Origin of the sequence: Terriglobus sp. RCC_193 (assembly GCF_041355105.1) — a bacterium.
Taxonomy (GTDB): domain Bacteria; phylum Acidobacteriota; class Terriglobia; order Terriglobales; family Acidobacteriaceae; genus Terriglobus.
This window is the reverse complement of record NZ_JBFUPK010000002.1, coordinates 1,454,645-1,569,987: the sequence shown is the minus strand read 5'-3', so window position 1 is coordinate 1,569,987 and position 115,343 is coordinate 1,454,645. Positions and strand designations below refer to the sequence as shown.

The 115,343-nt window shown below is 57.4% G+C and carries 101 protein-coding genes, 1 tRNA gene and 1 pseudogene (1 of these 103 cut by a window edge); 37 read left to right on the top strand and 66 right to left on the bottom strand.

The genetic code is table 11. The features are described 5' to 3' along the window. A protein-coding gene (locus tag AB6729_RS15370) for an aldo/keto reductase (protein ID WP_371082508.1) crosses the window boundary here: on the top strand, positions 1-369 show its end. The gene continues 630 nt to the left of window position 1, outside the view; only the last 369 of its 999 coding nucleotides appear in the window; its start codon lies beyond the left edge, outside the window; it ends in the stop codon at positions 367-369. Between the two features lie 228 nt (positions 370-597). Here the strand turns inward: AB6729_RS15370 and AB6729_RS15365 are convergent, their stop codons facing one another. The 3 genes from AB6729_RS15365 to AB6729_RS15355 form a co-directional block, all read right to left on the bottom strand. Further along, the gene (locus AB6729_RS15365) at positions 598-2,121 is read right to left on the bottom strand and encodes an alpha/beta hydrolase-fold protein (protein ID WP_371082507.1); all 1,524 of its coding nucleotides are present in this window, start codon (positions 2,119-2,121) and stop codon (positions 598-600) included. 110 nt (positions 2,122-2,231) lie between these two features. Beyond that, positions 2,232-2,906, bottom strand: coding sequence for a YceI family protein (locus AB6729_RS15360; RefSeq protein WP_371082506.1), 675 nt, complete (start codon positions 2,904-2,906; stop codon positions 2,232-2,234). Positions 2,907-3,029: 123 nt separating this feature from the next. Beyond that, a complete protein-coding gene (locus AB6729_RS15355; RefSeq protein WP_371082505.1) occupies positions 3,030-5,543 on the bottom strand; it encodes a patatin-like phospholipase family protein in 2,514 nt (837 codons plus the stop codon). Between the two features lie 169 nt (positions 5,544-5,712). Here AB6729_RS15355 and AB6729_RS15350 point away from each other — a divergent pair, with 169 nt between their 5' ends. Both AB6729_RS15350 and AB6729_RS15345 read left to right on the top strand, forming a co-directional pair. Further along, positions 5,713-6,171 (top strand): YraN family protein, encoded by a 459-nt coding sequence (locus AB6729_RS15350; protein WP_371082504.1) that lies wholly within the window; start codon positions 5,713-5,715, stop codon positions 6,169-6,171. 91 nt (positions 6,172-6,262) lie between these two features. Then, positions 6,263-6,757 (top strand): hypothetical protein, encoded by a 495-nt coding sequence (locus AB6729_RS15345; RefSeq protein ID WP_371082503.1) that lies wholly within the window; start codon positions 6,263-6,265, stop codon positions 6,755-6,757. 11 nt (positions 6,758-6,768) lie between these two features. Here the strand turns inward: AB6729_RS15345 and AB6729_RS15340 are convergent, their stop codons facing one another. From AB6729_RS15340 to AB6729_RS15310, 7 genes and pseudogenes are all read right to left on the bottom strand, one after another. After that, positions 6,769-7,266, bottom strand: coding sequence for a hypothetical protein (locus AB6729_RS15340; RefSeq protein WP_371082502.1), 498 nt, complete (start codon positions 7,264-7,266; stop codon positions 6,769-6,771). Between the two features lie 52 nt (positions 7,267-7,318). Then, positions 7,319-11,164, bottom strand: coding sequence for an alpha-amylase family glycosyl hydrolase (locus tag AB6729_RS15335; RefSeq protein WP_371082501.1), 3,846 nt, complete (start codon positions 11,162-11,164; stop codon positions 7,319-7,321). 503 nt (positions 11,165-11,667) lie between these two features. Further along, entirely contained in the window at positions 11,668-13,170 is a 1,503-nt protein-coding gene (locus tag AB6729_RS15330) for a bifunctional aspartate transaminase/aspartate 4-decarboxylase (protein ID WP_371082500.1), read from the bottom strand. A gap of 22 nt (positions 13,171-13,192) precedes the next feature. Continuing rightward, on the bottom strand, positions 13,193-13,834 hold the full coding sequence (locus AB6729_RS15325) for a hypothetical protein (protein WP_371082499.1): 642 nt from the start codon (positions 13,832-13,834) through the stop codon (positions 13,193-13,195). Continuing rightward, positions 13,792-14,895 (bottom strand): annotated as a pseudogene (locus tag AB6729_RS15320) (hypothetical protein). Before AB6729_RS15320 ends, AB6729_RS15325 begins: the two are co-directional and overlap by 43 nt. Before the next feature lie 27 nt (positions 14,896-14,922). Then, positions 14,923-15,702 carry a DcaP family trimeric outer membrane transporter gene (locus tag AB6729_RS15315; RefSeq protein WP_371082630.1) on the bottom strand — a complete coding sequence of 260 codons (780 nt, stop codon included), beginning with the start codon at positions 15,700-15,702 and terminating at the stop codon, positions 14,923-14,925. Further along, on the bottom strand, positions 15,689-16,465 hold the full coding sequence (locus AB6729_RS15310) for a hypothetical protein (protein ID WP_371082498.1): 777 nt from the start codon (positions 16,463-16,465) through the stop codon (positions 15,689-15,691). Before AB6729_RS15310 ends, AB6729_RS15315 begins: the two co-directional genes overlap by 14 nt. Before the next feature lie 238 nt (positions 16,466-16,703). On the opposite strand from AB6729_RS15310, the gene aspT reads away from it, so the two are divergent. Together aspT and AB6729_RS15300 are read left to right on the top strand one after the other, a co-directional pair. Then, positions 16,704-18,392 (top strand): aspartate-alanine antiporter, encoded by a 1,689-nt coding sequence (gene aspT, locus AB6729_RS15305; RefSeq protein WP_371082497.1) that lies wholly within the window; start codon positions 16,704-16,706, stop codon positions 18,390-18,392. A 359-nt stretch (positions 18,393-18,751) separates the two neighbouring features. Then, the gene (locus AB6729_RS15300) at positions 18,752-19,903 is read left to right on the top strand and encodes a glutamate decarboxylase (protein WP_371082629.1); all 1,152 of its coding nucleotides are present in this window, start codon (positions 18,752-18,754) and stop codon (positions 19,901-19,903) included. Between the two features lie 57 nt (positions 19,904-19,960). Here the strand turns inward: AB6729_RS15300 and AB6729_RS15295 are convergent. Together AB6729_RS15295 and AB6729_RS15290 are read right to left on the bottom strand one after the other, a co-directional pair. Beyond that, positions 19,961-20,036 (bottom strand) — tRNA-Ile (locus tag AB6729_RS15295). Between the two features lie 44 nt (positions 20,037-20,080). Further along, positions 20,081-20,269, bottom strand: coding sequence for a hypothetical protein (locus AB6729_RS15290; protein WP_371082496.1), 189 nt, complete (start codon positions 20,267-20,269; stop codon positions 20,081-20,083). Between the two features lie 117 nt (positions 20,270-20,386). Here AB6729_RS15290 and AB6729_RS15285 point away from each other — a divergent pair, with 117 nt between their 5' ends. The 5 genes from AB6729_RS15285 (at position 20,387) to AB6729_RS15265 (ending at position 23,029) form a co-directional block, all read left to right on the top strand. Beyond that, the gene (locus AB6729_RS15285; RefSeq protein WP_371082495.1) at positions 20,387-20,548 is read left to right on the top strand and encodes a hypothetical protein; all 162 of its coding nucleotides are present in this window, start codon (positions 20,387-20,389) and stop codon (positions 20,546-20,548) included. Further along, positions 20,545-21,102 (top strand): D-glycero-alpha-D-manno-heptose-1,7-bisphosphate 7-phosphatase, encoded by a 558-nt coding sequence (locus tag AB6729_RS15280; protein WP_371082494.1) that lies wholly within the window; start codon positions 20,545-20,547, stop codon positions 21,100-21,102. Before AB6729_RS15285 ends, AB6729_RS15280 begins: the two co-directional genes overlap by 4 nt. A 47-nt stretch (positions 21,103-21,149) precedes the next feature. Further along, positions 21,150-21,899, top strand: a complete 750-nt coding sequence (gene fabG / locus AB6729_RS15275; protein ID WP_371082493.1) for a 3-oxoacyl-ACP reductase FabG — start codon at positions 21,150-21,152, stop codon at positions 21,897-21,899. Next, positions 21,896-22,411: a GNAT family N-acetyltransferase gene (locus AB6729_RS15270; RefSeq protein WP_371082492.1), complete on the top strand. Its 516-nt coding sequence runs from the start codon at positions 21,896-21,898 to the stop codon at positions 22,409-22,411. Before fabG ends, AB6729_RS15270 begins: the two co-directional genes overlap by 4 nt. Positions 22,412-22,648: 237 nt before the next feature. Next, on the top strand, positions 22,649-23,029 hold the full coding sequence (locus AB6729_RS15265) for a helix-turn-helix domain-containing protein (protein ID WP_371082491.1): 381 nt from the start codon (positions 22,649-22,651) through the stop codon (positions 23,027-23,029). Positions 23,030-23,105: 76 nt separating this feature from the next. Here the strand turns inward: AB6729_RS15265 and AB6729_RS15260 are convergent, their stop codons facing one another. The 5 genes from AB6729_RS15260 to AB6729_RS15240 all read right to left on the bottom strand — a co-directional run bounded on the left by AB6729_RS15260 (position 23,106) and on the right by AB6729_RS15240 (position 26,496). Continuing rightward, a complete protein-coding gene (locus AB6729_RS15260) occupies positions 23,106-23,984 on the bottom strand; it encodes a rhomboid family intramembrane serine protease (RefSeq protein ID WP_371082490.1) in 879 nt (292 codons plus the stop codon). A gap of 36 nt (positions 23,985-24,020) precedes the next feature. Then, positions 24,021-24,512, bottom strand: a complete 492-nt coding sequence (locus tag AB6729_RS15255; protein WP_371082489.1) for a hypothetical protein — start codon at positions 24,510-24,512, stop codon at positions 24,021-24,023. A gap of 70 nt (positions 24,513-24,582) precedes the next feature. Next, positions 24,583-25,629, bottom strand: coding sequence for an MBL fold metallo-hydrolase (locus tag AB6729_RS15250; RefSeq protein WP_371082488.1), 1,047 nt, complete (start codon positions 25,627-25,629; stop codon positions 24,583-24,585). A gap of 54 nt (positions 25,630-25,683) precedes the next feature. Then, the gene (locus AB6729_RS15245) at positions 25,684-25,995 is read right to left on the bottom strand and encodes a hypothetical protein (RefSeq protein WP_371082487.1); all 312 of its coding nucleotides are present in this window, start codon (positions 25,993-25,995) and stop codon (positions 25,684-25,686) included. A 48-nt stretch (positions 25,996-26,043) separates the two neighbouring features. Further along, positions 26,044-26,496, bottom strand: a complete 453-nt coding sequence (locus AB6729_RS15240; protein WP_371082486.1) for a MaoC family dehydratase — start codon at positions 26,494-26,496, stop codon at positions 26,044-26,046. A gap of 165 nt (positions 26,497-26,661) precedes the next feature. Between AB6729_RS15240 and AB6729_RS15235 the strand changes: the two genes are divergently transcribed. Both AB6729_RS15235 and udk read left to right on the top strand, forming a co-directional pair. Then, positions 26,662-27,513, top strand: a complete 852-nt coding sequence (locus AB6729_RS15235; RefSeq protein WP_371082485.1) for a purine-nucleoside phosphorylase — start codon at positions 26,662-26,664, stop codon at positions 27,511-27,513. After that, positions 27,510-28,154 (top strand): uridine kinase, encoded by a 645-nt coding sequence (gene udk, locus AB6729_RS15230; protein WP_371082484.1) that lies wholly within the window; start codon positions 27,510-27,512, stop codon positions 28,152-28,154. Before AB6729_RS15235 ends, udk begins: the two co-directional genes overlap by 4 nt. Here the strand turns inward: udk and AB6729_RS15225 are convergent. Then, positions 28,122-28,889 (bottom strand): lysophospholipid acyltransferase family protein, encoded by a 768-nt coding sequence (locus tag AB6729_RS15225; protein ID WP_371082483.1) that lies wholly within the window; start codon positions 28,887-28,889, stop codon positions 28,122-28,124. The two genes, udk and AB6729_RS15225, sit on opposite strands and share 33 nt — an antisense overlap. Next, positions 28,886-29,677, bottom strand: a complete 792-nt coding sequence (locus AB6729_RS15220; protein WP_371082482.1) for a GNAT family N-acetyltransferase — start codon at positions 29,675-29,677, stop codon at positions 28,886-28,888. The genes AB6729_RS15225 and AB6729_RS15220 overlap by 4 nt, the downstream gene beginning before the upstream one ends. A gap of 113 nt (positions 29,678-29,790) precedes the next feature. On the opposite strand from AB6729_RS15220, the gene AB6729_RS15215 reads away from it, so the two are divergent. Next, positions 29,791-30,330, top strand: coding sequence for a DUF2062 domain-containing protein (locus AB6729_RS15215; RefSeq protein ID WP_371082481.1), 540 nt, complete (start codon positions 29,791-29,793; stop codon positions 30,328-30,330). A 6-nt stretch (positions 30,331-30,336) separates the two neighbouring features. On the opposite strand, the gene AB6729_RS15210 is transcribed toward AB6729_RS15215, so the two are convergent. After that, a complete protein-coding gene (locus AB6729_RS15210) occupies positions 30,337-31,722 on the bottom strand; it encodes a nicotinate phosphoribosyltransferase (RefSeq protein WP_371082480.1) in 1,386 nt (461 codons plus the stop codon). A 156-nt stretch (positions 31,723-31,878) separates the two neighbouring features. On the opposite strand from AB6729_RS15210, the gene AB6729_RS15205 reads away from it, so the two are divergent. The 3 genes from AB6729_RS15205 to AB6729_RS15195 all read left to right on the top strand — a co-directional run bounded on the left by AB6729_RS15205 (position 31,879) and on the right by AB6729_RS15195 (position 34,290). After that, a complete protein-coding gene (locus tag AB6729_RS15205) occupies positions 31,879-32,304 on the top strand; it encodes a hypothetical protein (protein ID WP_371082479.1) in 426 nt (141 codons plus the stop codon). Further along, positions 32,297-32,488 carry a helix-turn-helix transcriptional regulator gene (locus AB6729_RS15200; protein ID WP_371082478.1) on the top strand — a complete coding sequence of 64 codons (192 nt, stop codon included), beginning with the start codon at positions 32,297-32,299 and terminating at the stop codon, positions 32,486-32,488. Before AB6729_RS15205 ends, AB6729_RS15200 begins: the two co-directional genes overlap by 8 nt. Positions 32,489-32,832: 344 nt before the next feature. Then, the gene (locus tag AB6729_RS15195; RefSeq protein WP_371082477.1) at positions 32,833-34,290 is read left to right on the top strand and encodes a GH1 family beta-glucosidase; all 1,458 of its coding nucleotides are present in this window, start codon (positions 32,833-32,835) and stop codon (positions 34,288-34,290) included. Position 34,291: 1 nt separating this feature from the next. Here the strand turns inward: AB6729_RS15195 and AB6729_RS15190 are convergent, their stop codons facing one another. After that, the gene (locus AB6729_RS15190) at positions 34,292-35,539 is read right to left on the bottom strand and encodes a DUF2264 domain-containing protein (protein WP_371082476.1); all 1,248 of its coding nucleotides are present in this window, start codon (positions 35,537-35,539) and stop codon (positions 34,292-34,294) included. Positions 35,540-35,791: 252 nt separating this feature from the next. On the opposite strand from AB6729_RS15190, the gene AB6729_RS15185 reads away from it, so the two are divergent. From AB6729_RS15185 to AB6729_RS15155, 7 genes are all read left to right on the top strand, one after another. Then, positions 35,792-36,853, top strand: a complete 1,062-nt coding sequence (locus AB6729_RS15185; RefSeq protein WP_371082475.1) for a deoxyhypusine synthase — start codon at positions 35,792-35,794, stop codon at positions 36,851-36,853. 160 nt (positions 36,854-37,013) lie between these two features. Next, a complete protein-coding gene (locus tag AB6729_RS15180; protein WP_371082474.1) occupies positions 37,014-37,397 on the top strand; it encodes a response regulator in 384 nt (127 codons plus the stop codon). Positions 37,398-37,400: 3 nt separating this feature from the next. Next, on the top strand, positions 37,401-37,736 hold the full coding sequence (locus tag AB6729_RS15175) for an Hpt domain-containing protein (protein ID WP_371082473.1): 336 nt from the start codon (positions 37,401-37,403) through the stop codon (positions 37,734-37,736). Between the two features lie 45 nt (positions 37,737-37,781). Then, positions 37,782-38,120: a phage holin family protein gene (locus AB6729_RS15170; protein ID WP_371082472.1), complete on the top strand. Its 339-nt coding sequence runs from the start codon at positions 37,782-37,784 to the stop codon at positions 38,118-38,120. A gap of 31 nt (positions 38,121-38,151) precedes the next feature. Next, positions 38,152-39,186: a zinc-binding alcohol dehydrogenase family protein gene (locus AB6729_RS15165; protein WP_371082471.1), complete on the top strand. Its 1,035-nt coding sequence runs from the start codon at positions 38,152-38,154 to the stop codon at positions 39,184-39,186. Then, a complete protein-coding gene (locus AB6729_RS15160) occupies positions 39,186-39,683 on the top strand; it encodes a hypothetical protein (protein WP_371082470.1) in 498 nt (165 codons plus the stop codon). Before AB6729_RS15165 ends, AB6729_RS15160 begins: the two co-directional genes overlap by 1 nt. A 6-nt stretch (positions 39,684-39,689) precedes the next feature. After that, the gene (locus tag AB6729_RS15155) at positions 39,690-40,907 is read left to right on the top strand and encodes a cation:proton antiporter (RefSeq protein WP_371082469.1); all 1,218 of its coding nucleotides are present in this window, start codon (positions 39,690-39,692) and stop codon (positions 40,905-40,907) included. Here AB6729_RS15155 and AB6729_RS15150 read toward each other — a convergent pair. The 3 genes from AB6729_RS15150 to AB6729_RS15140 form a co-directional block, all read right to left on the bottom strand. Further along, positions 40,904-42,607, bottom strand: a complete 1,704-nt coding sequence (locus AB6729_RS15150) for an MFS transporter (protein ID WP_371082468.1) — start codon at positions 42,605-42,607, stop codon at positions 40,904-40,906. The genes AB6729_RS15155 and AB6729_RS15150 overlap by 4 nt on opposite strands. 98 nt (positions 42,608-42,705) lie before the next feature. Next, positions 42,706-45,231 carry a 2-oxoglutarate dehydrogenase E1 component gene (locus AB6729_RS15145; RefSeq protein ID WP_371082467.1) on the bottom strand — a complete coding sequence of 842 codons (2,526 nt, stop codon included), beginning with the start codon at positions 45,229-45,231 and terminating at the stop codon, positions 42,706-42,708. 194 nt (positions 45,232-45,425) lie between these two features. Then, positions 45,426-46,343 carry a metallophosphoesterase gene (locus tag AB6729_RS15140; RefSeq protein ID WP_371082466.1) on the bottom strand — a complete coding sequence of 306 codons (918 nt, stop codon included), beginning with the start codon at positions 46,341-46,343 and terminating at the stop codon, positions 45,426-45,428. A 308-nt stretch (positions 46,344-46,651) separates the two neighbouring features. Here AB6729_RS15140 and AB6729_RS15135 point away from each other — a divergent pair, with 308 nt between their 5' ends. Both AB6729_RS15135 and AB6729_RS15130 read left to right on the top strand, forming a co-directional pair. After that, positions 46,652-49,900 (top strand): carboxypeptidase regulatory-like domain-containing protein, encoded by a 3,249-nt coding sequence (locus tag AB6729_RS15135; protein WP_371082465.1) that lies wholly within the window; start codon positions 46,652-46,654, stop codon positions 49,898-49,900. A gap of 153 nt (positions 49,901-50,053) precedes the next feature. After that, the gene (locus AB6729_RS15130; RefSeq protein WP_371082464.1) at positions 50,054-51,748 is read left to right on the top strand and encodes an aspartyl protease family protein; all 1,695 of its coding nucleotides are present in this window, start codon (positions 50,054-50,056) and stop codon (positions 51,746-51,748) included. A 52-nt stretch (positions 51,749-51,800) separates the two neighbouring features. Here the strand turns inward: AB6729_RS15130 and atpC are convergent, their stop codons facing one another. The 8 genes from atpC to AB6729_RS15090 form a co-directional block, all read right to left on the bottom strand. Further along, the gene (atpC, locus tag AB6729_RS15125; protein WP_371082463.1) at positions 51,801-52,229 is read right to left on the bottom strand and encodes an ATP synthase F1 subunit epsilon; all 429 of its coding nucleotides are present in this window, start codon (positions 52,227-52,229) and stop codon (positions 51,801-51,803) included. Between the two features lie 96 nt (positions 52,230-52,325). Continuing rightward, positions 52,326-53,768 (bottom strand): F0F1 ATP synthase subunit beta, encoded by a 1,443-nt coding sequence (gene atpD, locus AB6729_RS15120; protein ID WP_371082462.1) that lies wholly within the window; start codon positions 53,766-53,768, stop codon positions 52,326-52,328. Between the two features lie 24 nt (positions 53,769-53,792). Continuing rightward, entirely contained in the window at positions 53,793-54,926 is a 1,134-nt protein-coding gene (locus tag AB6729_RS15115; protein WP_371082461.1) for a F0F1 ATP synthase subunit gamma, read from the bottom strand. Positions 54,927-54,930: 4 nt separating this feature from the next. After that, the gene (locus AB6729_RS15110) at positions 54,931-55,170 is read right to left on the bottom strand and encodes a hypothetical protein (RefSeq protein WP_371082460.1); all 240 of its coding nucleotides are present in this window, start codon (positions 55,168-55,170) and stop codon (positions 54,931-54,933) included. A gap of 58 nt (positions 55,171-55,228) precedes the next feature. Next, on the bottom strand, positions 55,229-56,776 hold the full coding sequence (gene atpA, locus AB6729_RS15105) for a F0F1 ATP synthase subunit alpha (RefSeq protein WP_371082459.1): 1,548 nt from the start codon (positions 56,774-56,776) through the stop codon (positions 55,229-55,231). An 80-nt stretch (positions 56,777-56,856) separates the two neighbouring features. Next, positions 56,857-57,396: an ATP synthase F1 subunit delta gene (gene atpH / locus AB6729_RS15100; RefSeq protein ID WP_371082458.1), complete on the bottom strand. Its 540-nt coding sequence runs from the start codon at positions 57,394-57,396 to the stop codon at positions 56,857-56,859. Continuing rightward, entirely contained in the window at positions 57,396-58,103 is a 708-nt protein-coding gene (locus tag AB6729_RS15095) for an ATPase (RefSeq protein WP_371082457.1), read from the bottom strand. Before AB6729_RS15095 ends, atpH begins: the two co-directional genes overlap by 1 nt. Positions 58,104-58,114: 11 nt before the next feature. After that, entirely contained in the window at positions 58,115-58,573 is a 459-nt protein-coding gene (locus tag AB6729_RS15090) for a hypothetical protein (RefSeq protein ID WP_371082456.1), read from the bottom strand. A 231-nt stretch (positions 58,574-58,804) separates the two neighbouring features. On the opposite strand from AB6729_RS15090, the gene AB6729_RS15085 reads away from it, so the two are divergent. After that, complete coding sequence (locus AB6729_RS15085) at positions 58,805-60,079, top strand: glycosyltransferase (RefSeq protein ID WP_371082455.1); 1,275 nt, start codon at positions 58,805-58,807, stop codon at positions 60,077-60,079. 102 nt (positions 60,080-60,181) lie between these two features. Here AB6729_RS15085 and AB6729_RS15080 read toward each other — a convergent pair whose 3' ends face one another. The 25 genes from AB6729_RS15080 to AB6729_RS14960 form a co-directional block, all read right to left on the bottom strand. After that, entirely contained in the window at positions 60,182-61,393 is a 1,212-nt protein-coding gene (locus AB6729_RS15080; RefSeq protein WP_371082454.1) for a DnaJ C-terminal domain-containing protein, read from the bottom strand. A gap of 74 nt (positions 61,394-61,467) precedes the next feature. Continuing rightward, positions 61,468-62,463 (bottom strand): Fpg/Nei family DNA glycosylase, encoded by a 996-nt coding sequence (locus AB6729_RS15075; RefSeq protein ID WP_371082453.1) that lies wholly within the window; start codon positions 62,461-62,463, stop codon positions 61,468-61,470. 47 nt (positions 62,464-62,510) lie between these two features. Further along, entirely contained in the window at positions 62,511-63,269 is a 759-nt protein-coding gene (locus tag AB6729_RS15070; protein WP_371082452.1) for a hypothetical protein, read from the bottom strand. Between the two features lie 95 nt (positions 63,270-63,364). Continuing rightward, positions 63,365-63,535, bottom strand: a complete 171-nt coding sequence (locus tag AB6729_RS15065) for a hypothetical protein (protein ID WP_371082451.1) — start codon at positions 63,533-63,535, stop codon at positions 63,365-63,367. Positions 63,536-63,909: 374 nt separating this feature from the next. Then, positions 63,910-65,820, bottom strand: a complete 1,911-nt coding sequence (gene dnaK / locus AB6729_RS15060) for a molecular chaperone DnaK (RefSeq protein ID WP_371082450.1) — start codon at positions 65,818-65,820, stop codon at positions 63,910-63,912. Positions 65,821-66,137: 317 nt separating this feature from the next. Then, positions 66,138-67,043, bottom strand: coding sequence for a type II secretion system protein (locus AB6729_RS15055; protein WP_371082449.1), 906 nt, complete (start codon positions 67,041-67,043; stop codon positions 66,138-66,140). Continuing rightward, positions 67,040-67,648, bottom strand: coding sequence for a hypothetical protein (locus tag AB6729_RS15050; RefSeq protein ID WP_371082448.1), 609 nt, complete (start codon positions 67,646-67,648; stop codon positions 67,040-67,042). Before AB6729_RS15050 ends, AB6729_RS15055 begins: the two co-directional genes overlap by 4 nt. Next, entirely contained in the window at positions 67,645-68,286 is a 642-nt protein-coding gene (locus AB6729_RS15045; protein WP_371082447.1) for a hypothetical protein, read from the bottom strand. Before AB6729_RS15045 ends, AB6729_RS15050 begins: the two co-directional genes overlap by 4 nt. Further along, positions 68,283-69,041, bottom strand: a complete 759-nt coding sequence (locus tag AB6729_RS15040; protein WP_371082446.1) for a PilN domain-containing protein — start codon at positions 69,039-69,041, stop codon at positions 68,283-68,285. Before AB6729_RS15040 ends, AB6729_RS15045 begins: the two co-directional genes overlap by 4 nt. A gap of 1 nt (position 69,042) precedes the next feature. Then, complete coding sequence (locus AB6729_RS15035) at positions 69,043-70,101, bottom strand: hypothetical protein (protein ID WP_371082445.1); 1,059 nt, start codon at positions 70,099-70,101, stop codon at positions 69,043-69,045. Between the two features lie 334 nt (positions 70,102-70,435). Next, positions 70,436-71,368, bottom strand: coding sequence for a VOC family protein (locus AB6729_RS15030; protein WP_371082444.1), 933 nt, complete (start codon positions 71,366-71,368; stop codon positions 70,436-70,438). A gap of 82 nt (positions 71,369-71,450) precedes the next feature. Then, entirely contained in the window at positions 71,451-73,082 is a 1,632-nt protein-coding gene (locus AB6729_RS15025) for a GspE/PulE family protein (RefSeq protein ID WP_371082443.1), read from the bottom strand. 36 nt (positions 73,083-73,118) lie between these two features. Beyond that, positions 73,119-74,333 (bottom strand): type II secretion system F family protein, encoded by a 1,215-nt coding sequence (locus AB6729_RS15020; RefSeq protein ID WP_371082442.1) that lies wholly within the window; start codon positions 74,331-74,333, stop codon positions 73,119-73,121. A gap of 147 nt (positions 74,334-74,480) precedes the next feature. Continuing rightward, the gene (locus AB6729_RS15015; RefSeq protein WP_371082441.1) at positions 74,481-74,861 is read right to left on the bottom strand and encodes a HesB/IscA family protein; all 381 of its coding nucleotides are present in this window, start codon (positions 74,859-74,861) and stop codon (positions 74,481-74,483) included. A 195-nt stretch (positions 74,862-75,056) separates the two neighbouring features. Beyond that, a complete protein-coding gene (locus tag AB6729_RS15010) occupies positions 75,057-78,701 on the bottom strand; it encodes a carboxypeptidase regulatory-like domain-containing protein (RefSeq protein ID WP_371082440.1) in 3,645 nt (1,214 codons plus the stop codon). Between the two features lie 725 nt (positions 78,702-79,426). Continuing rightward, complete coding sequence (locus tag AB6729_RS15005; RefSeq protein ID WP_371082439.1) at positions 79,427-79,915, bottom strand: RidA family protein; 489 nt, start codon at positions 79,913-79,915, stop codon at positions 79,427-79,429. A 73-nt stretch (positions 79,916-79,988) separates the two neighbouring features. Beyond that, the gene (locus tag AB6729_RS15000; RefSeq protein WP_371082438.1) at positions 79,989-81,584 is read right to left on the bottom strand and encodes a flavin monoamine oxidase family protein; all 1,596 of its coding nucleotides are present in this window, start codon (positions 81,582-81,584) and stop codon (positions 79,989-79,991) included. Positions 81,585-81,820: 236 nt separating this feature from the next. Then, positions 81,821-82,972: an acyltransferase family protein gene (locus AB6729_RS14995; RefSeq protein WP_371082437.1), complete on the bottom strand. Its 1,152-nt coding sequence runs from the start codon at positions 82,970-82,972 to the stop codon at positions 81,821-81,823. Continuing rightward, positions 82,972-83,676: a UMP kinase gene (pyrH, locus tag AB6729_RS14990; RefSeq protein ID WP_371082436.1), complete on the bottom strand. Its 705-nt coding sequence runs from the start codon at positions 83,674-83,676 to the stop codon at positions 82,972-82,974. Before pyrH ends, AB6729_RS14995 begins: the two co-directional genes overlap by 1 nt. 125 nt (positions 83,677-83,801) lie before the next feature. After that, a complete protein-coding gene (locus AB6729_RS14985; RefSeq protein ID WP_371082435.1) occupies positions 83,802-85,523 on the bottom strand; it encodes an ATP-dependent DNA helicase RecQ in 1,722 nt (573 codons plus the stop codon). Between the two features lie 223 nt (positions 85,524-85,746). After that, on the bottom strand, positions 85,747-86,409 hold the full coding sequence (gene tsf / locus AB6729_RS14980; RefSeq protein ID WP_371082434.1) for a translation elongation factor Ts: 663 nt from the start codon (positions 86,407-86,409) through the stop codon (positions 85,747-85,749). Positions 86,410-86,508: 99 nt separating this feature from the next. Then, a complete protein-coding gene (gene rpsB / locus AB6729_RS14975) occupies positions 86,509-87,429 on the bottom strand; it encodes a 30S ribosomal protein S2 (protein WP_371082433.1) in 921 nt (306 codons plus the stop codon). Between the two features lie 147 nt (positions 87,430-87,576). Beyond that, positions 87,577-87,972, bottom strand: a complete 396-nt coding sequence (gene rpsI / locus AB6729_RS14970) for a 30S ribosomal protein S9 (RefSeq protein ID WP_371082432.1) — start codon at positions 87,970-87,972, stop codon at positions 87,577-87,579. Between the two features lie 27 nt (positions 87,973-87,999). Further along, positions 88,000-88,431, bottom strand: a complete 432-nt coding sequence (gene rplM / locus AB6729_RS14965) for a 50S ribosomal protein L13 (protein ID WP_371082431.1) — start codon at positions 88,429-88,431, stop codon at positions 88,000-88,002. A gap of 344 nt (positions 88,432-88,775) precedes the next feature. Next, a complete protein-coding gene (locus tag AB6729_RS14960) occupies positions 88,776-90,347 on the bottom strand; it encodes an ArnT family glycosyltransferase (RefSeq protein WP_371082430.1) in 1,572 nt (523 codons plus the stop codon). Positions 90,348-90,525: 178 nt separating this feature from the next. On the opposite strand from AB6729_RS14960, the gene AB6729_RS14955 reads away from it, so the two are divergent. Continuing rightward, positions 90,526-91,731 (top strand): acyltransferase family protein, encoded by a 1,206-nt coding sequence (locus AB6729_RS14955; protein ID WP_371082429.1) that lies wholly within the window; start codon positions 90,526-90,528, stop codon positions 91,729-91,731. A gap of 78 nt (positions 91,732-91,809) precedes the next feature. Here the strand turns inward: AB6729_RS14955 and AB6729_RS14950 are convergent, their stop codons facing one another. Continuing rightward, complete coding sequence (locus tag AB6729_RS14950) at positions 91,810-92,916, bottom strand: ABC transporter permease (protein ID WP_371082428.1); 1,107 nt, start codon at positions 92,914-92,916, stop codon at positions 91,810-91,812. Positions 92,917-92,918: 2 nt separating this feature from the next. Beyond that, on the bottom strand, positions 92,919-94,433 hold the full coding sequence (locus tag AB6729_RS14945) for a hypothetical protein (protein WP_371082427.1): 1,515 nt from the start codon (positions 94,431-94,433) through the stop codon (positions 92,919-92,921). Between the two features lie 282 nt (positions 94,434-94,715). On the opposite strand from AB6729_RS14945, the gene AB6729_RS14940 reads away from it, so the two are divergent. Continuing rightward, positions 94,716-95,465: a DUF4397 domain-containing protein gene (locus AB6729_RS14940; protein ID WP_371082426.1), complete on the top strand. Its 750-nt coding sequence runs from the start codon at positions 94,716-94,718 to the stop codon at positions 95,463-95,465. A 60-nt stretch (positions 95,466-95,525) separates the two neighbouring features. Further along, positions 95,526-96,515 carry a hypothetical protein gene (locus tag AB6729_RS14935; RefSeq protein ID WP_371082425.1) on the top strand — a complete coding sequence of 330 codons (990 nt, stop codon included), beginning with the start codon at positions 95,526-95,528 and terminating at the stop codon, positions 96,513-96,515. 59 nt (positions 96,516-96,574) lie between these two features. Here AB6729_RS14935 and AB6729_RS14930 read toward each other — a convergent pair whose 3' ends face one another. Continuing rightward, complete coding sequence (locus AB6729_RS14930) at positions 96,575-97,585, bottom strand: pectinesterase family protein (protein ID WP_371082424.1); 1,011 nt, start codon at positions 97,583-97,585, stop codon at positions 96,575-96,577. A 226-nt stretch (positions 97,586-97,811) separates the two neighbouring features. Here AB6729_RS14930 and AB6729_RS14925 point away from each other — a divergent pair, with 226 nt between their 5' ends. Together AB6729_RS14925 and AB6729_RS14920 are read left to right on the top strand one after the other, a co-directional pair. After that, positions 97,812-98,354: a peroxiredoxin gene (locus AB6729_RS14925; RefSeq protein WP_371082422.1), complete on the top strand. Its 543-nt coding sequence runs from the start codon at positions 97,812-97,814 to the stop codon at positions 98,352-98,354. A gap of 100 nt (positions 98,355-98,454) precedes the next feature. Then, positions 98,455-98,991, top strand: a complete 537-nt coding sequence (locus AB6729_RS14920) for a carboxymuconolactone decarboxylase family protein (RefSeq protein ID WP_371082421.1) — start codon at positions 98,455-98,457, stop codon at positions 98,989-98,991. Between the two features lie 79 nt (positions 98,992-99,070). On the opposite strand, the gene AB6729_RS14915 is transcribed toward AB6729_RS14920, so the two are convergent. The 4 genes from AB6729_RS14915 to AB6729_RS14900 form a co-directional block, all read right to left on the bottom strand. Continuing rightward, positions 99,071-99,595, bottom strand: coding sequence for a DinB family protein (locus AB6729_RS14915; RefSeq protein ID WP_371082420.1), 525 nt, complete (start codon positions 99,593-99,595; stop codon positions 99,071-99,073). Positions 99,596-99,683: 88 nt separating this feature from the next. Next, on the bottom strand, positions 99,684-101,084 hold the full coding sequence (locus AB6729_RS14910) for an NADP-dependent isocitrate dehydrogenase (protein WP_371082419.1): 1,401 nt from the start codon (positions 101,082-101,084) through the stop codon (positions 99,684-99,686). A gap of 199 nt (positions 101,085-101,283) precedes the next feature. After that, a complete protein-coding gene (locus AB6729_RS14905) occupies positions 101,284-102,684 on the bottom strand; it encodes an NADP-dependent isocitrate dehydrogenase (protein WP_371082628.1) in 1,401 nt (466 codons plus the stop codon). A 206-nt stretch (positions 102,685-102,890) separates the two neighbouring features. Then, a complete protein-coding gene (locus AB6729_RS14900) occupies positions 102,891-103,670 on the bottom strand; it encodes a TIGR03435 family protein (RefSeq protein WP_371082418.1) in 780 nt (259 codons plus the stop codon). 54 nt (positions 103,671-103,724) lie between these two features. On the opposite strand from AB6729_RS14900, the gene AB6729_RS14895 reads away from it, so the two are divergent. The 3 genes from AB6729_RS14895 to AB6729_RS14885 all read left to right on the top strand — a co-directional run bounded on the left by AB6729_RS14895 (position 103,725) and on the right by AB6729_RS14885 (position 107,563). Further along, a complete protein-coding gene (locus AB6729_RS14895; protein ID WP_371082417.1) occupies positions 103,725-105,488 on the top strand; it encodes an esterase in 1,764 nt (587 codons plus the stop codon). 55 nt (positions 105,489-105,543) lie between these two features. Further along, entirely contained in the window at positions 105,544-106,395 is an 852-nt protein-coding gene (gene purU / locus AB6729_RS14890; RefSeq protein WP_371082416.1) for a formyltetrahydrofolate deformylase, read from the top strand. 94 nt (positions 106,396-106,489) lie between these two features. Then, positions 106,490-107,563, top strand: coding sequence for a radical SAM protein (locus AB6729_RS14885; protein WP_371082415.1), 1,074 nt, complete (start codon positions 106,490-106,492; stop codon positions 107,561-107,563). Between the two features lie 79 nt (positions 107,564-107,642). On the opposite strand, the gene AB6729_RS14880 is transcribed toward AB6729_RS14885, so the two are convergent. Next, positions 107,643-108,506: an oxidoreductase gene (locus AB6729_RS14880; protein WP_371082414.1), complete on the bottom strand. Its 864-nt coding sequence runs from the start codon at positions 108,504-108,506 to the stop codon at positions 107,643-107,645. A gap of 81 nt (positions 108,507-108,587) precedes the next feature. Between AB6729_RS14880 and AB6729_RS14875 the strand changes: the two genes are divergently transcribed. From AB6729_RS14875 to AB6729_RS14865, 3 genes are all read left to right on the top strand, one after another. Continuing rightward, on the top strand, positions 108,588-109,217 hold the full coding sequence (locus tag AB6729_RS14875; protein WP_371082413.1) for a TetR/AcrR family transcriptional regulator: 630 nt from the start codon (positions 108,588-108,590) through the stop codon (positions 109,215-109,217). Between the two features lie 387 nt (positions 109,218-109,604). Next, positions 109,605-111,779 (top strand): GH92 family glycosyl hydrolase, encoded by a 2,175-nt coding sequence (locus AB6729_RS14870; protein WP_371082412.1) that lies wholly within the window; start codon positions 109,605-109,607, stop codon positions 111,777-111,779. Positions 111,780-112,276: 497 nt separating this feature from the next. Next, on the top strand, positions 112,277-113,998 hold the full coding sequence (locus AB6729_RS14865; protein ID WP_371082411.1) for an FAD-dependent thymidylate synthase: 1,722 nt from the start codon (positions 112,277-112,279) through the stop codon (positions 113,996-113,998). Between the two features lie 262 nt (positions 113,999-114,260). On the opposite strand, the gene AB6729_RS14860 is transcribed toward AB6729_RS14865, so the two are convergent. Further along, entirely contained in the window at positions 114,261-115,241 is a 981-nt protein-coding gene (locus tag AB6729_RS14860) for a cytochrome c (protein WP_371082410.1), read from the bottom strand. Positions 115,242-115,343 lie beyond the last annotated feature (102 nt).

Genomic DNA, 115,343 nt, shown 5'->3' with positions numbered 1-115,343 from the left:
GGCTTTCTGACCGGCGCGCTCAACAAGGATTCGTTGAGCAGCAAGGGCGATGCGCGTGTGGCGCGGTATCCGCGCTTTCAGGGCGAAAACCTGGATAAGAACCAGTTGATTGTGAATCGCATCTCAGAGATTGCGGAACGTCGCGGGGTGAAGCCTGGGCAGTTGGCTTTGGCGTGGGTGTTTGCCAAGGGCGATGATCTTGCGCCAATCCCCGGCACGAAGCGGCGGAAATATCTGGAAGAGAATGCCGCTGCGGCCTCGATCAAGTTGAGTTCGGATGAGGTTGCGGAGCTTGAGGCTGCTGTACCCATCGATGCGATTGCAGGAGATCGGTATAACGAAGGCGGGATGAAGACGATCGGGAAATAACGGCACGCTACTGACCCGTCATTCTGAGGAGCATCGCGACGAAGAATCCCAACGACGTCTCGTTCCGCAAAAACCGCTTCGAGTTTCTTGCGAGAAAGCGTGAAGCAGTTTTGCCAGAAGAGAATGCGTGGGGATTCTTCGCTTTGCTCAGAATGACGAACTTCGTTCGTAAGATCGCGCATCTGCGCGATGCCCAGGTTAGCTACGCGAACCTGGGGCACCCGCTTTTTACAGCGGTGGTTGCGGTGGCTTTTCTGGTTTGTCGACGGGAACGGCGTGGGTCTTCATCTTGCGGCGGAAGAGTTTGCCATCGGCTGTGACGTAGAGCCAATCATGATCTGGTCCGCCGAAGGCGATGTTGTCCACCGGCTTGTCTGGGATGGGACTGTTGAGGATCACCGCAATGCGGCCGTTGGCTTCCGCGATCTGTACGCCGATCTTCGTCGCGAAGTAGACCTGACCGATGCCGTCAAAGGCTGCGCCGGTTGCGCCGGTTTCATCGTCGAGGACTTCGAGACGATAGAAGGGTTCGGCGTTAATGGGCTTTCCATCTTTGTCTAACTGCATAGACCATTGATGGCGTTCATTGCGTACCGCAACGGCCAGCATCGCGCCATCAGGAGAAACGGCCAAAGCGTTGGGGAGAATACCTTCAATGCTAAGTCCTTGCTGCGGCGCGGAAGTGCTTGTTCGATCCGTCCACATGATCGATATCCCACGTACGACGTAGCGTGAAGCTTGCTGCGGCAGATGTTGATCGGCTAGCTGCTCCCAATTGCCTACTGCATCCACTGTCGCCCAGATGCTGCCTCGCTTATCGAAGCCTGCGGTGTTGAGTGCGGCGGGTGGGTGGACTTCGATTTTGCCGATGCCGTGCTCGGGAGAGTAATCGCGCCAGAGCCATCGCAGTGCATCCGGTAATTCAGCGGAGCCTTGCTTGGTGTCGTGGCCGCCGGTGCCGATGGTTAGTTTTGCGTCGTAACCACTGAACTGCAGAGCATCGAAGAGAAGCTGGTTCGCAAGCGGCCAAGTGCCTGCATAGAACGTGCCGTAGGATTCGTCGGGAGTGATGTGATCGTTGGCACCGTCCTGCATCCAGATGCGGATGGGTTTGGGTTCGGTCTTGCGGACGAGTTCCGGCAGCGTATCCGCGCCTTTCATCGCAACATAGGTGCCGATGAGCGAGAGCACGCGGCGGAACTGATCAGGCCGGTGCCATGCGGCGACGAATGCGCCGACTGCGCCAGTGCTGGTGCCGCCGATGGCGTGTGCGTTGGGGTCTTTCGATAGCGCATGACGCTTCTCTACGAAGGGGATGACTTCCTGCATGAGGAAGTTCACATAGCGATTCGAAAGCGAGTCGTACTCGAAGACGCGTTCGTAACGGTTCTGCGCGTCGGGACGGATCGCAGGCAGCACGCCGGGATCGATAAAAATGCCGACCATCGGTGGCAGTTGATGTTTCGCGATGAGGTTGTCGAAGACGGTGGCTACGCGCATGCGTCCGCCGAGATAGCCGCTGCCGTCGAGGAAGACCATGTAAGGCAATGGCTCTGCGCCCGCGTTGGGTGGCAAGTAGATGCTGACCGTGTGCGGTGTGCCAGGATAAAACTGGCCTGGCGGCAGCGTGGTCTTTTCGACCGTGCCGTGCGGGACATTCTGCACTTCCGAGTCGGGCGTGAGCGGGTAGGAATCCTGCGCTTTCGCGGTCAGGGAGAGTAACAGGCAGCAGGTGAGAAGGGCGGTGCGCATGTGGGCCGAAGTATAGTCCCGCATGAAGAACGAACGCAGCGACCGCAACGAAACCGCGGCGACGCTGCGGGTCTCGCTGCGTCGCCGCGTTCGTTCTTACCTATGTTTGATTAGCTGCGCTTGAACTTGTAGACCAGTTCGAGCGTGATCTTGTCGTCCACGCTCATCAGGCGTGCGAGCGTGGGTTTGGTGAGACCGAAGTCGGCAAAGGTGAACGTCGTCAGGGCGCGGCCTGCCACGGTGGACGAACGCGGATCAAGCGTTGCGATGCCCTTGAACGTGACCGGCTTGGTGACGCCGTGGATGGTGAGGTTGCCGGTAAGCGCAACGCCGACCTGACCGGTGGAGGGCACCATCTTCGGCACGCCAGTGATGGACGTGGGTACGAAGATCGCATCGGGGAACTTGTCCGTTTCCAGTGTGCGATTGCGGAGGTAACCATCGCGCATGCCCTGGTCACTGGAGAGCCCCTTCAGATCCACGATGAGTTTGGAGTTGGGTGCGATGGAGCCGTCCGGCAGTATCTGGACGGTGCCGGTGACGCCTGTCGTGGTGCCGACGGCTTCATTCGGAAAGTCGATACCGGCAAGCTGTTCGGTGACGCGGTAGCTGGCGGACGAGCCTTCGATGATGTCGAGCTTGGCACCTGCGGTGGGCGGCGGTGGCGGCTGCTGCGGTCCGCCCGGACCTCCGGGACCACGCTGCCCCCCTCCGGGCATCTGGGCTACGGCAAGCGAGGTACTAAGAGCGAGAAGGGCGGCGGGCAGAATGCGCCGAAGGGACATGGTTGGGTCTCCAGAAGAATTTCGGATATCTGATGCTGTGCAGAATAGACGATTGCCAAGGGAAAAGGGCCGCAGAAAAAATCGCGGCCCTTTCGGTAGAGCTACGTTTCATCCCTCAGCAGATTAGAAGAACCTTCCCAGAGTGAAGACGAATTTGCGGTGGTCGTGGTCGCCGATGGAAGGGCCAAACGTGAGCGCGCCGAGGGGTGTCTCCGCAGCCAGGCCGAAGAAGACATCCTGCCGCATGAGCGTGGCGCGGTCCGGTGCATACATGCGGCCCAGTTCATAGGTACCGATGACATAAATGCTCTGCCCCAACGGCATGGGGAGTTCGGCGATGCGACGGAAGTAAGCAGGGCGAACCAGCATGTAGTCCGTGCCACGATACTCATCAAACGCGGAGGCTGTCAGACGCAAGGGGCCGCCGAGCGTGAAGCGGAAGGGGTCGGCCACCTGGCGATTGCCCATGGTGCCGCCTTCCAGGCTGAGAGACACGGTGTTCTTGTGCCCAAGGTCGTAGAAGTATGCGCCCGAGGCCTCGATCCGCGGTGCATTCACACTGTTCGTCGTATCGAAGAGATAACCCGCGGAGACATCGGCACGCAGACCGTGGCGCGGCACCATGGCACGATCCTGGCTGTTAAAGCTGTACTGCAGACGCGCCAGTTGGGAGTTGCCACGGATGTCGGGCTGGCCATCGCTGCCGGTGTTGAGATTCCAGAGTTGATGGGTCATCTGGTAGCCGAAGCGCCACTCGGTAAAGTGGCTCTGGCTATAACCAAAATCCACACCACCGCCGGCAGCCTGAGTCAGACGTTCAGAGACTTTGTGCTGGTCTTCCCATATGGGCTCCAGCGTGCGGTAAAGCTGAAGGCGCGGTGCAATGAAGAAATTATGATCGCCTGGACGCCAGTAATATTCCGGCACAAACTGTGTCACGCGCCCGATGCGCATCAACAGTCGCCCTTCGCTCTTATACGTGCCAAGGTCCTGCTGCGTGAAGATGGCATCGAGAGAGGCGCGATTGGTGCCGCCGGACTGAGAAATGATGTTGCCGCCAAGGAGAAGATAGGGCGGGCCACCGGGACGGTCGCGCACCACCAAATTCAGGTCCACATCATCGGGTCCGGCAACGTAACCGGGCTTCTGCCCGACAGCAATCGCAACCTTGCCAGAGCTGCTGGGAGCAACGGTCTCAAAGACCGCCTTCTGCTTCGGCTCCTTCGCAGGCTTTCCCGACGGGGCGGTATTTTTGGCAGTCTCGGGTGGCTGCGTTGACGATGCCACCATGTCCGGCAAGGTCCCGTCGCCGGGGCCACGCTTTTCGTCCGGATGCAGCAGTTCCCTTCCCTCGACGTGACGCCCCACGTTCGCGGGGCCAGTCACTTCCGTGTCAAGCTTCTGGCCCGGTTTTGAGAGGAAGTAGTCCGTGTTGTAGCGGCCATCGCTGCGGACTTCGTTCAGCTTCGCCTCTACCTTGTCCGTCTCCAGCTTCTTGCCGGACAGGTCGTCCACTGTATCGCGAATGCCGATGGCGCTGCGGTTATTGGGGGCGATAACTTTGACGGAAGCGATGTTCTGCGGAGGGCGCGGCTCGCGATGCTGGCGATGGGCCATGTACGCCTCCCACTCCTCGTCACTGACGCGATATTTCAGCAGCTCCGGCGCCATCTTCTGCGCAGCAGCATAGCCTGCCTTAGCCAGATCGCCGGCTTTCGCGTAGTCCGAAGAACTCGCATTGGGTGGCGCAATGGGTTCAATGAGAACATCCGCAAGCTGACGGGAACGGACCTCGTTGCTCCAGGAGGCGACGGAGAAGCTGCGACCAAGGATGCCAAGAAGCGAATTGGTATCGCCCGCGCCCGGAGGTGTCAGCGGCAGCGAAACCGCGAGCACCACGTCGGCATGCAGTTCGCGTTTCACGATATCCGTCGGCAGGTTTTCTGTGAGAGCGCCGTCCACGTAGATGTGGCCGCCATCTTCCAACGGCGGGAACACGCCGGGGATGGAGATGGAAGCACGTACCGCCTCTGCAAGCGGACCCCGGGTAAACACAGCTTCGCGACCCACGAGGATATCCGTGGCGACGCAGCGGAATGGCAGCGGCAGATTGTTAAAAGAAAAATCTGCACCGTAAGGCAGAAACTGCGCATTCAGAAACTGGTTCAGACCGTAATCCAGCAGAACGCCGTTACGAATCGAGGGCCCATGCTTCAACCCAAGATTAAATCCGCCGGGAAGAAAACGCTGGTCTTCGCGGCGACGGAAGTTCAGCTCGCGGAAATCCGTGTCGAGACGAAAGACTTTGGAAAACACTCTGTCGCTGGTGAGTGCCGAGATCTGGTCCGGGGTATGTCCTGTTGCATACAGTGCACCGACCAGCGACCCCATGCTGGTGCCTGCGATGACGTCCACCGGGATGTGGTTTTCTTCCATCCACCGGAGTACGCCAATTTCACTCAGCGCAAGTGCGCCACCGCCGCCCAGCGCAACACCAATGCGTTTGCGACCGAGATCCGGGAAGGGATCACCCTGAGCGCCATTGCCACCCGTAGGCGGAGGTGCCAGCGCGCCCTGCGGAGGGCCTTGCTGCGGTGCCAACTGTTGATTGGAACCACCGCCGGAAGCTGGAGCCATGACCCCACCGTTTGCCTGAGCAGACAGTTCGGGCAGGGGAAACACTGCCATCAGTGAGCAGGCCAACAAGCAGCGTCCGTATCGTCCGGAAAACATCATCCTCATGATTTAGCAGGTTGGATGCAGAAACGCTTCGTGACGACTGTCAGATTTGACATACTGAACGCGAATGCTGCGATTACACCCGCTACTTGCGCTGATGGAACGCCTTACGGCCATCTCCACGCGACTGCACGACCGGCGACGCGGTGTGGACGGAGCCACCATGCGCGGCCACATCGGTGAGGACGCTGCGTATTTTTACCTACGCCGTCTTGGGTTCCGAGTCGTGGCTCAGCGTTGGGAAAATGAATTTGCTCCCGGCGAAGTGGACATCGTCGCCTGGGAAGGCGAGACACTCTGTTTCATTGAAGTGAAAACGCGCAGGCAGAATGCACCGATTGCCACCGAAGCCGCAATCGATGGCGAAAAGCAGCGCGCAATGGAACGCCAGGCGGACGCTTATGTGCGCGAACTGCCCTGGCCGGAGGGACGCAGGCCGAATATCGCCATCCGCTTTGACGCCGTGCTGGTTCATCTGAGAGAAAAAGGCCGGCCGGATATTCAGTTGATCCGCAATGTCTTCTGAAACTTTCGAACACGCATTGACCAACCTCCACTGCTGCGGTGTCTAATGCTTCAGGGGCGGCAAAGACTGCTTGAAAGAAGGGGAACGATCCATGACGCTGATGAATGCACCTGTCTACGACGCCGGAAAAGCCAAACGGATGCGCTATGCGCTGATCGCCGCAGGTGTTCTGGTGGCACTGCTGGTGGTGGCCACGTTCGCTGGCTTCATCTCAGGACATGGATGGCTCTTCAGCAACATGTACACCGAACATCGCGTGAATAAATTCCTGACCGCGATTGAGCAGCAGGACTTTGCCACCGCATACGGTATCTACCAGAACGATGCGGACTGGCAGCAGCATCCGGACAAGTACAGCGGTTATCCTTTGCAGCGGTTCGCGGAAGACTGGACGAAGTATTCGCCAGTGGGGCCGATCCATTCGCACCACGTGGATAAAAGCGTGAGCGATGGTTCCGGCACGTTCGGCACCACACTGCTGGTGGCAGCCACCATCAATGGCGATCCGAATAAACGTCTCTTCATCGCAGTGCAGCGCAATGACGGCACGTTTACCTATCCCGCACCGCATATTTTTTCGTACTAAGTAACAGTCCCTTACTGCACCGGAACAAATCCGTTGGGTGCAACGAAGCAAACGTCTGTTCCGCTGCGATGCCAGCGATTACCGTCTGCATAAGTAACGGAGACAAGGCTGAACCATTCCACCGCCGTCAGCTTTTTCGTCACAATCGTGGCATTGCCAGAACCGGTGAGAGTAAATGTTTCCACCACATCCGCTCCGTTTGGTGTGGCTGCGTTTAATGCGGCTGCATCACGGAAATGCGGGCCGCTTGGACCGGAAACATCCAGTACTACCTGCTGAATGGCACGATCTCCGCGCGGATGAAAAGAGATCACAAACGATGGGTGGAAGGAACGGGCTGTGTCAGCCAGCAGATAGGCACCATGCGGCTGCTGGCGCACGTCGATACTTATGGGGCAACTGCCCCACGGAAGCGCCATAACCGTCGCCGGTGTTGCGGACACGTTGCCAGTTTGAGCAGCGCAGATGGAAGCAGACACCAGAAGAAGAGCGATTCCGGAACCACGCATAGCGAAACCTCCGTCGATCAGTGAACAACGACATCCGATAATACGCTTTTTGTTAGAGTGCGGGCGGCGATTTTTTTCCCGGCGCTTTCTTTGCCGCTGCTTTCTTCGCAGACGTTTTGCCGGCCGCTGATTCGTCAGAAATGTTTGCTGTATCCACGGTCCGGTGATCGTCTACCGTATGCGCTTTCAATGTATCCGCCGTTTGCGTCGTGGCAGCGTTCGCATCCAGTTTCTTTGCAGCAGGCGGCGCTACCGACGATGATTTTGTCGGTGCTTCTTTGGCTGTTGCCTTTTTCGCGGGAACTTCCTTCGCCGCACTTTTCTTTGTTGCGGTCGCTGTTTCTTTCACGACTGCCTTCGGCCCGAGCGGTTTTGCTTTCGGTTCTTCCGCTTTCGTCGTAGATGCCTTCTTTGTAACCAACCTCACCAGTTCGTCGTAGCGATAGTCGGCTGACTTTGCGGCAGCAAGGATTTCGGCAAGCGGCACGGTCTTTTTCGCTTCACCCGCAGGCTGCATCGCGGCTGTGAGAGTGAGCCATTGCAGAAGCTGCTCCAGTGCTTCGTGGTTCACATAACGCGTGCCTTCGTGTTCGTTGACAGCGGCAAGCCACTGTACATCGCCTTCATTCCAGAAGGCTGCGTCATCGAACTTTGGCTGCAGCAGTGCAAGCCGCACACGCGCCGCGGCGCGCCATGAGTCTTCACCAAGGATGCCGACCTCAGAAAACATCTCCGCAAGCGAAGAACGCAGGCCGAGATCATCCACGATGTCCTTCGATGCCGAAGGCAATGCACGCAACGCCGCAACAGTAAGCAGCGGCGTCCAGAGCGCCTCAGGATGTGCTTCCATACTCATTCGCGGAGGCAATGCACGGGTAGCCTTTGCCGATGCAACTGCCTGCACCGCACTGGCACCAAGCGCGGTTGCGGTAGAGACATAGCGTTCCTCCGTAGCCGACGAGGAGGGGCTTTCCAGTTCTGTCCAGCGGTGGAAGATATTCCTTGCCTCGTCTCCCCATGTATGTGCAGCTTCTGTCTCGGCATCGGTCTGCTCGCCTTTCTTCACGATCAGGCGCACTGCATCGTGACTGACAGCGTGACGCAGAGCTCCCGTGAAAGGACGAAGGCGAAGGCGCGTGAGTGCGTCATCAAGACTGTGTACCCCGGCACCCTGCAGAGCGTCAGATAGCTGATCCCACGGTTGCTCCGCTGTGGCACGCAATTCACGCCAATGCAGCAGCACGGCATATTGATAACCGCGGAGGTCCATGGAAAGGCCGCCGTTTACCAGGTCGTTCGAGCGGCGAATGTATTCCAGGCCCGATGCGGTATCGCGCCATGCAATGAGAAATTCATTGCCCCGCGGAAGCGCCAGGGCATCCGCAATGGGACGCTGCCACAACTGGCCTGTCCACTTGTTCATCGAAGCTGCGGAAAGATGAACCGTGCCGCGCGTGGATGCATACGCATTGTTGTAAATCACAAGTGCACGTTCGTGGCCACGACGGTTCGAATAGGCGAAGACGTTTTCATCGACGGTGCCGTGCTCGGTCCAGAAGTCGAAGAAGACAAAGTTCTCACTCTCTGCAAATAGCGCGCGATTCGCCAGCAAAGGAGCGACCTCGCGCATGTGGCGTGCGACAAGTTCTTCGTTCGGCCATTCGTCATACTTAGCCGTCTTGTACTCCATACCGTACTTCTCGGTATAGCCTTCGATCTGTCCATGCGCGAACATGGGCAGGCCGGGAATGGTTGCCATCATCGTGGCCACGCCAAAGTATTTGTCGCCGGTGCCGAACTGCTCAATGGCGGTTTTCTCATCCGGGTTCGACATGAAGTTCACATAGCGCTTCATGATGTCCGGATCGAACTCGATAGTTTTCTTGAGGTAGCTGCGATACTTCGCATTCTCTTCATCGCGCAGCATGACCATAAACGCGGAGTTGTACACGCGATGCATACCAAGCGTACGTACGAAGTAACCTTCAAGGAGCCAGAAGGCCTCTGCAAGCAGCAGGGTTCCAGGGACTTCCTGCTGCACGCGATCGACGACTTCGCGCCAGAATTCATGCGGCATCAGCGCATCAAACTGTTCCTGCGTGAGCGCGTTTTCCGCACGCGATGGAATCGATCCACCGACACCCGGCAGCGGGAACCACAGTCGCTGCACATGGCGTTTGGCAAGCACCATCGCCGCATCAAAGCGAATGATCGGGAATCTGCGCGCAACTTCAAGGATGACCTGGATCACCTGTTCGCGTACGGCGTGTTGCGAGTAATCCAACTGCGCTGTGTCGTTCCACGCAAAGGTTGTCCCATCGTTGCCGTGATAGATAAACTCGGTGCGATTCGATGCATCACGCCACCGCATACGATAGACCACAGCAGCGTCGGTCTGGTCGTAGTAATGATCTTCGATCTTGATTTCAACGCGCGAATCGGTCGAAAGATCGGGCCCTTCAAAACGGTAGTTGGGATAGGGACTTTCACTGCGGCGCAGGAACCACTCGGGATGTTCAATGACCCAGTTGGAATCAAGGCCCATGTGATTTGGCACCATGTCGCTGGCCAATCGCAGGCCAACGCTGGCCGCAAGATCGCGTAGCTTCTGATACGCCTCGTCTCCGCCAAGGTCTTCCGCAATGTGGTAATCCATCAACGAATACGCAGAGGCTACAGCATCTGCCTGGCCGCGCAGACGCTTGATGGTTTGCGATGCGCGCGAACGTTCCCACAGACCGATGAGCCACAACGACGTCAGACCGCGATCGCGCAGCAGCTTCAGTTCCTCTACCGGAATCTGGTCCAACCGATAGATGTGGCGCTGGTACTTCTTCGACAACTGTTCCAGCCACACATACGTACTCTTGGCCATCAGCACAACGTTAGGCATCCACGCGTCATCAACGGAGAAAGCTTCGTATTCGTTCAGCGGCGCCTGGTAATCGCTTGAGTAGCGTCTGCCGGTTCGTCTGCGGCGGGTGATGCTGCCATCGTCGTTGCGAACGTCTTCCCAATACTCGTCGAAGCCAATGTATTCATCGCCGACAAAGCCTTCTTTGCCGCCATATTCCACTGGGCCATGATGACGCACGTTGTGGCCCGCCGGATGAAACTGCATCCAGATGGCCACCTCTTCCTCGCGCAACGTATCAATGGCAAGCAGTGTCCGCGGCAGTGCAGGGCCAAGAGCCTCTGACCAGTGCTGACGGATAAAATCGAGTTGTCCGCTAAGTGAATCGGGCGATGCTTCAAAAGGCGCACGCAACGCCTTCAGCAACGTCTTCGCTTCTGCGGAAAATTGCGGGCGCGTTTCGAAGTACGCATCCGCGTCCTTTTGCATCTGGCGATAGGCGGGCAGGGTGGTACGCAGGCTCGTATCGTCAAACAGCATACGGAATGGTTTGTATGCCGGGTTCTGATTCGCCAGCCACAGTAGAAGCAACTCTTCCAGCGCAGCTTCGCGATGTGGCATGCTGCCCGTCGATCCTGCGAGCCATTCCTTTGCAGTAAGTTTGCCGTTGTAAATGGCGATATTCGGGAAACGCTCGGTGAAGGAAAGTAGAAGAGCATCGACATTGCTCGTCCCGACACGTTCGCCGAACCAACGCAACGCGTCTTTCAGAACATCCGGGTCCTGCTGTTTACGATAGCGCTCTATGACGGCATGGCTCAGTTCGTCAATGAGCCCCATGGCGAACAATTGGCCCGCATGGACCACGGCATTGGGATCTTCCTGCGCGGTGGGGCCGCCCATAGCAACGCGGGCATCGTTCATCTGCTGCGCCAGACGACGGCTGGCCGCTACGTTCGCAAAAATAACATTGCCTGTGTAAGAGAACAGCAGATCACGCAACTGAAATCGGTCGCGAAAGACACGGGCAATATGGAACTCCATGAACACCTCAGAATTTCAATCGTCAGGCAGCAAACGGGACGAGCATAACGCCCACGGCATGAGCTTACTCTCTGCGCATACAAGACGTTGCAGATAGGCAAACAGCAGCTTCTTCAGACTGAGATGCACAGGTGGGGCGGGACTTTGCCTTGGCGCCAATTCCGCGCAGGAGCGTGGGATCTGGGGGTGTTTTGGAGGGAGACCTATTGCGGGTTTCCGTACAGGGTGACCGAAAACCAGCGCACATTGTTGATTGGACTTAGGACCAGCCACTCCGTCCACAAAGACAAACAGACTTGGTTCTTCTGATATGCACAAGGCGTGGGGCAGGAATGAGCAGAGGCCATGCAAGTTATGCATGGCCTCTGGCTCACGGATGAAACCTAACATTTAATTGCTCTTGCCCGGCTGCAGATGCTTCTTCATCTCCTTGTTGTATTTCAAGACGTACTCGTCCATCAGTCCGCGGACAGCCTGCCCAATCTTGATGTAGTCCGTTTCGTTCAGGTTGGCGAGCGAAACGCGGCCAGAGGGTGCGCCGTCCCGAAACCCCGCCCCGGCAGCAGGACAACACCCGAATCCTGAGCCAGACGGAAGAGAAGTTCGTTGGGTTTAAATTGCTTCAGCATCCACTGGACGAAGTCTTTGCTGTAGACCTGCTCGCCGAGAATTTCGAGATCGAGGATGGTGTAGTAGTTGACGTCGTTGGGGTCGTGGACGGGTGTAAGACCAGCGGCACGATAGAGCGCAATGATCCGGTTGCGGAGCAGACGCTTCATGGCCCCTTTGTAGTCGTCGCTGGTATCCATCAATGCGAAGAGAGAAAACAGGACCATCTGCACCTGTTGTGGCGTGGAGAGCCCGGCCGTGTGGTTGAGCGCCACTGCGCGACTATCTGCGACCAGACGATCAATGAACTTCAGCTTCTCGGGTTCGATTGTGATCGAGCTATAGCGCTTGTTGAGCGCCTCCCTCGTCTTCCTGGGAAGTGCAGCAAGCTTCTTGTCCAGTACGTTGTCGTTATGCGTTGCGATTACGCCGAGTCGCCAGCCGGTTGCGCCAAAATACTTCGAGAAGGAATACACCAGGATGGTGTTATGTGGGCAGATGGCGAAGAGCGAAATGAAGTCGTCTGCAAAGGTGCCGTAGACATCGTCCGTGAGGATGATCAGGTCAGGGCGCTTCTCGACAATGCGCGCAATCTGCTCCAGTCCTTCTTGCGAGATGCGGCGCGAAGGAGGGTTGCTGGGGTTGACCAGGAAGAACGCCTTGACCTTCGGGTCCATCAACTTATCGAGTTCGAGCGCAGGATATTGCCAGGTAATCGGATCAGCGTTGATGCTGACCTGGTGCAGCTGATAGTCGCTGAGCGCAGGAATCTCAATGTAAGGCGTGAAGATAGGAAGTCCGAGCGCGATGGAATCTCCCGCTTCGATGAGGCCATTCTCCTTCATGGTGTTGAAGATGTATGCCATGGCCGCAGTTCCACCTTCCACGGCGAAGAGATCGTACTTGCCGAGGAACGGATAGTTTCCAATCATCTCCTGATGGATGTAACGCGCCACGATCTGCTCGGATAGTTTGAGCATGCGATCCGGGACAGGATAGTTACAGCCGAGAATACCCTCGCACATCTCATACAGAAATGCAGATCCACTTAGGCCAAGCTGGTCGCGGACATAAGAAACGGCCGCTGCAAGAAACTTAATGCCAGGCGTATCGCGATTCTCATGAACAAATATCTCAAAGCGTTCTGCTATTCCATCAAGCCTGGGGAATCCGCCGACGCCTTCGGGTAGATAGGCAAAGGAGCGCTCCGCCTCACGCATGGCAAACAAGCCCAGCTGCCAGAATCCATAGCGTGGCACGGTTGCAAGGAAATTAGGATTGCCGCGACCCGCATTCAGCATGTGGGCATCGCTGCTTCCGGCAATCTTAATGAGTTCGTCTTTGATTTCAAAAGGGCTGAGCCCTGCTACTTTTTTCGTGTTGATTTTGGTGCTCATGATTCGTAGCTCCTTGGAAGAATTAGGGCGTGCTGCGTTGATGAAGCAGAGCAGCAATGCCGATGAGGAGTGGGCCCAGCAATGGCAAAAGAACGTTCGAGATGGCGTAGGTGATGGTATAGCCGATGATTGGAATGGAATTTCCAGCGACCGTAGTCACTGCGCTGATAGCGGGCGTGCTGCATTGTTGTCCTGCAATCGCTCCAAGCAGGATGGGGGAATCAAAATGCAGAAATCGTCGGCCAACGAAGAGCGAAATACATGCAGGAAGCAGCACAACAAGCACGCCGACTACCGGAAGGAGAAAGCCATATGACTTAATAAGTCGAATCGCATCAGGACCGGAAGAAAGCCCCACCGCTGCGATAAACGTGGCAAGACCAAAGTCTTTGAGAATTTGCGAGGCAGCCGCAGGAAAAGAACCGATCACCGGGAACTTTGAGCGTCCCCATCCAAAGAGCAATCCACTCAAAAGACAGCCACCACCCGTTCCAAACCCTACGGGAACACCACCGAAGCGAAAGGTAATGCGGCCAAGCAGCATTCCAGCGACAATACCCAGGCCGAGATATACAAAATCCGTCTTCGAAGTCGGCGTCACGACATAGCCAAGTTCACGTGCTACGCGGGTAATCGCAGAACGAAGGCCGAAGAGAGTGAGCACATCGCCACGTTGGATTTTTGTCGCAGGCAGCGCAGGAATGGGATGGTCCATGCGCTTGATGGCGGCGACATACACACCGCGCCCCACTTCCACAGGAGCCTTCGAGCGCATGTCTTCCAGAGCGACATCCTGAACTTCGCGGCGTGTGACAAATACATCTTCACGACTCTCAACGGCATCAAGCTGCGTTGCGTCGCCCACTTCCGGGCGATCCCCGGGGCTGCAAGAACAAGTTCGCTGCGACGGCCAACGACGAGAATCAGATCACCCGCAAACAGCGTCTCCTCGCTCGTTGCCTCGCGGACCGTGGCGCCACGCTTCAACTGCTCAATAGTGATCGCCATCTTATGGGCTGCCTCAAACTGAGCCACGGTTTTTCCTGCGGCCTGGTCGACCCGGTAGATTCGTCCGACGAGAGAGGGTGCACCAGCAACTTGTCCTTCTGCTAACGAGGCGCCACCGCTCATCTTGTTGAAGAGCTTTGCCGATTCTTCGCGCAGATTGATACGAAGGATAAGAGGTGCGATCTGACTGGTGAAAAGAACGATTGTGATTAAGCCAAAGAGATACGTAACGCTATAGGCGGTGACGACATTATTCTGCAGGCCCTGAATCTGATCAGGAGGAAGACTAAGTCGCCCGATAGCTTCCGATGCTGTGCCGACAACGGCGGATTCCGTGGCTGCTCCTGCAAGCATGCCTGCCGTCGTACCTTCATCCAGATGAAAGAGAAGCATGGCCCCAATCACAATGGCCATTACCTACACGGCTTCAATCACGGAGAGAATGCCGTATCGCCATCCAGTGCGGAGATTCGCAAAGAACTGCGGACCGCCGGTAAATCCGAGCGCGAAAATAAACAATGCGAAGGCTACATTCTTAAGATCGGCAGACAGACGAACGCCGGCTTGTCCAAGCACAAGGGCGACCAGCAACGTTCCGCAAACACCGCCAAGGCTGAATGGACCAATCCTGCGATTACCAATGAAGTAGCCCAATGCGAGAGAAATAAAAAGAGCAATTTCTGGCTGGGACCTTAGAAACTCCGCAAATGCGTGCATTTAGGATTCCCTCTTGGAGCAACTGCGTTATTTATTGTCAGGCTTCATCTTGATAAAGCTGTACTTCGCGGAGAACTGAATACGCGGCGCATAGTTATGCTGGCCATCCTTGTTCTCGCGCCATCCATAAAGAAATTCCGCACCAACGTTCAAACTCCCAAGTGGATTCCAGATAACATTCGCCTCGGAGTAAGTGGTCTTGTGATAGGTCGACGGGGCATCAAAGACAGAGTTCTGGATAAGTACGTAACCAAATGTTCCAGTAGAACGTACTCGCTTCGTCCAATAATGCTGATAGGCGACGTAAGGGGCGAAAACCGGAGTTGCCTTAAGAGACGGATCGGCGGCAGATTTCGGCGAAGCATCTAACCCGAGGCCCGATGTGTCGTTGATATAGCGAGAGATACCTTGTCCATAAGCAATCTGATAGACAAGGTTGTCAGACTTCAAACGCCAGAGCCCAGAGGAGCTGACACCCCAACCCAGCGTTGAAACATGGCGACTGTCGGGAAGATAGGCCGCGACGTCGCGAAAGAGAGCGGCTACCTGCACGTGTCCTCTCTCTGCTTCATAGCGGTATCGCACACTCCCATCGGGAGCGGGGCTTGTAGCAGTTGCAGTGCCTTCGTTGACAGTAAATGCAATATCCGAAGTCGGCTTTTCTACAGACACATAGACGCTCGAACCAGGCCCTACAGGAAAGCCTAAGCGTGCCTGTGGATTGCGAGCATTGAGGATGGAGTTTGGCCCCTCGAAGTCAAGCGTATCGGGCCAGGTGTCACCATCCGTGAAGTTAGAAGACGATATTGGCTACCTGCGCATAGGCGTGACGGAGACGAAAGCTGGTGGCATTCGTTCCGAAAAAGTCTCCTTCAAAATACATGCGGACATCACCGGCAGCGCTCTTGGGAATACGGAAGTCCGCAGTAAGACGAGTAGGACGGATGCTGACCGTTGAGTTATTCGTACTGGATACACCTGGAACAGGAATCGTGGCGGGAACAAACTCCTCCGCGTTTCCTGCGGGTCTCAGATCATAGTTGAAATCCGATTTCGCGTATCCACCAATACGCATGAGTGTCTGGGTACCGGGAAGAACGAAGTAACCGGAATATTTGGGATCGAGCGGAACGTTATAAAGTCGCGCGACCGCGAAGGGGTCTTCCGAGAAGGTGTCGTAAGTCCGAGTCGCCTGCCCGGCGCCCTGGCGCGTCTTCCGCTCGGAGAGTTGCACCGTCGGCGGAGGAGGCTGCGTGCTGACGATGGTGCCATCTGATTTGGCGGCGGATGAAGCAGGCGGGACAGCAGCGGCGGGGGGCAGGGTCGTCGTAACTGCGGCGTTTGGTTTTGCCTCGCTCGTCTTATTTTGTAAGGTATTAAGTTCCCGCTGTATCTGATCCATCTGACCGCGAAGGGACTCGATACGCTTGACCTCAGTCTGGATATCATCCAGACGCTTTTGCAGGTTTTCAATCTGAGTGGCACGCGGATCGCTTTGCTCCTGCCCTCTTAGAGCAGAGGGCATAGAGAAAGCCAGAAGAAAAACCAGCATCAACACGGCGACTTTCATAGTCCTCCACTACCAGATTCCCTATTGCGGCACCCCTGCAAGAAGCACCTCACTAAGTCGCTCCACCATAGCCACAACCCCGGGACGTACAGCGGCGACGTCAAGTCGAACACATCATGACAGCGGGCAAAACTGACAAGACTAACAGTATGTTTTGCAAACTCTCATCACTATGGTTATGGTTCGTGACGCGTGGTATGTGTTTTCCCCTCGACTTTGTTCTAGCTGGAGAGGTTCAATGGACTGGTTTACAGAGACGCTAAGACATTACCCCGAAATCGCCATCTTTCTCTCGCTTGGCATCGGCTACTGGGTTGGCGGTAAGAGCTTTAAAGGCTTCGCTCTCGGCTCTGTAACTGCGACACTGCTTGCCGCTGTACTTATCGGGCAACTTGGAATCATCGTATCTCCACAGGTGAAGTCCGTCTTCTTTCTTATGTTCCTCTTCGCTGTCGGCTATGGCGTCGGGCCGCAGTTTGTTCGAGGGATTGCAAAAGACGGTATCCCGCAGGCTATCTTCGCTGCCATTGAGTGCGTTCTCTGTCTGGCATCGGCATGGGTTGCGGCGAAGATTGCTGGCTATGACATTGGTTCAGCCGCCGGACTCTATGCCGGTTCTCAAACTATTTCTGCATCGATGGGACTCGCCACAGACGCCATCAATCGTCTGAATCTACCACCGGATCAAGTCAAGACGATGCTTGACGCGATGCCAACCGCATACGCAGTTACCTATATCTTCGGAACCATCGGCTCTGCCATCCTGCTTGCGCAGGTGGGCCCCTGGCTTCTCCGCATTGATCTCGTGGCTGTATGCAAGGAGTACGAAGCGACGTACGGCGGCAGCACAGGCGAAGGACAGCAGTGGCACCAGTTCGAGCTACGCGCTTTCGGGGTTCCGTCGGACAGTCCTGTCGCAGGACAGACCGTTGGCCAGGCGGAAGCTCTTGAACCCAGTGGCTATCGCCTTTTTGTGGAACGCATTCGCCGCAACGGCAAGATCGAAGAAGCAAAACTCGACTTCATCCTTGAGCCGGGCGATATCGTTGCCGTGGGTGGCCAGCGGAATCAACTTATCGGAGCACTTGGCTCCAGGGGGACCGAGGTCGATGATCCCGAGCTTCTTGCTGTCGCCTCCGAGGTGTCAGGAGTGGATGTCTTTGTCTCCAACAAAGACGTCGATGGCAAGACGCTTGCCGAACTCGCCTCTCTGCCCGCAGCACGTGGAGTTTATGTCCGCGCCATTCGTCGCGGCCCCACGGAAACCCCGATCCCTGTACTTGCCAACACAACACTTCAGCGCGGCGACACGATCACACTTGTCGGGCGTACGCAGGATATTAACTTTGCAGCTGCCGCGCTTGGCAACATAGATCGCCCCAGCAATATCGCGGACGTTGCCTTCATCGGATTTGCCATCACCATTGGCGCACTTATCGGCGCCATCGTCTTCAAGGTCGCTGGCATTCCACTCACACTTTCCACTGCGGGTGGAGCACTCGTTGCCGGGATCATCGCAGGGTGGATTCGCGCCATTCATCCTACATTTGGCCGCATTCCTGAACCTACCGTCTGGTTCATGAACTCTGTTGGCCTCAACGTTTTCATCGCGGTGATCGGACTCACAGCAGGCCCCGGTTTCGTCGCTGGTCTGCGCCATCTTGGCATCAGCCTCTTCCTCTGGGGCATCTTCGCAACGTCGGTCCCGCTCATCCTCAGCATGTTCATTGCAAAGTATCTCTTTCGTTTTCACCCGGCGATTCTTCTTGGTGCATGCGCTGGAGCACGTACCACGACCGCAGCTCTCGGCATGATCTGCGACGCCGCAGGCAGTCAGGTTCCCGGCCTCGGATACACAGTTACTTACGCTGTCGGAAATACATTGCTCACCATCTGGGGCATGTTCCTCGTCATGCTTCTCAAGTAAGGCCAACAGCGCAGTTGGCTCGCCGAAGCTGCGCCATCATTCCGCTATTGGGAGATTTCATCCATGTCGAAGACTGCCACCAAAAAGGCCAGCGATAGCGCTGCAAAGAAGCTGACACACAAGACTGAAGCCGATATCCCAACCTCGCTTGAAAAGGTCACCCCCTACGACCAGTTCAATCTGGAGATTCCCGAAGATCACTTTCCAGAAGTCGGCATGTCGGCACGCGCAGCTGAATATGTTGTGCTCAGCGATGAATGGACGGACACTAATCCTGTCTTGAACATGAGTTCTTTCGTGACCACCTTCGCCGAAGAAGAGGCTCTCGAAACCGCGCAGCGCAACCTCTTCAAAACTATATTGACCACGACATGTATCCACGTCTCTTCGCCATGGAGACACGCATGGTCAAGTGGCTCCATCAACTTTGGAACGGCCCTAAGGGTGTCGACATCTATGGCACCGCCACCGTTGGCTCCTCCGAGGCCTGCATGCTCGCAGGACTTGCGCATAAGTGGAACTGGCGCGAGGCGCGTCGCAAAGCCGGTAAAGATACTTCGCGGCCGAACATGGTCACGGGTGGCAACGTTCAGATTGTCTGGAAAAAATTCCTCAAGTATTTCGATGTGGAGCCGCGCATTGTTCCTCTGAAGCCGGGAAATTATCGCCTGACCGCCGAAGACCTCGATAAGTATGTCGACGAGAACACAATCGCGGTCGTAGCGATCGCGGGACAGACCTTCACGGGAGAAGACGACGACTTCGAAGGAATCCATAAGTGGCTCGACGACTACGAGAAGCGCACCGGCCACAATATTCCCATGCATATTGACGGCGCATCCGGTGGCTTCGTCAATCCATTTCTCTACCCGGATTACAAGTGGGATTTCCGCTGGCCGCGCGTGCAATCCATCAATGCCTCGGGCCATAAATACGGTCTCGTCCCGCCGGGCCTTGGCTGGGTTGTCTTCCGCGAGCGCAAGGTCTTTCATGAGGACCTGGTCTTCTATGTCAATTACCTGGGCGGAGAGATGCCTACCGCGACACTCAACTTCTCTCGCAATGGATTCCAGATCGCCGTGCAGTACTACATGATGCTGCGCCTCGGTTTCGAAGGGTACAAACGCCTTATGCAACACACCCTCGATAATGCTATTGCGCTGCGCGAAACCCTCGTCCAGAGCGGCTATTTCGAGATCATGAACACCACGCAACGCATCCCTGTCGTCGCAGTTACATTGAACAAAAAAGTAACGCGCTTCAATGAATTTGACGTCTCCAATAAGGTGCGCGAAAAAGGCTGGGTGCTCTCTGCTTACACGATGCCGCCCAATGCCGAAGCGGTCCGCAGCCTTCGTGTCGTCCTGCGCCCGCATATCAACCACAACGTTGCACAAGAACTTGCCCGGGACATTATCAGCGCCTGCACATATCTCGAAGAGCATGGCGGGAACGCGGCTCCGCCTGAGCTTCATGCGCATCCCGACAGGTCGTCACGCGCAAAATGCTAGCTCCGTGCAAATGTCGACGGGCCACGCATTCGCATGGCCCGTCCTGGACGAAGTTGTTGGTGGGCCCACCAGGATTCGAACCTGGAACCAAGGGATTATGAGTCCCCTGCTCTGACCGTTGAGCTATAGGCCCGCATCACCATTCTAGTGTGCGGGCTCTGTGATACAAGAGAACGCTTATTGCGCATTGGTGCCGGGCGTGGTTCCCGTATCTCCAGGCGCTGAGGGGTTGATCTTTCCACCGCTGTTTTCCGGTGTAGCGGAACGGATACCTGTATTCCCGGTGCCGGCCGTAGCAGGATTATCCCCGCGAGACCCGCTGGGTTCCGCGTGCGTGGGCTGATTGGCCGGGTGCGTGTCTGTCATGGCATCACTCCTTTCCGGCTTAGGACTGCGGCAGCAGTTTTGGGGATGCCTGCGGCGTCACGATGACGCTTCTGGCACAATCTGCAAATTTAGTGGGACGATAGAAGACAGGAACTTATGTCTCGACCACTGCTTGTCACCGACGCCACCGGATTCATTGGAAGCAACGTTGTGCTGCGATATGCAACAGACATCCGCAAGGTTCAGGGTGAACCGGGATGGTTGCCTGTGCAGGATTTTGAAAGTGGATTGCGGCGCACCGTGGAGAGACAAGGATGAAAAATTTGCGGCCTGCACTGTTTCTGGATCGCGATGGCGTGATCAACGAGGAAGTTCATTATCTTTGGAAACCTGAGGATTGCCACATTGTGCCGGGCATCATCCCGCTGCTGCAAACCGCACATGCGCTGGGGTTCGCCACCATCGTGATCACGAACCAGGCGGGTATTGGCCGCGGCATGTATACCGAAGCGGATTTCCATGTACTGATGGAACATATCCGCGCCGAACTGGCTCCGCATGATGCGTGTCTGGATGCCATCTATTTCTCGCCATTTCATCCCGAACACGGTGTGGGCCAATACAAGCTCGACACCGATTGCCGCAAGCCAGCACCGGGCATGATTCTGCGCGCGGCGGAAGAACATGGACTGGACATCAGCCGCTCTGTACTGGTGGGCGACCGCTGCACGGACATTGCAGCCGGTACGGCAGCTGGCATTCCGCATCTGTTTCTATTCGGGAATACCGAGGCCACACCATGCGCAGGTTCGTATCGAAAGATCGACTCGCTTGCCGAGGTGGAAGCCACGATGCAAACTCTGTCCGCATGAGCAACTTCGTATAATCGCACCTGAAAGTTGAGGTTGGAAGAACGAGCATGGCAGCAAGTCTGGAAGGGCGCGTCGCGCTGGTAACGGGAGCATCGCAGGGGATTGGCAAGGCCATTGCCCTGGAACTGGCGAAGGCCGGAGCCACAGTTGCGCTGGCCGCTCGCAATGAAGCCAGGCTGGCCGAAGTGAAGGCCGAGATTGAAGCCGCAGGCGGCAAGGCCGAAAGTTTTGTGCTGGACGTGAACAACGAAGAGGCGATCAAGGCCACGGCGAAGGACATTGTCGCGAAGCTCAGCGCAGTCCACATCCTGGTGAACAACGCCGGCGTCACGCGCGACACGCTGATGCTGCGCATGAAGACCAGCGACTGGGACGATGTGCTGGACACTAACTTGAAGGGCGCATTCCTGCTGACACAGGCCCTGCTGCAGCCCATGATGAAGGCGCGCTGGGGCCGCATCATCAACATCTCCAGCGTCAACGGCGAACTGGGTGCACCCGGACAGGCGAACTACGCCGCGTCAAAGGCCGGTCTGATCGGACTCACAAAGTCCATGGCGCGCGAATTTGCCAGCCGCAATATCACCGTCAACGCCGTCGCTCCGGGCTTCATTGAAACGGACATGACACACGTGCTGACGGAAGACCAGAAGAACGCCATGCTGGGCGCAGTTCCGCTGGGACGTGCCGGGACGGTAGCCGATATTGCCGCAGCAGTGCGTTTTCTCGCCAGCGAAGAAGCTGGATACATCACCGGACACACGCTGGATGTGAACGGTGGCCTGTACATGGGATGAGCACCTCCGACGCAAACCCGATCACGATACGCGCCGCGCGCTGGCCACAGGACCTGCACGCGGCGCAATTGCTTTTGCGGCATTATGCCGATTTTCTGATTCACAACCCAGTTGGACCGGTGAACATCTGCCTCGCGGGATATGAGGAAGAGATGGCGTCCCTGCCGCTACAGTATGCAGAACCGGACGCAGTGCTGCTGCTGGCGTTTCAGGAAGGAACAGCCGTTGGCTGTGTTGCAGTGAAGCAGCGGAAGGATCGGCCTGGAAGTTGCGAGATGAAACGGCTCTGGACGGAGCCTTCCACGCGCGGCACAGGGCTGGGACGAAGACTCATCCAGGAAGCCATGACATGGTCGCGTGCTCAGGGCGCCACCGTATTGCTGCTGGATACCGTGGCGGAAGCAATGCCGGATGCGGTCATGCTCTATCGCCGGATGGGATTCGTGGAAACAGAACGCCACAACACGAATCCCCTGCCCGGGCTGCTCTTCATGAAGGTTGATTTGCTGTAACCTGTGTGCAAGCCGACTATTGATCATGGCTTTTGGCAATAAGCGAATGCCCATTCGCAAATTGCGTTTTCACCATGTCTTTGCACCGTTTTCGGGGCATTTGACGCTGGTCTCTCTCTTGTCACGAATCCGCGGTGGTTCCAAACCACCGAACCACGAACTTTGTTCTTGTCAGCGCTATCGGGCCTCTTTACCTTTTGGTCAATGGCTGACATGCACATCATGATGCCGATACAAATGCCTCCGGCAAAAGAGGCGGCCCCCGCGGCGATGAACATCGGGACGACGATTCGCGGCTACCGCCTGCAGAAGGGCATGTCGCAAGGCGATATTGAGAAGCGGACAGGACTCTTACGCTGTTACCTGTCGCGCGTGGAAAACGGCCACACCGTACCGTCTCTGGAGACGTTGCAGAAGATTGCCGGGGCGCTGGACCTGCCGCTGAGCCAGTTCTTCGCGGACGACCCGGTCAGCCGGGACGTGGCTGCCATCGCACTCACCGAAGACGAGATTCGCTTCCTCACACAGATTCAGCGCTACAGTGCACATCTGACCGACGGCGACCGCAAACTGCTGCTGGCCATGGTGCGGAAGTTTGCCCAGACCGCGCTGACCTAAATCGAACTATTTTGAAAGCAAAGAAGGGGGAACGGCAGGTCCGCCGTTCCCCTTCTTGCTTGGTTCGCAGATGTAACTATTGCAGGTTCGACAGGAAATAGCCGTAGAGGGCCAGCGCAAGCAGGGCTCCGGCAAAAGTGACCTTCTGGCGGCTGAGATAGGCCTGGCGACCGCTGGTCATCCGTGGAAGCAGCGGCAGCCCCAGCAGCAACCCGAAGACGAATCCGCCGATATGCGCGAGATTGTCAATGTGCAGGTCGTCAAGATGGACGCTGTGCATCAGCGCTCCGGACATGGACCCCACCCCGATCAGCAGATTCAGTGCCGCGAAAGAGATCACAGAGCGGCGGATGGCCTGGAGATCCTGCAAGGGAATGCCGCGGAAACCGGGGCGCGGTTCTGCCAGCTTCTTATTGGAAAACAGCACGATCAGAATGCCAGCCACGCCAAAGACCGCGCCGGAGGCACCTGCACCCACCACCCCCCCACGCCCATTGAAGGTAAGCGAAAGCAGATTGCCGGAGATGCCGGTCAGCAGGTAGACCGAGCAGAGGCCGAAAAAGCCCAGCAGAGGCTCGCCGATGACGCCGAGATTCCACAGGCACCACATGTTGGTGGCCAGATGCAGCGCACCCACGTGTACAAACATGGCCGTGACCACGCGAAACCATTCGTGGTGCAGGAAGACCAGCGGTGCATACGTTGCGCCGAAGTGAACCAAGGCATCCGGATCAGGCGAGATGGGATCAACGCCGTGCAGCACCATCCAGAGATACACAACGATGTTGATACCAAGCAGCAGATAGGTCGCTGGCGCCTGCCGAATACGTGGCATACGGCTGCCCATGGAACGACGTGCTGCGGCATTTTGCAGCGCTACATCCTCGCGCTGAAGGTCTTCCGCCGGCGGACCGTAACGGGAGGCGTCAAACTCCGGAGAAGATTCGAGAGACATCGCAGCGTTCGCGGTGCGGGGTTAGAGAAACAGAGATTAGAGGGCGCGTTCGCGGCGGCGCTGTTGAACCGTGTGCGAGATCAGGCCGGGTGCCGGTGTCGCAATGGCCACCAGAATCCACATGAGCACCGAGAGCAACAGTCCTGCAACCGCAATGGTCTGCGTGGTAAGCGCAAGCGAGAGGTGGCGCATGTGGAGCTCGGCAAAGGTCACCTGAGCCCAGGGGCCGCGATGGATCACCATGGTCGCCAGCAGAAACGCGAACGCCGAGAGCGTAAAGACAGAGAGCAGAACTACGTCCACCGTGCGATGAAGACGCTGACGAGCGCGGCAGTGCCAGCACTGGTGCAGGTGATCTTCATAAACACCGCGAACCTCCGGGGAGACTGACGAAAGGTCGTACCGCCACCCGGAGAGGATGTCTCCCACAACCTGGTCTTCGCATCCGTCTTCGCTGCCCAGCATGGACGCAGCGAATCCGCGTGTGCGAAGGTCTTGCACGTAGGATTTCGGTTCGGTATTCATCATTGGTTCATATCCATTCTAGTTGTTCAGACGCAAGGAAATCCAGTGGTGATTCAATACTTTGTCTTACGCATTACATAACCAGAGGTTCCATCGGCGCAGCCTGATCTGCAAGCAAAATTCGATTCCCCAGCAGACTGGGATGATTTCCAAGCGCCTGCTCCGCCGCAAGGCGGGCCAGTTCCGGCATGTTGTTGCTCTCCGAAAGGTGCGCCAGGATGATCGACTGGGCACCCCCGTCGTAATCGCGCGTAAGAAACTCTGCTGCTGCCGCATTCGACAAATGCCCGACTCGCGACAGCACTCTCTGTTTGACGCTCCACGGATACGGTCCGTCGCGCAGCATCTCCAGGTCGTGATTTGATTCCAACAAAAGAACGTCGCACTTTTTCAAGGCAAGCTTCACATTCTGCGGAACATAACCGAGATCCGTCGCAAACCCAAAACGCAGGCCTTCCCCCTCGAAGACAAATCCACAGGGGTCCGCAGCATCGTGCGGGATGGTGAATGGCAGAACGTCAATATCGCCGATGCAGAGGCGTTTCCCCGCCTCAAAATACTCCACCGCAGGCAGATACGAGGGATTATCACGAATGCTCAATTTTGTTTCCGCCGGCAGGTCTTCGCACAGGTCGGCAACTGCAGCAGCCTGCAATGCGGCCTCCGGGTCCGTGGTGGCATCAATGGCATCCACGTCGATGTCCGAGGCGAAAAAATGTTCGTCCGGCTGGTCATCCTGCGATGAGGCAGCAATCTGGTGCGCTAAAGCCTGCGCTTCCAGTCGCGCTTCCTTTTCCAGACGTGTTTTCTCCAGCCACTGCTTGTAGCTCATGGACGTACGCGGAGTCATCTGACGCACCCAGGCGCGATGCGTGGCTTCCGTGAAGTACACGGGAATGTTTAGCTTACGAGCAAGAACCGGAAGGCCGGAGACGTGGTCCGCATGTTCGTGCGTGATGATGACGGCGCTCAGTGCGTAGGGGTCTTCGCCGGAAAGCTTCATCCGGCGCATCAACTCGCGGCAGGAAAGGCCAGCGTCCACCAGGATGCGAGTGCGCGACGACGCAATCACGGCACTGTTGCCTTTAGACCCCGAGGCGAGAACCGTCATCCGCATCATGAATGCTAGTTTACTGGTTCGTTACGTGGATTACGAGGTAGTTACTAGATTGGTTCAGGCAGCAGCTTCAGAGCGCTCGATTTTCTGCAAATCCTGAACCACGCTTTCTTCGAAGACATTATCCTCTTCGCGGCGATAGGCATACGCTGCATGGAAATGGACAGCCTTTTTCACTTCGTTAGCAGAAGCCACACCAGCACGACGAAGGGCGATCATGGCTCCCCCTTTCGGCGTCTTCCGGTCTGCAAGAAACTGTATGAGCTTCTCCAGGCCGTCACCTTGCGATGCCATCAACCGAAGCTGATCGACAAGAGTCTCGTCTATGTTCAGCAGAACATCGGCTTCCGCACCACGCAGCGTTTTCATAGCGACCTCCGAAGCAGGAAACGGGCTCTGTGGCTAAATCGCGGCGAATCAGGCATTCCGCAAGGGTGCCAGGAACTTCACGGTGCTCTTCATTACAATCTCGCCACGCTGGTTGAAGGTGTTGGTGTAGATCGTTACCAGACCCAGTTCCGGGCGTTTTTTGGACGCGCGCAGGCCGATGACTTCCGTCTCTGTATGCAACGAATCGCCAGGACGTACTGGTTCTGTCCAGCGGATCTCTTCCACACCGGCACCGATCATGCCGCCGTGAACTTTGATCGTGTCCACACGCATGCGCATGACGATGGCGGCAGTGAGCCATCCAGAAGCAGCCTGCCCCTTGAAGAACGTGCTCTTGCCAGCAGCTTCGTCCAGATGGAAGGGCTGGGGATCGTACTTCTCAGCGAACTCTGTAATCTCGCGCGCCGTGATCTTCACGCTGCCTTTGGATACAAACTTCTGGCCCAGGTGAAAATCTTCAAAGTAGAGTTCGTCTGTCATGGTGGAACTGTCTCCCTCGGTGTCGCGAAATTCTGTCTTCCTTTATAAGAGCCGAAGTCTATCAAAGGCGATGTATGGAACGGTTCAACGGGCGATATCCGGTCATTTCCCGTCCGGTTCGCGGATTGTGATTCACTGTTGAAGGCAGATTTGCCCGTTTTCCCTATGAGTGACCTTTACACGCACGCACGCTCCGCCGCCGACCATCTGCTGACACAGACAAAGCACCGTCCGAAACTTGGCATCATCCTGGGCTCCGGTCTGGGCGATTTTGCCAACAGCGTGGAAGACGCGGTTGCCGTCCCCTACTCGGAGATTCCGCACTTTCCGCAATCCACCGTGGAAGGCCATTCCGGTCGCATGGTGCTGGGAACCATCGCCGGTGTGCCCGTGGCCGTGATGCAGGGCCGTGTGCACGCCTATGAAGGCTACGGGATGGACCAGGTGACCTTCCCCGCGCGCGTCCTTGGCCTGATGGGTGTGGAGACACTGATTGTGACGAACGCTGCCGGTGGTATCCGTGCCGATTTTGCACCGGGATCAATCGTGGGCATCTCTGATCACATCAACCTGACCGGCACGAACGCCGCGCTGGGACGCAACGAATCACGCTTTGCCGTGACCCAGGGCAGTGGTCTTCGCTTCTTCGACATGACCACAGCGTACACACCGCGACTGCTGCAACTGGCGCAGGAGACAGCGCAGCAACACGGATGGTCGATGCAGACCGGCGTGTACCTTGCCGTGCTGGGGCCAAGCTACGAAACACCAGCAGAGATTCGCGCCTTCCGCACGCTGGGTGCTGACCTTGTCGGCATGAGCACGGTGCATGAGGTGATTGTGGCGCGGCACATGGGCATGGCAGTTCTCGGTCTGTCGCTGGTAACCAACGCAGCCGCCGGTGTCAGCAACGAAGCCATCGATCACAGTGAAGTGATGGAGCATGGAAAGCACGCGGCGGAACGCTTCTCTGCCCTCCTGACAGCGATTGTTCCCAAGGCGGTCACAGCAGCATGACCGAATCTTCCGGCAGCACAAGAAAGCCAGTGGTGCTGGGCGTGGGTGGATGCTCCGGCAGCGGCAAAACTACGCTGGCGCGCGAACTCACGGCGCAGCTTGATGCTGTGTTGTTCCCGCTGGACTTCTACTATCGCGATCTGGCCCATCTGTCGCGTGCTGAGCGCGATCATTACAACTTTGACCATCCGGAGTCGCTGGAGCACGACCTGATCGTGCAGCACGTCGAACAGCTTCGCCAGAACCGATCCATTGATCGTCCCAACTACGACTTCAATACGCACTCGCGTGTGAAGGATGTGACGGACCGCCTGGAGCCACAGGCATTCATCATCGTGGAAGGAATTCTGGCGCTGCACTATACCAATCTGACGCCGCTGTATGACCTGACCGTGTACGTGGATGCTCCGCACGATGTCTGCCTGACACGGCGCATCTATCGCGATACGCGGGAACGTGGGCGCACGGAAGAAAGCGTTCGCGAACAGTTTGAAACGTACGCGCGTCCCATGGCCGACGAGTATGTGCTTCCCAGCCGCGATCGCGCTGATCTGACCGTGAAAGGTACGGAAGCTCTCGACTGGTCGATTGAAGTTGTCGTTGCTGAACTACGCCGCCGCAATCTCCTGTTGCCGGTCTAACGCGTTTTCCATCATCTGCTGCCACACCACGCGGCACATCTCCGCGGCTTGTGTACGGTGCCGCGCGGGAATACCGGTGGTGCGGAACTGCACCGATACGTCGTCCATAGAACGCAGCCGCATCAGTTGCAGCAGGTGCGGCATGAGAGTCATGTCGCCCCAGTAGGCGATGCGTTCACGCTGCACAGCGTCGCCGTAAGTGATCCATGTGGGGATGATCGGCTCTCTGCAGTCCAGCGGTGACTGAAACAGCGCAGCGTACATCGGTAGTATGGTTTCGCCTGCCGATGTTGTTCCCTCCGGGAAGACGACCACAGACTGGCCACTACGCAGCACGTCTGCGATGGTTCGATTGGCCGCGGCGGCAGCACGTATGGATGTGCGATCGAGAAACAGTACGCCTGCGCGTTCACACAAAAGACCAATCAGAGGCCACTGCCGCACTTCCGCCTTCGCAACGAAAATTGTCGGTGTCAATGAGGCAAGCACCAGCACATCCACGTAGCTGATGTGATTTGCCGCGATGAAACCACGCTGCGGCAACACACCGTGCATCTGCACAGTGCAGTGAAGAAAACACAAGATGCGACGAGCCCACCTCTGCGACCAGCATGCACGTTCACGCATGGTGCGCAGAGGCCGAACCGTACTCTCAACCCACATGCCAAATAACATGGCGAACAGGCATAGCAGCCGGATGCATCCAGTTGGGATGGAGTAAAGCGACCGCTTCACAGATAGCGCCGTGCGATGCGTGGGTGCATCGTCTCCAGGTCGAGCAGTGTAAGGAAGTCAATGGTGCCGAAGCTGCAATCAATCGCAGGCGTGGAGCAGATGCGCGCACCCACAGCAAGATACGCACGCAGCAGACGCGGCGGTTCCTGCATCGTCTCCACACCTTCGCGCATAGACATGGCAAATGCTTTTGTCGGCACCGTCATCAGGGAAGACTCAATCAGGTGCGGTTCCAGTGCTCGAAACACTGCTGTTCCTTCCTCCGCACACTGAGAGGTCAGCGAGCAACAGCCCATGAGATAACGCAGGCCACGCGACTTCGCATAGCGCATGATGCCCTTCCACAGCAGATTCAACACCTCTGGCGAACGATGATCGCGATGCACGCAGGCGCGGCCCAGTTCCAGTACGCTGGAACGCATCTCTTCATAGGGAGAGAAGTCGAATTCCTGCTCGGAGTAATAGCCAAAGTATTGCGCTGCAACATCACCGCTTTGCAGACGATACGTGCCGATGATCTCGCCTGTCCCGGCATGTTCCACAATCAGGTGATCGCAGACATCATCAAACTGGTCCATGTCATAGCCGGTGGCATAGGACGCTGCCAGACCTTCATTTAATTCCACGTTAAACACGAGGAAGCGAAGGCGATAGGCGGCAAGACGATCATCCGTGGTGGCTGCGAGACGCGCACGATAAGCGCCAAACTCTGCAATGACTGGGGATGGCGTTTCGACCGCAGAAAACGGATACGCGGAGACAGGAGAGACAAGGACACTGGTCGACATAGCGGCTCCGGCAGTGCAGCGTTCTTTGACGTACTGCAATCAAGTGTGGCGCGGCTGTAAGAACAGTTTGGAAACAGAATGTAAAAGTACAGGGACGCCTGTGTAAGCGAACGATGAATCACAACCCGCAGTTATTTTCCTGTAGTCTGTCGCAGGTGATTACAGTTGCTCAGGATGTGCGGCACTCATGGCTTCGGCGAACCATCATCTCGCCCGTGGTGCGACTGCTTCGTCGAGGAGCCTCGCCCAAACGCCTGGCATGGAGCCTGACGATCGGTTTCATCATCGGCATTAATCCTGTGATCGGTTCCACGACGGTGCTGACCATCGCTGTTTCGCACCTGTTCCGCCTGAACCATCCCGCATCACAGCTTGGCACCCACAGCGCCTATCCGTTTCAGATTCTCTTGCTGTTGCCTTTTCTTCAGGCAGGCTCGCTGGTGTTTGGCATGGGACCGCTGCCGCTGCAACCAGCAGAAATACTGCAGATGGTGAAAACGCATCCGCTGGATCTGCTGCGCACACTGTGGACATGGGAGTGGCATGCGCTGGTCCTGTGGGCCGTCATGGCCGTTGTCTTAACTCCAGCGCTAGCAGCGTTGCTGACGCGCATTCTGGAACGCGCCGCACGCAAGCCTCGCATGGCGCATTAGCGTCAGCTACACCACGATGGGAATGCGACTGATCCCCGCAAGACCAAAGACCTGGCGATAATGTTCGACCAGTTCCGGCGGACCGCTTGCTTTCTCGTAGTTGTCAGAAAGCTTCACGGATGGGAATCCGTTTGCAGATGTGAGTTTGCAGACAAGTGAGATGGGTTCCAAAGCATCTTCACTGCGTGGATGGCAGTCGCGAAAATCATTCGTTAACAATGTTCCCCAACCAGCAGAGAAACGGATGCGCCGCTCTGGACGCCACTTGCGTGTATCGAGGAAATCCGCTGCGCTGCGGAAGTCGCGCACACTGACGCCGGGCGCGACGATTCCAGAGAAATACGCATGAAGGCTAAGGATGGTCTGCACATCCAGACCATCGCTTGCAATCAGCAACTTTGTCTTGGGGTCTTTCCCGCGCGATGCAAGCCATGTGATGTACTCATCACCCGCCACGAACGGGTCCTTCGAATCGACACGCTGGCCGGTCCAGTCCGCCACCCAGTCTGGCGCATGTTGCAGGAACTGCGTGGTGCCATACGTATCCGGCAACATCACACGCAACGCGCCGTGATACGTCTGCTGCCACAACTCCAGGATGCGGTATTGCGATGCCTTCAGTTCTTCATCGTTTGTGGCAACCGCTGCAAGCGCCATCGGCAATTCATGCGCGTTGGTGCCGATGGCTTCCATGTCGTGTTTGTAAGCAAGGAACGTATTGCTGGTGCCGGTGAAGGCCGCCCCCAGTTCGGAATGCATCGCCTCCACCACAAACTCCTGCCACAGGAAGGAATGGCGACGGCGTGTTCCAAAGTCTGCCACAGCCAGGCCCGGGACATTGCGCAGTTGTTCGATCTTGCCCCAGAGACGCGTCTTTGCGCGTGCGTAAAGGATGTCGAGTTCAAACTCGCTCATGCCCTTCAACGCCGCACGCGTCTTCAACTCGTTGAGGATGGAGAGCGCATAGATCTCCCACATGGTCACGCTGATCCATGAACCTTCAAAGCTCAGTTCAAACTGACCATCACGTTCGGACAGGTGATAGTCGCAGAGCGCGAAGTCCTTCTCGAGCCATTCGAGAAATGCAGGCTCAAAGATGCCGCGTGTTCCATAAAATGTGTTGCCCGCAAGCCAGATCATTTCGCTCTTGCGATAGCGCAGCTTCTTCACATGATCCAACTGCGCGATCACAGCCTCGCGCGGAATCATCTCGGCCAGGCGGAATTTGTGATTGCGATTGTGCAGGCTGAAGGTCACCCGCGTATCGCGAAAATGCTTCCAGATGAACTGCAGCATCAGCAGCTTGTAGAAATCCGTATCGAGCAGCGAACGCACGATGGGGTCCAGGTCCCAGTTATGGTTATGCGCACGCTCAGAGAAGTTAATGATCATGGCTGTCCTTATGAGGGTAGCAAGCGCAGAAGGGTCGCAAAATCAGAACGAAAATATTTTGACAAGGATGCTTGACATGACAAGCATCCTTTACGTAAAGTTTACTTGTCATCAGGGATCGGCCGCTCTGATGTATCGAGTGAAGGAGAAAACACAATGATGTTCTGTTCTGGAAACACGAATCCTGCGAAGCGTCGCTATCAGCAAGGCACGTTCGGGGTAATGATGTCATATGTCGGCCTGGTCATGTCATCGCGCATCATGGTGAACCACTGGCATCCCAAGGGATGGCATCTGTTCCTGGCCGCTGCCCTGCCAACCATTCCCATTCTCTGCCTTGCGTACATTGTGGCGCGTTACTTGAAGGACGAGAAAGATGAGTATCAACGCGACATGATTGTGCGCAGTCTGCTGTCGGCTACGGGTGTGGCGCTTTCACTCTCCGTTTTTTCCGGCTTTCTGCGCAGCTATGGCGTGGATACACAACTGCCGACGTTTACGGAATTCATTGCCTTCTGGATCACGGTTGGCCTGGTGCAGGGCTTTCATTCCATGACGAACCGCGGAGCAGAAGATGAATAATCGTCTCCGCGATTTACGAGCGGAACGTGGGTGGTCGCAGGCGTATCTTGCCGAGCAGCTTGAGGTATCGCGGCAGAGTGTGAACGCTATTGAAACCGGCAAATATGACCCGTCGCTCCCGCTGGCCTTCCGCATTGCCAAGCTTTTCGGTTTGACCATCGAAAAAATCTTTACCGTCGACTAATCCACCAACTCTTTTCCGGCATCGCTCCTGCGGCAGTCGCAATAACTGCACGCCAGCCCCCTACTGTCTTCAAAACATATTTTCTGAAGGACAACACATCATGAACACACCATTCCGTTTTCACAACTACGCGCTTCCGCTTGCACTGATTCTTGGCGCACTCATGCTCCTCACTCGGCCGTCACAGCACGCGCCACATGAGCGTGCGCATACATCCTGTACGACGAGCCAAAGTCAGTCGCTACCGCTCTAAAAATTCCGGTAAGAAACAAGCAGCACACGGTACGGCTGGGTGCGGGTCTACTATCGACACCAGGAAGTTTTTCCGAAAGGGGTTCTTTCCCATGCCGTACCGTATCTCTCGCCGTGGATTTGGAAAACTCGCAGGTCTTTTTGCAGCCGCATCCGCTTCTCCTCTCCGCCTCTTCGCGGACATGGGACAGCCACAACACACAGCACATGCTGCAGGGCTTCAGTTTCCCAAGGGATTTCTGTGGGGGTCCGCAACTGCTTCGTATCAGGTGGAAGGTGCGGTCAACGAAGATGGCCGCGGCCCCAGCATCTGGGACACCTTCAGCCATACGCCCGGGAAGACGCATAACGGCGATACGGGCGACGTGTCGACCGACAGCTACCATCGCTACCCCGAAGACATTGCCCTGATGAAAGACCTTGGCCTGAAGACATGCCGGTTTTCCATTGCGTGGTCACGCATCTACCCCACCGGTAGCGGGCAGGTAAATCAAAAGGGTGTCGATCACTATCGCAAGTTCTGCGAAGCGCTGCATGCCGCAGGCATTGAACCATATTGCACGCTGTATCACTGGGACCTGCCGCAGGCGCTGGAAGACAAAGGCGGATGGCGCAACCATGACACCGCGAAACTCTTCGCGGATTATGCGGGTTACACCGCGGGCAAACTCAGCGATCTCTGCTCAAACTTCATGACCATGAATGAGATTTGGACGTTTGTAGAGCTCGGTTATGGAAATGGTGTCCATGCGCCCGGATTGAAATTGTCGCGTGGCGAACTGGCGCAGGTACGACATCATGCAGTGCTGGGGCATGGATTGTCTGTCGGAGCGGTGCGGGCAGCAGCGCCGAAGGCAAAGGTGGGCGCGGCAGAAAATCTGCAGGCAATTGTGCCCGTATACGACGCCCCCGAACATGTAGCTGCCGCGCGCAAGGCAATGGTGGAGCAGAACGCCGGATATCTAACCGTGATGCGTACCGGCAAATACACCGATCATTACCTGAAGACGTTGGGTGCCGACGCTCCGAAGTTCACTCCGGATGAGATGAAAGCCATTGGCTCACCGCTAGACTTTCAGGGGTTGAATATCTACACGCCAACGTATGCACGCGCCGTGAACAATGAAGTTGGCTTCGACATTGTCGGTGCTCCGGCTTCATATCCGCACATGGAAAGCCCGTGGCTTACGATTGGCCCCGATGCACTGTACTGGGCACCGAAGCTGGTACACGAAGCATTCGGCGTCAATGAAATCTACATTACGGAAAACGGCTGCTCTTCTGCTGACGTGGTCGCAGGCGATGGCCACGTCTATGACACGGATCGCGTAATGTATCTGCGCAACTACCTGATGCATCTGCAACGTGCTGTCAGCGAAGGTATTCCAGTGAAGGGTTACTTCCTGTGGAGTCTGCTGGATAACTACGAGTGGGCCGATGGTTATGACAAACGCTTTGGCATTACTTATGTTGATTTCAAGACACAGAAGCGGACGCCGAAACTAAGCAGCGATTTCTATAAGAATGTAATTGCTAAAAACGCGCTATAAGTTATCCGGTAATCGCGTGATCGGCGGGAAGATCATCTCCCGCCCACACCTTCTTCTGTGTCCACGGAGCATCCGCATCGGACCAGAAGGGATGTGTATGCGGCAGGCCTAACGGCAGCCACGCGGCGCTGCACAGATACAAACTGCCGGTGGAGATATAGGTTTCGCCGAGTGATGGCTGATGGCCTGCAAGGCCGATCTGCAGCCAGCCTTTGCTATCGAATGTACCTGCAGCGTCCAGCGTCCGATGCTGCACAGCGGTAAGCGCTCCACGTACCTGCGCGGGTTTTACGTGTTCGTCCAACAAGCCACGCAATGAAGCATCTGCAAGCAACTGGAATGCGCCTGCGCGATAGGTGATGGAACGGCCCAGCACCGGGAAAGTTCCGTCCAGGCCGATCATGCGTTCCTGGATCGCTGCATAGCGTGTGGCGTGTTTTTCAATCTCCGGTCGCATGGATTTCCATGCAGCGGCTTCATCACCCAACACCTGCATCAACATCAGCAGATAGGGCTGCATCACGTAGCTGTTGTAGTTGTCCGCATGGAAGTCCGGACCGTCACCATAAAGGCCGTCGCCCTTGTACCAGCTATGCAGCGAATTAAGCGCGTAGGCTATGCGCATCTTGTCGTAATCGGCTCCAAGACGGAAGAGCAGCGCTTCATCCATTGCAGAGAACAGCACCCAGTTGTTCAGGCCGGTCAGCACCTTGCGTTCCGCGATCATTGCTGCGATGAGTTGTTGCTTCGTCTTCGGCGTCATCATGTCAATGAGTTGCTTGGGTGCGCGCAACATGGCAAGTGCGAGGAAGGATGCGTCCACAACTGTTTGCGATGAGTCGCCGAAGCGCATGTAATCCGGCGATGCGGGATCGACCGCGGATGCAATGGCTTCCTTTGCCATCATTCGATAACGATCGCGAAGTTTCGTTTCGCGTGTGCTTTCACCCGGTGCAGGACCGAGTTCCAGCCAGGGTGCGAGGCCCATCATCAATCGCCCCAGTGCTTCAAGATGTGTGCCGATAGCGCGTTCTGCTTCGTGACCCGCAACGGCTTCCACTGGCATGGTCTTGCGTAGTTCACGGCGGGACAGCGCTTGCAGAACAGGCTCAGAAACTTTCTCGACCCAGTTGAGCCATTGCTCTCGTGTGTTGGCTGCGCTGCCGGCATTGGGTACGCTCTGTGCGTGGGCAAATGCTGGTGCGATGGCGGCAAGTGTGGCGTTTCCGAGAAAGTTACGACGATTCATCTTTGGGCTGTTGTCCTCGTGTGCAGCATCCTACCGCGTGATGCCAGGTTCCCGCACATACACCCGTTGTTCTCATTCAAAATTGCAGGCCGTTGAAACGAAAGCGGGTCCTTCGGCTGCGCTGCGCTTCGCTCAGGATGACGGATCTTAATGGGCGAAGATGCGGTGAAAATCAAGGTCGATTTTCTACTCACGAAATCTTCACAAAACCCGCGTCCCGACTGGTGAAAACGCGATACACTGGTAGACGTTATGTCAACGAAACAGGAACTCCTTCAGAACCCGATCCAGCACATCGACATCAAGCAGCATGACGTTGTCGCACTGGTTGATGCCATGAACCATATGGCGTACTCTTCCCGCGACCTTGCACGCGCTGCAACGATCTACGACATGATGCTGCGCGATACCGAGTGCGGCGTCATTCTGTGCCTTGCCGGATCGCTGATCTCGGCGGGCCTGAAGCAGGTCATCATCGACCTGCTGCGCAACAACATGGTGGACGCGATTGTCTCCACCGGCGCAAACATCGTCGACCAGGACTTCTTTGAAGCCCTCGGCTTCAAGCACTACGTGGCCGGCGAAGAGTACAAGTACGGCGCGGGCGATGCCGAACTGCGCGAGATGATGATCGACCGCATCTATGACACGTTCATCGATGAGGAAGAGTTGCGCATCTGCGATGAGACGACCGAGAAGATCATCAACGGCATGAAGCCGGGTGTGTACTCCTCGCGTGAGTTCATCAAGGAAATGGGCAAGTACCTGGCTGAGAATGGCCGGACGCCCAAGAACGGCAACGAAGATTCGATCGTTCTGGCGGCGTATGAGCTGAACGTGCCGATCTTCTGCCCCGCATTCTCTGATTGCTCGTTTGGCTTCGGCATTGTGGCGCACCAGCACGCGCGCCAGGGCAAGCCGATGAGCTCCATTGACAGCGGCAAGGACTTCTACGAGCTGACCCAGCTGAAGATTCAGAACCCGACCACGGGCCTGCTGATGATCGGCGGCGGCGTGCCGAAGAATTTTGCGCAGGACATTGTGGTGGCTGCGGACATCCTGGGCGTGGAAGCATCCATGCACAAGTACGCTATCCAGATCACGGTTGCCGACGCTCGTGACGGCGCTCTCTCCGGCTCGACCCTGAAGGAAGCTTCTTCGTGGGGCAAGGTCGACCTGACCTGGGAGCAGATGGTGTACAGCGAGGCGACGATTGCCCTGCCGCTGATCGCCGGTTATGCATACCACAAGAAGGCCTTCGCAGCCCGCACGGGCAAGGCCTTCGCGCAGGTGCTGGAGCCGGTCACGGCGTAAGAGCATCCCAACCGGAAAATATCGAACGGCGGTCCTTCGGGGCCGCCGTTCTACTTGCTTCCAAGTTCCCGTATTGCTACTCACCACACAAGAAGCGTTCGGAATCCCACAGAAGCTGCATGACGCGCGCCTCCCGGCAGCCGTAAGATTGTCTTCGACGATGCATCGCATTCTTCTGATCGACGACGAAGACGATATCCGGGAGGTCGCCTCGCTCACATTGGAGGCAACAGCAGGCTGGCAGGTGATCGCAGCGAATTCCGGGGCTGACGGCATTCGCATAGCACTGGCCGAAAAGCCGGAAGCCATCCTGATGGATGTGATGATGCCCGAGATGGACGGCCCGACGACCTTCCGCAAAATGCAGAAAATCCCCGAGCTGGCAAATATCCCTGTCATCTTTCTGACGGCCAAGGTACAGGGTGTGGACCAGCGGCGATTTTCCGACCTGGGCGTGGCCGCGGTCTTGTTTAAACCCTTCGATCCTATGACGCTGGCACAGCAGATAGCCGATGTGCTGCACTGGGACACGCTAGCCGCGTAAGCCATGGCAGAAGCCCCCCTTCAGACGGCACTGGCCGCGATTTGGAAAAAGAACCAGCCGCAGACACGCGAGCGCTTGGCCGTGCTTCAGCGTGCTGCGAAACAACTCAGCACAACCGGAGCCATTGAGGACGATCTGCGAGCAGACGCCGCTACCACAGCCCATAAAATGGCCGGATCTTTGGGCATGTTCGGGTTGCACAGCGCTACGGAAGCCGCGCGTGGGATTGAGCACTCACTGGATAAAGATGGCCCGCTGCAGCCGGAACGCTTGCGGGAACAGGTGGACGCATTGACAGCGCTCCTTGGCCCGCACCTGGGCGATGGCGCAGGATCATAAAAATAATGAAGCCACCTCTATCACTTTCGTGCTAATCCTACTGGCATGATTCTTCATGCTTTGCTGGTATGGCTGTTGAGTGCGGTATCGCTGGTGGTTGCGGCGTACCTCCTTCCTTCGGTGGAGATCGATTCTTTTGGCACGGCGCTGATTGCAGCCGTACTGATCGGCCTGCTGAACGCAACGCTGGGTTTCCTGATTCGCGTCATGGCGTTTCCCATCACGTGGCTACTCCCCGGCTTGATGTACCTGATCTGCGATGCCATCATGATCTACATCGTGGCGCGGTTTGTGCGAGGGTTTGTCGTGAAGAACTTTACGGCAGCGTTTCTCTGCGCACTGATCGTTGCCATTGTGAACGTTCTTCTTTCCTACATCGTGTAATGGCGGGCGGGGGCACGGTAGACTCGGTTCTATGAAGGCTGTTGGCTACCACACCCCCCTCCCCATCGACGACCCGGACGCATTGCTGGACATTGAACTGGAGATGCCCACGGTGCGTGACCGTGACCTGTTGGTGGAGGTCCGGGCCATCTCCGTGAACCCCGTCGACACCAAGCAGCGCAAAAGCGCGAAGCCCGACTCCGGCAAGGAGTACAAGGTGCTGGGCTGGGATTGTGCCGGCGTGGTGGTAGGCACGGGCAAGCTGTCCTCCATGTTCAAAAAGGGCGATGAGGTCTACTACTCCGGTTGCATCGCGCGTCAGGGTGCCAACGCCCAGTTTCATTCCGTGGATGAACGCATCGTCGCGATCAAACCGAAGAGGTTGAGCTTCGCAGAGGCAGCAGCACTTCCACTGACTTCGCTCACAGCCTGGGAGATTTTGTTTGATCGCTTTGGCGTAGAGCAGCGGCGCATTGGCTATGGCGCACCGCGCAAGGGTTCCATCCTGATCATTGGCGCGGCGGGTGGCGTAGGTTCCATGCTGATGCAGATTGCATCGCACATGACGCCGCTGACAGTCGTCGCAACGGCATCGCGCCCGGAGACTACGGAGTGGTGCCGCCAGATGGGCGCGGATTACGTCATCGACCATCACCGTGACATCCGCACCCAGATGCAGGAGCTGGGATTGGGTGAGGTGGAGTACATTGCTCTGCTTTCCGCCACTGACACGCACTATCCCGGCATTGCAGAACTGCTTGCGCCGCAGGGCAAGATTGCCATCATTGACGACCCGCAGAAGCCCGTGGATGCGCGACCGTTGAAGCGCAAGAGCGGCACCATCTGCTGGGAGTTCATGTTCACGCGCAGCTATTACGAAACGCCAGACATCCTTCGCCAGCATGATTCGCTAACAGAAGTCAGCAAACTGATGGACCTGGGCACGCTGAAGACGACCATGACGCAGAGCTATGGCACGATCAATGCGCAGAACCTGAAGATGGCGCACGCATGGATTGAGAGTGGACGTTCCATTGGCAAGATCGTGCTGGAAGGCTGGGAGTAATGCCGAACAGACGTGTGCCGCTGTTTGATCCAGCGGTACAGCCATCGTCATGGAACCAGCGCATCGCCGCGAATGAGTTCGCCGTACATTACTCCAGCTTTCCGAACGACTATACCGGCGCACCATACTGCGATGTGTTTGCCACCGCTGCTGAAGCGGAAGCCTACGCGCACGATTATGTGAACGATCATCCGCAGGTTCGTTGCCGCGTATATGACGCGCACGGTATGGTGGGCGCACCGTTGTTTGAAGTTGCGGGTAAGTCGTACAAGGGCGAAAGCAATCTGAGCCACTTCCGCCGCTGGGTCGGCAGTGTGCTTTTTGTGTTGGGAACCATCCTGTTCTCCGTTGACGTCTTTCAGGACTACCGCTTGTTGTGGCCTTCCACGATCGGCTCTCGCCTGGCGATTCCCGGCGCACTGCTGCTGGTCACAGAAGGACTCGTGGTGCTGACGGCGCGGCACAACGCAAAAAAGAAGGCCGCGGCAACGGCGTAAGCGCGCATGAATCCTCTTCTTGTTTCCATGTTGGTGGTGCTATCCACAACGCTGTTCTGCGGATGGATTGCGCGCAGGCTGGGACAGGCAAGTGTGATTGGCGAAATGACCGGCGGCATTCTGCTGGGGCCAACGTTGCTCGGTCGCCTGATGCCCTCCGCGTGGCATACGCTCTTCACACCAGCGACGCTCAGCGCGTTTGATGTGCTCAGCACGCTTGGGCTGGTGCTGTATCTCTTCCTGATTGGCAGTTCACTGGACTATAGCCACATGCATCAGCAGAAGAAGACCGCTGCTGCCGCCGGGCTTGCCAGTCTGCTATTGCCGTTCGCACTTGGCGTCGCAGTGGCAAAGCCAACAATGGCGCGCTTCCCCACATCAGCAGCGCTGCTGCCGTTCACATTGTTCCTTGGCATCTCGCTAAGCATCACGGCGTTTCCTGTGTTGGCCAGAATTCTGGAAGAGCGCGGACTCACATCGACACCCCTCGGTGTAACCGCGCTGATGTGCGCAGCCGCCGACGATGTATGTGCGTGGATGTTGCTGGCAGTGGCGATGTCTATCCTGCCACACAACGGCAGCGCACTTTCCATGCTACTGCGACTGATGTTGTTCGCCGCATATCTGCTGATGATGTTTGTGGTGACGCGCTTCGCACGCGACATCGCAAACCGCTATCGTGAACACTCGCTTCCTGCATCGGTCGTTGCAGGCTCAGTATTAGTGGCATTGCTCTCGGCTGCAACGACTGACGCGCTCGGACTCCATTCACTATTTGGTGCGTTCATTGCAGGCCTTGCGTTTCCACGCATTCCAAAGTGGCAGAAGACACTGAACGACTCGCTTCAAGTGCCGGTCACATCGCTGCTGCTGCCGTTCTTCTTCGCACTGACAGGGCTTCGCACGCGGCTGGATCTATTACAAGGCAGCGGTGTGCTCCCCTGGACGCTGCTGCTTTTGCTTCTCGCTGTTATTGGCAAGATTGGCGGCGGTGTCATTGCCGCGCGACCGTTGGGTGAATCATGGCGCAACTCCTTTGCACTTGGCACCATGTTGAATACACGCGGCCTCGTAGAGTTGATCGTGCTGAACATCGCTTATACGCAGGGCGTGTTCGGTCCGGCGTTGTTTGCGGCGCTGGTCGTCGTTGCTCTGATAACCACCATCATGACTTCGCCGCTGCTGACGTTGCTGCGCATTGGCAACCACGGCAGCGCTGCTTAGCCCTGCGTCATCTCTTTTGCATAGACCTGATGCGTCACACTGGGCAACTCCTCGCCCTTGTGCAGATCGCGCACGCATTGCAACACGGCAAAGTCCGCAGTAGTCATACGTTCGCGGCTGCGCAGATACTCCAGCCAGCTTTCCATTACAAAGCTTTCTTCCAGCCGTTCTGCATTGTTGCCATCGCGAAACACAGCCCACCGAATCGCACCGGTACGAAGACGTACTTCGCGTAGTTTATGGATGCGGGCAACGAACTCGTTGTAGTTCTCCACGTCCACGGTGTAATCCACAAGAATGCGGACCGGGCCATCTTCCGGCGCGGGTTCCAGTTCCAGATGTGGCACAGGACGTTTGAAGTGATACGGCGTCAGGTCCGGCAGACTGCCGCGCAACACATGCAATCGCAGCGTGACAGGCATGGCGACCGCAATCAGTACAGCCGCGCTGGCCATCGAAGCAGTCACGCTGCTGTGTTCCGCAACATAGCCCCATACAAACGAACCCAGCGCCAGGCCACCCTGAAAGATCATCTGATACATGCCCAGCGCACGAGCCTGCACCCATCCCGGCGACGACAACTGCACACCGGTATTCAACGTGGCCATCGTGCACGTCCACGCGAAACCGCCGCCGATGAGGAAAAGAATATCCAGCGTGACGGAATGGATGAACGCCAATACCAGCAGCGTAGCCAGAAACTGCACGCTGGCTACTGCAAGCACGCGGTCCGCAGTAAACTTCGCACGTATGCGCGGCAATGCAACAGCCGCCAACACTGCGCCCAGCCCCATCGAACCGTTCAACACACCATAGCCCGTAGCGCCGGAGATGTAATGACTATGCGTAAATTCACGCGCCGCAATCAACGAGAGCAGTGACCACACCGCAGCAGCAGAAAAGGTGAACAGGAATGCCCGCAAAAAAATCGCCTGCAACACCGGCGCATAACGCAGATAGCGCAGCCCCGTGCCAACCGAACCGAAGATGCGTTCCGCCGGCAGAGCGCTTTTAAACAGCGGCTTGCGCTTCCACTTGTAAAGCACCCAGATGACCGCTGCGAAGGAGCCTGCATTCAGCGCAAACACCCATCCTGCACCGGTGCTGGCCTTCACAAACAGCGCCACCATAAGGCCGCCCATCGCAGGACCAACCGCACGTGCAAGATTGTTGCTGGCAGAAGCAAGCGAGACGGCGTTCGGCAATTCCTCGCGCGGCACCAGTTCCGGCACAATCGCCTGCCATGCCGGACTGTTCATGGCAGCACCCACGTTCATCAGAAACGTAAGCGACAGTAGAGCCATAGGCCCGATGACACCAAAGAGCGCCATCACCGCCATCAAAAAGACGGCGATCATCTGCCACGTCTGCCAGAAGATCAACAACCGGCGACGCTCGAAAATATCTGCCGTGGCTCCTGCAAACAAGCCAAGCATCAGCACCGGCAGACTCGCCGCGGTCTGCATGGACGCAATCAGCAACGGTGAGCCTGTGAGCGCCGTCATCAGCCATGTGGCCGCCGTATCCTGCATCCATGTGCCCACGTTGGACACGGTGGAAGCAATCCAGCGATCACGAAACAGCGGTATCTTCAGCGGGCCAAAGCCGTTGCTCTGTGCCGCACGCGGCGCTGCTACAGCAGCCGCGACAACGGGTACGGGTGACTCTTCAACAGTATCCTGACTCGCTTCTGGATTCATGCTCTCTCTTTGCTAGATGCAGAATGCAGCACTCGCGCTACGTTGCACAATGCAAAAGGCCGGGCGTCTGCCCGGCCCTTTCACCACCAGATAACGCACTACTTCTTCGCCTTGCCCAGCGCCAGTTCAATGAGCGCCTTCTCTTCCAGGTCATGCGCCTTGGCCGAACCGGTTGCCGGTGTGGCCGCGGCGGAACGCGATACACGCAGCACACGACGGTTACCCGCCGTTCGCTTCAGCAATGGATACGCATACGTCAGCGGTCCCATGTTTGCAGGCTCTTCCTGCACCCACACGACTTCTTCCGCATTGGGATACATCTCCAAAGCTTTCGCCAATGCTTCTTCAGGCCAGGGATAGAGCTGTTCCACAAACACAATGGCTGTGGAATAGTCGCCGCGCTTGGCGCGCTCCACACGCAGGTTGTGGCCAATCTTGCCGGAACAGACCAGGATGCGATACGGGTCCTTTGCCTCAGTATCCGCAAGCACTGTCTGAAACTTCTCCGCACCAAAGTCTGCAATGGGCGACACCGCATCCGGGTGGCGCAGCATCGACTTCGGCGTGAACACAATGAGAGGCTTGCGATACTCGCTCATCGCCTGGCGACGCAGCAGATGGAAGTACTGCGCAGCATTCGAAGGCTGCGCAACATACATGTTGTCCGTTGCACAAAGCTGGAGATAGCGCTCAATGCGCGCGGACGAATGTTCTGGCCCCTGGCCTTCATAGCCATGTGGCAACAGCAACACCACGCCGCTCAGCAGTCCCCACTTCGCTTCGCCTGCTGCAATGAACTGGTCCATGATGATCTGTGCGCCATTGGCGAAGTCACCGAACTGCGCCTCCCACAGCACCAGCGTCTCCGGATAGTCACGCGCATAGCCATACTCAAAGCCAAGTACAGCGGCTTCGCTCAGCATGGAGTTATACGCTTCAAAGCGGCCTTGATTATCGCTGATGTTTTGCAGCGGCGACCATCGCTTCTCCGTCTCGGTATCCGTGAAGAAGCTGTGGCGCTGATTGAACGTACCGCGCTGCGAATCCTGACCAGAGAGACGCACAGGCGTTCCCTTCTCCAGAAGCGATGCGTAAGCCAAAAGCTCAGCCGTACCGTAGTCAAATGGCTTGGCGCCATTGCCCATCTCTTCGCGCTGCTTCAGCAGAGCCTTGATCTTGGGATGGACGTTGAAGCCTTCCGGTGTCTTCACCAGAAGCTGCGTCAGGCGAGTAATCTCCGTCGCGGGAAGCCCGGTCTTCGTAGGTTCATCCGCGGGCAGATAACCGCCCTTGTAGTTGTCCCAGTATTTCGGCAGCGACGACAGATGCGGCACATGCTGCGCCTGCTTGCCCTCTGCCTGATCCGCAAGAAACTTCTCGCTGATCTGCTTGATCTCTGCCGTAGCATCCACACCAATGCGCGTTGCATAGCTCTTGTAGAGCACCGGCGTTTCCTTGATCTTCGCGTAACGGCGCGGCTGCGTGACCGTCGGATCATCCACCTCGGAATGTCCATGACGACGATAGCCGATGAGATCGACGACAACATCCGAAGCAAACGTCGAGCGATACTCTGCAGCAATTGCGGCCACGCGCACCACCGCATCCGGGTCTTCCGCGTTCACATGGAAGATGGGAATCGGCAGACGCTTCGCCATGTCCGTGGCAAAGCGCGACGAGTTCGATTCCTGCGGCTCCGCCGTGAATCCAAGCAGGTTGTTGACGACGATCTGAATCGTGCCACCCACGGTGTAACCACCGATAGTGGCAAGATCAAGCGTCTCCGCCCAGATGCCCTGTCCCGCAAACGCCGCATCGCCATGAATGATGATAGGCAACACCTGCTTCGGGCCGTCGTCACCAATACGAACTTCACGCGCACGCGCCCGGCCCATGATAACGGGGTCAACCGCCTCAAGATGCGAGGGGTTCGACGCCAGATGCAGGTCAATCGTCTTGCCCGTCGGCGAGGTGTACGTCCCCGTTGCGCCCTGGTGATACTTCACATCGCCGCCACCCAGGTGGCTGCGTGGATCAACGTCTTCAAACTTGGTAAAGATATCGGCGGCGCTGCGCCCCACCGTGTTCACCATCACGTTCAAACGACCGCGATGGTTCATGGCAAACACGCAGAGATTCACGCCCAGTTCTGACGACACCTCAAAGGTGCGATCAAGATACGGAACAAGTGCCGTCAGACCCTCCAGCGAGAATCGCTTCGTCCCCAGGTAGCGCTGTTGAATGGTCTGTTCGAAGATGTCCGACTTAATGAGCTGCGTCAGCGTCTTCGCCTGTTGCTGAGGCGTCTCAACGTACTTCTGCTCCATCTTCTTCTGGAGCCAGTCACGCTTCTCCGGCGACGCAATGTGCGAGAACTCCAGCGCGATGTTGCCGCAGTAATAACGCCGCGCCTCTTCCGCAATGGCGTCAGAGCCTTCCGGCAGATCAATGGGGAACGGTTCCTGCGGCAGGTACTGCTTCAAGGGGTCAAGCGTCGCCTGCAGATAGCCCCACCGGCGGAAAATTTCAAATACTTCTGTCCGCAACTGCGGATTACCGCTGTCCTGTTCCTGTGTTGCCACCGCTGTCGCCTGCTTCCCGTTCGCCTTCGCCCTGGTTGCCATGCATCCTCGATTTCGTGCCTATAAGGATAGACCTTCCAAACGACGGCTGGGGAGGTGGCATTGTGCGGTTTACGGTATTAATGTTCGATATTCGCACATTAGACAAGAATTTAGGCTCAATGAAATTGAGGTGTATGGATCCATTCGTTGAACCCCATCCACATACCCCAAAATGACGCGTTTACTGCCTTTTTCTAGACAGAATCGGCATGAAAACCATAGGTTTCGTAGCGCGTGGTCAGCTTGCCATCTTTCACGGTGCAGACCGTGAAGCCTTCCGGCGTTCCTTCGTGAATCCCCTTCCACCAGTTGCCGGAAACGGCACCACCCGTAATGTAGGAAATACCGTTGAACTCCACGCGTTCATTGACGTGAGTATGCCCCTGCAACACACCAATGACGTTGTGCTTCGCCAGCAGCGGAAGAATCTCATACGTGTTGGAAACAGACAGACTGTTGTGTACCGGCGGCGTCGCAGGAGGCGCTGAATACTGCCCGTATGCAGTGATCAGTGGAATGTGCGAGACAAGGATCACTGGCGTCGTCGCGGACACCTTTGCCAGATCGGCACGCAGCCACTGCAACTGCCCTTCATCCAGAAATCCAAAGTATGTGCGCTCCGGCAAAAAGCCGACGGAATCCAGAATGATGAAGTGAACGCCTTTGTAATTGAAGCTCTGATAGCGTGGGCCAATCTTATCTTCAAAGTAGCTCTTGCCATAGTTCGGATCGGTCAGATCAAGGCCGCTTTTTGGAAAGAGTCCAATCACATCATGGTTGCCCATCGTGTGATAAACCTTCAGCCCCAACTGCTGTTCCGTCTCGCCGTACAGATGAAACAACTCCTGCGAACGTGAGAGCGGCACAGCGAGTCCATCGAAGATGTGATCGCCGCCCTGGATCGCAAAGTCTGCATGCAGGGTTCGTGCCTTCTTGAAAGCCATGGCACATCCCTCGGTAGCATGCAGCTCCGGCTGAATGTGTGTATCCGTCAGGTACAGAAAGCTGAAATCCTCCGCAGCAGCAGGCGACATGGCAAACGAAGGCAACGACGATGCGGCAACTCCAGCCGCAGTAAGCGAGAGGAAACGACGACGATCAAGAATCGGCATGTGCGGAGTCTACCTGCCGTCGATGAACTTTCTGAAAAGAAAGAATTCCATCGGTGGGATTTGCTCTGCACCTGTCATATGCCGATTTGCGCCGTGTGCTGCCGACTATGTCGATGGCATAATCCGGCGTGTCTTGCGCAAAGACTTTTGTCTCTATGGCTGGCTATCCTGACTGCCGGTTATTGTTGGATTATTTGCCGTTTATTTACGGTATTTTGTTTTCTTTCCTCTGCCCAAAACAACACAACAGGCAACGAACAAAACACAAACATATACGCTGCCTGCGATCCCCCTTTTTGAGGACCTTGATGCGATCTCATCCATTTTTTCGGAACCCCGTTCTATACGCTTCGCTTGTTCCTCTTTTTTCCATCGCAGCACTTGCTCAAGGCGGCAGTGCTGTTCTAAGCGGTACAGTCACCGATGCAAGTGGTGCATCCGTACCAAACGCGCACGTGACCGCCACCAACGTAGATACGAACCTGGTGCTGAATGCCGATTCCAATAGCTCCGGCCTCTATCGCTTTCCCACGATCCCTCCCGGACGTTATGTCATCTCCACGAACGTAAAAGGCTTTCAGAAATTCCAGCAGACAGGCGTTGTACTGACCGTCAGCCAACAGGCCACGATCGACATTGGCCTGCGCGTGGGCAGCGAGTCTGAGACGGTGAACGTGACCGCCGGCGCACCGCTGATGAATACCACCAATGCCGAAGTCAGCAACACCGTGGGCGAACACGCTATCCGCGAACTGCCCTTGAATGGCCGCGATCCTTCGAGCCTTGTACTGCTGTCGCCTGGTGTGGTGAACGTGTTGAACACAGGCGCAGGCACGCTGCAGGGTGAAACCACGTTCCCCAATGAAAGCGGCGCGTCCGCAGGTGGCGGACGTCAGGGCAGCACACTGTATCTTCTGGACGGTGTTCCGAACATGGACACCTACATGGCGCTTTCTGCACCTACGCCGAATGCCGATGCCACCAGCGAATTTCGCGTCATCTCCAACAACTTCGACGCGCACTATGGTTTCTCGCCGGGCGCAGTCGTTTCTATCGACACCAAGAGCGGCACCAATGCTCTGCATGGCGGCGCGTTTGAGTTCCTGCGCAACAACGCGCTGAACTCCGCGGACTACTTCTCCAAACAGGTCGACTCGCTGAAGCGTAATCAGTTCGGCGGCTTCCTCGGTGGTCCCGTCATCAAGGACCGCCTCTTCGTCTTCGGCAACTACCAAGGCACTCGTCAATCCACCACATCCACCGCGAACAGCACGAACACGCCCACAGCCGCTATGTTGAATGGCGACTTCTCCGCCTATCCCAAAACGTTGACCGGCGGCTTCGTCAACAACCGCATCGATCCTTCGCTGTTCAATCCCGCCGCAGTGCAGATCACAAAGACGGCTCTGCCACTGGGCCAGGATCCTGCCAGCGGTCTGGTGTATTACACCGTTCCCAAGACGATTGAGCGATACGACGAAGGTACAGGCCGCATTGACTACACGCCGAACGACAAGCATCGCCTGACGCTGCGCAGCTTCATCCAGTACTACAACCGCAGCGAAGCCGCGACGCCGGGCAACATCCTGGCGCTGAACACCGGCAAGCAGGGCAAGTTCTTCAACGAAGTGTTGAACCACACCTGGACGGTCAGCCCCAGCTTCATCAATGCGCTGTCGTTGTTCTGGAACCAGGAGCACGTATTCAACGTGGGCCAACCGCTGGACAACACAGGCTCTCCTTTCTGCCTGTCGCGCTACATCAACGTGAATGAACCCGAAGGCACCTGCTACAGCGAAGGCTTGAATGCAAGCGGCGGCTTCAGCCTGCAGTATTCCGAATACACGGGCGAGATGCGTCGTTCGTGGGGCTTCTCGGACTTCATCACCAAGATCGTTGGCAACCACACCATCACCGCCGGCGTGGACCTGTGGCACCAGCGCGCACGCGAGCTGACGTACTATCCCGCAGCACCCATCATCAGCTTCAACGGCTATTCCACCGGCTTCGGCCTTGCGGACTTCCTGTTGGGCCGTGTCAGCACCTATACACAGGGTGCGGGTGAAATTGCCGACGTCAGCGGCAACCTGCTCGGTGTCTACGCTCAGGATCAGTTCAAGCTGCGCTCCAACATCACCGTTACCGCAGGCCTTCGCTGGGATCCGAATCTGGCTCCGCAATCGAAGGACGGCCGCGGCGCTGTGTGGAATCCGGGACAACAGAGCACTGTCTTCCCGAATGCTCCCACCGGACTTGTGTTTCCTGGCGACAACGGCGTAAGCGCTGGCCTGGCACCCAACACCTATGGCTACTTTGAACCACGCCTCGCCGTAGCATGGCAGGTCCATCCCAAGACCACTTTCCGCGCAGGCTTCGGTCTGTTCACTGCCCCGCTGCCATACTCGTCCTATAACCACGTTGCGGACGTAACACCGTTCAGCCCCACCTACACGCTGAATGAGACCGCAGCGTCACCGATCGATTTCTCCAACCCGTGGGCAAGCTACCCCGGCACAGGCGGCGTAAGTCCGTTTCCGCCGTTTGTGTATTCTGGCGGCACACCGCCCAGCAACTCCACCTTCCCTTCACCCACGTCGGTTCCCGCAGCCTTCACGCCGAAGTTCAAACTCGGCATGACACAAAGCTGGAACGCATCCGTGGAACAACAACTGGGCAACGACGTAGTGATCCATCTGGCTTACGTCGGCAGTCAGAGCTATCACCAGTCACTGATCCTGGATGCGAACCCCGGCCAGACCGCAGAAGCAGTGCGTAGCATCCGCGCCATGTCAGACTTCGGTCAGATCCTCACGATCCAGTCCATTGGCACAGCCAGCTACCACTCGCTGCAGGCACAGATTGAAAAGCGCTTCTCCCACAACTTCCAGGCGCAGTCCAGCTTCACCTGGTCCAGGAACCTCGACATTGCCTCCAGCGGCAATGCGTCGTTCACCAGCAGCATTGCGAATCCGTATGATGTCCGCTACAACCGCGGTATCTCTGACCTGAACGTGCCACTGGTTTCCGTCACGAACCTTGTCTACACCACGCCAGCGCTCCGCGGCTGGAACGGTTTCGCTCGCGGCGTGCTGGGTGAGTGGGAAATCAGCGCCATCTACACCATGCAGTCCGGCAGGCCATTCGGCATCTCGGGTGGAAGCGGCAACAACTCCGGCTCAAACGTAGGCGCCGATCGCGCGGACTATGTACCAGGCGTGCCGGTACAAACGCATCAGGGAAGCAAGGAGCAGTGGCTGAATCAGTACTTCACCACGGCCGCCTTCACCACCAACGCACCGGGCACCTTCGGCAACACCGGCAGAAACATCCTGAAGGGACCGGGCGTGAACTACAGCGATGCGGCCATCATGAAGAACTGGACCGCACGCGACCGTTACCATCTGCAATTCCGCTGGGAGCTGTTCAACGCCTTCAACCACACCAACTTCGCCAACCCCAACAACAATCCCACCAGCGGCACCTATGGCCAGATCACCGCAACCAGTACTGGTATCAGGCCACGTGTAATGCAGGCCGGATTGAAACTGACCTTCTAACGCTTCGCATCAATACAGCTTCAAGACGGGCCGGCCTTTTTCGGCCCGTCTTACTCTTCTCAGAACGTCCGCTCGGAACCTGCAGATTTCACTCACATGAGGTCATGCATGATGGCACAATGTCCATACACCTGAGACGGAGATTTCCTATCCATGAAGTCCATTTGCGTGGCCGCATGCCTGATATCGGCATGTCTTTCTGCCGTGGCCCAGCAGCCAACAGCCGCATCCCCAACGCCTTCCAAAAACGTTTCCTGTAAAGCAGACAAGGAACCTCTCAGCCCTGCGCAGATTGAGTTTGAGCAGAACGAATACAAGTCCGCGGCCGATCATTTTGTAACGGAACTCGCCGCGCATCCAGAGAAAAACTCTCTACGAGCCTGGCAAATTCGCAATCTGCTGGCACAAGGGAATGTCATAGAAGCCGCCACAAAATCCAATGCGTGGGTAGCGGAGAAGCCGGATTCAGGGCTGGCGCTAACCACCAAAGCGGAAGTGTTGATGCGGCAGGGCCAACTCCCCGAGTCCTATGCAACAGCTTCGCAGGCGCAGAAACTCGATCCCTGCAACGGGCGCGCTTATTACGTACTAAGCGAATACGAACAGATGATTGCGCTGTATGCCACGGAAAAGAAGCATGTCGATCTGGCCCACACATTGAATCCAAACGATGACGAAATCATGGCATCGTGGATCTTTCTAAAGCCGAAGGCTCAGGCCCTTGAGGAATATCGCAAGTTTGTAGAATCCAGCCCGGCCTTCACTGACAAACAGCGCACGGCAGCGAAAACTCGGCTCACCAAATACGGAGATAAACCTCACGAACCGGAATGCAAGCTGACATCCGCAACCAAAGAGGCCACGATTCCCTTTTCGGCTATCCGTTTCTCGCCCAATTCACCTCCGGCATACGGCCTTGAGATGAGCTTCAACGGGAAGAAGCGCCGTCTTGAATTGGATACAGGTGCCTCCGGTCTCACACTGACAGCAGGCGCAGCGGAGCGCCTCGGTCTGCGCGTGGAAGATACCGCCTTTCTCAGCGGCATTGGCGATGAAGGATCGCACAAAAGCAAGGTCACGCATGTGGCTTCACTGAAAATCGGCGACCTGGAATTCTCTAACTGCGCCGTTTACATCCTTCCACCACGCGATATGGAGAACGCTTCGTATGGCTTCCCGGTGGCCATGGAAGAGATTGATGGACTCATTGGCGGCGACGTCTTCCAGAAGTTTCTGCTTACACTCGACTACCCCGCGGGGGAGCTGAAAGTCTCGCAGTTGCCTGCGCGGCAGGGAGAGCAGTCTGCAGATATGTCATTGAATACCAGCGGCGGTGTCGGCTCACACTCAGGAGACGGCGTGGACGAACCACTGCGCGACCGCTACAAGAGCCCGGAAATGGCGGACTGGACGCAGTTTTATCGCATCTATCACTATCTTCTGATTCCCACGCAGTTAAACGATGGCCCCATCAAACTAATGATGACAGACACAGGTGCGCAGGAAAGCATCATTGACCCGGACGCAGCCAGAACAGTCACGAAGGTCTCCACAACAGGCCGTGTCTCCCTGGTGGGTATCTCAGGACAAACGCAAAAGAACTATCTGACGGACAAGATCGTTTTGCATTTCGGCAAGCTCTACCTGCCGCTGAACGGCATGATCTCTATCCCGACAGAGAATCTGTCAGAGGGAGCCGGTGTGGATATTTCAGGCTTCCTGGGTTTCCCCGCACTTCGGCAGATGACTCTGCAGATCGATTATCGTGATGGCCTGATCCATTTCGCCTACGATCCCAAACGCCCGGTGAATTCGAAATTCCAGAGTGATGCGTTCAGTCAGCAGTAAATACGAAAGGGATCGGAAATCCGGTCCCTTTCGCGATTGTCTGAAGAATGTTCTAGCGATCCTTCGCTGCTGCGATCTTCTCTTCTGCCACGCGAATTTCTGCGCGGGCGTAATCGAACTTCGCGGCATCGTCGCCTGCTTCGTTCCAATCCTTCTCTGCATCGGCAAGCTGCTGCTGTGCCTGGGCGGCATCGATCTCTTCCGGCTTCAGCGCCGTCTCTGCGAGAACGGTGACGCGCTCCGGAAGCACTTCGACAAAACCCCACGCAACGAAAAACTTCGCGTTGCCGGAGTTGCCGCCATGCAGCTTCACTTCGCCCGCGCCAAGTTCGGCAAGCAGCGGTGCAGCGCCGTACAGCGCTTCAATGTAGCCCGACAGAGCCGGAAGCTCAATCGCGTCTGCCGTGGTGTCAATCAGAACGCGGTCCGGCGTAACGATGCGGACTGCGAGCTGGCCGGAATGTGTAGTTGCGTCTGCCATTTATCGTTGCTCTCGTTACCTCGTTTCTCACGTTTCTCTCGTGATCGGCTCACCCAACGGGAGCACAATCAACGAGCGAAACGTGAGCAACGGTTCTTACGCGTTTGCCTTCATCTTGGCTGCGGCTTCCAGCACTTCCTCGATGCCGCCCTTCATGTAGAAGGCCTGCTCCGGCACACTGTCATGCTTGCCTTCGATGATCTCCTTGAAGGAGCGCACCGTGTCGGCCACCTTGACGTACTTGCCGGGGTTGCCGGTGAAGACTTCCGCAACGTGGAACGGCTGCGACAGGAACTTCTGCACCTTACGTGCGCGGGCAACGGTGATCTTGTCGTCTTCCGAAAGTTCGTCGATACCCAGGATGGCGATGATGTCCTGCAGATCCTTGTAGCGCTGCAGAATACCCTTCACCTGCTGCGCCACTGCGTAATGCTCTTCACCAACAACGCGCGGGGTGAGGATACGCGAGGTGGAAGCGAGCGGATCGACAGCCGGATAGATACCGATTTCCGTCAGTGCACGGTTCAACACGGTGGTCGCGTCCAAGTGGGCAAAGGTCGTCGCCGGAGCCGGATCGGTCAAATCGTCGGCGGGCACATAGATGGCCTGCACGGACGTAACGGAACCCTTCTTCGTGGACGTGATGCGCTCCTGAAGCTGGCCCATCTCGCTGGCCAGGTTCGGCTGGTAACCCACGGCGGAAGGCATACGGCCCAGCAGCGTGGAAACCTCAGAACCTGCCTGCGTGAAGCGGAAGATGTTGTCGATGAACAGCAGCACGTCCGAGCCTTCTTCATCGCGGAAGTGTTCCGCGATCGTCAGACCGGTCAGCGCCACACGCAGACGCGCTCCCGGCGGCTCGGTCATCTGGCCATAGATCAGTGCAGCCTTGCTCTTGCGCCAGTCGGTCGGGTCGATAACGCCGGACTCCTGGAATTCCATCCACAGATCGTTACCTTCGCGGGTACGCTCACCCACACCGGCAAACACGGAGAAACCACCGTGCTGCATGGCAACGTTGTTGATCAGCTCCTGAATCAGAACCGTCTTGCCCACACCGGCGCCGCCGAAGAGGCCGATCTTACCGCCCTTCAAGAAGGGCTGGATCAGGTCGACAACCTTGATGCCCGTCTCGAACATCTCTTCGCCGGTGGCCTGCTCGTCAAACGCAGGTGCCTGGCGATGGATGGGTTTGCGCAGCTCCGTCTGTACGGGGCCAAGCTGATCCACGGGCTCGCCGATCACGTTGAGCACACGGCCCAGCGTCTCGCGGCCCACGGGCACCATGATCGGGTTGCCGGTGTCGACGGCCTTCATGCCGCGAACCATGCCTTCGGTCGCTTCCATAGCAACCGTACGCACACGGCCTTCGCCCAGGTGCTGCTGTACTTCCACGATCACCGAAAGCGGCGTGGGGATATCAAAGCCTTCCGACGTGATGCGCAGCGCCTGATAGATAGGCGGCATGTGCTTCTCGTCGAACTGGATGTCAACGGCCGGGCCGCTGATCTGGATTACTCTGCCGATGTTCTCTGCCATAAGTCTCTCTTTGCGAAACGCAGCCTAGATGGCCGACGCTCCTGAAACGATCTCGATAATTTCCTTGGTGATGGCTGCCTGACGCACGCGGTTCATGGTCAGTGTCAGCGAATCAATCATGTCGCTGGCGTTGCTGCTGGCCGCATCCATGGCCGTCATACGCGCGGCATGTTCGCTGGCGCTGGATTCCAGCAGCGCATGGTAAATCTGCGTGGTCACGTAACGCGGCAGCAGGTGCTTGAACAGCTTCGCCGGATCCTGGTCGTAGATGTAATCCACGTCTGCCGTGCCAAACTTCTTCGCCTCGCGGTCCAGTTCCGTCTCTTCCGGCTCATTGATAGAGACGCCTGAGGTGGAGGCTGCGCGAGCGGCTGCTTCCTTCAATTCCTCTGACATCTCTTCCGCGGCCGTGATTTCCGGCGAGCCCAGCTTGCGGATCGGCAGCAGCTTCTCCACTACAACGCGCTGTGCGATAACGCTCTTGAACTCGTTGTAGACGATGTAAACCGAATCGATCTCGCCGCGTTCATAGCGGTCAATGATCGAATGCGCGGCCTTGTCCACTTCTGTGAAATTCAGCTTCGCCAACAGGAAGCCAAGGTCCTTGGTGACCTCCACTGGCGCCTTGCGCTGGCGGAGGTCTTCAATGTGGTGCGAGATGCCGATGGGCTCATCATGCTCCTCATCGATGTGCTTCCACGCGGCTTCCGGATACTTGCGCTTGAACAGGTCGCGCGTCTTGCGGCCGACCGTCTCAATGTCGATGTTCTGCTCGCCCGGTCGCGGATCGTCTTCCGTCACCTGCTTTGGTTCGCGGCGATAGTCGATGAACTTCTGCGCGGCCTTGCCGATGTTGGAGTTGAACGCACCCGCGAAGCCCTTGTCGCCTGCGACGACGAGCAGCAGCACATTCTTCTCTTCGCGTTCGACAAGCAGCGGATGCACGACATCGCCGTTGCCTTCGTCCCCGTAGAGAGCGGCGCGGCGCACCAGCGACTGCAGTACGTTAGCCAGCATCTGCGCATACGGACGCGCCTGCAACGCACGCTCCTGCGCACGACGCAGCTTCGCCGCCGAGACCATCTTCATGGCCTTGGTGATCTGCCGCGTGTTTTTCACGGAGCGAATGCGCCGCTTTAGATCCAGTACGTTTGCCATTCGTTTAGAACTTTTCCGAAACCTTGCGAATCTCTTCCTGCCAGCGGCGTTCCTGTTCCCCTACGGAAACACGTGCCTCGATTTCCTGCTGCTCCGCCTGCACCTGGCCCAGATCGTGCGAATGAATATCAAGCCTGTGGTGCATCTGTTTCATCCGGCGTGTCTGCATCCAGTGGGACCATGTCAGAAACGCCACATTAAGAACCGCGAAAACAACTACGAGAACTACGACCGAGGTCGTCATGGGAATAACCTTTGGCTGGGCCGGGCAGGAAGCGTCTGCTCCTGTCCGGCGATTCTTGTTATGCCGTCGCGAGGGCGGCCTTGTTGTCCTTCTGGCCGGCCTTGAACGTGGCCTTGTAATCATTGATGGCGTTGGTCAGGTTCTTGGTGATCTCGTCATCCAGAGCCTTCTTGCTCATGATGGCATCCAGAATCGACTGGCCGGTGGTCTTCATGTACTCGTGGAAGCCTGCTTCGAACGCCTGCACCTGCTTCACGTCGATATCGTCCAGCAGACCCTTCGTTCCAGCGAACACGATGGCCACCTGCTGTGCAGCGGTCAACGGCTGGAACTGCGGCTGCTTCAGAATCTCAACCAGACGCGAACCACGGTTCAACTGCTTCTGCGTTGCGGGGTCCAGATCCGAACCGAACTGCGCGAAGGCAGCCAGCTCGCGGTACTGCGCCAGATCCAGCTTCAGCGTTGCACCCACCTGCTTGGTGGCCTTCATCGCAGCAGCAAAACCGACACGCGATACCGACAGACCTACGTTTACAGCCGGACGGATACCGGAGTTGAACAGATCGGTTTCCACGAAGATCTGGCCATCGGTGATCGAAATCACGTTGGTAGGGATGTACGCGGACACGTCGCCAGCCTGCGTTTCGATGATCGGCAGAGCCGTCAGCGAACCGCCGCCCAGCTTGTCCGAAACCTTCGACGAACGCTCAAGCAAACGCGAATGGAGATAGAACACGTCGCCTGGATACGCTTCGCGGCCCGGCGGACGGCGCAGCAGCAGCGAAATCTCGCGGTACGCCGCTGCGTGCTTCGACAGATCGTCGTAAATAATCAGAGCGTGCTTGCCGTTGTCGCGGAAGTACTCGCCCATCGCAGTCGCGGCATAGGGAGCCAGGTACGACATCGGCGCGGGCTCAGAGGCCGTCGCAGCAACAACAATCGTGTACGCCATGGCGCCGTACTCTTCCAGCGTCTGCACGACCTGGGCCACGGACGAACGCTTCTGTCCCACTGCGCAGTAGATGCAGATAAGGTCGTTCTTCGCCGAGTTCAGGATCGTGTCCAGAGCGATTGCAGTCTTGCCGGTCTGGCGGTCGCCGATGAGCAGCTCACGCTGACCACGGCCGATCGGAATCATGGTGTCGATAGCCTTGATGCCGGTCGCCATCGGCTCCGTCACGGACTTACGGTCAATAACACCAGGAGCCAGACGCTCGACAGGCAGCGTGTACGGCGTGTCGATGGGGCCTTTGTCGTCAATCGGCTGACCGAGCGCGTTCACCACGCGGCCGATCAGGGCATCGCCCACGGGCACGCTCATAATCTTGCCGGTGCGCTTGACCGTGTCGCCTTCCTTGATCTCCGTGAAGTCGCCCAGCAGCACGGCGCCCACCTGGTCTTCATCCAGGTTCATGGCCAGACCGCTGATGCCCTTGGGGAACTCAATCAGTTCGCCTGCCATAACCTTGTCCAGGCCGTGGATGCGCGCAATACCGTCGCCCAGCGAGATGATCGTGCCGACTTCATCGACAGTAATCTTCTGTTCGTAGTTCTCGATCTGCTGACGAAGCAGTTCTGTAATTTCGTCTGCCTTGAGCTGTGCCATGTGTCTCTTTCGTCTCCTGCGCCCTGTGCAACTTTCGATTGCCCTGGCGCGATACAAACTTGTTTACTGCAAAACTTTTCTTAAGCGCCTGCCAGGTGCCGCTTCAACTGCTGCAACTGTCCGCGAACCGAGCCATCGTACACCTGCGAGCCAAGCTTAATCACCGCTCCGCCCAGCAAAGACGCGTCCTGCGTCCAGGTGACGCGAACCCGGCTGCCTGCCAGCGCGCCAGCCTTACTGCCCAGCAGCTGCTTCTCATTTTCCGAGAGTGACTTCGCGGTAACAATCTCTGCCTCGGCAATCCCGTTGGCCAGATCGGCCAGGGTGCTGAACTCAGCAGCAATGTCCTTCAGCGACTCCAGGCGGCCGTGGTCCATCAGCACCGCGACGAAGTTGCGGACCGGCTTATCCAGACCGACACGTCCTGCAACTGCATCCAGAACTTTGACCTTGTCCTTATGATCCAGCGTCGGATTCAGCAGAAATTCGCGTAGTTCGCGACTGCCGTCCAGCGTGGCAGCAAAGTCAGCAACCTGCTGGCGAACACTGTCAATATTCAGATTCTGCGCAGCAACAACCTGCTGAAATGCGCGCGCATAACGAAGTTCGAAGGCGGCCATTAGTTGCGGCTCCCTTCTCTGCCCAGCTTGCCCGCAAACGATTCAATCAGGATGCGGTCATCTTCCGGCGTAATGTTCAACTGCGAAGCGGCACGGTCCACGGCAATCTCTGCGGCATAGGCGCGCAGATCGCGAGTGGCGGCGGCGGATGCAGCAGCAATTTCCTGCTCTGCAGCTTCCAGAATTCGCTTCTTCTCTTCTTCGGCCTGTGCGTGGATGCGAACTTCTTCTTCCATGGCGGCCTTCTCGTTTTCTGTACGGAGAGCAGCAATTTCGCTATCCAGCTTCGCCAGGCGGCCTTCCACGGCAGACAGGCGAGCCTTCGCCTCTTCCGTGGCCACGCGGGCTTCCACAATGTTCTTCTGGATTCCCTCAGTGCGTGCGCGGAACGCCTTCGGCAGAGCCTTCACTAAACCAAAACCCACAGCGCCCAGCAGAATGATGGCATTGAACCACTCAAACACTGCCGAAGCCGTTCCCGGTTCCATGCCCAGCATGTGCCCCAGCTTAATGACGGAAGGGGACTTGCGGAATGCTTCTTCGCCTCCCTCAGCTTCCTTGCGCTCCGGATTGTTCTTTTCCGGAACCGCCTCAGGCTCAAACTTCTGGCCGGAAGCCACCGAAGCCGACGCGGCAGCAGACTCCTGCCCATGGACGACAGGTGCAGCCAGCGTGACCGCCAGCAGTGCTGCAAATACGAATTTCATACGGAAAATCTTCAACGGGCGACTCCTGCGCGGTGCGGCAGAATCGCTGCCATCACGCTCTGCGACAGGGCGGCTGCCTGCGTCTCAATCTGTGCCCTTGCCTCGACTCCGGAGCGCTCCACCGCCTCACGCGCAACGCCAATGCGATGCTGTGCCGCAGTGCGGGCCTCAGCCAGCGCCTTGTCGCGTGTATCGGAAGCGGCCTTCTGGCGGGCGGCACGGGCGTTGAAAATTTCGCTGCGGGCATCGCGAAGACGGGTTTCGTACTCCGTCGTCTTTGCTTCCGCCGCGGCAATTGCTGCCTTTGCGTCATCCATGGCCCCGCCGGTACGACCATGGCGATCCGCCAGCACCTTCTCCATCGGCTTGCGGACAAGCACCTGGTAGGCGGCCAGTAAGATCAGGAAAAAGACGGCGGTCGGCACAGAGCCGAGCACAAGATCGCCAAGTTGGTTCAGAATCGCTTGCATGAAGGACCGTGGGGCCGTGCCCTAAAGGGAGCTCCCGTCTCTCGTTCAAGCGCCCGGAGAGGGCACCCTGGCGGAGCAAAGGGGACAGCGGCAACCCCTTTGTTATATCAATCCCGGACCGTTCTGGTCAATGAAACCAGACGGTATGCGGACCTTCGGCAGGGGGTTTTTTCTGTGGATTTCACAGCACTTTCACTTCCACCGAAAGCTTACGGTAGCCTGAATAGTGGCATGGTTGAAACTCCCGGAAAACGTATTGTCATCGCGTCATTTGGATCGCTGGGCGATCTTCACCCATTTCTGGCGCTGGCACAGGAGCTTCGCAACCGTGGACACCATCCGGTCATAGCCACTACCCCTTTTTACAAAGAACGCATTCAGGCTCTTGGGTTTGAGGTTCAGTCGCTGGGGCCGCCGGTCTCTCCGCAGGATCCGGAACTGATGCACCGCCTCATGCGCACCGTGCGCGGACCGGAATATCTCTTCCGAAAAATGTTCTTGCCACACCTTCCGGAGATGTACGCGGAACTGGAACGCATCTGCTCCGGCGCGGACCTTCTCATCGCAGGCGAAGTGGTTCTTCCCGCGCCTATCCTCGCGGAAAAAACTGGCATCCCCTGGGTTTCCGTTCTGCTTTCCCCCATCAGCCTCCTCTCCGCGCACGATCCCTCCGTGCTGCCTGGGTTCCCGTTCCTGTCCCTCACGCGTAGCTGGCCATTGATGTTTCAGAAAGCTCTTTTGAAACTGCCTGCCCTCGCATTCCGCCGCTGGAGCACTCCGTTACGGGAATTTCGCAAGAGCCTCGGCCTGCCGGATGACTCGGAAGCCCTGCGCACCGGCAAGCTGAAAGCAAACCTGGTGCTGGCCACGTTCTCTCCACAGTTTGCGCAACCACAGCCAGACTGGCCCGCAAACACACTGCAAACCGGGTTCGCGCATTACGAACAGGAATCCCTGCCGGAACACGACGAAGTACAGCAACGCATGGAGGAATTCCTGCAGGCGGGAACACCGCCCATCGTCTTCACACTTGGCTCTGCGGCAGTACACGCGCCCGGCAATTTCTTCTGGATGAGCGCACGCGCCGCACACCGGCTTCGTATGCGTGCCATTCTCGTGGGCGATCCACGCGGATTAAGCGCGCCAAACATCCTGACGGTGCCTTACGCGGACTACCGCAAACTCTTCCCGCACGCCGCCATCATCGTGCATCAGGGCGGCATTGGCACCACCGCGGAAGCACTGCGATCCGGGCGCCCCCAGGTCGTCGTGCCCTTCAACTTCGATCAGCCTGACAATGCCGCGCGCATTGTCCGACTCGGCGTAGGCCTGAAGCACGAACGCAGAATGTGGAGGGACCGGCAGGCGCATTACTCGCTGCTGCGCCTGCTACGCGACAACAGCTTCGCAGAGCGCGCCGCGTTGATAGGCGAAATCCTTCGTAAGGAAGACGGCACAGCAAACGCTGTACACGCGATCGAGCAATTGATGGCGACACGTTCGTAAAGATGCAAGTTAACCAGCGAAGCTCATACGGCCAAAGGCCGTCATCCTGAGCGAAACGAAGTGAAGCCGAAGGATGACGATGCGATACGTTAGTTAGCCAAACTAAACTTTCGCGAACAACGCCTCGCGCGGATCCTCCGGATTCAACTTCGCCAGCTCGCGGAGAATCTCCTTCGAGCGCTCATCCTGAATCTTCGGCACAACGATCTGCACTTCCACAATCTGATCGCCACGCACGCCTTCCTGCGAAGCAGACGGCACACCCTTCTCGCGCAGACGCAGCTTCTGCCCGGTCTGTGTTCCCGGCGGAATCTTCAACTGCGTGCGGCCATCAATGGTGGGCACATCAATCTTCGTTCCCAGCGCCGCCTCAAACGCCAGCACCGGCACCGTTACGCGAATGTCATCGCCAGCGCGCGTAAACACCGGATGCGGCCCGGACTTGATGATGAGATACAAGTCGCCGGAAGGCGCGCCTTCCGTGCCTGCATTGCCCTTGCCCGCAAGCCGAATACGCTGACCATCGCGTGTGCCGGGCTTGATGCGGAACTCCAGCGTCTGGCGCTTCGTCACCGTGCCTTCGCCGTGGCATGTGCCACAATCCAACTGCAAACGCCCCGTGCCGCCGCAACGCGGACACGCCACGTTGAACTTCATGCGACCCTGCATCTGCGTAATCTGACCGCTGCCATTGCACTGCGGACACGTCTGCGGAGCGCCGACCGTGCCGGTTCCCTTGCACGTGCCGCACTGCTCCCGCCGCGAGATCTCAATCTTCGTGGTGCCGCCACGGATTGCCGTCCAGAAGTCCACTTCTACCTGGTACTCCAGGTCTGTCCCCGGACGCGGCCCACGCGCCGCCTGTGTCTGCTGGCGGCCGCCGCCACCACTGAACATGCTGCCAAAGATGTCGCGGAACCCGCCGCCGAATCCACCACCAGAGCTTTGCTGCGCAGTGCCGCCAGAGAAATCGAATCCGCCAAAATCAAACGGCACACCGCCGCCTGCATGACCGCCGCTATACGTGTTACCGCCACCATAGCCACCGCGCGCTGCAGCCTCTGCCGCCGCGGGGTCGATGTTGTCGGAGTAGAAGCCAAGCTGGTCATAAATCTTGCGCTTTTTCTCGTCGCTCAGGACGTCATTGGCTTCGGAGATTTCCTTGAACTGCTCTTCGGACTTCTTATCGCCGGGGTTGACGTCAGGGTGATACTTGCGCGCAAGTTTGCGGAAGGCCTTGCGGATCTCATCCGCGGTGGCCGTCTTCTTCACGCCGAGTGCGCCGTAATAATCCTTGTTCTGAGTGGGTGCCATTGTCTTCTTGCTACCAGATTAGATGAGTGAAAGTCACTCAGCGGCGCTGCCGTGTCTCACTATAAGAACAAAAATCAATCCATCCGTCGCGGCATGCGTTGCGAACGCAGACTTATCCCCGGCTTCAGAGCGGACGCCGTCTGCTCTTTCGTGGTGTGCTGATCGTTCGGGCACCAGTACAGCGTGCGCCCTGCCACATCCTTGCGCAGAATGGCCTCTCCGCATACGAAACACGGTTTGCCGTGGCGACGATAGACATAATGCTCCTCGCCACGCAGCGCAGGATCTTTCTTTGATGGACGATCACTCTTTTTCGTGCAGACAATACGCCGATCCACCATGCCCGCCTTCAGCAGGACGGCAGCGTCCTTCCAGATAGCCTTCAGCATCTTCGCGTCCATCGCATCGCCCGGCGTAAAGGGGTTCACACGATGCCGAAAGAGCAGCTCCGCACGATAGATATTGCCAATACCGGAGATTATCTGTTGATCCATCAGCAGCTCTGCAATGTTCGCCTTCTTCGTAAGAATCGCGTTGATAGCACGCTCCGGATCGTCATGCCCGCCGGGCTCATGCGCCAATGGATCAGGCCCCAGACGATTCAGCAACGCCTGCCACTTTTCCGCGTCGTAGACGGAGCAATCCGTAGGCCCACGCAACTCCCACCAGTCCACATCTTCCGGCGGGAACGGCTGGGTTCCATCGTCTTTGCCGGGAGGCCCGTTGTAGGGCCCGGTCAACGCATGCGCATTGCCTTTCACGCTGCGCGATACCTTGCCCGAACCCGCACGCTGCATCACCGCACGCAGTGTTCCCTTCGGCTCTGGCAGTGGGCCAAGCCCTTCTGTGAAATCGCCGAAGCGGCCAAGATGAATGTGCAGATAAAGCCCGTTCGCAAACTCATAACCCAGGTGCTTGCCCACCGCATGCACCTGCACCATTTTCTTGCCGTCCACCAGGTGCGCGTCTTTAAAGCGATGGTTCAGCCCCGGCAACACGTTTACCTTGCGCCCGGCAAACGCTGCATTATGCCGCGCGGCCCAGCGATGTATCTCATTGCCTTCCGGCATAGGTCACACTCTCCCCGTATTCATGGACGCAGAACAAAAACGAAGACCTACTCTGCAACCTGATACTTCTTGCCGTAAGGATCCATCATCCACAACAACCCCGAAGCCGCATGGTTCGGGCACACAGCAGCAATCTGTTCCACACCCTCTGCCAGCTTCCCACGTAATTCTTTCAGGCCGGATGCATCGTCAAACTGAAACACCGCAATGTGCTCGCACTTCGGGCACATCTTCGATACCTGCTCGCCCGTACTCTCCGAGACACTCGCAAGATCGCCGCGAAAGCCGATGTTCAACGTGAAGCAGGAAGGCTTCGTTTCAATTGTTTTCTCAGCCACCTTGATACGCAGCCGCACTTCGAAGACCTTCTCGCCGTAGTAGCTGGCAAGCTTCATCTGCGCCAGCGAAAAGCTCTCCAGCGATCCGCTGGGCAACACGCTGACTTCGCTGTGCTCCATCGTCTGGCCGTTCAAATCCTGCAACACCACAGACTCAATCACAAACGCCACGGCACCCACATTGGCGCACCAGATACGCAGTTTGTGATCCACCGCCTGCAGACCGAAGGCCACATGCGGCGACTCCTGAAAATGACGTTGCTGATCCTCTTCCTTCCAGCGTGCAAGCTGCAGCTCGGTCTGTTCGGCCGATCGCTGATCCTCAGAATCCCAGCGCTTCTGCTGCTCACGGCCCTTCAGCCACGAATCCATCACCAGCGCAATGGTGGCAATCACCAGCGCCCACGTGGCAAAAGTCAACGACTTCTCACTGGTTACCCAGTCCGTAACATTTTCAATGGCAATCATCGGAACACACCGATGCTACCAGCCGATGTTCCTTCGTAAAAAGCAAAATGCCGATGGCGATTACGCCATCGGCACTGCTGGAAACCCGATTCGTCTTAGTTCCACACGTGCTGAATCGGCATGGGTTCAATGCGCAGGATTGTATCCGGACGGACATCGTAGAGTTTGCGGGCGAACTCCCTTGCCTGCTGTTCACTCTCAAAGATGGTCTTCTCGTGGAGCTTGCCTGCGACGTATTGCTCGCATTTCCAGATCACACTATTCATGGCCTTCTCCCTTCCCGGCTACTGCTGCTTTATAGACACGAAGGGCGCTCGATGCGCTGATTGGCTTCGAGCGCCCTCTCCGTGTTCGATTCGCATCGCCGTGCTGTGCGCGGCGGTGTTCGTCACCTGGCTTCCGACACGGTGATTGCAGCACCCCGTCTTCCACCGGAACCACGCTGATTGCAGCAGCGCGATTCACACTTATTTAGACACCGTAATCTACGTTTCGATTCGCGTCTTTGTTTCCTATTTCTACGAAATCCGTAGAAATTTTCGGAGGAGGCCAGGGAACCTGTTTCGGTTCCCCGGCTTCCAGCTTGTTCCACCATTCCCAACATGCACGCGCGAAGCACGTCGAGGACGGCACGAAGTGCTTACTTGTTGTCGACGTCCACGTACTCGGCATCGATTACGCCCTCTTCGTGCTTGGGCTCTTCGGTGGTGGTTCCCGCAGCGGCAGCAGCGCCATCCGTGGGAGCCTGACCGGCCTTGTACATGGCTTCGGCAAGCTTGTGGCTGGCCGCGGTCAGCTTCTCGTTCGCAGCCTTCAGATCAGCCGCAGAAGGCGTTCCCGCCAGCGTGCTCTTCGCATCGGCCAGTGCAGTTTCCACATCGCCGCGCTCTGCGCCGCTGATCTTGTCGCCGTTCTCGCGGAAGGTCTTCTCCACGTTGTAGACGAGGCTGTCGAGCTGGTTCCGCGCTTCAATTTCGTCGCGCTTCTCCTTGTCCTCGCCCGCGTGGGCTTCCGCTTCCTTGGCCATCCGCTCCACCTCTTCCTTGCTCAGACCCGAGCTGGAAGTGATGGTGATCTTCTGGTCCTTGCCCGTGGCGTTGTCCTTCGCCGTCACGTTCAGGATGCCGTTCGCGTCAATGTCAAACGTCACCTCAATCTGCGGCACGCCACGCGGTGCGGGAGGAATACCCGACAGCTTGAACTTGCCCAGCGTACGGTTCTGGTTCGCCAGCGGACGCTCACCCTGCAGAACGTGGACTTCCACTTCTGTCTGGTTATCCGCAGCCGTCGAGAAGGTTTCGCTCTTCTTCGTCGGGATGGTCGTGTTGCGCGGGATCATCGGCGTCGCAACGCTGCCCATCGTTTCGATAGCCAGGGTCAGCGGCGTCACATCCAGCAGCAGCAGGTCCTTCACTTCACCGCCCAGAACGCCACCCTGAATCGCCGCGCCAATCGCTACGACTTCATCCGGGTTCACGCCCTTGTGTGGTTCCTTGCCAAACAGGTCCTTCACCAGCTGCTGGATGCGAGGCATACGCGTCTGTCCACCAACGAGAACGACCTCGTCAACCTTCGACGCATCGATGCCAGCATCCTGCATCGCCTGCTTGCACGGGCCGACCGACTTCTGCAGCAGGTCCTCAACGAGGCTTTCGAACTTCGCTCGTGTCAGTTTCTCCACGAGATGCTTCGGTCCGGTCGCGTCTGCCGTAATGAACGGCAGGTTGATCTCCGTCTCCATGGTTGTGGAGAGCTCAATCTTCGCGCGCTCAGCCGCGTCCTTCAGGCGTTGCAGGGCCATTTCGTTGCCCTTGCCGCGCAGGTCCAGGCCTTCCTTCTTGCGGAACTCATCAATCAGCCAATCCACAAGACGCTGATCAAGGTTGTCACCACCCAGATGCGTGTCGCCGTTGGTGGCCTTCACTTCAATGACGCCTTCGCCTACTTCAAGCACCGACACGTCGAACGTACCGCCACCGAAGTCATACACCACGATGGTCTCGTCCTTCTTCTTATCCAGGCCGTAAGCCAGCGCAGCCGCGGTGGGCTCGTTGACGATACGCTTCACATCCAGACCGGCAATCTTGCCCGCGTCCTTCGTAGCCTGACGCTGAGCATCGTTGAAGTACGCCGGAACGGTGATGACGGCTTCCGTCACGCTCTGGCCAAGATAATCTTCAGCAGCCTTCTTCAGCTTCTGCAGAATCATCGCGCTGATTTCCGGCGCGGTATATTCCTTACCCTGCGCATCCACCACAACGTTGTCGCCCTTTGCGACCACCTTGTAGGGAACCATCTTCATCTCTTCATTCACTTCATTCGGGCGGCGGCCCATGAAGCGCTTAATGGAGTAAATGGTGTTCTCGGGGTTAGTGATGGCCTGGCGCTTTGCCACCTGACCAACGAGGCGCTCGCCGCTCTTCGTAAACGCAACGATCGACGGCGTGGTGCGGCCGCCTTCTTCATTTGGAATCACCTTCGGCTCGCCGCCTTCCATCACGGCAACGCAGCTGTTAGTGGTTCCAAGGTCAATTCCAATGATCTTACCCATGAGTCTTTGCTCCTCCGGCGGCCTCCCGTCAGGGTCTGGGCCGCAATTTCCTGCTCAAACTTATATGACGCCGTCTAACTCAGGCACGTCCAGAATCACATGTGAGTGACTTGTTGTCAATGTATTTGATGTAGCAAACCACCTTTTGGTCGCACCTTCCCTCTCTCACCTCTGGAAGCCTCCTGCCATCGCGCCAAATACCCGCAAAATAGACCCAGAGATATCCAATCCGCCGGAAACTACCGCAGTTTCAGGAAACCCATCATCCCGGGTAATTCCCCAGGAATGCATACTGGCTCAGAAATGATGGGGTGGATTCAAGGTGTCGTGTTCGTGCCAGTTCCCGAAGACGTGCCACTGGTTGGGCCTGTACCTGGATTACTACCCGTTCCACTGCTCGACCCGAGTCCGCTGCCAAACGAGCCGCTCCCATTGGCCGCGGGAGTCCCGCCGAAGATGCTCACCCTGGCCTTCAGCAGCTCCACACGAGGGTCGTAGAGAAACTCCCAATCCTCAATGTTCTCCGAACCATTCCATTCCACCAGTCCGTGGCCTTTGCCGTTGCTGCCGACGCCGACGATGATGCCCTTGCTGCCCTGAAACGCTGTGGCGTTCATACCGCCAATCGAGGAACTGCTACCCCCAGACTGCGAACCGGTCTGATCGGTACTGCCTGTACTTCCGGTGGTGCCAGTGGTGCCAGTGGTGCCGGTGGTGCCGGTGGTTCCCGTGGAGCCAGTCGTTCCGCCTGGGGCAGAGGAATTTCCAAGATTCGACACCATACCCGCCGCGGACCCCAGATTTCCCATCGGGGCTCCCTGCAGCGGCTCGCCAAAGAAGCCCTTGACCTCCGTTTTGGCCTCGCCAAAGTGGATTAAGCGATATTCGCCACCAGTGATCGGATCTTTGTATTGCTGTCGCAGGTAATGCACGTTCGCATTGCTACCGCCCAGGCTCATGCCACCGCCCGACGCTTTCCCCATAAGGTCATCAATCGATGTGGGATAGCGATTGTTCTTCTTATAGAAAAGCTGGATGGCCCGGACATATTCCTGGGCACGATGCTCCGATTCCACCTCGCGGTCGCGTTCCAACTGCTTGGCCACACGCGGCGCAGCCACCCCCAACACCAGCAGCAGTAGAAAACACACCACCACCAGCCCCAGCAGGAGATAGCCTTCCTCTCCTTCGCGGTGCTTGCGGACTGGTTGAAGCGTGGTCATTGCATGATCAGGGGAAGGTGCTGCGTGTTGTTGTTGGTCAGGTCCGTGACCTCCACATCGTGCGCGGACACTTCCCCAATCTTGTAGCGGCGGCTGACAATGTCGCCCTTGCCGGCGATGAAGACATCCTCACCCTGCAATAGAAACGCCTGCCGCACACCGTCTTTACGCGTCGCATTGCCAAAATATCGCAGATTGATGGGTGGTGGGGGTGGCGGACCGGTATTGACCGGAGTCTGCGGCATAAAGCGCGGCGAGGCGATTGGCTTCGGGATCGCCGCCAGCTTCGTTTCACCCGATGGTGTTCCCGGAGGCGCAAAGATATTGCGCCCCTTTCCGGCGTAGACCAGCGATTCTGTCAGCAGCATTCCCTCGGGATGCAGCGTGGGATCCAGCTTCGATGGCGTAACGCGCGCCGTGACATGTGCTGCCGGGTTGGCCACATTCGTAGAGGCAGAAGGAGCCGTCTGCACCGCGGCAGTCGACGCCGTATCGCTGCTGCCACCGACAAAGGTGTACACCAGATACAACAAGGCGATCAGGCCAAAGGCACTGGCGGCAATCAGCTTCTTCTTATCCTCGCTACCCACCTTCATCGCGCTCATGGATGCGCTCCCGTGGCGGTTTGCGCCGCGGTATAGGCAGGCATGGGTTCGCGGATATACGTTCCGATCCGAAGCTGCAGATTCACCAAACCACCCTGGGCGCCGGTCAGCGCCAGGTTCTCAATCAGGAAGAAGCTCTTGCTGCGTTCCATGGCATTGATGAAGTGCGCCACAGAAACGTAATCGCCCATCACCGCGCCGTCGATACGCAATTCGGTTACGCCATCCGTGGGAGCGGCCTGCACGTACGACGCGCGGCTCCAGCGAACGTTCGTCTCCTTCGCCAGCGTTCCAATCGCAGCAGCCACGTCAGAGTACGCATAGGGCAGCCGATCCGTGTAGAACTTCTGCGCCTCGGTATCCGACGCCTGCAGCTTCGAATCCACGCCGCGCAGTTTCTCCGCCGCCAGATTGGCTGCAGCCACACGTGACTGTGCCACCACAATTGCCTCACTGCCCTGCGTTCCGGTGCTGCCGCTGACCATGTACAGCCGCACGCCGAGATACAGGCACAGCAAAACCAGCACAGCAGCCACCACCAGATGCGCATTCACCGGCGTTGCGATCTTGCGCATACGCTCGCGCTGCACGTCGTTCAGGGTCACGCCCGATACAGTCAGTCCCGAAGGCAGCCTCATGGCTTTTTCACCCCCGGCCTGGTCTTGACCCTGGTCTTTTCATCGACCTTATCTTTGGTCTTATCTTCAGCGGTCTCATCTTCAGCCTTCGCTGCGGTCTTTTCGTGAACACGCGCCTGCAGCGGGTTATAGCCGGAAACAATCTCAAACTCCACACCGGAGATAGCAGGCAGGCCGTTCACACCCGTCTGCGCAGCAGCAAGCTGCGGTAGGCCATTCGCGCCAATTGTCGTGGCATTTTTCTGCGCTGTCTGCTGCGCTTCACCTGCCAGACGCGGCGCGATAAACCGATGTGACTTCTCCAGGTTGCGCACTAGTTGCACCGTATTCTCACGCTGCCCCAGCACACGCATACGAATGGTCACCTCACCCGTAGCCGATAGCACAGGTTCAATGGACGACACCTGCACGCCCTCCGGCAGCACCTCCTCCAGATCCATCAGCACCGCAGTCCACGAGAAACTCTTGCGCTGGAACAGCGTATTCAGGAACTGGTTGCGACTCAGCGTGGCCGCATTCACCGGCTGCCGTAAACGAGCCTCATTCGCATTGCGCTCGCCCTGCAGCTTCTGCTCCTGCGTCTTCAATGCATTCAGTTCCACCACCTGCTGCCGCGCCTTTGACGACTGCGTATACAGCCATATGCCCAGCGCAAGCGCCATCACAGCCAGCACACCAATGGCAATGCGAAGCTGCTTCAGCAGCCGATCCAGCTCCACGTAGGGCCGGGTTGCGAGATTAATCGAGACGCGCACGTTAGCTCTTCAACGCTCCTCGCAGCCCCGCCAACAGCCCGTGGGCAATCGGCGTGGCCGACAACAAATCCGTCGACGTCAGCACCTCTGCCGCGCGCAGCCCCGTCTCTGCCAGCATCGCTTCCAACGCCGCAGGCGACAGCGTTCCAGCCGTCAGCACCGTCTCCGGCGCCACATTCAACGAATCTTCAAAATAAGCCGCCGCCACACTCACAGCCTGTAACAACTCCAATTCCACGCGCGACGGATCATCGGTTGTGGCCAGCACACTGGCCTGCACGATCTCTGCCACGCCGACGTCGCTGGCCTCGCCGCCCTGCGTCTGCATCAGTTCCGCGTCAATCGCAGCATTCGCCGGCTCCTGGGCCACAATGGCAGCAGCTTCGGCCATAGCGCCCGTCTTCAATTCCAGCGTGCGATGCAGCAGCAGTTCTCCGCGGCGCAGAATCGCAGTGGTCACGGCATATTCGCTGCCATTCACCAGCAACGACGCGGTCTGCGCGGCATCGTCAATCGCCGCAGCCACGGCCAGCGTACTGGGCAGCACAGCACCCGGTTCAAACCCAGCCTCGCGCACGGCCGATTCGTATTCCGCCAGCACCTCATTCGGAATGGCCACCACCAGCACCTGCAACACCAGTGCATGACGGCTCATCACCTGCCAGCTAACCTGCGCCAGTTCCGGGTTAAACGGCAGCAGCTTGGCCAGCCGGAAACGCATTACCGCCAGCGCATCTTCCGTCTTCGACGGCAGTTCATCAAAATCCAGCAACAGGACGCGCACCGCCGTATCCGGCACAATCAGGGTCACATCGCGCCCTTTGCCCACCTGCACCGCGCCCAGCACCTTGCGCAACGCCGCAATCACGGCAATGCGGTCCACCACATTGCCCACCTTCAGCGACGGCACCACGGCACCCACCGGCAGCGTGGCAGAAGCCACCTGTGCCAGCAATCCTGCAGCATCCGGCGACGAGGCCGCATACACGCCCTCAGGACGCACCTCTACAGCCATGCGCGGGCGCACCAGCATCGTCGATTTCGGGAGGACAGAAGGCATACTTTGGAGCTAATCCAGACTACATGCTTGAGACGGGATTTGCGTCCATCCGATAGCAGAAGAATCGTCCCAAGAGAATACTGCATCGCCCGATATTGGCGTCATTGTTTCATCACAGCGAAGCCCATGCTGTCGAAGACCATCATGACTGACCAAAGCGAAGCTCGTACGGTCAAAGACCGTCATCCTGAGCGAAACGCAGCGAAGCGAAGTGAAGTCGAAGGACCTGCATTCTCCTCTGCCCACTACAACGTTTCAGAAGCCACACTCATATCCGAACGAAGTTCTTCCTCGCCACAGAATCGGAAAGTTCCACCCAACCAACGAATCCGCGTCATTGCGGAGGCCACGGAGCCGTCGATGACGGCGTCATCGTGCCGTCAATCGTCGTGGGCTCCATCAGCTCCGTCCGCGTGCCATCCGGATCAAACAGGTTCGACTGCCGCTTCCGATTCTTGCCCACATGATCATCTTCCAGTGGACGTTTGTACGTCGCGGCATACGGACGAGCCTTCAGCTTCGCCACCGCCTCCGGCACACTCGGCACCACCAGGCAGATGTGGTGTGCGGAACCACGCTTCGTAGGCTCCGGCGCGGGCGAATGCAGCATCAACTCCACATAATCCGTGCTGTCCGGCATCTTCAGATTGATCCATGACAACGTCTTTCCATCCGACGATCCGCGCCACGTCTCCGTGAAACCAAGCACCTGCGTGTAGAAGCGATACTCCGGATCAAGGTCTGTGACAATCAGCCCGGTATGTGTCATGTGCGTGGAGATGCGATCCGCGCCTAAGTGCTTGCCAAAGTCCTGCATCGTCTTACCCTGCGGCTGATACTGCACAAACTCCACTTCGTGGCCTGCGGGATCAGTGATCTTGAATGCCACGTTGCCAATGCGTCCATGCGTCACTTCCTTTGGCACCGCAACACCCTTCGTCGCGAGGTAACGCCGCATCGCCTCAGCATCATCCGTCTCAAACGACACATCGCCAAAGCGATCGGTCCCCGCCTGCTTCTCCGGCGTCAGCTCCACAAACTGGTGGTCGTTGATCTTGAAGAACGTGAACGCGACCTTACCGTTTTCCGTCCACGGATTCACTTCCTCAAGCCCAAGCCAGTCGCGATAAAACGCACGCGAAGCCTCCATGTCATGCGACGCATACGCCACATGCGCAATGCCAAGAATCTGTGGCCGCTGCTGCGCCTGTGAAACAGCGGCTCCCACCGTCAGAAGTGAAAAAAGAATTCGCAATCCACGCCGCATCGTTCACCCTCATACGCTGCGGAGAAATCTCACGCAGCGAAGCGGCACCAGCATAGTACGAATGGAGCAAAGGCTGCGCGGTCTAGCGGCCGCTTTCGATAAATGTCACCTTGTTGATCTCATGCAGCGTGGTCACGCCCTTGCGCACACGGTCCAGCGCCGAATCACGCAGAAAGTGCATCCCCTTCGCCGCGGCCTTGCGACGAATTTCGCTTCCCGGCTTCTTCTCCAGCAGCATTTCGCGCACTTCATCATCCAGCTCCAGCAATTCATGAATTGCCGAACGCCCGCGATATCCCGTACCGCCGCACTCAATACACCCCGTGCCCTCGCGGAACTCAAACCCGCGCCATTCCTCAGGATTCAAGCCATTTTCCAATAACGCATCGTCGCTGTAGGTGCGATGCGTCGCACAGAAATCGCAGATCTGTCGCACCAGCCGCTGCGCCAGGATGCAGTTCAGCGCCGACACAAAGTTGTACGGCTCAACACCCATGTTCAGGAATCGGCCCAACACATCCACCACGTTGTTTGCGTGAACGGTTGTAAATACAAGATGGCCCGTCAGCGCAGAGTTAATGGCAATCTGCGCAGTCTCCGCATCACGAATCTCACCGACCAGAATCTTGTCCGGATCATGACGCAGAATCGAACGCAGACCACGCGCAAACGTCAGGCCCTTCTTCTCATTCACCGGGATCTGCGTAATGCCGCGAATCTGATATTCGACCGGGTCTTCAATGGTGATGATCTTGTCTTCTTCGCTCTTGATCTCATTCAGCGCAGCGTAGAGCGTTGTTGTCTTACCAGAACCCGTTGGCCCAGTCACCAGCACCATGCCATACGGTTCTTTGATGTATCGGCGGAAGCGCTCCAGATCATGTGCGCCAAAGCCCACAACATCCAGCGAGAGCTTCTTGAACTTCTCGCTCATCGACTCTTTATCCAGCACACGCAGCACAGCATTTTCGCCATGTACCGTGGGCATGATGGACACGCGAAAATCGATCAGACGGCCCTTGTAGCGCACACGAAAACGACCGTCCTGCGGCACGCGACGCTCTGCGATATCCAGCTCGCTCATGACCTTGATACGCGAAAGAATTGTCTGATGATGCTCACGTGCGATAGGTGCCATTGCCTGCTGCAACACGCCGTCAATGCGATACTTCACCAGCAATGAATCGTCGTATGTTTCCAGATGGATATCGGAAGCACGCCGTTCCAGCGCGGAGAAGATCGTCGTGTCCACCAGTCGAATAATCGGCGAGATATCGTCTTCACTCGTCAGCCGCTCAATGGAAATGTTCTCGTCTGGATTATCTTCCGCAGACAGGACATCAAACGTGAGGCCTTCTGTTGCCTCTTCCAGAACACGCTGCGACTGTTCTGTCTTCTTCAGCAGATCGGTGATCTGCGATAGCGTGGCCACACGCGTCAGCAACCGTTGGCCAAGCAATCCAGAAATTTCATCCAGCACCATCAACCGCGAAGGATCGCTGACAGCGATTACGAGTCGATCCTGCAACTGCTCCAGCGGAATGAAGTTGTAGCGGAACATCAGTTCCACCGGTACAGACTTCACCAGTTCATGCTGAATCTTGAACTCACGCAGATCCACAAACTCGCAGTGATAGCGCCGCGCCATCAACTGCGCGCGCTCTGTCTCGTTCAGTTCCGGGTTCGCAATGGGTATTGCCAGAGGTGTTGCCATAAGTTCGCTTGAACTCCTAAAACTTTCGGTGAAAACTTACTGCCCAGGCTGCCCAGATGCAGCCCCCGCCCCAAGTTGCAGGATGGGCAGGTAAAGTGAAATCAAAATCACGGCCACCACAATACCCATAAAGATCAGCAGCGTGGGCTCAATCAAACTCAACAGCGCCGCAGTGGATGTATCCACATCCTCTTCAAAGAAGCCACCGACGGAGTTGAGCATCGTGGGCAAAGCACCGGTCGATTCACCCACTTCAATCATTTCCAATGCAAGCTCCGGAAATACACCCGTCGCTTCCAAAGAACGGCTTAAACCCTGGCCTTCGCGCACTTGGGTGACGGAAGCAAACACAGCATTCGAAACCTGTCGCGACGAGATGGATCGTGCCGCCGTTTCCAGCGAAGGCACCAGCGGCAAACCGCCCGTCAACAGCGTGGAAAGTGTGCGCGCAAACAAACCCACCTGGTACTTCAACCAGATATTGCCAATCAGCGGAAGCGACAAACGCACACGATCAATCAAAGTCGCACCTGCATCCGTCTTCGACCATCGATACAGCAAAAACGCAGCCAGCAGCACAAACGGCAAAGCGTAAAGACCATACTTCTGCGAAGCATTGCCAACGTCCAGCAGAAATACGGTGATCTTCGGCAGCGGCGCGTTCAACTGGTCATACAACTGCGCAAAACGCGGCACCACAAACGAAATGAGAAAGACGAAGAGGCCAGTCACCAGCGTGATCAGCAACGTGGGATACACCATCGCACTCTTCAACTTCTTTGTCACCGTCAGCGACACGCGCTGAAAGTCCACATAACGCTGCAGCACTTCCGCCAGATTGCCGGAGCGCTCACCCGCAAGCAGCGTCGTGGTAAAGATCAGCGGGAATCCCCCCTGCGCATTGAACGCACCGGAAAGCGATTCACCCGTCTTGATGCGCGCTGCCGCGTTCACCAGCTGCGCCTTGAAATTTTCATCGCGCTGCCGCCGAGCCAGCAGCTCCAGCGATCCGGGAATGGGCAACCCCGCCTTGATCAGCGTCACAAACTGCTGATTAAAAACGAGGAAAGCCTGCAGTTTCACCTTCTTGCCGGAGGAGCTCCCCGCAAGCGCACCCTTTGGTTTTACGGAATAGACGAGATACCCCGCCTGCAAAAAGCGTGCACGCAACTCCTCCGCGCTGGCGGCAGGATGTGTCTGCTCCTGCACGCGGCCGCGTTCGTCGGCGAGTTTAACTACGTATTCCGTCATCGGATGGTCTGCACAATTTTAGACGGCTACCGCTGCCAAACGGGGATGGCACACAATTTCTTCAATCTACAGACAGCAGAAAGGCCCGCCTGAGCGGGCCTTCCGTAAATCTGGTGCTGCAGGTTCGCAGCATAGCTTTTAGCGAATTTAAACCGAGAACGACGATCCGCAGCCGCAGGTGCTCTTTACCTGGGGATTCTCAAACTTGAATCCGGCAGCTTCCAGCGTCTCAACGTAATCCACGGTGCAGCCATTCAGGTACATGGCGCTGGTGGCGTCCACGAAGACCTTCAGGTCTTCAAAGCGCACAACCTTGTCCATCATGCCCTGCTGGTTCTCAAAGCTCATGGAGTATTGGAAGCCGGAGCATCCACCACCGACCACACCAATGCGCAGACCAGCCGGAAGCGGGTCCTGGGTGGCCATAATCTCCTTCACCTTGGCAATGGCGGAGGAGGTCAGCGCAACGGGCTGGGTCGTCGGGGCCGGGCCGGTGACTACTTCGGGTGTGGGAGCGGCAGTTGCCATGGTGGTTGTCTCCTTCAGAAACTTCAATCTCTAGTGTAAGCCCCCGGCAAACTCCGATCAAGCCGGTCGCTGTTCCATCTTTATTACTAGATGCTTCAGGGCGCCGCAAGTTGCGGTCCTGTATGGAGGAAAATCCAAAAAGAGGGGGCCGCAGCACAAAGCTACGGCCCCAGGCAGTTACACCGCGTTTTGGCGTTAGAACGAGATTCTGCCGCCAAGCTGAATAATGCGTGAGTAGTTGATCTGCGAGGTCACATTACCCAGCGTCTGGGTCGATCCCGAGGTTACCGTGGGTGTTCCTGTAGCGCCTGTGTTGGTCAGCACCAGGGTAGTAGCGGGATTGCCAAACTGCGGTGTGTTGAAGGCGTTCAAGGCTTCTGCGCGGAACTGAACGTTCACCTTTTCCGTCACCTTGAACATCTTGTTGATGGAGATATCCGAATTATTGCTGCCCGGACCCTGGCAAGGCAGCATACGTGGAGCATTGCCATAGGTATAAGGAGCGGCTGCCGAGAACGCACTCACGTTCAGGTAAGCCGGACCGGTACCCACGGAACTGACACCCAGGCGGCCCTGCGGGCTGCCGGACTTGCAGGCCAAGTGAGCATCGCCCACCAGGTTCGGACGCTGGTAGCTGCCGCCCACACCCGTAGTGCCGTAGGCCGTGTTCTGATTCGTCTGCTGCACCGAGAGAGGCACGCCATTCTGCGCGGTCCATTCATCATTGATCTGCCAACCGCCCACCAGGGCATCCAGATACCAGGGAGCCCCACCCAGAAACCGCTGCCCCTTGCCGAAAGGCAGGTTGTAGCTAACCGCCGCCGTAAAGCGGTTTGGCACATTGTTCAGAGCGCGGGAATACTCAGCCCTGGGGTTGTAGATATCCTGCGGACCGTACGTGGAGTACACCTGCGAACCAGCACTCCACAGATTGTCCCAGTTGGACGACCACGTGTACGTGCTCAGGACAGTCAGCCCCTTGCTCATACGCTTCTGCACTTTGATCGCCATGGCGTTGTAACGGGAGTAGCCGTTGCTCACGCTCATGGTGACATTCTGGAACTGGGGGTAGGGCAGCAACGACTGGCCCAGGCTGATGGTCTTGTTTGCAACCTGTCCGGTCGTAGCATAACCACCAAGGCTGGTTGCGTAATAGGGGTTCGTAACGTTCGTTGCTGTCGAGTTCAGTGACACGCCGGCCTGACGATAGTACGTAAGTACGCTGGTGGGAATCTGATTGATATTTTGGGTGTTTGCAACATTCATGGCATGCGCACCCGAGTACGTAAGTTTTACGTTCACGCCCCAGGGAAGATCACGCTGAATGTCAAAGGAATACTGCTGCACCAGCGGATACTTTCGATTCATGTCGATGACAGTAGAGAGAGCGCTACCAGCACCGGTGTAATACCCCAGGCTGTTTCCTGATGGAGCGATGAACCCATTGGGATACATGAGAGACATTGGGTTTGAAAGCGCCGAATTCGCTCCGACTGCAACCGTGCCGTTCGGAGTGTTAGGAGCATAGGACGTTGCCTGTGAGTATCCCTGTGCGAAGAAAGTGAGCGCTACAGGAGCATAGAAAACACCAAAGCCGGCGTGCACCACCGTCTTCGGATCATACTGATAGGCCACGCCGATACGCGGAGACCACTTCAGCTTCTGCTGCTGGCAGCAGTTAACAGAAGCACCATTCTGACCTGCAAAAACCAAGCCTCCGCGAGCAGTAACTGTTCCATTTGCACCCGGATACTGATAGGTAAGGTTCCTGTCAAAACCAACCGCGAAACGGTTATTTTGCTCGCGCTGTCCCTGCTCATACTCCAGCCTGACGCCAAGGTTCATCGTCAGCTTCTGATTCAGACGGAAATCATCCTGCGCATAAAGCGCGTGATATCCCGCTAACTGATTGAACGACCCACTGTTCAGCGTATAGCCGCCAGCCGAAGGAAGGCCCATCAGAATATCCGCGAACGAGATGACGGATGTGGCACTGGTTGAGCCAGGATATTGATCGCTGTACTGGCCGTTGAAGGTAAAAGACGGAGTGCTGTTCGGGTTACTCTTGAAGGCCATGTAGCGATAGACATAGCCGACCTTCAGGTTGTGGCGGCTAATCGTCTTCGACAGGCCAATTACCAGGTTCTTGGATGACTGCTCCTGCACCGTACCATTCGATCCGCCAATGCTGCGACCGTTCGTTACGTTGTTGATGGTGACCGTTGGGAAAGTAACTGACTGAAGCTGGCTGGTAAAGTTCGACGGTAAATTCAAACCACCGGAACCAACGTTATAGCCATTGGAATACTGGAACGATGCGCTGTAATAGCGATTGAAACCGTAGCCAACCGTAAGCAAAGTCGTTGGATTCAAAGTAAAGACGTTGTTCAATGCTGTCGCATCGTTATAACGAAGCAGTTTCGTAGCATTCTCCGCCACAGCTCCACCAAGCAGGAAGCCGCTGGGTTCCTGGGTCGCCAGATGCACGTAAGAAACAGAACTGGTCCACCATGGGAAAAATGTGTGCGTCAACTTACCGCTATACATATCTGAACGCGTCTTGAATGTATTCAGCTGGTTATAGTTGTAACCTCCACCTGATGTGTTGGGGAGGGGGAACGCATTGAGGATCGCCTTTCCAGTAGGGCTTATATAGGAGGCAGGAATAATATTTCCTGCGATCGTAGCCGTACGGATAACATTTCCCTTCGTATCCGTAGAATAAGTCGAGCTGGGAGCAGTCGGATCATAAAGCTTCACCCCTTGCCAACTTGAGCCGTTAATACCGCCTGCCTGAAGACTGGCAGAAAAATCACCGTTACGCTCTGCCGCTGTGGGTACACGCGTCACCGCAGACGAACTCGGATAGAACTGCGCCTGGCGATAACCTTCTTCGGTCACATAGAAGAACGTGTTATCCAGCCACTTCAACTTCTTAGAAATAATCGGAAACAGCGGACCACCAATCGCTCCTGCATACAGGTACGTGGTGGTATCGGGGGTTGCGGATTTGTTCGGGTTATACCAGACATTCGATGCCCACGGCGTCTGGCGTGTCTCGCCATACAGCGCTCCGTGATACTGCGTGGAGCCCGACTGCAGCGACGTATTGAACACAGCACCACCGGTACGGCCCACTTCCGCGTCATACGCGTTCGCCTGCACCTTCGCATCGGACACGGCTTCTGGTGAAGGGATAAATGTCACACCACCGTCGGAGCGCGAAATCGGAATGCCATCCACGACATAATTGTTCGCACCAATCGGCGCACCTGCAACAGAAACCTGCGACAGCCCTGTCTGATCTTCCGCACGCACATAGCGCGGATCGCCGGTCATGGTCACGTTGGAATCGAGTTTTTCAAAGATGAAAGGATTACGTCCCAGGTTAGGCAGGTCTTGTATCTGCTGCTTATCGAAGAGCTGACCACCGGAAGCGCTTGCTGTATCCAGCAGCGGCTCCGATGCTGTTACCTCCACCGTATCGCTTGCTGCTCCCACATCCAGAACCGCATCCACGGTTGCCGTCGCTGCCAGGGCAATCGTTGCGTTTGTCATGGTAAACGTCTTGAATCCTGCACCCGTTACGCTGATGGTGTAATCACCCGGATCGAGAGCGCCGAACTGATAAATACCCGCGCTATTGGAGGTCGCCTTACGTACCAGCTTGGTCGCTTTGTTCGTCAGCGTGATGCTGGCATCTTTCACCTTTGCACCACTGGTATCGCGGACTTCACCACGCAACGCGCCAGTGTTCATCTGCGCAAAAGCGGAACTGGTTACGGCAAACACTACGGGAGCAAGCGCGAGCGATCGGGAGAAACGAGAATATTGGGACAACGTGGGACCTCCTGCATAAGTGCGGCAAATGGGTACAGCTGTGCGTTGCCCGCAGCGCTCGGTATCTCCGGGACAGATAGAGTTATGCACTCCCATGCAAAGACACATGGGGGTGCAACATTGCGGCCACGTAGCGTTACGTTGCGACGTGTGACAAAGGATGAAATCGATACTTCGTGCTGCTGGTACGGCTCGTCACCCCGAAAGCGTTTGCGTTCGGCGTGCCTGCGATGCAATATCCGGCCGGAAGGGTTTTGATCCCGGGTTTGCGGTTGTTGTTGCAGGTACTCGGTGCTACTTCAGGTGAAGCAAAGCGGGCGGTACATCGTGCAAAGGTGCTGCGGGACTGCGAAGGTTCCACCCTTATCAGGGTGCGTCTTCAAGTAGTTCAGCTAGCTATGCCTCAAGCTCGCACTTAGAACAAGTGCGAAGAAGAAGCACGTTGGATGTGATTGGTTGAACTGATATTACGGAGAGGTCAATAACGTGTCAACGAAGAAATGATGGTTGCGAAGGAAAACTAACTATTTTTCTTCCCATCAACAGTGGACATGCACCATACCCGCGACACACGGCACTGCAAAACACAAAGAGCGCATTGCTTTCGCAGAAGTCGCAAAGGGTTTTCTCTTTGCGTGCATCGCGGAAACTTTGCGCTCTTTGCGTACTGCGATTCTTCGTATATCACCAGCCGAAGAATGGCCTGCGAAATACGATTAGTTTTCTTACTTACCCTTTACGGCAATCACTTCAATCTCCAACAGGTATCCCGGTGCAACAAGGTTCGCTACCTGGAAGGCAGAACGGGCAGGCTTGTTGGGCTGCTCCTTGGTGCCAAAGAACTGCGTAAAACTGGCCTGCAGGCCTGGAAAATCAATCTTGCCCAGCTTGGGATCGGCAGCCAGGAACACCGTGGCCTTCACCACGTCTTTCATATCCAGCCCCTGTTCCTGCAGGATCTTCTGAATCTTCGTCAGGATGTCGAAGGTCTGCTGCTTGGTGTCGCCAAAGACCGCAGGCGTACCCTTTGCAGCATCGGCCGGTGTGAGCGGCGTGGCAAGCTGTCCGCTGACATACAGCGTATCGCCAGCCCAAACAGCAGTCGCAATGGGCGATTTCTCCGTCTGGATGTGCTTCACTGTTACCTGTGCGTGGCTGGAAACAACAGCGGCAGCAGCCAGTACACCGGCCAGAATCGTGCTCTTCAACTTCATGGAAATGCTCCTTCTGTGATCGTTGCAAAAGACAAAGGGGAAGGCTTATCGCCTTCCCCCTGGATGTTTCGATTTACGCTTCCACAGGGCCGAAATCACCGGCCATCCGTGCAGACTTCACGCGTTCGCTTACCATCTCTGCGGCGCGGCGGCCAGACTGCGATGCGCCCTCCTGCCAGCCCACGATATGCGTCGTGTGATCGCCTGCAAAGAAGATGGGGCCATCCGGCTGAATCAGCGTGTTGTAACCCGCATCACCGCCGCCGTAGCTGCGAATCCACGAGCCTTCGTTGTACGGAATGTGACGCCACATGCAGATCACCGGCTTCGTCAGCTCCTGCGAGTGTCCCGGATGAATCTTGTCGAGCTGCTTCTTCGCTGTGGCAAACTTCTCCTCCAGCGTCAGCTTCTCCCATCCCCAGTTCAACTCGTCCTCGTAGCCCGTGCACAGAATACCCTTCTCCGCCATCAGGTTTGCTGACGGATACCAGATCACTGTCGTCGGTCCGGGGGCGCGGAAAGAAAGGCCACCGTAGATGTTGTAATCCGTCTCCCAGAAACGCTTCGACTCCCACGCCAGCTTGTAGCTGTTCGCATAGGTCGCCCCATTGATCGCATCCTGATAGGGCTTGGAGAGATCGTTCTTCATCTTCTTGATGATGGGCAGCGGCATGGCGTTCACCATGTAGTCGGCCTTAATCACCTGCTCCTTGCCGTTCTGCATGTACGTCACTTCCACGCCCTTGTTCGCGCCCGTGCGCTTGAACGAGGTCACTGGAGCGTTGTAAATAATCGTCTTCGTCTTATCCAGCTCACGCGCAAAAGCATACGGAATGCGATCCATACCGCCCACCGGCTGCATCATCGTTGCCTGCCAGTCCCATGCTTCTTCGTACAAAATGCCGGACCAGAAGTTCGCATCCAGCAGCGTGTGCATATCCAGCGGATCTTCAATCTGCATGGTCTGCGTTCCAGCGCCGGGATACTGTTTAATGCCGGCGCGGTCCGAACCGTGATACTTGCCGTCAAAGCCCAGCGGACCGTAGGTGCGCAGGAAGCTCAGCATCCGGTCCTTATCTTCCTTGCTCAGATCGGTGTCCAGCGAGCCACCCTTGATGGACTTCGCCAGCAACTCGCTCACGTGGCCGCGCGCATCATTCAGGGCCTTGCGCTGCAGTACAGGCTTACCGCCATACGCGGCATCGTTCTGCAAAATCGTCGAGCGCGACGTGTTGATTTCCACTTCGAGCGGCACCTTCAGCTCGCGGCAATAACCAAGGATCGTCGTGTGAACCGAAGGCAGGCGGCCGGGGCCAAGGTTCTGATAGTTCCCCGGCTCCCACGTACACTGCTGTTTCGTTCCATCAATAAATTCAACGGTGGTGCCGTTGCGAGCACTCCAGTTACGTCCGCCAGGGCGGCTGCGCGCTTCCAGCAACGTCACCTTGTAGCCCAGCTTGCGCAGTTCGTACGCGGTCACCAGTCCGGCGACACCGCCACCCGCAACCACCACACTAACGCCCTTGCCCACACCGGCCTGAGCTTCGATGGGCTTCACCACCTGCGCCTTCAGAGGCATTATGCCTAGAGCCTGCATAGTGGCAAACGTTGCGGAATAGCCGCCGGCCTGGCCGACGCGCATAAGAAAGTTACGACGGGTCATCGACATCGAAGAGATGGCTCCTTCTTCAGCTGTGCCGGAAAATCCGGCTGTGACAAACAGCGACAGGAAATCAAAACGCGGATGTGCGCTACGAGCACGCGAACCACACGGACTCCTGAATAAATTGTGAAAGGATTGCAACTTCAGTATGCCAGACAATTTCCGCAGGCGATATGGAAAACCTGCGGAATGCGCAAATCGGCGAACCACCCGCGACGGGGCAAGGCGGTTAGGATGCCAAACTAACCCAGTGGCGTGCTCACCTGCACCGGCGGCTTCGCCTCGCGATACACCCACCGGCTCAGCAGATACTTCTGCGCCGGATGCTCCACCAGCTTGAACGCCGTATACGCAAAACAAAGAATGAACGCATAGCTGATCCACGGATCATACTTCGCCACACCCAGCCGCTCCGGCAGATGGTGGTCATGGATGAAGAGAAATGTATTGAAGTGCAGCAGATACAGGCATAGGCTTGCGCGCCCAAACGCTGCGATCGGTCCCCATCCCAGAATCCGCGAAACCCAGTGATTGCCGGTCAGACCCCAAACCAGCAAGGCAAATATCGGCGTCAGCATACCGCCATGCAGCATCACGTAAGGCAAGCGTGGCACCAATAGATAGAACGCTGCAAGAGCAGCGCCACCCGACAGCAGCGTTAGCCCCAGCTTCACGCGATCACTCAGATACACCATCGCATGCAGCCGGCCCAGCGTAATGCCAGCCAGGAAGATCGGCACAAACGGCAGCGGCGTGTACTTCAGCGCGCGCAACCAATACCCCGAAGAGTAGCGGTCAATGTTGTACAAGCCATCGGGGTTCAGCACTGTGTAGATTGCTGGTAGCAGCAGCTCCCACAGCCAGAACACACCGAACAGTGCCAGCAGTTTCCCCGGCGTGCGCGGCCAGAACTTCATGCGAATGATATGCGGGAACGCCAGGTACAACATGGCTTCTGTGGACAGCGTCCACGCCACGGTATTCCAGAACGTAGCCAGCGTCGGGCTCCAGCCCTGCAGCAGAAACGGAGTCAGAACCACACCGCGCACAAACTCGCTCAACGGCCGTATCTTCCACTCCGCATGCAGCATCTCCAGCGAGATCAGCAGCGACAGCAGATACACCGGATACAACCGCGAAAGCCGCGCCGCATAAAATTTGCCCGGTCGCAGCGTGTCCGCACGATGCGCATAGTTGTACGCCAGCACAAATCCGCTGATCAGCAGGAAGAAGCTGATGTACGTAAACCCTGCATTGATCAATGGCTTCACAAACTCCGGCAGTGGAGGCGTGAAGTGAAAGAACATGATCCCAATGGCAAGAAACGTCCGGATGCCGGTCAATCCCGGCAATGGCGGTTTCTTCTGCGGAGCGGCCGCGGTCACTTCCGCCATTACGACGTCACAAGTGTTCCGAGTTTTTCGCCCGCCACAACACGCACAATGTTCCCCTCTTCACGCATGGAGAAGATCACCATCGGCATATTGTTGTCATTGCACAGCGACACCGCCGACGTATCCATCACACGCAGGCCCATCTTGATGATGTCCATGTATGTGATCGTCTTGAACATCGTGGCCTCGGGATCCTTCTTCGGATCAGCGGTAAAGATGCCTTCTACCGAAGTTGCCTTCAGCAGCACATCCGCACGAATTTCCATGGCACGCAGCGCAGCCGCAGTATCGGTGGAGAAATACGGGTTGCCCGTACCCGCGCCAAAGATCACGACGCGACCCTTTTCCAGGTGACGGATTGCACGACGACGAATGTAAGGCTCAGCCACTTCATGCATCTCAATCGCGCTCATCACGCGGCACTGAATGCCCAGCTTCTCAATCGCGTCCTGCATGGCAATCGCGTTGATCACGGTGGACAACATGCCCATGTGGTCAGCCGCAACGCGGTCCATGTGAATGGCCTGTTCCGCCACGCCGCGGAAGAAATTGCCACCGCCAACCACCACGGCCACCTGAGCGCCGCTGCTGGCAAGCTGCACAATCTCTGAAGCCACACGGCTTACAAAGATGGCATCAATACCGAAACCCCGGCCCGCAGCCAGAGCTTCACCTGAAATCTTGAGAAGAACGCGTTTATACATCACCGCGTTTCAGTATCGCACGGTCATTACGATTCATCGAAGAGTCCAGAAGGCCGAATACCTGCCAACCTCCCGATAACGTGGCACAGAAAACAGGCCCCAGAAGCGAGCGTCAGATATCACCCTCATCCCTTCTTCAAAAACGCGTCCTTCAGTCGCTTGCAGCCACCATTCTCAAACTGCACCATTACCGTGTCGCCCACCACATCCCGTACGCGACCACGGCCAAATCGTTTGTGCTGAACCACCACCCCTTCCTGAAATTTCACAGGACCGGCCTGCGGCAACGTCTCCGGAGCTGTCGTCAGAATCGGCCCGTTCAGCGTCTCAATCCGGGTTACGCCCTCATCTTCGCCAGCACCATGCCGAGCCACCTCCGGCTCATGCATCTCCCACGCACGATTCACGCAGTTATCGCAGTTACCGCACAGGTTGCCTTCGTCCTCGTTGAAGTAGCGGCGTATCACCTGCATGCGACAGCCCACCGTCTCCGCATAAAGCATCATCTCGTCCAGCCGTGATCGATCCGCCGAGGCTCGTTCCACATACTCATGCAACAGCGTCTCCACATGCGCATCCGTAATGGGCTCGGCATGACGCAGCACATACCCACCACGCAGCCGTCGCACCACCTTCATCTCGCGCAACAGGTACAGAATCACTTCCGCCCGCCGCTTCCCAATTCCTGCACGCTCCGGCAACGCCGCAGCACTCACCACATCCGTTGCAGAAAGCGCCTCCAGCACAGCCCGCAGCTCTTCTGTCCGCGGATAACGCCCCGCGGCAAAGAAACTTTGAATCCGCCGGTCCTCCAGCCGATACAGCAACACTGCCCGTGCCGCATCGCCATCACGCCCCGCACGTCCGGCCTCCTGGTAATAGCTCTCCAGCGAATCTGGAAACTCGTAATGAAAGACGAAGCGGATATTCGGCTTATCAATCCCCAGGCCAAACGCCTTCGTCGCCACCATCACGCGGCACGTGTCGTTCATGAACTCTGCCTGCGCACGTTCGCGCTCCCGAGCTGTCATCTTGCCGTGATATTTTCCGCTGGCAATTCCCGATTCTTTGAACCGCTCATACAGTTCGTTAGCCGAACGAACCGATGCCGTGTACACGATGCCTGTGTCGTCCGTGTTGGACAACATCTGCATCAACCGCGTCAGCTTCGCATCGTTATTCACCGTGGGATGCACTGCCAGAAACAGATTCGTGCGTTCACTTCCCGCGTTGATCACCTGCGCATCCTTCGCATTCAATTGCTCCAGGATTTCGTGGATTACATCTTCGGTAGCAGTTGCCGTCAACGCCAGCACCGGCGGGTTCCCCAGCGCCTCGCGTGCATACCGCAAACCCAGATATGCCGGACGAAAATCATGTCCCCACTGCGCAATGGTGTGCGCCTCATCCACCACAAACAGCGACACACCTGCATGCTTCAACTCAGCAAGAAACTCGCGATTCTCCAGCCGCTCCGGAGTGACATACAGCAGCTTCGGAATTCCTGCCTGAAGCGCTGCTTCCGCTTCTTCCTTCTGTGTTTTTGTCAGTGTGGAATCGATCTTGCGAACGTCGATGTCCGCACCCTCGGCCTTCAACTGCTGATCCTGCATCAGCGCAATCAGCGGCGACACCACCACCACCGTATGCGGCAGGAACAACGCGGGTAATTGATACGTGAGCGACTTCCCTGCACCTGTCGGCATAATCGCCAACACACTTCGCCCATGCATCACCGCTTCCAGCGTCTCTCGCTGTGCACTGCGAAACTTCGCAATACCAAAGCGAGCCTTCGCCTCCCGCTTCAACGCATCCCAAGGCACGGCTTCTTCAACACGTTTCTTCATAACCAGCTGAAGTTGAGATGCAATTTGCTAATCAGCGATAAATGGTTCCAGCCGAGACAAGGATTGCGGCTAGTGCAGAAAATGGCTGCAATCATCTCGGCCCTCCGATATCGCCACGCAGAATAGCACCTCTGATTCTGGTTCCCTTTCTCGTACCAGACCAAAAAGAAAGAGCCCAGGCTGTCGCCCGGGCTCGTTGACTTACTGACTTAGAGTCGAAGGCTTATGCCTGCTGCTCCTCAACAACAACCTGCTTCGCCTGAGCGAAGGTGGCATTCGGCTCGCCGATCTTAAAGCGGGCGAAACGACGCACCGTGATGTTTTCGCCCATCTTGCCAACCTGCGTGGCAATGATCTGGGCAACCGTCTGCGACTGCTCCTTGATGAACGGCTGATCCAGCAGGCAGACTTCCTCGTAGAACTTGCCCATCTTGCCTTCGAGCATCTTCTCGATGATGTTTGCCGGCTTGCCGCTGGCAGCAGCCTGGGCGCGGTAGATTTCCTTCTCGCGCTCGATGTCGGCCTCGGTCACTTCGTCGCGACCGATAAAGCGCGGATCAACCGCAGCAATGTGCATTGCGATATCGCGCAGCAGGTCCTGGAAGCCATCGGTGCGGGCAACAAAGTCGCTCTCGCAGGCCAGTTCCACCATCACGCCGATCTTGCCGCCTGCGTGAATGTAAGTGCCCACAGCACCTTCGTTCGCAGCGCGCGAAGCCTTCTTCGCAGCCGAAGCCATGCCGCGCTTACGCAGCACAACAAACGCGTTTTCCATATCGCCGTTGGACTCCTGAAGTGCCTTCAGGCAGTCGCCCATCGGAGCGCCACTCTTCTCGCGGAGTTCCTTCACCAGCTTTGCATCAATCTTCACGGTCTCGGTAGCCATCGTGTTTTCCTTTACTGTTTTGAAACAATCACTGCACACACAAAGAGCGTGGCGCCAACTGCGGCCGCCACGCTCTCCGTGAAAATCGTTCGGAGAAGCTTACGCGCCTGCTTCCGCTGCCACCGGCTCGTCGGCCTCAGTGTCAGAGGTCGGCTGCTTGCGGATGCCGCCGCCCAGAGCTGCGTTGAGATCAACCGTCTCTTCTTCGGCTTCCTCAGCAGGTGTCGTAGCAACAGGGTTGGACTCCTGCGACTCCTCGTCCTCAAGACCGACGAAGTGCTGCTCGGTCACAACCGGCGTCACATCCGCGTACTCGCTGGCAATCGACTTGTCACCGATCATCTGCACACCCTCGAAGGCCGAATCGGCAATCTTCGTGGTGAACAGGCGGATGGCGCGCAGAGCGTCGTCGTTACCCGGGATCACGTAGTCCACAACCGTCGGATCGCAGTTCGTGTCCACAACAGCCACAACGGGGATGCCCAGCTTGCGAGCTTCCGCAACCGCAATGGCTTCGTTGTTGCTGTCGATCACGAAGATCGCATCCGGCAGGCGGCGCATATTCTTGATGCCGGCCAGGTTCGTGTGCAGAGCCTTGCGCTCACGCTCCAGGCGGATCACTTCCTTCTTCGTCATCAACTCAAAGCGGCCGTCCACAGCCATCTCGTCCAGCTCAGCAAGGCGCTTTACGCTCTTCTGGCAGGTCACCCAGTTGGTCAGCAGACCACCGAGCCAGCGGCTGTTGATGTACGGCATGCCTGCGCGGTTCGCTTCTTCAGCAACCGCATCCTGTGCCTGGCGCTTGGTGCCCACAAACAGGATCACCTTGCCGGTCGAGGTCAGGTCCGTCACGAACTTCGACGCTTCCTTAAACATCTTCAGCGTCTTCTGTAGGTCGATGATGTAAATGCCGTTGCGCTCGCCGAAGATATATTCCTTCATCTTCGGGTTCCAACGCTTGGTCTGGTGGCCGAAGTGTACGCCGGCTTCCAGCAGTTCCTTCATTGTGATCGATGCCATGTATGGCTCCTTGTATGCGGCATCCCAGCGGATCAGGCCGGGATTAATCCCGTACGTCTGGGAGATTGAACTCCTGAGGGTTGTACTGCAAGGCGGCGGATGATCATACAAACCATCCGCCGCAGGACTTGAGCCAGAACCCAGCGACTAGCGCTTGGAGAACTGGAAGCGCTTGCGGGCGCCCTTCTGACCGTACTTCTTACGCTCCTTGATGCGAGCGTCGCGGGTCAGCAGGCCGTCTGACTTCAGCGTCTTGCGAAGTTCAATGTTGAACTCCAGCAGGGCGCGGGCAATGCCCATCTTCACAGCGTCAGACTGCGCGGTCACGCCGCCGCCCTTTACTGTCGTGATCACGTCAAACTGGCCTTCCACCTGAGCCGTCTTCAGCGTGCGGACTGCAGCAGCGCGCTGCTGTTCTGTCACGAAGTAAACCTTCAGTTCCTTGCCATTGACGGTGAAGCCACCGTTGCCGGGGCGGAGAAATACACGTGCGATCGCCGACTTGCGGCGGCCCGTTCCGTAATACTGCACCAGATCTGCCATATCTCTTCTCTATCCTTCGCGAACGGGTTACGCCACTACCAGTGGCTGGGGCTGCTGAGCATCATGCGGGTGCTTGTCGCCCTTGTAGACCTTGAGCTTGGTCGCCATCTGGCGGCCCATCTTGCTCTTCGGCAGCATGCCCTTGATGGCCTGCTCCACAATCGCTTCCGGCTTGCGGGCCAGCAGCTTGGTGAACTCTTCTTCACGCAGGCCGCCCGGGAAACCCGTGTAACGGCGATACAGCTTCTGCTGCGCCTTCAGGCCCGTCAATACGATCTTCTCGGCATTGATCACAATGACGTGATCGCCGCAATCGATATACGGGGTGTACTGGGTGCTGTTCTTGCCGCTGAGAACGCGCGCGGCACCGCTGGCCAGACGACCCAGGGTCTTGCCACTGGCGTCCACCACGAACCACTTACGGTTCAAATCCTTCGAACTGGGTACAAACGTCGACATCGAGTCTTCCTTCCGACTTCCAAAATCCAAACTTCTAACTACAACTCAACCAATGTCTCGTGCACACGCAAAGAACCCCTCTCGGGGCTATTTCCGCTGAATGCGAGTGGGTGCTGTGCCGGAACTAAATCTTCGCCTGCCGCAGCCCGGATGTTTTCAGGCCACCTGCTCCGATGATCAAACGACTTTCTTCCGAGAGCCGACGTCCGCAGGATCCACCGCGTCACCGCCTCCGCATCCCCAAATGCCCAAAAGGGCACAGGCATGCAGACGCAAGTCTGCGCGAGTTCCTAGAATATCCGGTATCCGAACAGGAGTCAACAAAGATACTCCCCCAATTTGCGCTATCCCGGCGAAACCGGCAACGCCTTTTCCTGCTTATGTTTCCGCTGCGGCGTCACCCCGTCCTTGGCATCCAGCCGGTAGACAATCATGACGTTCCGGTCCGGATCATCCATCGCCGGGAATTCCGCCACGCGGGTCAGCAGGTAGAACTTGCTCAGAGCCTCCATCTTGTCATCCTCGATAGAGTTCCACGACACGAACCACCCCGGCTTGTACGCCGCAATGCGGTCTTCCAGGTCCATCGTGCCAAAGTCATCGCAGATGCTCGGCAACCCTGTCATCAACGACAGATCACTCCCCGAAATCGACAGTACCGTGTGACTATGCGTCGGATCGGACTCCACAATGCGCTCAATCCGGTCCGCCGCCGTCTGGTACGTGTACTCCGGATGTCGCACATAGCTCAACGTCAGATGCGCCTCGCGCCCCACCAGCAAGACCAGCAGCGAAGCAAATGCCAACGACGCCGACGGGTGCCACGCCGTCACATGCAGAGCCGCACGCGCCATCAGCAGTGTCAGCGGCACCGCCACCACCACGTAATACCGCGGCTGCATATTCGCGTGATATGCCAGGAAGAAGAGATACCCCGACACCCACAACAGCAACGACACAAATAGCGGGTCGCACCACGTCTTCTTGTGGAACCCAGCCAGCACCACCAGCGCAATCGCCAGCGGATACAGCAGCGACCCCATCCACACGCCGTTTTTCAGTGTGTTGCCGACCGTCTCCCAGAAGGGCAACCCTGCAATCGTTGTATTGTTTGCTGCAAACAAGTAGAGGAAATCATTCCAATAGCCGTGAGACACCAGCCACAGAACGTAACCGCCCCACAACACAACAACCGTGCCGCCCGTCACCGCGGCCATGCGCAATATCCGCCGTCGCTGCCACATCGCTGCATCCGCCAGCATGTACGCGATTGACGGCAACAGAAACACCGCGGTCGTCTTCGTGCCGATCATCAGCGACACCAGCACACCCACCACAATTGCCAGCACCACACGCTGTCTTTCCGTGGGAGCGCTTCGAATCGCCTGCGCCGCCAGCAACGACAGCAGCATCAGCAACACCAGCAACGGCTCCAGGATCGCCATCCGCGTAAACACATATAGAAACGGGCTGGTCGCCATCAGCAACACGGCAGCAGCAGTAAAGATCCACCGCAGGTGTTTCGGCTCGCCCTCGCGCGCTTCATGCCGCAGCAACAGAAACGAACACACCAGCACCGCGGCAAACACAAACACTGTCAGCGCGCGGGCGGCCACAATTCCCACGCCAGCGAAGCGAAAGACCAACCCCTCCAGCAGCGGCCACACCGGCAGCGCCGCCGCAGGATTGAAGTCGCCCGGCAGCCGCCACGTTCCACGCAGATAATGCCGGATGGCCGCATCGCCATACCAGCCCTCATCGGTGTACTTGGCCCAGTCCACCCAGGGCGAACGATTCGGAAAATCCGCGTGCAGATGCACCAGGTGCAATCCCCAGAACCCGGCCGCCATAAGAAGAAGCAGTGCTGGCACAATCAGCACCTTCTTCCCGCCATACCGTCCCTCTGCCAGTTGCATCCGTTCTCTCTTCCGCGCGCCCACTCACCACGCCGTTACAAACACGGCAAATATCCGGACAATGTATCTATCTCCTCATTTTAGAGCCATCACTCCACATCCAACAGACAGTAGCACCGAGCTCACCAGACCACGGCAATGCGCGTGCTACGCTACACCCATTACCGGATACCCATACATGTCTCAGACACAGCAGTCGGCACGCCACTTCGCCCCCATCGATTTCCGCACGCGCTTTCCGGCTCTGGATGGTCTTCGTGCTCTCGCCATTTGCGCCGTCTTTGCCGACCACTACGGTGGCGGCTCTCACGGCGGAAAAATTCTCAACCTCATCAATCTTCTGCGCGGCTACGGAGGATTTGGTGTCGACCTCTTCTTCGTGCTCTCCGGTTTTCTCATCACTGGAATCCTGTACGACACGCTGGGCGACAGCCGCTACTTCTTCCGCTTCTTTGCGCGCCGCAGTCTCCGCATCTTCCCCATCTACTATCTCGTCTTCGCGGTATTACTACTGCTGACTCCGATCGTTCTCTACCAATGGCACTGGGGACACGCGCTCTTCCTCATCTACATGGGAAACTTCCTCGGAAATTATGACTTTTCCTATTACTCGATTGAGTCGCAGCGCAGCCATATGCTGCTGGCCAACATCGGCCATTTCTGGTCGCTTTGCGTGGAAGAGCAGTTCTATATGTTGTGGCCCATCGCCGTCTTCCTCCTTCGCAAGCGCCGCAACATCTTCATTGCGGGTGTGACGATCTCTCTGATCGCCATCGCATTACGCGCTGCGGAAGTTGCCTGGCAGGGACCAATGGTAGCGGAGCGATGGATCATCCGCACACTTCCCTTCCGCATGGATGCTTTGCTCATCGGCGGCATGCTCGCACTCCTGCTCCGTGGTCCGAATGCGGACCGCATACAACGGAGTTGCAAGTGGGTTTTCCTCGCTGGAGCCGCGGCTTCCATCTCCGTCTTTGTTCTATCGCCGGAATACGACTCGCCCTGGCGGTTAATTCCCGGCCTCACCTTCATCGCGCTCGCCTTTGCGGGACTGATCGGAAGCACCTTGCGTGTAGGTAGTCCCGCCTATCGCATCTTCAACCTGAAACCGTTGCGCATCCTGGGCAAGTACAGTTACGGCTTTTACATCTACCACCTGCTCTTCCGCTGGGTCTGGATTGAATTCCTCGTCTGGTGTGCCGCAAAGTTCCACTCGATGGCGCTGGCCGGCATCGTTGCATTGTCAACAAACTTCATAGTCACCTTCCTGGTTTCCAAGATCAGCTATGACTACTTTGAATCGCGCTTCCTGCGGTACAAGGTCCACTTCGAATACGACCGTGAACTCGCATCCCATCGCCACGCATTTGTAACGAAGTCCTAGACTGCCAAAACAACTGACAGAACAAACGAAAGCGGCCGCACACGCGGCCGCTTTCGTTTTCAGGCAAGACAGAGGTCTCTATTCGTAAGCCAGCGCATCGATGGGGTCTTTCGCCGCTGCCTTCAGAGCAGGGTACAGGGCACCTAGAGTCGCACCGACCAGTGCAATGATGACAGCAGTCAGGACCCATGACGGTGTCACAGCAAACTCAAGCTGCGGTGTCTTCACATGCAGAAGGGCGCGCAGACCGTAAGTTGCGGAGACACCAAGGATAATGCCGCAGACGGCCAGCAGACCGGACTCACGCAGGACAATACTGACAATGTACGTGCGCGATGCTCCCAATGACTTCAGAATGCCGATCTCACGTGTGCGCTCCATCACGGCCGTATACATCGACTGGAAGATGACAAGGAAGCCGATGACGACTGCGATCCCGATCACCGTGCGCAGGCCGATGTTAAAGCCCGGATACTTTTCCGGTGTGAGCTGGCTTAGGAACTCCTCGAGTGTTTGTACATCCCATTGCTGCAGGCCGTCCGTCCCACGAATCTCGTCCTTCACGGCACTTTGCCAGCGTGGTGCATCGTCCGTCTTTATGTAGAAGACGCTGCAGCGATTCTCGGTCCCGTTGATTGCGTTCATCGTCTCAAGCGGGATGAACTTACGCCCGCCCTTGCCGTGCTCCACAACGCCGGAGATCGTAAACATCCGTCCCAGCAGCTTCGTCTGGTCGCCGGGGTGCAGCCCATTGCCTGCTGATGCCGCAACATCATCGATGATGATGCTGTTCGGACCGTTGAATGGGCCGCCTTCCTTAAAGACAAATGGCCGCAGCGCATTAAAGCTTTCGTAATTGATCCCGTAGATGTTCTCCAGAGATCCGCTGGCGGTGAGCTGGATATATACGGGTGCGGCAACCTTTACATGAGGCAGCTTCTCCAGTACGCCTTGCACCTTTGCCGATGCGGGCGCGCCGCTGACGCCGATCAGGTTCGACGTAGTGCCGGGCTTGGCGATCATGTCGCCGCCGATACCGGTCGTACGAACTTTCTGACCATTCAACATGCCCAGCATGATCGCTGCAATGGACAGGATCATGATGACTTCAATCGCAACCGCGAGTGCGGAGATAAGAGAGCGCAGGGGGCGATGGACCAGGTTGCCGACGACCAGTTTGTTCATAACTATTCTTTGATTGTACGTGGCACCGGACGAAGCGGATATGCAGGTGCCGGACGCCAGTGATTCTCATTCACTGGCGTACCGCGTTGTTTTGACGGAGGCAGCATCAAGCCGCCCACCAGCGGAAGGAAATAACGCGACAGGAACGCCGCAAAAATGATCATGAATGCATAGGTCGAGATTGCAGCAAAAGGCGTTCCCAGGACACCCTCGGCAGCGGAATGGCCGAACAGCAAAACATAGATCGAAGCCCAGACCGAATCCCTCGTACTCCCTGTGAGGGAATCGCAAAAAACAAACATCATCAGGTAGATAGGCATGCTGATCGCTGTCACACCCCACCACTGGGCACAGTGATATCCCTCCCCGAACGGGCTGAAAGAAACACCTGTCGTGTCGTCGTCCTTTCCCAGCAAACCAATCTCATGGGCATACCGGTTACCCCAATGCCACACCGGCTTATCCTTCACCAGGTAACGGGGAATCATGTTGAGGACATAGGTCCCGATCGGAAACAGGCCCGGTGAATGCCCTTGATCCGTAAGATGAATCAACGCATCGTCGATGGGAAGTACGGTCAATCGGTCGAGCAGGCCCTGATTGTGGTCAAACCAGTGATAGCCGTTCCTGCCCAGTACACTTTCCACCTTCTGCTGATATTGTTCTCGTGTTCGCAAAGGATGTGACAGAAGGTCCCAGGCCATCTCCGAGGCATTTGTTTCACCACGATACATTCGCCCCATCTGCGCGATCGGTGTGAGCAGTGACGCAGCAACAATCGCTGTGCCCCCAATCATCAACGCACGTGTCCAGGTCAGGCGGTAACCCGCAATAAGAGCGCCTAAAGCCCACGCCTGGCTGGGCCGGAACATGCCCTCCTTTGAAAAGCCAAGGATTCCCCATACCGTCGTACTCCAGGCCCAAATCACAAAACTGAGGACGGTGAACGTACGGTAGCCATCCGTCTCCCGCGCCTTTCCATAGGCAAATAGAAACAGCGCCAGCGCAGGAAAAACATTCATCTGGACAAAGGTCGAAACATACGCCGTGGGAACGATCATCCAGCCAAATTGGCCGAAAATAGCAGCGCCCAGCGCCACCTGCTCAATCCGGTTTGGGGGAATCTGCAACGGCGCCAGAAGCCCTTTTTTCCTGCGGACTCTTGCGTTGATCCGCGCGGCTACCCAGATGGAACATGCGCCAGCCAGATACACCAGCATGCTCTTCTGCCCATCGATCAGGTTTGAGTCCAGCGGCTCCCCAAGAGCAACCTTTGCCAGGCCTCCCAGGATCACGGTGAGGAATCCGCAGAAAAAGATATATCCGCCGCTGGGATAAATCATCCCGCCGGAGACGTTGAACGCATCCACCATGACAATGATGAAGGCGCAATACGCCGCGGAGGTGTACACCTTCGTCCCTTCCAGCATCTGCACGGCAAACAGGAAACCCAATACCGGAAACACGTACTCCAGGGGGATTCGTTCGGGCAGCTTGATCTTTATGTTGCGCTTCATCTGCCGCAAGTCTAGCAAGACGCCGGCATAGTGCCCTACAGTCAATCTTTCCTGGCAGCGAGCTTCGAAGATCCAGCCGCCATAATCCCGGCGTGCAGAATCTCAACCCGTTTCGAATCAATCACAGTTCCAATTCGCCGCACCCGGCAGTCCGCTGCGACTCCAACCGTATCGCGAACAAAGAATGAGACTATCAGCGAACCCGACCTTTCAAGTACAGTGGAAAGAGCCTTCCTCGGAACGGCGACGCTTTTTAACGTGCCTTCCTGGATCCAATCCGCCATGCCGTCCCAGCGCTGCGTCCTTTCGCGCGTAATTATCGGCCTTCTTGGCGCAGCGGCAGCCATTACCGGCCTCAGCGGGTGTCAGGCGGTCTCCAGCACCAACACCAATGTCTCGCAACTCCGCATTATTGATGCCACACCAGACGCTGGCGGCATCGATATCTACGCAGGCAGTACCGTCCTCACCTATAACCTGGGTTATGGGACCATCACCTCATACATCCCCGTGAACCCGGGAACGTACACCCTTGCCGCAGATGCCACCGGAACCAGGTCGGCTCTGGCGTCCGTGCGCGCCTCGCTCCTCAATGGCAAGCAGTACACGCTTCTGTTCAGCAGCGTTGCCGCCTCGCTCCAGGCACAGGTACTTCTGGACCAGTCGCAACCCGCGCCCACTGGCCAGATCGCCCTTCGCTTCCTCGACGAAGCCATCTATCCCGGCGCGCTCGATGTTTACCTCGTCCCCACCGGTTCCACGCTGGACAAAGTCAATCCCATCCTGACCGGCCTCAATTTCGGCAACACGCCCACATATCTCAACGTGCCCACAGGCACTTACACGCTGTACATCGTCTCCGCAGGCACGGTTGTCGCCACCACAACCGTCCCCATGTACACCGGCGCCTCCACCACGTATCCCGCCGGCAGCGCCCGTACGTTTGTTCTGCTCGATCAGCAGATCCTCACCACACCGTCTGTGCAGGTGGTCATGGCAAACGACTACGATTCCGCCACAGCAACGCAGTAATCCGCCGCGCTCTTTTGCGCGCTGTCCTCTGGCAATCGTAACCGTCTATACTCGCTTCCCATGCGCAACCTCCGGACACTTCTGCCGCTCTGTCTTGCTGTCACCTCCATTGCCACCGCCTCAGCGCAGTCGCGTCTCCTGCTCACTTCGCAGCGTGACCACACCTTCCGCGTGTTCGATCCTGTGACGCTGGAACAGCTCAGCGCCACCGTGGAAAGCGGCGACGCAGGTCACGAAATCCTGGCCACGCCCGACGGCAAGACCGCCTTCGTCCCCATCTACGGCAACGCGGGCGTCGGTCGCCCCGGCACCGACGGCGACCACATCGACATCTTCGACGTCGCCACCGGCAAGCTCACGGGCACCATCAAGTTCCCCCACGGCGTGCGCCCGCACCGCCCCATCTGGAACGCCACCAACGGCACCATGCTGGTCTCCGCCGAACTCGATAAAGCTGCCGCCATCATCGATCCGAAGACCGGCAAGATCCTCGGCGAAATCCCCACCGGAGCAGAGCAGTCGCACATGATCACGCTCCTGCCCGGCGGCAAGAAGCTCTACTCCGCCAACGTACATCCTGGCAGCGTCTCCGTCATGGATGTCCCCGGCCGCAAACTCATCAAGGTCATCCCCATCTCCGACAACACCCAGCGCCTCTCGTGCTCCAATGACGGCGCTTACATCTTCACCGCGGACCAGACCTCCCCGGATCTCGTCGTCATCGACACGAAAACCGACAGCATTAAAAAGCGCATCAAGCTCCCCGCCATCGGCTACGGTTCCACCCCCACGCCCGACGGCAAATACGTTCTTGTCGCCATGGCAGGCCGGGAGGACATCGCGGTCGTCGATCTGAAGACGCTTGAAGTCACAAAGACCATCCCCACCATCACCGGTCTGAATGAAATCATCGTTTCGCCAGACAGCAAGTGGGCCTGGGCATCCTCACCCAAAACGAACTCACTGGCAAAGATCGACCTGGTCAAAAACGAAACCGTAAAGACTGTCCCCGCAGGCAAATACCCCGACGGCCTGTGGCTCACAAAATAGGTCATTGCCGAACCAGACATCGTCATGAGAAAGCCCACTTTCTTCGGTGGGCTCTTTTGTTATGGCAGTTGGGCGGCTTCGGCTTCCGGGTTCCAGTTGTCTTTGCCCTTGAGGAACTCGCGGGTTTCAAAGTGCTTGAGGTCCGCAGCGGTCAGCTTGCGCGCATCGGACGCGCGCGTAACAGGGTTGGAGCCGGGGCCGGTGGAGTTGTGTTCCGCGTAAAAGGCGGTTTTCAAAACGCCGCCGTTGTTCCAGTCAGACCATCCTGCCGGTTCCAGCCCCTTATCGATGTTCGTGTTGATAAAAATCACGCGCGAGTAGCTGCGCCAGGGGCGACCGAAGAAGACGCCATGCGCCGTCTTGTGCACGGCGTTGTCGGTCATGGCGGTGCCATCCGCTCCCGGCGCGAAGGTGAGGTGGCTGTCGCGGATGACGTAGCCGGTGGGTTCGCTTTCGCTGAGGCGGCTCTGTGCGGTGATGTAGCCCGGGGCCACGGTGTGGAACTCGGTTTTGTTGAAGACTGCGGCGGCATTGCCAAAGACGTAATCGACCGCGCCTTCAATGTAGTCGTCCGTGTAGAACTGCCGCCCCCAGTTGGCGAAGAGGGTGTCCTGATAGCCGAGGAAGCGGCAATGTTTGAAGATCGCGCGGTCGGCAAGGACGGCGACCGCAACGGCCTGCCCTACATTGCTTGCGCTATTTTCAAAGGTCAGGTTGGCAGCGCGGAAGCCGTCACCCAGAACCTCGACCGTCTGCGTGAAAAAAGTGCCGCCGCTTTGTTTCGCGAAGTGGTCAGAGGTGACAACCGTGTCTTCCGGTTTGCCGAGGCCGACGAGCGTAAGGTTGGGACGGTTACGGGGAATCCAGAGCCGCTCGTGGTACGTGCCGGGCGTGATGCGGATGGTCACGCGGCCGTTGGGGCCGGGTTCCGGTGCGTGGTCGATGGCGTTCTGAATAGTGGGGTAAACGTCCGGACCGTTTGGCTTTGCGCCGGGTTGCACAAGGACTGTGACGTCCTGCGCACAGGACGCGAAGGGGGCTGCGAGGGCGGTGAGAAGGATGAGGCTCAAAACGTTTCGCATGGGGCTAGTAGAGCAGCGGTGTTAATGAGTCGGCAAGTGGCTGCAGGAAAAGCTGGTTATGGTTCTCTGGGCGATCTTCGGACAGATCAGAATGCGAAGTATTGCTGGACAATAATAATTCTTGTTCAATAGGGTGTGGGGTTTTGTGCTTTTGGGAAATTTTGCAGTATTGCAACACCCTCCAGAACAAAGAGCCATCCAGAACAAGGAGATCATGACCATGCTTGCTATCGGAGAACAGTTTCCCGACTTCAGCGTAACCGCTGTCGTTTCCCGCGATAAGAACAATGCCTTCCAGACCATCGACAACAAGACTTACGAGGGCAAGTGGCTCTGCGTGTTTGCCTGGCCCAAGGACTTCACCTTTGTCTGTCCGACCGAGATTGCCGCGTTTGGCAAGCTGAACCGTGAGTTCGCAGACCGCGACTGCCAGATCCTGGGCCTGTCGATCGACAGTGAATTTGTGCACCTGGCGTGGCGTAACAACCATGACGACCTGAAGGACCTGCCGTTCCCCATGCTCGCGGACATCAAGCGCGACCTGTGCGGTCAACTTGGCATTCTGGATGAGAAGGAAGGCGTTGCGCAGCGTGCGACGTTCCTCGTCGATCCGCAGGGCGTGATCCGCTTTGTGTATGTGACAGACCTGTCGGTGGGCCGCAATCCGCAGGAAGTTCTGCGTGTGTTGGATGCGCTGCAGACCGATGAGCTTTGCCCCTGCAACTGGCAGAAGGGCGAAGAGACCATCAACGCTTAGTTTCGTTACCTAACGGATTCAATCGCGGGCCGCAGAACGTTTCTGTGGCCCGCTTCTTCCAGCAACTTGCTCTCACGCAGTTGCGGAAAGGAATGTTTGTATGTCTCTTGATGCTTTGATTGACTCGCTTCCGGATTATGCGAAGGACCTTCGCCTGAACTACTCATCGCTGGTGCGGAACAATACCGAACTGACGAAGCAACAGCTATGGGGGACAGTAGTTGCGTCCGCTGTGGCTACGCGGAATGCGGCTTTGACTGCGGCTATTGTGGTGGAAGCTGCTAATCATCTTTCGCCGATGGAACTGGATGCGGCGAAGGCCGCCGCGGCCATCATGGGAATGAACAACATCTACTACCGTTTTCATCACCTGTCGTCGAACGAGAAGTACAGCACGCTGCCTGCGAAGTTGCGCATGAATGTGCTGCGTTCGCATGGTGTGGAGCTCAATGATTTTGAGCTGTGGTCGCTGGCTGTTTCCGCCATCAATGGCTGCGGCAAGTGCGTGGACAGCCATGAGAATGTAGTGCGGCAGAAGGGCGTGACGGAAGAGACGATTGCTGCGGTGATTCGTGTATGTTCTGTGATTCACGCGATTGGGCCGGTGCTGGAAGAGAAGGCTGCTACGGCTGCTTAAATCCAGTACAGCTTTATAAAGAAGAATGCCGCGGTTTTGCCGCGGCGTTCTTTGTTTGATTGGCTGATCTTTCGTGAAGCTACTGCATGACGGAAAGAAATGTGGCCCATGGGCCAATCTCTGGCTTGAGGCGGCGTGCGAGCGTGCGATGAATTTGTACGAGGTGCGCCTGATCATGTGCGGCCCATGTGGCCAGCAGTTGATGCGCTGTGGTTTCGCCGAGTGCGGGATGCAGACCGCACAGGGTGAGATGGTGAGCTTGCAGATTGAGCTCGCGTAATTCCTTCAGGCCCTCTTCGCGCGCCGTGCGGAATTCGTGGAGTAGTTGCTCCATGCCCTTGCCGGCGCTCTTTGTGAACTGCGCTTCACGGTCGAAGGGATCGAACGGAACGCTGGTGCCATGCTGCAGGATGCGCCGCAGCCGCGGCATCCAGTCTTCTTCTTCTGCGTGAATCATGTGTCCTACGACGACGAGTGGGCTCCATGTGCCTTCACCTTCCGTTGCGTTGATCCATTCATCGGGCAGGCCACGGAGTTGTGCTTCCAGAGCGGCAGGTGTGCGTTCGAGAAGAGGCAGGATCGATGTCAGCAGGTCATGGTTCATAAGGCATTATGTCTCTTTTATTTTTCCGATGAAAGCAGACACGCCGCGGATTCACCGCGGCGTGTCGATTGTTACTGCTCCTTGTTGATTACATGTTTTCGATCATCTTGCTGGCGAATTCGCTGGTTTTGACTTTGGTTGCGCCCTGCATCTGGCGTTCGAAGTCATAGGTAACGAATTTCTGCTGGATGGTCTTCTCCATGCTGTTTTCAATGAGGCGCGCGGCTTCGCCCCAGCCGAGGAAGTCGAACATCATGACGCCGCTCAGCATGACGCTGCCGGGGTTGATAACGTCAAGGTCCGCGTACTTTGGAGCGGTGCCGTGTGTGGCTTCGAAGCATGCGAAGCCATCGCCGATGTTCGCTCCCGGTGCGATGCCAAGACCGCCGACCTGTGCGGCTGCGGCATCGGAGATGTAGTCGCCATTGAGGTTGGTGGTGGCGAGCACGCTGTAGTCGCTGGGGCGGATGATGATCTGCTGGAAGATGGAGTCGGCGATGCGGTCGTTGATCATGATCTTCGACTTCCACTTACCGTTGCCGTGCGTTGCGCCGACTTTGGCGATGACATCTTTCACTTCCGCAATGACAGAATCTCCGAATTCTTTAGGAGCAAATTCGATGCCGGGTTCGATCAGTGCGGCGTTCGCTTCCGGTGTAAGGTTGGGGTTCTGTTCCAGATTGCCGAGAATCCAGCTTTCGCGCTCGGTGATGACCTGGTCACGGAACTCCTGGGTGGCTACTTCATAACCCCATTCGCGAAACGCGCCTTCTGTGAACTTCTGGATGTTTCCCTTGTGCACCAGCGTGACCGTGGGGCGGTTGTTGGCGATGGCGTACTGAATGGCCGCGCGGACGAGGCGTTTTGATCCAGTGATGGAGATGGGCTTGATGCCGATACCGGAGTCGGTGCGGATCTGCTTTTTGCCGCCCTTCAGCATGGTGCCATTAAAGAACTCAATGACTTGCTTTGCCTCGGGTGTGCCCTCGCGGAATTCAATACCGGCGTAGATGTCTTCCGTGTTCTCGCGGAAGAGGACGACGTCAAGTTTCTCAGGATGCTTCACAGGACTGGGCACGCCCTGGTAGTACTTCACCGGGCGCACGCACTGATACAGGTCCATCAGTTGACGCAGCGCAACGTTGAGCGAGCGGATGCCGCCGCCTACCGGTGTGGTCAGCGGTCCTTTGATGGAAACGCGGAAATCGACAGTGGCTTTGACGGTGTCTTCGGGAAGCCAGTTCTGTGTCTGGCGGTATGCTTTTTCACCGGCAAGCACTTCGAACCAGTAGACTTTGCGCTTGCCGCCATAGGCTTTTTCGACGGCCGCATCGAAGACGCGCTGCGATGCCTTCCAGATATCGCGACCGGTGCCGTCGCCCTCGATGTAGGGGATGATCGGGTTGTCAGGAACGGTGAAATTGCCGTTGGTGTACTCGATTGCCTTACCTGCGGTGGGAACAGCAATGCCGTTGTAACTTGTCTGCATGATGAGAATCGCTCCGTGAATTGCGCGTCAGAAAATGCTGTCGGCAACGCGAAAAAGCGAGGCGCTGCAGACGCAGGACACTATAGACTGCGCGGCAATCGACCGGCTACCCTCTGCGCTGCGCTGACATACGCAGTTAGCGATAAACATAAGAAAAGGCCCGGAAATCCGGGCCTTCTTTTAACCGTGGGTTTACGGTCTACAGGTTTTCAATCACGCGATCGGAGAACGCCGTAGTGCCCACCTGCGTGGAGCCGGGCATGTTCTTCGCGAAGTCGACCGTGACAAATTTCTGGCGGATGGTTTCTTCCATGGCCTTTTCGATGCGATCTGCGGCTTCGTTCCAGCCGATAAGACGCAGCAGCATGGCGCCGGAGAGGATCACCGAGCCAGGGTTAACGACGTCCTGATCGGCAAGGCGCGGCGCGGTACCATGCGTTGCTTCAAAGACAGCGTAGCCATCGCCAATGTTGGAGCCCGGCGCAATGCCGAGTCCGCCCACCTGCGCTGCAGCGGCGTCGGAAAGATAGTCGCCGTTGAGGTTGGTGGTGGCCATCACGTCGTATTCCACAGGCTTCATCAGCAGGTCCTGGAACATGGCGTCGCAGATGCGGTCGTTGACGAGGATGAGGTCCTTCCACTTGCCGTTGCCGTGGGTCGCGCCAATCTTTGCGATGACGTCCTTCACTTCAGCCACAATCTTTTCGCCGAATGCCGCAGGAGCAAAGTCGATGCCCGGTTCGACGATCTTTGCGATCGCTTCCGGCGCGATCCTGGGGTCCTTGTCGAGCGCGGCAAGGATCCAGCATTCGCGTTCGGTAACGATCTTGTCGCGAAATTCGGTGGTGGCCACTTGATAGCCCCACTCGCGGAAGGCGCCTTCGGTGAACTTCTGGATGTTGCCCTTGTGGACGATGGTCATCACCTTGCGGTCGTGGTCCACAGCGTATTGAATGGCCGCGCGTACAAGGCGCGTGGAGCCGAGTTCGCTGATGGGCTTAAGGCCGATGCCTGCATCGTCGCGCAGCTTCTTCTTCGTATTGCCAAGCAGTTCGGTGTTCACAAAGTCGCGCAGCTTCTTCACTTCCAGCGAACCGGCCTTGAACTCGATGCCTGCGTAGATGTCTTCGGTGTTTTCGCGGAAGATGACCACATCGACATCATCGGCATTGTTCACGGGGCTGGGCACACCGGGGTAATGCTTCACGGGACGCATGCACTGATACAGGTCCATCGTCTGGCGCAGCGTGACGTTCAGGCTGCGGATGCCGCCGCCGATGGGCGTGGTGAGCGGTCCTTTGATGGAAACGCGGAAGTCCAGGCATGCCTGCACAGTGTCCTGCGGCAGCCAGTCGTTGTGCAGGCGATAGGCCTTTTCACCGGCGAGGATTTCATACCACTCCACGCGGCGCTTGCCTTCGTAGCTTTTTTCAACGGCGGCATCGAGAACGCGGCGTGCGTTCTTCCAGATGTCGCGGCCCGCACCGTCGCCTTCAATGAACGGGATGATGGGGGTGTCCGGCACAACGTACGCGCCGTTTTCATAGGTGATTGCTTTTCCGTTCACAGGAAGGGCGATGCCGTTATAGCTGGTTTGCACGTTGAATCTCACTCCGTTACGAGGCGTTCCGAAGCAGCGAATTTCGCCGCAGACGTTCACCTTTCAGTGTATCGGGTTTGGCAGACAAGGGGCGAAAGGACCGGGCTTCGTTTGGCCCGATTTGCCACTGTTTAGGCGGTTATCGAATAATTTCCGGGCAGCACAGCAAAGGGCTTCCTTGCACGAAGGTGAAATGTTGCTGCGTTCTAATTGGCGCCAGGTTTCTCAACTGAATCGACTACGAGAACATCAACCGGGCCTTTTGTGGCTTTCAGCTCAAGGCCGAGTTGTTCGCGCATGGCGGTGAAAAGGCCCGGCGCCGCATCGCCGTCTGGCGCTTTGATCGGATCGGGTAGCCAGTGCAGGGCGAAGTCGTAGCGCCCGGTCAGGCCGGTTTCATCCACCACCGGACGATCCACAACGTGCTGTATCCCCAGCAGAAGAAAATCAGCCATGGAGCTATTGGTGAACGTCATGGTCTGGCCGTCCGCACCGTTATGGCCGCCCTGGTGCGGCAGGTTGTCTTTGGTCCACGTGGTCTTTGCGAACTTGATCCCGCCGGGCATGATGCGTAGTGCATAGTCCGGAAGGTCGCGTTTGGCTTTGTGCATGCGCACGCCGAAACGCTCTGCGAGCAGGCGTTGCAACAGGTATTGATACTGGACGAGGTTTGGCTCGCCCTCCACGTCGGGAACGCCGTCCACATCGAAGAATTCCGTGCTGACCCAGTCGGGCGCATCCACCACCTGTTTGGGGTGCATGGAGTACGCAAAAATGATGATGTTCAGGACAGATTCGCGCATCAGCTTGATGTGCCTCCCCTGCAGATCAAAGCCCTGGCGAGTTTCGTCGGCAGGCGCAGGTTTTATCGTCACCACTTCAAAGCCGGGTTTTGCATCGGGCGGCATCGACTGCTGTGACTTTGCGGTCGCCGTGCAGAGGAGCGCCATAGCGACGGTTGCAGGGAAAAGCGTTTTCAGCAGCATTGTCTCTGTCTCCGGATAGTGAACGTGGATTGTTCTGAGAGAGCAATACGGTCAATGGCGACCAATGGTTCCAGCGGATTTCGCGCGCGTTTCCCATCGCAGCGGTTGTACATTCAATGCAAGCCCATGAAGAAGATCGTCACCTCTGCCCTGTTTGCCCTGTCCACGTCTGCCCTGGCACAGAAGATCGAAGTCTCGTTGCCTGATGCCGCGCAGCATGGGCATTTGATCGTTGTGTTTGCGAAGGACGATAAGTCCGAGCCGCGCATGCAGATGCAGGAGCAGTATCAGTCGGCGCAGGGATTCGGCGTGGACGTAGGCATTGACGGCATTCCGTCTACGAAAACAGTGACAGCAGATGCGAAGACGCTTGGCTACCCGCTGCGGTCGCTGACGGACATCCCCGCGGGCGATTACTTTGTGCAGGGCGTCTTCAATGTGTACGAGCAGTTCCATCTGGCCAATGGAAAATCGCCGTGGCTGCCGCCGGATAAGGGTGAAGGCCAGAAGTGGAATCGCAAGCCAGGCAACGTTTATTCGAAGCCGGTGAAGGTGCATTTCGATGGCAAGGCGAACACGACGATCAAGCTGACGCTGGACCAGACGATTCCAGAGATTAAGGGATCGAAGCAGGACCCTGAAGTGATTGCGAAGGACCCGGCGACCAGCAAGTGGCTGAAGTACATGCGCTTCAAGTCCGAGAAGCTGTCGAAGTTCTGGGGCCGCGACATGTATCTGGGTGCATGGGTACTGCTGCCGGAGGGTTTTGACGAGCATCCGGACGCGCACTATCCCCTGGTGGTGTGGCAGGGACATTTCAGTGCCGGCATGCAGCCCGCGTTCACCGCAGTAGCAGGTGGTGGCGGGCGTCGCGGTGACAGTGGTTATCGCTTCTTTCAGGACTGGACAACGGGCCGGTTGCCACGCGCGATCGTGCTGTATGTGCAGAATGCGAACCCGTACTACGACGATTCGTATGATGTGGATTCCGCGAACGTGGGGCCGTATGGATCGGCGATTAACGATGAGTTGATTCCAGCGGTGGAGGCGAAGTATCGCGGCATTGGCGCAGGCTGGGCTCGCGCTACTGCAGGTGGATCGACCGGCGGCTGGGAAGCGATTGCCACGCAGGTCTTCTATCCCGATGGTTACAACGGCACGTGGGGCGCTTGCCCTGATCCCGTGGATTTCCACGCCTATCAGAACATCAATCTGTACGACGATCCCAACGCGTTCTTCCGCCACGGCGACTTTGGCAGCGTGCCGGTTCCGACGGATCGCAAGCCGGATGGCTCCATTCTTGCGAATACCGGCGATGAGTTTGCGTTTGAGTATGTGCTGGGAACGCATGGGCGATCGACAGAGCAGTGGGGCATCTGGCAGGCAGTGTTTTCGCCACAGGGCCCGGACGGCTATCCAGTCGACGTACTGGATCCCATCACCGGCGAAATTCACAAGGACGTGGTGCAGTACTGGCGTGAGCACTACGACATCAACGCTATTCTGAAACGCGACTGGTCAACGCTGGGACCAAAGGTGGAAGGCAAGATGCATATTGCCGTGGGCGATGGCGATACGTACTTTCTGAACAACGCCGTGCACCTGCTGGATAACCAGTTGAAGCTGACGCGGAATCCGCGGTCGGATGCGGAATTTCAGTACGGCCCCGGCATGCCGCACTGCTACACCGGCGGCCCCAGCGAATACACCATGCAGCAGAACAACGCGAACTGGATTCAGCGACTGCTGCCGCTGATGACGGAGCACATGAAGCAGACCGCCCCGGTCGGCGCAGATGTGAAGAGCTGGGTTTACTGATGGCACTGGATCGCAGGCAGGCAGTCATCAGCCATACTGGTAGTCGGCACACTGTATGACGAAAGCTGTTCTTCTATTGGAATGTCCAGACCGTAAGGGTCTGGTGGCCGCGATCATGAATTTTCTGGTCACGGAATATGACGCGAACATCCTTCATGCGGGACAGCATCAGGATGCAGAGCTTGGGCGCTTTTTCATGCGCATTGAGTTTGAGCCTTCTGCAGAGCTTCCCATCCACCATTTCGCGGATCGCTTTGCGCGCGTGGCTGGTGAATTCCAGATGCGCTGGACACTGGCGGAGTCGGGTAAACAGCATCGGGTGTGCCTGTTTGTTTCGCAGCACCTCCATTGTCTTGCTGATTTGTTGCAGCGATACAAGGCTGGCGAGCTGGATTGCGAAATCCCGCTGATCATCGGCAATCATACGGATGGTGAGGGGCTGGCGAATTTTTATGGCATCCCGTTCTTCTACTTGCCCGTTAACAACGGGAATAAGGCTTCTGTAGAGGCTGAACAGCAGCGGCTGCTGCGCGAGTATCATGTGGATCTGGTGGTGCTGGCACGGTACATGCAGATTCTGTCTGCGGAATTTGTGGCGCAGTGGCCTGCGCGCATTATCAACGTGCATCATTCGTTTTTGCCCGCTTTTGTCGGATCGAAGCCGTATCACGCGGCGTTTCAGCGTGGCGTGAAGTTGATCGGGGCCACCAGCCACTATGTAACAGCCGATCTGGATGAGGGGCCCATCATTGAGCAGGATGTGATGCGTGTGACGCAGGGAGACACTATTCCTGACCTGGTGCGCAAGGGGCGTGATCTGGAGCGGGTAGTGCTGTCACGTGCGGTGCGATGGCATCTGGAGCACCGGATTCTGCACTATGACAACAAAACCGTGATTTTTGACTGAGATCGGCTGCGCGGAACGGGGTGCGCCAGCCGGTTCGTGCGGAACAGGCTGTTTCGGAACCGATACGGACATTTCCGGTAAACTGTAAGACAGTATGTCGACTGCAGTTGCCACACCTCCGACCCAGGAACTCAAGCCCGGCCACCGGCCCATGCCGCTTCGTCGGCGCTGGAAAGCAGCCACGCGGCGTATGCGCGAATTACTGGGCATTGGCCATGCGCTGCTGTCCACTGGCCACCCGTACATGGCGCAGATTGTGCCCATGCGCCGCTGCAACCTGGCGTGTACCTACTGCAATGAGTACGACGACCATTCCGCACCCACACCGCTGGATGAGATGCTGCGACGCATCGACCACCTGGGGCGTCTTGGTACAACCGTGATCACCATCTCTGGTGGCGAGCCGCTGATGCACCCCGATCTTGACGAGATCATCAAGCGCATCCGCAAGACCGGCGCTCTGGCCGGCATGATCACCAACGGCTACTACCTGAATAAGGAACGCATCGAGCGCCTCAACAAGGCCGGCCTCGATCACATGCAGATTTCCATCGACAACGTCATGCCCGATGCCGTGTCGAAGAAGTCGCTCAAGGTTCTGGATCAGCGCCTGATCTGGCTGGCTGAATACGCCGATTTTCATGTGAACATCAACTCCGTGGTGGGTGGTGGCGTCGCCAACCCGCAGGATGCATTCACGGTATCCAGCCGCGCACTGGGACTTGGATTCTCCTCCACCATCGGCATCATTCACGATGGCAGCGGCCAGTTGAAGCCGCTGGGCGGCGAAGAGCGCACCGTATGGGAGCACGTCCGTAAGCTCACCCGTCGCAGCTATTCGCGCTTCAATCACTTCCAGGAAGCCATTGCCAACGGACAGCCGAACGATTGGCGCTGCCGTGCAGGCGGGCGGTATCTCTATGTCTGCGAGAACGGGCTGGTGCATTACTGCAGTCAGCAACGCGGCTACCCGGCGACTCCCCTGCAGGACTACACCACCGCCGATGTAAAGCGGGAGTTCCTGACGGAGAAGGGTTGCGCGCCGAACTGCACCATCTCCTGCGTACATCAGGTCAGCTACATCGACCACTGGCGCGCACCACAAACCTCGCAGATTACGCCGCCCACCGCGCACAACGGGCATGGCGATCTGGTGCAGATCATCTAGCGCAGCAAGTCTGCAAAAGAACGTCAGCGGCTTACAACCGCTGACGTTTCTTTTTGCACGGAGCCTTCTGCGAATAAGGCTATCCCTTCACCTGTTCAATCGCATCCAGCCGCGTCAGCGCATCCTCAGACAACTCCAGCGAACCTGCCGCCAGATTCTCCCGCAGATGCCCCACCGAAGAAGTCCCCGGAATCAGCAGAACATTCGGCGACCGATGCAACAGCCACGCCAAAGCCACCTGCATCGGCGTCGCTCCGATCTCTGAAGCAACAGCAGACAACTCTGAAGACTGCAACGGCGTAAATCCGCCCAGCGGAAAGAACGGAACATACGCAATTCCCTTCTCTGCCAGCCAATCGATAAAAGCATCATCCCCGCGATGCGCCAGGTTGTACTCGTTCTGCACGCACACCACCGGCGCTATCGTCAGCGCCTCTTCCACCTGCGCACGCGAAGCATTGCTCAGGCCAAGCTGCTTGATCTTTCCTTCCGCACGCAGCTTCGCCAAAGCAGAGAAGCGCTCCGCGATTGACTCCTCATTCGCTGCGTAACCGTTATTACCCCACAACCGCAGATTCACCACATCCAGCACATCCACTTTCAGGTTGCTCAGATTGTCTTCCACAGCGCTCTTTAACTCCGCCACACTCTGCGCCGGCAGCCATGACTTATCTTCACCGCGACGCCCGCCCACCTTCGTCACCACGGTCAATCCGTCATACGGATGCAGCACTTCACGCAGCAACGCATTCACCGTATGCGGCCCATAAAAATCGCTGGTGTCAATGTGATTGACCCCACTCGCAACAGCCTCGCGCAACACTGCCTCAGCCGCAGCACGATCCTTCGGCGGACCCCACACACCCGGCCCTGCAAGCTGCATCGCACCATAACCCATGCGGTTTACCGCAACATCACCCAAAACATACGACCCTGCACTCATCGCTCACATCTCCTGAAAAAGACCGCGATTCCGCGGGCTCGTATAGTTAGATGAAGAAACCTTCAGCTTTGGAGTTCGCATTTGTCTACTACCTTCGCCATCGCATTTCAGCCAAGAAAGACGCCTGTTCAATCGCGTTCGGAAGCCACGGTTGACGCCATTCTTCAGGCCACGCTTCAGGTTCTGGTCAGCGTCGGCAAAGAGAAACTCACCACCACACTCGTCGCCCATCGCGCCGGGGTGTCCGTTGGAACGCTCTACCAATACTTCCCCAACAAGAGTGCGCTTCTGCAGGCGACGTTACGCCGTCACATGGATCACGTCATTGCAGCCGTGGAAGACGTCTGCGGATCTTCACGCAACCGCAGCATCTTCGATCAGGCCACCGCGCTCATCGACACCTGGCTCGATGCCAAACTCAACGACGTAAACAACAGCGCCAGCCTCTACGCCATCGCTTCAGACGTAGATGGAATGCGCATCGCGCGCAACATCGCCAACCGCGGACATCGCCAGGTTACGATGCTTTTCAGCACCGCAACCGAACGCCTCACCTGCGAACCGGAACTGCTCACCATCATGGTTCTGTCCTGCATCACCGGTGTCACCCGTCGCCTGCTGGAAGACAAACCCACGCAAAAACTTCTGCCCACCATCCGCGAACAACTCCTCAACATGGTCCACGCCTATCTGCGCACCTGTATCCGCTAAAGCCACAACCAGCGAAGCTCATCCGGCCGAAGACCGGTCATCCTGAACGAAGCGAAGCAGAGCCGGGTGCCCCAGGTTCGCGAAGCTAACCTGGGCCGAGCGGCAAAGCCGCTCCATTCACGCGAAAGCGTGAACCAGCGAAACTCCCACGAACGAAGTTCATCACCCTGTATCTCAGCGAAGCTCAAACGGTCGAAGACCGTCATCCTGAACGAAGCGAAGCGGAGCTGAAGGACCTGCATTCCTCCACACCCTCTACAATGCACCCGCAAGCCACAGACGGCCGTTCAAGAAGGCAAAGACACTTACAGCTTTAACCTCCCACAAGCCCGCCTTCTATCTCCTCTGCGATATCCTTCCTTCGACCCTAAGCAGGAGCTTTCCAAGTTGCGCAAAATCATTGCCATTGCAGCCCTTCTCATAGCAACCACCACCGGATATGCGCAGCAGCAAACCCCCGTCGACGAAGTAGACACCACCATCGGCAACGTCGGCATCCTGCTTGTTCCCACGCGTCCCACGGCATATCGCCCCAACAGCATGGTGCGTGTCTATCCCGTGCGCAAGGACGCGCTCGACGACCAGATCCAATACTTTCCGCTGACCATCCTTTCGCATCGCCAGCCCGATCTCTTCGCCATCCTGCCCGGCGACGGTCCACCGCAGACCTACGACAACGAACACGCAACACCCTACCTTTACACCAGCCGTCTCGATCAAGCGAAGATTGATATTCAGTTCGCGCCATCGCATCAATCCGGCATCTACCGCTTCCATTACGACGCCGACACGGCAACCGTAACGCTGCGCAATCTCCATCCCGGATCGCTCAAAGTTGAGGGCAGGGACGCCATCTCCGGCGAAGAAAAAGCTATGGGCCTCACCGCCTACTTCTACGCGGAGACAAACCATCCCATCACCGCAACCCCGGGCGACAAGAAGCTCACGCTGACCGCGCCCACATCTGAATTGGAACTCCGTTACGGCGTCTCCTTCATCTCCGTCGAACAGGCCAAGAAAAACCTGCACCGCGAGATCAATCACTGGGACGTCACCCGCACCAGTGATGAAGGCCGCGCGGAATGGAACAAGGCTCTCGGCCAGATCGACGTCGAAGGCGGCACACCGGAACAGCGCCGCGTCTTCTACACGTCGCTCTATCGCTGCATGGAGCGCATGATCCTCATCACGGAAGACGGCAAATACTACTCCGCCTACGACCACAAGGTCCACACCGACGCGCGTCCCTTCTACGTGGACAACTGGCTGTGGGACACCTTCCGCGCCATGGAACCGCTGCAGACCATCCTGAATCCGGACATGCAGGCAGACAAGATTCAGTCCTACGTCCGCATGTATCAGCAGGGCGGCATCATGCCCACCTTCGCACTCGCCTCCGGCCCCGGCGCCACCATGAACGGCTATCACGCCGCACCATGGATTGCCGATGCGTATAACAAGGGCGTCCGCAATTTCGATCTGCCTACTGCCTACGAAGGTCTGCGCAAACGCGCGCTCGACACCACCGTGCTGCCGTGGGAGCTCGGCCCAAAAACCTCACTCGACGACTTCTACAACACCCACGGCTACATGCCTGCGCTGCATCCCGGCGAGAAGGAAACGGTCGCAGGTGTCAACGATTTCGAGAAACGTCAGGCCGTCGCCGTCACCTATGAAATCAGCACCGACGACTGGTCCATCGCGCAGCTCGCCACCGTGCTGAAGAAGCCCGAAGACCGCGAACTCTTCCTCAAGCGCAGCACCAACTACCGCAACCTCTTCCGTGCAGACAAGGGCCTCGCATGGCCCAAGGATGACAAGGGCAACTGGATCAATATCGATCCCAAATTCGACGGTGGCATGGGCGGTCGCGACTACTACGACGAGAACAACGCCTACACCTACACCTGGGACGTCGTCCACGACTACAACGGCCTCTTTGACCTGATGGGCGGCAAGCAGAAAGCCATCGCCAACCTCGACCAACTCTTCCGCGAACCTCTGCCAGCAAACAAGTACACCTTCCAGGCGAAGTTCCCGGACAGCACATCCATGATGGGCGAATTCAGCATGGCCAACGAGCCTTCCCTGCCCATCCCCTATGTCTACAACCGCCTCAGCCAGCCGTGGAAGACGCAGAAGCGCATCCGCGCCCTCCTTGACGCCTTCTTCCCCGCCACACTGCAGGGCATCCCCGGCGACGAGGACGGCGGCGGCCTCACCGGCTTCGTGGTCTTCTCCATGATGGGCTTCTATCCCATCTCGCCCGGCGTGCCGGTCTATGACATCGGCAGCCCCATCTTCAGCAGGGTCACGATCCACCTGAAGAACGGCAAGGACTTCATCGTCAGCGCACCCAACACTTCACGCGACGCGAAGTACGTGCAGTCCGCCACATGGAACGGCCAGCCACTCACCCGCCTCTGGTTCACGCACAACGCCCTCACCGCCGGTGGCACGCTCAACCTGAACATGAGCAACATCCCCAACACCACCCTCGGCACCGCCGACGCAGACCTGCCCCCAGCCAGCATCCACACCGACCCAACCAGGTTCCAGTAACAAACAAAGACACACAGCAAACCGAATGCTCGGATTCGCAACCGAATCCGAGCATTCCTGCATTTAGAGAGGAGCAACAAAGCTCATACAAACTCAAAATCGTCACCGCTAAACCAGCAAAGCTAATATGACCGAAGGTCGTCATTCTGAGCGAAGCGAAGAATCCCAACGAACTCTCGCAGTAGCGAAACTATCGAACCCTTCCAGCCACAAACCGGGTGCCCCAGGTTCGCGAAGCTAACCTGGGCCGAGCGGCAAAGCCGCTCTCATCGTGCAAAAGCACGACCAGCGAAGCTCATACGCACAAAGTGCGTCATCCTGAACGAAGCGAAGCGCAGCTGAAGCATGCCCTCGAGCGAAGCGAAGGGGACCTGCATTCCCCGGTGCCCTCTACAACGCTCCGAGGCAAAGCGAGAAAGTCAAGACCAGCCACATGCTGACTCGCTAACTTGCTGACTAGCTAACTCGCTGCTTCTTGCTATCCTTTCCCTACGCCGATGAGCCCTTTCCAGAACGATACCGACGTCTACGCCATCCACGGGGCCGACCCCGAAGTCCTCGCCTACGCCATGGCGAAGTACTCCCGTTCCGCGCTCACCCTGCGCGAATCGCTGGCGGAAATCTCCGCGCAGAAGGCTGAGCAGTTCCTCAACACCTTCTACTTCCAGTACGGCCATCGCTCCATTGCGGATCTCGCGCACGTCGCCTTCGCCATCGAGCGCCTCTCGCTCCTCGCCGCCATCGACCTCGTCGACGAGCAGCGCTGGGACGGCCAGGAGCGCAGCACGCGCTACCAGAACTTCCGCAAATCCGGCTACTATACGCCGACCTTCGACAACCCCGAGCAACAACTCGGCTACACGAAGACCATCGAAAGCCTCTTCGACGGCTACACCGAAATCGGCGAAGGCATGCTCACGGAGCTGAAGGCGCACGCACCGCGCCCCCAGGGCATGGACGACGCGGCCTACACGCGCACCCTCCGCGCCCGCGCCTACGACATGGCGCGTTACCTGCTGCCGTTGGCCACCAACACCTCGCTCGGCCAGATCACCAACGCCCGCACCCTCGAAGGCCAGGTCGCACGACTCCTCGGCAGCGACTACCCTGAAATCCGCGCGCTGGGTGAAAAGCTGCGTGACGCCGCCGCAGGCCCCGCATGGCAGGTCAACGAAGCTGCCTGCGCCGATCTCGTACAGACCATCCGCACCCTCGAACCCGCAATCGCGCAAACCGCAGAGGATCTTATCCTGCGCGAAGTCCGCGTCAGCCCCACGCTGGTCAAATACACCACGCCCAGCGCATTTACACGTGCCACAAAACCGCTGCTGGAGCAGGCCGCAGCCGAACTCCTCTCCGGCGAATCCATCGTCCCCATGCCGCCGGACTCGGCCAACGTCGAACTCATTACACCGCCCACGGGCGAAACGCTCTCGCTTGAGATCGACCTCGCCACCTCGCTGCTCTACCCGCACACGCAGTACCGCTTCCGCCAGATCCGCAACGCCGTCGCTGCGCTGAGCGAAAAGCGCATCAGCGAAATCATCGACCTCGGCCTGCAACATCGCGGCCGCCACGACGAACTCCCGCGCGCCTTCGCCGCCGCCAACGGCCTGCGCTTTGACATCCTGATGGACATCGGTGGCTTCCGCGACATGCACCGCCACCGCCGCTGCACGCAACTCCTGCAACCCTGGACCACGGCACACGGCTACGAACTCCCGGACTTCCCCTCGCAGCCCGCGCTGTCAGCATCGCCCGTCTTCGCACGTTACACGGAACTCATCCAGCAGGCCTTCGCCTTCCACGCCAAAGCCACCGGCATTCCTGCCAACGCCACCGCCGCACCGGCATCACCCAGGCTCGCGGCACATTCCCCCGCCGCCGTGCCGCTGCCGCACTTCAACGGACAAGGCATCCAGATGAAGTGGGCCGCCACGTCCTCCAGCGAAGCCTCAACAGACAACAAGCCCCACAAGTGCAACCCACACGCAGCCGACTACGTGCTGCCGCTGGCCACGCGCTGCCGTTCCCTCTTCACCATGGATTTCGCAGAAGCCGTCTACATCAGCGAACTCCGCAGCACACCCGCAGGCCACTGGAGCTACCGCAACGTCGCCTGGCAGATGTATTCGGAAGTAGCCAAACAATACCCATCGCTAACCAAACACTTCCGCATCCGCGACCCGCACGAACCCATCGACCTGCTCGTCCGGTAAGTCAACGACAAGCTCAGAGCCGTCATCCTGACCCTGAGCTTGTCGAGGAAAAGAATCCCAACGAATCAGCGCAGCAGCAAGCTCGAACCCTTCCAGCCACAAAACCGGGTACCCCAGGTTCGCGAAGCTAACCTGGGCATTCGTGCGAAGCACGACCACGCGAAGCGTCAAGAACGGTACGAAGCACTCGGAAGGGCAGGGCTTCAGCCCTGCCGTAAAACCCACAATCAGCAAGCGGCTTTAGCCCCTGAGGGAATGCAACCTAAGGCTTCAACGAAGCCAGATAAGCAGACACATCCACAATATTGCTATCGGAAAGCCCAGCCACCACAGGCTTCATCGCCGCAGCATTCTTCCCATCCCGCGCACCACTCCGGAAATCAAACAACTGCCGCGCCGTAGCCGTAGGCGAATGCCCTGCCAGTGACGGAAACGAATCGCCCATCCCCTTCAGATCCGCACCATGACACATGATGCAAGTCATCTTGCTCGCACCACCAGTCTTCACCAGCGCCTCACCGCGAGCGATGCTGCCCACGGGAACGTAGGCAACAAAACCAATAGAAGGATCGCGCAGCTTTGTGCGCTCCACGTCTTCCGACACTTCCACAATGCGCGTACCAATCGGCGCACGCGCACCCGACGGATCAGGAAGCTGAATCGTATGCGGCCCCGGATGCGTCACCGGAGCATCCGCAGACTCCACCACACGAATATGCGTCACCGGCGGAACAGAGTGGAAATACTCCGCTGCCTGCCGAGCCTCTTCCGGCGTCAACGCCTTCGCAATCGCAACCATCCCCGTAAGACTGGAAGGCATATACGCAGGATGACGACGGTCATTCTTCATGTCGTCCAACTGCTGTAGAAGGTAGGCCACTGGCAAGCCCTGCAGGTCGCCCGTCTCCGGCTTTCCAACGCCGTTCATCAGGTGACACGTGCCACATGCCTTGTACTTCTCCGTCCCCGTAATCACCGGTGAAGGCGGCGCCGGATGCGACTTCGGAAACCAGTCAATCGTTGCATTCACGCGATTAATCTGCGTGTCCGTAAACGCCTGCGTAGTACCGGGCAGGTGATACAGCTTGCCATCATCCGGGGCAGGCTCTTCGTGAACACCCTGCGGATAAGCCCATGCTGGAACCTTGGGGCCATCCGCCGGATAAGCATGAAGAACGGACGAGCCCAGCGCAGCAACGGCCAGCGCGGCAAACAACGCAGTAAAAACCCTGGATGAATTCACCCAGCCATCCTGCCCCATCCTCGCCACATCTTGCAACTTCGCAACGGAGAGAGCCTGAACGTCATTTTGTATCAAAGCAAAGCTCGTACGATCTCCGATCGT

Coding starts and splice junctions, on each gene's coding strand:
- AB6729_RS15365 (WP_371082507.1), bottom strand. CDS start 2,121: ATGCGCACCGCCCTTCTCACCTGCTGCCTGTTACTCTCCCTGACCGCG.
- AB6729_RS15360 (WP_371082506.1), bottom strand. CDS start 2,906: ATGTCCCTTCGGCGCATTCTGCCCGCCGCCCTTCTCGCTCTTAGTACC.
- AB6729_RS15355 (WP_371082505.1), bottom strand. CDS start 5,543: ATGGCTCCAGCTTCCGGCGGTGGTTCCAATCAACAGTTGGCACCGCAG.
- AB6729_RS15350 (WP_371082504.1), top strand. CDS start 5,713: ATGCTGCGATTACACCCGCTACTTGCGCTGATGGAACGCCTTACGGCC.
- AB6729_RS15345 (WP_371082503.1), top strand. CDS start 6,263: ATGACGCTGATGAATGCACCTGTCTACGACGCCGGAAAAGCCAAACGG.
- AB6729_RS15340 (WP_371082502.1), bottom strand. CDS start 7,266: ATGCGTGGTTCCGGAATCGCTCTTCTTCTGGTGTCTGCTTCCATCTGC.
- AB6729_RS15335 (WP_371082501.1), bottom strand. CDS start 11,164: ATGGAGTTCCATATTGCCCGTGTCTTTCGCGACCGATTTCAGTTGCGT.
- AB6729_RS15330 (WP_371082500.1), bottom strand. CDS start 13,170: ATGAGCACCAAAATCAACACGAAAAAAGTAGCAGGGCTCAGCCCTTTT.
- AB6729_RS15310 (WP_371082498.1), bottom strand. CDS start 16,465: ATGAAAGTCGCCGTGTTGATGCTGGTTTTTCTTCTGGCTTTCTCTATG.
- aspT (WP_371082497.1), top strand. CDS start 16,704: ATGGACTGGTTTACAGAGACGCTAAGACATTACCCCGAAATCGCCATC.
- AB6729_RS15290 (WP_371082496.1), bottom strand. CDS start 20,269: ATGACAGACACGCACCCGGCCAATCAGCCCACGCACGCGGAACCCAGC.
- AB6729_RS15285 (WP_371082495.1), top strand. CDS start 20,387: ATGTCTCGACCACTGCTTGTCACCGACGCCACCGGATTCATTGGAAGC.
- AB6729_RS15280 (WP_371082494.1), top strand. CDS start 20,545: ATGAAAAATTTGCGGCCTGCACTGTTTCTGGATCGCGATGGCGTGATC.
- fabG (WP_371082493.1), top strand. CDS start 21,150: ATGGCAGCAAGTCTGGAAGGGCGCGTCGCGCTGGTAACGGGAGCATCG.
- AB6729_RS15270 (WP_371082492.1), top strand. CDS start 21,896: ATGAGCACCTCCGACGCAAACCCGATCACGATACGCGCCGCGCGCTGG.
- AB6729_RS15265 (WP_371082491.1), top strand. CDS start 22,649: ATGCCTCCGGCAAAAGAGGCGGCCCCCGCGGCGATGAACATCGGGACG.
- AB6729_RS15260 (WP_371082490.1), bottom strand. CDS start 23,984: ATGTCTCTCGAATCTTCTCCGGAGTTTGACGCCTCCCGTTACGGTCCG.
- AB6729_RS15255 (WP_371082489.1), bottom strand. CDS start 24,512: ATGATGAATACCGAACCGAAATCCTACGTGCAAGACCTTCGCACACGC.
- AB6729_RS15250 (WP_371082488.1), bottom strand. CDS start 25,629: ATGATGCGGATGACGGTTCTCGCCTCGGGGTCTAAAGGCAACAGTGCC.
- AB6729_RS15245 (WP_371082487.1), bottom strand. CDS start 25,995: ATGAAAACGCTGCGTGGTGCGGAAGCCGATGTTCTGCTGAACATAGAC.
- AB6729_RS15240 (WP_371082486.1), bottom strand. CDS start 26,496: ATGACAGACGAACTCTACTTTGAAGATTTTCACCTGGGCCAGAAGTTT.
- AB6729_RS15235 (WP_371082485.1), top strand. CDS start 26,662: ATGAGTGACCTTTACACGCACGCACGCTCCGCCGCCGACCATCTGCTG.
- udk (WP_371082484.1), top strand. CDS start 27,510: ATGACCGAATCTTCCGGCAGCACAAGAAAGCCAGTGGTGCTGGGCGTG.
- AB6729_RS15220 (WP_371082482.1), bottom strand. CDS start 29,677: ATGTCGACCAGTGTCCTTGTCTCTCCTGTCTCCGCGTATCCGTTTTCT.
- AB6729_RS15215 (WP_371082481.1), top strand. CDS start 29,791: ATGAATCACAACCCGCAGTTATTTTCCTGTAGTCTGTCGCAGGTGATT.
- AB6729_RS15210 (WP_371082480.1), bottom strand. CDS start 31,722: ATGATCATTAACTTCTCTGAGCGTGCGCATAACCATAACTGGGACCTG.
- AB6729_RS15205 (WP_371082479.1), top strand. CDS start 31,879: ATGATGTTCTGTTCTGGAAACACGAATCCTGCGAAGCGTCGCTATCAG.
- AB6729_RS15200 (WP_371082478.1), top strand. CDS start 32,297: ATGAATAATCGTCTCCGCGATTTACGAGCGGAACGTGGGTGGTCGCAG.
- AB6729_RS15195 (WP_371082477.1), top strand. CDS start 32,833: ATGCCGTACCGTATCTCTCGCCGTGGATTTGGAAAACTCGCAGGTCTT.
- AB6729_RS15190 (WP_371082476.1), bottom strand. CDS start 35,539: ATGAATCGTCGTAACTTTCTCGGAAACGCCACACTTGCCGCCATCGCA.
- AB6729_RS15185 (WP_371082475.1), top strand. CDS start 35,792: ATGTCAACGAAACAGGAACTCCTTCAGAACCCGATCCAGCACATCGAC.
- AB6729_RS15180 (WP_371082474.1), top strand. CDS start 37,014: ATGCATCGCATTCTTCTGATCGACGACGAAGACGATATCCGGGAGGTC.
- AB6729_RS15175 (WP_371082473.1), top strand. CDS start 37,401: ATGGCAGAAGCCCCCCTTCAGACGGCACTGGCCGCGATTTGGAAAAAG.
- AB6729_RS15170 (WP_371082472.1), top strand. CDS start 37,782: ATGATTCTTCATGCTTTGCTGGTATGGCTGTTGAGTGCGGTATCGCTG.
- AB6729_RS15165 (WP_371082471.1), top strand. CDS start 38,152: ATGAAGGCTGTTGGCTACCACACCCCCCTCCCCATCGACGACCCGGAC.
- AB6729_RS15160 (WP_371082470.1), top strand. CDS start 39,186: ATGCCGAACAGACGTGTGCCGCTGTTTGATCCAGCGGTACAGCCATCG.
- AB6729_RS15155 (WP_371082469.1), top strand. CDS start 39,690: ATGAATCCTCTTCTTGTTTCCATGTTGGTGGTGCTATCCACAACGCTG.
- AB6729_RS15150 (WP_371082468.1), bottom strand. CDS start 42,607: ATGAATCCAGAAGCGAGTCAGGATACTGTTGAAGAGTCACCCGTACCC.
- AB6729_RS15145 (WP_371082467.1), bottom strand. CDS start 45,231: ATGGCAACCAGGGCGAAGGCGAACGGGAAGCAGGCGACAGCGGTGGCA.
- AB6729_RS15140 (WP_371082466.1), bottom strand. CDS start 46,343: ATGCCGATTCTTGATCGTCGTCGTTTCCTCTCGCTTACTGCGGCTGGA.
- AB6729_RS15135 (WP_371082465.1), top strand. CDS start 46,652: ATGCGATCTCATCCATTTTTTCGGAACCCCGTTCTATACGCTTCGCTT.
- AB6729_RS15130 (WP_371082464.1), top strand. CDS start 50,054: ATGAAGTCCATTTGCGTGGCCGCATGCCTGATATCGGCATGTCTTTCT.
- atpC (WP_371082463.1), bottom strand. CDS start 52,229: ATGGCAGACGCAACTACACATTCCGGCCAGCTCGCAGTCCGCATCGTT.
- atpD (WP_371082462.1), bottom strand. CDS start 53,768: ATGGCAGAGAACATCGGCAGAGTAATCCAGATCAGCGGCCCGGCCGTT.
- AB6729_RS15115 (WP_371082461.1), bottom strand. CDS start 54,926: ATGGCAAACGTACTGGATCTAAAGCGGCGCATTCGCTCCGTGAAAAAC.
- AB6729_RS15110 (WP_371082460.1), bottom strand. CDS start 55,170: ATGACGACCTCGGTCGTAGTTCTCGTAGTTGTTTTCGCGGTTCTTAAT.
- atpA (WP_371082459.1), bottom strand. CDS start 56,776: ATGGCACAGCTCAAGGCAGACGAAATTACAGAACTGCTTCGTCAGCAG.
- atpH (WP_371082458.1), bottom strand. CDS start 57,396: ATGGCCGCCTTCGAACTTCGTTATGCGCGCGCATTTCAGCAGGTTGTT.
- AB6729_RS15095 (WP_371082457.1), bottom strand. CDS start 58,103: ATGAAATTCGTATTTGCAGCACTGCTGGCGGTCACGCTGGCTGCACCT.
- AB6729_RS15090 (WP_371082456.1), bottom strand. CDS start 58,573: ATGCAAGCGATTCTGAACCAACTTGGCGATCTTGTGCTCGGCTCTGTG.
- AB6729_RS15085 (WP_371082455.1), top strand. CDS start 58,805: ATGGTTGAAACTCCCGGAAAACGTATTGTCATCGCGTCATTTGGATCG.
- AB6729_RS15080 (WP_371082454.1), bottom strand. CDS start 61,393: ATGGCACCCACTCAGAACAAGGATTATTACGGCGCACTCGGCGTGAAG.
- AB6729_RS15075 (WP_371082453.1), bottom strand. CDS start 62,463: ATGCCGGAAGGCAATGAGATACATCGCTGGGCCGCGCGGCATAATGCA.
- AB6729_RS15070 (WP_371082452.1), bottom strand. CDS start 63,269: ATGATTGCCATTGAAAATGTTACGGACTGGGTAACCAGTGAGAAGTCG.
- AB6729_RS15065 (WP_371082451.1), bottom strand. CDS start 63,535: ATGAATAGTGTGATCTGGAAATGCGAGCAATACGTCGCAGGCAAGCTC.
- dnaK (WP_371082450.1), bottom strand. CDS start 65,820: ATGGGTAAGATCATTGGAATTGACCTTGGAACCACTAACAGCTGCGTT.
- AB6729_RS15055 (WP_371082449.1), bottom strand. CDS start 67,043: ATGACCACGCTTCAACCAGTCCGCAAGCACCGCGAAGGAGAGGAAGGC.
- AB6729_RS15050 (WP_371082448.1), bottom strand. CDS start 67,648: ATGAGCGCGATGAAGGTGGGTAGCGAGGATAAGAAGAAGCTGATTGCC.
- AB6729_RS15045 (WP_371082447.1), bottom strand. CDS start 68,286: ATGAGGCTGCCTTCGGGACTGACTGTATCGGGCGTGACCCTGAACGAC.
- AB6729_RS15035 (WP_371082445.1), bottom strand. CDS start 70,101: ATGCCTTCTGTCCTCCCGAAATCGACGATGCTGGTGCGCCCGCGCATG.
- AB6729_RS15030 (WP_371082444.1), bottom strand. CDS start 71,368: ATGCGGCGTGGATTGCGAATTCTTTTTTCACTTCTGACGGTGGGAGCC.
- AB6729_RS15025 (WP_371082443.1), bottom strand. CDS start 73,082: ATGGCAACACCTCTGGCAATACCCATTGCGAACCCGGAACTGAACGAG.
- AB6729_RS15020 (WP_371082442.1), bottom strand. CDS start 74,333: ATGACGGAATACGTAGTTAAACTCGCCGACGAACGCGGCCGCGTGCAG.
- AB6729_RS15015 (WP_371082441.1), bottom strand. CDS start 74,861: ATGGCAACTGCCGCTCCCACACCCGAAGTAGTCACCGGCCCGGCCCCG.
- AB6729_RS15005 (WP_371082439.1), bottom strand. CDS start 79,915: ATGAAGTTGAAGAGCACGATTCTGGCCGGTGTACTGGCTGCTGCCGCT.
- AB6729_RS15000 (WP_371082438.1), bottom strand. CDS start 81,584: ATGTCGATGACCCGTCGTAACTTTCTTATGCGCGTCGGCCAGGCCGGC.
- AB6729_RS14995 (WP_371082437.1), bottom strand. CDS start 82,972: ATGGCGGAAGTGACCGCGGCCGCTCCGCAGAAGAAACCGCCATTGCCG.
- pyrH (WP_371082436.1), bottom strand. CDS start 83,676: ATGTATAAACGCGTTCTTCTCAAGATTTCAGGTGAAGCTCTGGCTGCG.
- AB6729_RS14985 (WP_371082435.1), bottom strand. CDS start 85,523: ATGAAGAAACGTGTTGAAGAAGCCGTGCCTTGGGATGCGTTGAAGCGG.
- tsf (WP_371082434.1), bottom strand. CDS start 86,409: ATGGCTACCGAGACCGTGAAGATTGATGCAAAGCTGGTGAAGGAACTC.
- rpsB (WP_371082433.1), bottom strand. CDS start 87,429: ATGGCATCGATCACAATGAAGGAACTGCTGGAAGCCGGCGTACACTTC.
- rpsI (WP_371082432.1), bottom strand. CDS start 87,972: ATGGCAGATCTGGTGCAGTATTACGGAACGGGCCGCCGCAAGTCGGCG.
- rplM (WP_371082431.1), bottom strand. CDS start 88,431: ATGTCGACGTTTGTACCCAGTTCGAAGGATTTGAACCGTAAGTGGTTC.
- AB6729_RS14960 (WP_371082430.1), bottom strand. CDS start 90,347: ATGCAACTGGCAGAGGGACGGTATGGCGGGAAGAAGGTGCTGATTGTG.
- AB6729_RS14955 (WP_371082429.1), top strand. CDS start 90,526: ATGTCTCAGACACAGCAGTCGGCACGCCACTTCGCCCCCATCGATTTC.
- AB6729_RS14950 (WP_371082428.1), bottom strand. CDS start 92,916: ATGAACAAACTGGTCGTCGGCAACCTGGTCCATCGCCCCCTGCGCTCT.
- AB6729_RS14945 (WP_371082427.1), bottom strand. CDS start 94,433: ATGAAGCGCAACATAAAGATCAAGCTGCCCGAACGAATCCCCCTGGAG.
- AB6729_RS14940 (WP_371082426.1), top strand. CDS start 94,716: ATGCCGTCCCAGCGCTGCGTCCTTTCGCGCGTAATTATCGGCCTTCTT.
- AB6729_RS14935 (WP_371082425.1), top strand. CDS start 95,526: ATGCGCAACCTCCGGACACTTCTGCCGCTCTGTCTTGCTGTCACCTCC.
- AB6729_RS14925 (WP_371082422.1), top strand. CDS start 97,812: ATGACCATGCTTGCTATCGGAGAACAGTTTCCCGACTTCAGCGTAACC.
- AB6729_RS14920 (WP_371082421.1), top strand. CDS start 98,455: ATGTCTCTTGATGCTTTGATTGACTCGCTTCCGGATTATGCGAAGGAC.
- AB6729_RS14915 (WP_371082420.1), bottom strand. CDS start 99,595: ATGAACCATGACCTGCTGACATCGATCCTGCCTCTTCTCGAACGCACA.
- AB6729_RS14910 (WP_371082419.1), bottom strand. CDS start 101,084: ATGCAGACAAGTTACAACGGCATTGCTGTTCCCACCGCAGGTAAGGCA.
- AB6729_RS14900 (WP_371082418.1), bottom strand. CDS start 103,670: ATGCTGCTGAAAACGCTTTTCCCTGCAACCGTCGCTATGGCGCTCCTC.
- AB6729_RS14895 (WP_371082417.1), top strand. CDS start 103,725: ATGGCGACCAATGGTTCCAGCGGATTTCGCGCGCGTTTCCCATCGCAG.
- purU (WP_371082416.1), top strand. CDS start 105,544: ATGACGAAAGCTGTTCTTCTATTGGAATGTCCAGACCGTAAGGGTCTG.
- AB6729_RS14885 (WP_371082415.1), top strand. CDS start 106,490: ATGTCGACTGCAGTTGCCACACCTCCGACCCAGGAACTCAAGCCCGGC.
- AB6729_RS14880 (WP_371082414.1), bottom strand. CDS start 108,506: ATGAGTGCAGGGTCGTATGTTTTGGGTGATGTTGCGGTAAACCGCATG.
- AB6729_RS14865 (WP_371082411.1), top strand. CDS start 112,277: ATGAGCCCTTTCCAGAACGATACCGACGTCTACGCCATCCACGGGGCC.